Source organism: Pseudomonas sp. 5Vm1k, assembly GCF_056161485.1.
In genome coordinates this window covers 1-88,687 of record NZ_JBSPCZ010000023.1, presented here as the reverse complement: position 1 = coordinate 88,687, position 88,687 = coordinate 1, and the positions used below count along the sequence as shown (strand labels likewise).

Annotated in this window: 93 protein-coding genes and 2 pseudogenes; 42 read left to right on the top strand and 53 right to left on the bottom strand. The window is 59.8% G+C overall.

The annotated features are described in order from the left end of the window. Positions 1-209: 209 nt before the first annotated feature. Entirely contained in the window at positions 210-1,433 is a 1,224-nt protein-coding gene (locus tag ACWIKB_RS29780) for a M20/M25/M40 family metallo-hydrolase (protein ID WP_475271089.1), read from the top strand. 336 nt (positions 1,434-1,769) lie between these two features. Here the strand turns inward: ACWIKB_RS29780 and ACWIKB_RS29775 are convergent, their stop codons facing one another. From ACWIKB_RS29775 to ACWIKB_RS29740, 8 genes are all read right to left on the bottom strand, one after another. Next, positions 1,770-2,639, bottom strand: coding sequence for an isocitrate lyase/PEP mutase family protein (locus tag ACWIKB_RS29775; RefSeq protein WP_475271088.1), 870 nt, complete (start codon positions 2,637-2,639; stop codon positions 1,770-1,772). Between the two features lie 341 nt (positions 2,640-2,980). Further along, positions 2,981-4,015, bottom strand: a complete 1,035-nt coding sequence (gene astA, locus ACWIKB_RS29770) for an arginine N-succinyltransferase (RefSeq protein ID WP_475271087.1) — start codon at positions 4,013-4,015, stop codon at positions 2,981-2,983. Between the two features lie 61 nt (positions 4,016-4,076). Beyond that, on the bottom strand, positions 4,077-5,093 hold the full coding sequence (locus ACWIKB_RS29765; RefSeq protein WP_475271086.1) for an arginine N-succinyltransferase: 1,017 nt from the start codon (positions 5,091-5,093) through the stop codon (positions 4,077-4,079). A 120-nt stretch (positions 5,094-5,213) separates the two neighbouring features. Continuing rightward, positions 5,214-6,563 carry an APC family permease gene (locus ACWIKB_RS29760; RefSeq protein ID WP_463260236.1) on the bottom strand — a complete coding sequence of 450 codons (1,350 nt, stop codon included), beginning with the start codon at positions 6,561-6,563 and terminating at the stop codon, positions 5,214-5,216. Positions 6,564-6,633: 70 nt separating this feature from the next. Beyond that, positions 6,634-7,386: an N-formylglutamate amidohydrolase gene (locus ACWIKB_RS29755; protein WP_475271085.1), complete on the bottom strand. Its 753-nt coding sequence runs from the start codon at positions 7,384-7,386 to the stop codon at positions 6,634-6,636. Continuing rightward, positions 7,370-8,701 (bottom strand): type I glutamate--ammonia ligase, encoded by a 1,332-nt coding sequence (locus ACWIKB_RS29750; protein WP_475271084.1) that lies wholly within the window; start codon positions 8,699-8,701, stop codon positions 7,370-7,372. The genes ACWIKB_RS29755 and ACWIKB_RS29750 overlap by 17 nt, the downstream gene beginning before the upstream one ends. Next, positions 8,698-9,342, bottom strand: a complete 645-nt coding sequence (locus ACWIKB_RS29745; protein ID WP_475271083.1) for a cysteine hydrolase family protein — start codon at positions 9,340-9,342, stop codon at positions 8,698-8,700. Before ACWIKB_RS29745 ends, ACWIKB_RS29750 begins: the two co-directional genes overlap by 4 nt. A gap of 2 nt (positions 9,343-9,344) precedes the next feature. After that, on the bottom strand, positions 9,345-10,199 hold the full coding sequence (locus ACWIKB_RS29740; protein ID WP_475271082.1) for a MurR/RpiR family transcriptional regulator: 855 nt from the start codon (positions 10,197-10,199) through the stop codon (positions 9,345-9,347). Positions 10,200-10,603: 404 nt separating this feature from the next. Here ACWIKB_RS29740 and ACWIKB_RS29735 point away from each other — a divergent pair, with 404 nt between their 5' ends. Together ACWIKB_RS29735 and cobF are read left to right on the top strand one after the other, a co-directional pair. Next, positions 10,604-11,176, top strand: coding sequence for a histidine phosphatase family protein (locus tag ACWIKB_RS29735; RefSeq protein WP_475271081.1), 573 nt, complete (start codon positions 10,604-10,606; stop codon positions 11,174-11,176). Beyond that, on the top strand, positions 11,176-11,931 hold the full coding sequence (cobF, locus tag ACWIKB_RS29730) for a precorrin-6A synthase (deacetylating) (protein ID WP_475271080.1): 756 nt from the start codon (positions 11,176-11,178) through the stop codon (positions 11,929-11,931). Before ACWIKB_RS29735 ends, cobF begins: the two co-directional genes overlap by 1 nt. A gap of 107 nt (positions 11,932-12,038) precedes the next feature. Here cobF and ftrA read toward each other — a convergent pair whose 3' ends face one another. Beyond that, a complete protein-coding gene (gene ftrA, locus ACWIKB_RS29725) occupies positions 12,039-13,013 on the bottom strand; it encodes a transcriptional regulator FtrA (RefSeq protein WP_475271079.1) in 975 nt (324 codons plus the stop codon). 101 nt (positions 13,014-13,114) lie between these two features. Here ftrA and ACWIKB_RS29720 point away from each other — a divergent pair, with 101 nt between their 5' ends. Beyond that, a complete protein-coding gene (locus ACWIKB_RS29720) occupies positions 13,115-13,540 on the top strand; it encodes a rhodanese-like domain-containing protein (protein ID WP_475271078.1) in 426 nt (141 codons plus the stop codon). Between the two features lie 151 nt (positions 13,541-13,691). Here ACWIKB_RS29720 and ACWIKB_RS29715 read toward each other — a convergent pair whose 3' ends face one another. Further along, a complete protein-coding gene (locus ACWIKB_RS29715; protein ID WP_475271077.1) occupies positions 13,692-14,330 on the bottom strand; it encodes a type 1 glutamine amidotransferase in 639 nt (212 codons plus the stop codon). Positions 14,331-14,685: 355 nt separating this feature from the next. Here ACWIKB_RS29715 and ACWIKB_RS29710 point away from each other — a divergent pair, with 355 nt between their 5' ends. The 3 genes from ACWIKB_RS29710 to ACWIKB_RS29700 all read left to right on the top strand — a co-directional run bounded on the left by ACWIKB_RS29710 (position 14,686) and on the right by ACWIKB_RS29700 (position 17,687). Continuing rightward, the gene (locus ACWIKB_RS29710) at positions 14,686-15,468 is read left to right on the top strand and encodes an ABC transporter substrate-binding protein (RefSeq protein ID WP_475271076.1); all 783 of its coding nucleotides are present in this window, start codon (positions 14,686-14,688) and stop codon (positions 15,466-15,468) included. A 202-nt stretch (positions 15,469-15,670) separates the two neighbouring features. Beyond that, on the top strand, positions 15,671-16,783 hold the full coding sequence (locus ACWIKB_RS29705; RefSeq protein ID WP_475271075.1) for a M14 family metallopeptidase: 1,113 nt from the start codon (positions 15,671-15,673) through the stop codon (positions 16,781-16,783). Between the two features lie 187 nt (positions 16,784-16,970). Then, positions 16,971-17,687: an alpha/beta hydrolase gene (locus tag ACWIKB_RS29700; RefSeq protein WP_475271074.1), complete on the top strand. Its 717-nt coding sequence runs from the start codon at positions 16,971-16,973 to the stop codon at positions 17,685-17,687. Positions 17,688-17,691: 4 nt separating this feature from the next. Here ACWIKB_RS29700 and ACWIKB_RS29695 read toward each other — a convergent pair whose 3' ends face one another. From ACWIKB_RS29695 to ACWIKB_RS29685, 3 genes are all read right to left on the bottom strand, one after another. Next, on the bottom strand, positions 17,692-18,258 hold the full coding sequence (locus tag ACWIKB_RS29695) for a DcrB/PsbP domain-containing protein (protein ID WP_475271073.1): 567 nt from the start codon (positions 18,256-18,258) through the stop codon (positions 17,692-17,694). A gap of 211 nt (positions 18,259-18,469) precedes the next feature. Next, complete coding sequence (locus ACWIKB_RS29690; protein ID WP_475271072.1) at positions 18,470-19,141, bottom strand: glutathione S-transferase family protein; 672 nt, start codon at positions 19,139-19,141, stop codon at positions 18,470-18,472. Positions 19,142-19,221: 80 nt separating this feature from the next. Then, the gene (locus ACWIKB_RS29685) at positions 19,222-20,007 is read right to left on the bottom strand and encodes a hypothetical protein (protein ID WP_475271071.1); all 786 of its coding nucleotides are present in this window, start codon (positions 20,005-20,007) and stop codon (positions 19,222-19,224) included. 166 nt (positions 20,008-20,173) lie between these two features. Between ACWIKB_RS29685 and ACWIKB_RS29680 the strand changes: the two genes are divergently transcribed. Together ACWIKB_RS29680 and ACWIKB_RS29675 are read left to right on the top strand one after the other, a co-directional pair. Further along, entirely contained in the window at positions 20,174-20,698 is a 525-nt protein-coding gene (locus tag ACWIKB_RS29680; protein ID WP_475271070.1) for a chalcone isomerase family protein, read from the top strand. A 166-nt stretch (positions 20,699-20,864) separates the two neighbouring features. Next, entirely contained in the window at positions 20,865-22,187 is a 1,323-nt protein-coding gene (locus tag ACWIKB_RS29675; protein ID WP_475271069.1) for an Nramp family divalent metal transporter, read from the top strand. Between the two features lie 138 nt (positions 22,188-22,325). Here ACWIKB_RS29675 and ACWIKB_RS29670 read toward each other — a convergent pair whose 3' ends face one another. After that, positions 22,326-23,219 carry a LysR substrate-binding domain-containing protein gene (locus ACWIKB_RS29670; RefSeq protein ID WP_475271068.1) on the bottom strand — a complete coding sequence of 298 codons (894 nt, stop codon included), beginning with the start codon at positions 23,217-23,219 and terminating at the stop codon, positions 22,326-22,328. A gap of 114 nt (positions 23,220-23,333) precedes the next feature. Between ACWIKB_RS29670 and ACWIKB_RS29665 the strand changes: the two genes are divergently transcribed. Continuing rightward, positions 23,334-23,936 (top strand): NADPH-dependent F420 reductase, encoded by a 603-nt coding sequence (locus ACWIKB_RS29665; protein ID WP_475271067.1) that lies wholly within the window; start codon positions 23,334-23,336, stop codon positions 23,934-23,936. 191 nt (positions 23,937-24,127) lie between these two features. Here the strand turns inward: ACWIKB_RS29665 and ACWIKB_RS29660 are convergent, their stop codons facing one another. Genes ACWIKB_RS29660 through ACWIKB_RS29650 form a run of 3 tightly spaced genes read right to left on the bottom strand, consistent with a single transcriptional unit; the run spans position 24,128 to position 26,721 of the window. Next, positions 24,128-25,309: an acetyl-CoA C-acetyltransferase gene (locus ACWIKB_RS29660; RefSeq protein WP_475271066.1), complete on the bottom strand. Its 1,182-nt coding sequence runs from the start codon at positions 25,307-25,309 to the stop codon at positions 24,128-24,130. Positions 25,310-25,320: 11 nt separating this feature from the next. Then, the gene (locus ACWIKB_RS29655; protein ID WP_054051104.1) at positions 25,321-25,986 is read right to left on the bottom strand and encodes a CoA transferase subunit B; all 666 of its coding nucleotides are present in this window, start codon (positions 25,984-25,986) and stop codon (positions 25,321-25,323) included. Between the two features lie 36 nt (positions 25,987-26,022). After that, entirely contained in the window at positions 26,023-26,721 is a 699-nt protein-coding gene (locus ACWIKB_RS29650) for a CoA transferase subunit A (protein WP_054051106.1), read from the bottom strand. 280 nt (positions 26,722-27,001) lie between these two features. Between ACWIKB_RS29650 and ACWIKB_RS29645 the strand changes: the two genes are divergently transcribed. Then, positions 27,002-27,904 carry a LysR substrate-binding domain-containing protein gene (locus tag ACWIKB_RS29645; RefSeq protein WP_475271065.1) on the top strand — a complete coding sequence of 301 codons (903 nt, stop codon included), beginning with the start codon at positions 27,002-27,004 and terminating at the stop codon, positions 27,902-27,904. 118 nt (positions 27,905-28,022) lie between these two features. Here ACWIKB_RS29645 and ACWIKB_RS29640 read toward each other — a convergent pair whose 3' ends face one another. Both ACWIKB_RS29640 and ACWIKB_RS29635 read right to left on the bottom strand, forming a co-directional pair. Next, the gene (locus ACWIKB_RS29640) at positions 28,023-28,865 is read right to left on the bottom strand and encodes an NAD-dependent protein deacetylase (RefSeq protein ID WP_475271064.1); all 843 of its coding nucleotides are present in this window, start codon (positions 28,863-28,865) and stop codon (positions 28,023-28,025) included. A 241-nt stretch (positions 28,866-29,106) separates the two neighbouring features. Further along, positions 29,107-30,153 carry a class I SAM-dependent methyltransferase gene (locus ACWIKB_RS29635; protein ID WP_475271063.1) on the bottom strand — a complete coding sequence of 349 codons (1,047 nt, stop codon included), beginning with the start codon at positions 30,151-30,153 and terminating at the stop codon, positions 29,107-29,109. 430 nt (positions 30,154-30,583) lie between these two features. Between ACWIKB_RS29635 and ACWIKB_RS29630 the strand changes: the two genes are divergently transcribed. Next, positions 30,584-31,423: an HvfB family MNIO-type RiPP peptide maturase gene (locus ACWIKB_RS29630; RefSeq protein ID WP_475271062.1), complete on the top strand. Its 840-nt coding sequence runs from the start codon at positions 30,584-30,586 to the stop codon at positions 31,421-31,423. Next, positions 31,416-32,174, top strand: a complete 759-nt coding sequence (locus tag ACWIKB_RS29625; RefSeq protein WP_475271061.1) for an HvfC family RiPP maturation protein — start codon at positions 31,416-31,418, stop codon at positions 32,172-32,174. The genes ACWIKB_RS29630 and ACWIKB_RS29625 overlap by 8 nt, the downstream gene beginning before the upstream one ends. A 103-nt stretch (positions 32,175-32,277) precedes the next feature. Here the strand turns inward: ACWIKB_RS29625 and ACWIKB_RS29620 are convergent, their stop codons facing one another. Next, positions 32,278-33,582: an ATP-binding protein gene (locus ACWIKB_RS29620; RefSeq protein WP_475271060.1), complete on the bottom strand. Its 1,305-nt coding sequence runs from the start codon at positions 33,580-33,582 to the stop codon at positions 32,278-32,280. Beyond that, a complete protein-coding gene (locus ACWIKB_RS29615) occupies positions 33,579-34,319 on the bottom strand; it encodes a response regulator (RefSeq protein ID WP_475271059.1) in 741 nt (246 codons plus the stop codon). The genes ACWIKB_RS29620 and ACWIKB_RS29615 overlap by 4 nt, the downstream gene beginning before the upstream one ends. A gap of 294 nt (positions 34,320-34,613) precedes the next feature. Here ACWIKB_RS29615 and ACWIKB_RS29610 point away from each other — a divergent pair, with 294 nt between their 5' ends. From ACWIKB_RS29610 to ACWIKB_RS29600, 3 genes are all read left to right on the top strand, one after another. Beyond that, positions 34,614-34,877 carry a DUF2790 domain-containing protein gene (locus tag ACWIKB_RS29610; RefSeq protein WP_475271058.1) on the top strand — a complete coding sequence of 88 codons (264 nt, stop codon included), beginning with the start codon at positions 34,614-34,616 and terminating at the stop codon, positions 34,875-34,877. 39 nt (positions 34,878-34,916) lie between these two features. Then, a complete protein-coding gene (locus ACWIKB_RS29605) occupies positions 34,917-35,129 on the top strand; it encodes a hypothetical protein (protein ID WP_475271057.1) in 213 nt (70 codons plus the stop codon). A 158-nt stretch (positions 35,130-35,287) separates the two neighbouring features. Then, positions 35,288-36,499 carry a cytochrome c biogenesis protein DipZ gene (locus tag ACWIKB_RS29600; RefSeq protein ID WP_475271056.1) on the top strand — a complete coding sequence of 404 codons (1,212 nt, stop codon included), beginning with the start codon at positions 35,288-35,290 and terminating at the stop codon, positions 36,497-36,499. A 9-nt stretch (positions 36,500-36,508) separates the two neighbouring features. Here the strand turns inward: ACWIKB_RS29600 and ACWIKB_RS29595 are convergent, their stop codons facing one another. After that, the gene (locus tag ACWIKB_RS29595) at positions 36,509-37,498 is read right to left on the bottom strand and encodes an AraC family transcriptional regulator (protein WP_475271055.1); all 990 of its coding nucleotides are present in this window, start codon (positions 37,496-37,498) and stop codon (positions 36,509-36,511) included. Positions 37,499-37,688: 190 nt separating this feature from the next. Here ACWIKB_RS29595 and ACWIKB_RS29590 point away from each other — a divergent pair, with 190 nt between their 5' ends. Then, positions 37,689-37,979, top strand: a complete 291-nt coding sequence (locus tag ACWIKB_RS29590; protein WP_475271054.1) for a DUF4242 domain-containing protein — start codon at positions 37,689-37,691, stop codon at positions 37,977-37,979. A 33-nt stretch (positions 37,980-38,012) separates the two neighbouring features. Beyond that, entirely contained in the window at positions 38,013-38,825 is an 813-nt protein-coding gene (locus tag ACWIKB_RS29585) for a class I SAM-dependent methyltransferase (RefSeq protein WP_475271053.1), read from the top strand. Between the two features lie 233 nt (positions 38,826-39,058). Here the strand turns inward: ACWIKB_RS29585 and ACWIKB_RS29580 are convergent. The 6 genes and pseudogenes from ACWIKB_RS29580 to ACWIKB_RS29555 form a co-directional block, all read right to left on the bottom strand. Then, positions 39,059-39,490, bottom strand: a pseudogene (locus ACWIKB_RS29580) (GNAT family acetyltransferase); the annotation flags it as partial. Positions 39,491-39,821: 331 nt separating this feature from the next. Further along, positions 39,822-40,280 (bottom strand): GNAT family N-acetyltransferase, encoded by a 459-nt coding sequence (locus tag ACWIKB_RS29575; RefSeq protein WP_475271052.1) that lies wholly within the window; start codon positions 40,278-40,280, stop codon positions 39,822-39,824. A 173-nt stretch (positions 40,281-40,453) separates the two neighbouring features. Then, the gene (locus tag ACWIKB_RS29570; protein WP_475271051.1) at positions 40,454-40,840 is read right to left on the bottom strand and encodes a DUF488 domain-containing protein; all 387 of its coding nucleotides are present in this window, start codon (positions 40,838-40,840) and stop codon (positions 40,454-40,456) included. A 6-nt stretch (positions 40,841-40,846) separates the two neighbouring features. After that, positions 40,847-41,569, bottom strand: coding sequence for a phosphatidylcholine synthase (gene pcsA, locus ACWIKB_RS29565; RefSeq protein ID WP_475271050.1), 723 nt, complete (start codon positions 41,567-41,569; stop codon positions 40,847-40,849). Positions 41,570-41,880: 311 nt separating this feature from the next. Continuing rightward, on the bottom strand, positions 41,881-42,306 hold the full coding sequence (locus ACWIKB_RS29560; RefSeq protein ID WP_475271049.1) for a GNAT family N-acetyltransferase: 426 nt from the start codon (positions 42,304-42,306) through the stop codon (positions 41,881-41,883). A 27-nt stretch (positions 42,307-42,333) separates the two neighbouring features. Further along, a complete protein-coding gene (locus ACWIKB_RS29555; RefSeq protein ID WP_475271048.1) occupies positions 42,334-42,699 on the bottom strand; it encodes a VOC family protein in 366 nt (121 codons plus the stop codon). 179 nt (positions 42,700-42,878) lie between these two features. Here ACWIKB_RS29555 and ACWIKB_RS29550 point away from each other — a divergent pair, with 179 nt between their 5' ends. From ACWIKB_RS29550 to ACWIKB_RS29540, 3 genes are all read left to right on the top strand, one after another. Next, complete coding sequence (locus tag ACWIKB_RS29550; protein WP_475271047.1) at positions 42,879-43,610, top strand: tellurite resistance TerB family protein; 732 nt, start codon at positions 42,879-42,881, stop codon at positions 43,608-43,610. A gap of 252 nt (positions 43,611-43,862) precedes the next feature. Beyond that, a complete protein-coding gene (locus tag ACWIKB_RS29545; protein WP_475271046.1) occupies positions 43,863-44,990 on the top strand; it encodes a saccharopine dehydrogenase family protein in 1,128 nt (375 codons plus the stop codon). A gap of 2 nt (positions 44,991-44,992) precedes the next feature. Beyond that, entirely contained in the window at positions 44,993-45,484 is a 492-nt protein-coding gene (locus ACWIKB_RS29540) for a DUF2269 family protein (RefSeq protein ID WP_475271045.1), read from the top strand. A gap of 81 nt (positions 45,485-45,565) precedes the next feature. Here ACWIKB_RS29540 and ACWIKB_RS29535 read toward each other — a convergent pair whose 3' ends face one another. The 5 genes from ACWIKB_RS29535 to ACWIKB_RS29515 all read right to left on the bottom strand — a co-directional run bounded on the left by ACWIKB_RS29535 (position 45,566) and on the right by ACWIKB_RS29515 (position 48,162). Next, positions 45,566-45,862, bottom strand: coding sequence for a hypothetical protein (locus tag ACWIKB_RS29535; protein ID WP_475271044.1), 297 nt, complete (start codon positions 45,860-45,862; stop codon positions 45,566-45,568). A 109-nt stretch (positions 45,863-45,971) separates the two neighbouring features. Then, positions 45,972-46,646, bottom strand: coding sequence for a DUF3313 domain-containing protein (locus tag ACWIKB_RS29530; protein WP_475271043.1), 675 nt, complete (start codon positions 46,644-46,646; stop codon positions 45,972-45,974). 185 nt (positions 46,647-46,831) lie between these two features. Further along, on the bottom strand, positions 46,832-47,110 hold the full coding sequence (locus ACWIKB_RS29525) for a DUF3303 domain-containing protein (protein WP_475271042.1): 279 nt from the start codon (positions 47,108-47,110) through the stop codon (positions 46,832-46,834). Between the two features lie 221 nt (positions 47,111-47,331). Continuing rightward, positions 47,332-47,733, bottom strand: a complete 402-nt coding sequence (locus tag ACWIKB_RS29520) for a hypothetical protein (RefSeq protein WP_475271041.1) — start codon at positions 47,731-47,733, stop codon at positions 47,332-47,334. A gap of 114 nt (positions 47,734-47,847) precedes the next feature. Next, positions 47,848-48,162 carry a DUF2388 domain-containing protein gene (locus tag ACWIKB_RS29515; protein ID WP_123508992.1) on the bottom strand — a complete coding sequence of 105 codons (315 nt, stop codon included), beginning with the start codon at positions 48,160-48,162 and terminating at the stop codon, positions 47,848-47,850. A gap of 302 nt (positions 48,163-48,464) precedes the next feature. On the opposite strand from ACWIKB_RS29515, the pseudogene ACWIKB_RS29510 reads away from it, so the two are divergent. The 3 genes and pseudogenes from ACWIKB_RS29510 to ACWIKB_RS29500 form a co-directional block, all read left to right on the top strand. Next, positions 48,465-49,220 (top strand): annotated as a pseudogene (locus ACWIKB_RS29510) (MCP four helix bundle domain-containing protein); the annotation flags it as partial. Further along, positions 49,215-50,078, top strand: a complete 864-nt coding sequence (locus tag ACWIKB_RS29505; protein ID WP_475271092.1) for a methyl-accepting chemotaxis protein — start codon at positions 49,215-49,217, stop codon at positions 50,076-50,078. The pseudogene ACWIKB_RS29510 and the gene ACWIKB_RS29505, both read left to right, overlap by 6 nt. Before the next feature lie 66 nt (positions 50,079-50,144). Beyond that, entirely contained in the window at positions 50,145-50,810 is a 666-nt protein-coding gene (locus ACWIKB_RS29500) for a polysaccharide lyase family 7 protein (protein WP_475271040.1), read from the top strand. A gap of 118 nt (positions 50,811-50,928) precedes the next feature. On the opposite strand, the gene ACWIKB_RS29495 is transcribed toward ACWIKB_RS29500, so the two are convergent. Then, positions 50,929-51,336: a winged helix-turn-helix transcriptional regulator gene (locus ACWIKB_RS29495; protein WP_475271039.1), complete on the bottom strand. Its 408-nt coding sequence runs from the start codon at positions 51,334-51,336 to the stop codon at positions 50,929-50,931. 100 nt (positions 51,337-51,436) lie between these two features. Here ACWIKB_RS29495 and ACWIKB_RS29490 point away from each other — a divergent pair, with 100 nt between their 5' ends. Beyond that, complete coding sequence (locus ACWIKB_RS29490; protein ID WP_475271038.1) at positions 51,437-52,366, top strand: aromatic alcohol reductase; 930 nt, start codon at positions 51,437-51,439, stop codon at positions 52,364-52,366. Positions 52,367-52,490: 124 nt separating this feature from the next. On the opposite strand, the gene ACWIKB_RS29485 is transcribed toward ACWIKB_RS29490, so the two are convergent. Then, a complete protein-coding gene (locus tag ACWIKB_RS29485; protein WP_475271037.1) occupies positions 52,491-52,922 on the bottom strand; it encodes a nuclear transport factor 2 family protein in 432 nt (143 codons plus the stop codon). Between the two features lie 183 nt (positions 52,923-53,105). On the opposite strand from ACWIKB_RS29485, the gene ACWIKB_RS29480 reads away from it, so the two are divergent. The 5 genes from ACWIKB_RS29480 to ACWIKB_RS29460 all read left to right on the top strand — a co-directional run bounded on the left by ACWIKB_RS29480 (position 53,106) and on the right by ACWIKB_RS29460 (position 57,272). Beyond that, complete coding sequence (locus tag ACWIKB_RS29480) at positions 53,106-53,327, top strand: hypothetical protein (RefSeq protein WP_475271036.1); 222 nt, start codon at positions 53,106-53,108, stop codon at positions 53,325-53,327. Between the two features lie 12 nt (positions 53,328-53,339). Continuing rightward, on the top strand, positions 53,340-53,771 hold the full coding sequence (locus ACWIKB_RS29475) for an HhH-GDP family DNA glycosylase (RefSeq protein ID WP_475271035.1): 432 nt from the start codon (positions 53,340-53,342) through the stop codon (positions 53,769-53,771). A gap of 53 nt (positions 53,772-53,824) precedes the next feature. Beyond that, positions 53,825-54,490 (top strand): DUF72 domain-containing protein, encoded by a 666-nt coding sequence (locus ACWIKB_RS29470; RefSeq protein WP_475271091.1) that lies wholly within the window; start codon positions 53,825-53,827, stop codon positions 54,488-54,490. Positions 54,491-55,004: 514 nt separating this feature from the next. After that, a complete protein-coding gene (gene mqo, locus ACWIKB_RS29465; RefSeq protein ID WP_475271034.1) occupies positions 55,005-56,663 on the top strand; it encodes a malate dehydrogenase (quinone) in 1,659 nt (552 codons plus the stop codon). A gap of 174 nt (positions 56,664-56,837) precedes the next feature. Then, the gene (locus ACWIKB_RS29460) at positions 56,838-57,272 is read left to right on the top strand and encodes a hypothetical protein (protein ID WP_475271033.1); all 435 of its coding nucleotides are present in this window, start codon (positions 56,838-56,840) and stop codon (positions 57,270-57,272) included. 9 nt (positions 57,273-57,281) lie between these two features. Here ACWIKB_RS29460 and ACWIKB_RS29455 read toward each other — a convergent pair whose 3' ends face one another. Then, complete coding sequence (locus ACWIKB_RS29455; protein ID WP_475271032.1) at positions 57,282-57,554, bottom strand: hypothetical protein; 273 nt, start codon at positions 57,552-57,554, stop codon at positions 57,282-57,284. Positions 57,555-57,600: 46 nt separating this feature from the next. Beyond that, positions 57,601-58,299 (bottom strand): hypothetical protein, encoded by a 699-nt coding sequence (locus ACWIKB_RS29450; RefSeq protein ID WP_475271031.1) that lies wholly within the window; start codon positions 58,297-58,299, stop codon positions 57,601-57,603. A gap of 361 nt (positions 58,300-58,660) precedes the next feature. Between ACWIKB_RS29450 and ACWIKB_RS29445 the strand changes: the two genes are divergently transcribed. Then, positions 58,661-59,728, top strand: a complete 1,068-nt coding sequence (locus ACWIKB_RS29445; RefSeq protein WP_475271030.1) for an NAD(P)-dependent alcohol dehydrogenase — start codon at positions 58,661-58,663, stop codon at positions 59,726-59,728. Between the two features lie 366 nt (positions 59,729-60,094). Here ACWIKB_RS29445 and ACWIKB_RS29440 read toward each other — a convergent pair whose 3' ends face one another. Then, complete coding sequence (locus ACWIKB_RS29440) at positions 60,095-60,937, bottom strand: nitrilase-related carbon-nitrogen hydrolase (RefSeq protein WP_475271029.1); 843 nt, start codon at positions 60,935-60,937, stop codon at positions 60,095-60,097. A gap of 340 nt (positions 60,938-61,277) precedes the next feature. On the opposite strand from ACWIKB_RS29440, the gene ACWIKB_RS29435 reads away from it, so the two are divergent. Next, positions 61,278-62,129 carry a TylF/MycF/NovP-related O-methyltransferase gene (locus ACWIKB_RS29435; protein ID WP_475271028.1) on the top strand — a complete coding sequence of 284 codons (852 nt, stop codon included), beginning with the start codon at positions 61,278-61,280 and terminating at the stop codon, positions 62,127-62,129. A gap of 386 nt (positions 62,130-62,515) precedes the next feature. Further along, positions 62,516-64,771, top strand: a complete 2,256-nt coding sequence (gene katG, locus ACWIKB_RS29430; RefSeq protein WP_475271027.1) for a catalase/peroxidase HPI — start codon at positions 62,516-62,518, stop codon at positions 64,769-64,771. A gap of 461 nt (positions 64,772-65,232) precedes the next feature. On the opposite strand, the gene ACWIKB_RS29425 is transcribed toward katG, so the two are convergent. The 8 genes from ACWIKB_RS29425 to ACWIKB_RS29390 all read right to left on the bottom strand — a co-directional run bounded on the left by ACWIKB_RS29425 (position 65,233) and on the right by ACWIKB_RS29390 (position 74,228). Further along, positions 65,233-65,847, bottom strand: coding sequence for a hypothetical protein (locus ACWIKB_RS29425; RefSeq protein ID WP_475271026.1), 615 nt, complete (start codon positions 65,845-65,847; stop codon positions 65,233-65,235). 233 nt (positions 65,848-66,080) lie between these two features. After that, a complete protein-coding gene (locus ACWIKB_RS29420; protein ID WP_475271025.1) occupies positions 66,081-66,287 on the bottom strand; it encodes a hypothetical protein in 207 nt (68 codons plus the stop codon). Between the two features lie 60 nt (positions 66,288-66,347). Further along, positions 66,348-67,370 carry an AbrB family transcriptional regulator gene (locus ACWIKB_RS29415; protein WP_475271024.1) on the bottom strand — a complete coding sequence of 341 codons (1,023 nt, stop codon included), beginning with the start codon at positions 67,368-67,370 and terminating at the stop codon, positions 66,348-66,350. A 73-nt stretch (positions 67,371-67,443) separates the two neighbouring features. After that, positions 67,444-67,854: a low affinity iron permease family protein gene (locus ACWIKB_RS29410; protein ID WP_475271023.1), complete on the bottom strand. Its 411-nt coding sequence runs from the start codon at positions 67,852-67,854 to the stop codon at positions 67,444-67,446. Between the two features lie 180 nt (positions 67,855-68,034). Further along, positions 68,035-70,614 (bottom strand): bifunctional diguanylate cyclase/phosphodiesterase, encoded by a 2,580-nt coding sequence (locus ACWIKB_RS29405; RefSeq protein ID WP_475271022.1) that lies wholly within the window; start codon positions 70,612-70,614, stop codon positions 68,035-68,037. A gap of 275 nt (positions 70,615-70,889) precedes the next feature. Then, positions 70,890-71,672 (bottom strand): methylmalonyl-CoA decarboxylase, encoded by a 783-nt coding sequence (gene scpB, locus ACWIKB_RS29400; RefSeq protein WP_475271021.1) that lies wholly within the window; start codon positions 71,670-71,672, stop codon positions 70,890-70,892. After that, a complete protein-coding gene (locus ACWIKB_RS29395; RefSeq protein WP_475271020.1) occupies positions 71,669-72,895 on the bottom strand; it encodes a CaiB/BaiF CoA transferase family protein in 1,227 nt (408 codons plus the stop codon). Before ACWIKB_RS29395 ends, scpB begins: the two co-directional genes overlap by 4 nt. A 28-nt stretch (positions 72,896-72,923) precedes the next feature. Then, entirely contained in the window at positions 72,924-74,228 is a 1,305-nt protein-coding gene (locus ACWIKB_RS29390) for an MFS transporter (RefSeq protein ID WP_475271019.1), read from the bottom strand. A 166-nt stretch (positions 74,229-74,394) separates the two neighbouring features. Between ACWIKB_RS29390 and ACWIKB_RS29385 the strand changes: the two genes are divergently transcribed. The 4 genes from ACWIKB_RS29385 (at position 74,395) to ACWIKB_RS29370 (ending at position 77,940) form a co-directional block, all read left to right on the top strand. Beyond that, positions 74,395-75,312, top strand: a complete 918-nt coding sequence (locus tag ACWIKB_RS29385; RefSeq protein ID WP_475271018.1) for a LysR substrate-binding domain-containing protein — start codon at positions 74,395-74,397, stop codon at positions 75,310-75,312. Positions 75,313-75,486: 174 nt separating this feature from the next. Continuing rightward, complete coding sequence (locus ACWIKB_RS29380) at positions 75,487-76,707, top strand: helix-turn-helix domain-containing protein (protein ID WP_475271017.1); 1,221 nt, start codon at positions 75,487-75,489, stop codon at positions 76,705-76,707. Positions 76,708-76,742: 35 nt separating this feature from the next. Next, positions 76,743-77,372 (top strand): Vgb family protein, encoded by a 630-nt coding sequence (locus tag ACWIKB_RS29375; RefSeq protein ID WP_475271016.1) that lies wholly within the window; start codon positions 76,743-76,745, stop codon positions 77,370-77,372. A gap of 196 nt (positions 77,373-77,568) precedes the next feature. Continuing rightward, positions 77,569-77,940, top strand: a complete 372-nt coding sequence (locus ACWIKB_RS29370; protein WP_475271015.1) for a hypothetical protein — start codon at positions 77,569-77,571, stop codon at positions 77,938-77,940. Positions 77,941-78,091: 151 nt separating this feature from the next. Here ACWIKB_RS29370 and ACWIKB_RS29365 read toward each other — a convergent pair whose 3' ends face one another. The 5 genes from ACWIKB_RS29365 to ACWIKB_RS29345 all read right to left on the bottom strand — a co-directional run bounded on the left by ACWIKB_RS29365 (position 78,092) and on the right by ACWIKB_RS29345 (position 82,081). After that, positions 78,092-78,880: an alpha/beta hydrolase gene (locus ACWIKB_RS29365; protein WP_475271014.1), complete on the bottom strand. Its 789-nt coding sequence runs from the start codon at positions 78,878-78,880 to the stop codon at positions 78,092-78,094. Between the two features lie 154 nt (positions 78,881-79,034). Further along, on the bottom strand, positions 79,035-80,498 hold the full coding sequence (locus ACWIKB_RS29360; RefSeq protein WP_475271013.1) for a GDL motif peptide-associated radical SAM/SPASM maturase: 1,464 nt from the start codon (positions 80,496-80,498) through the stop codon (positions 79,035-79,037). Between the two features lie 72 nt (positions 80,499-80,570). Then, positions 80,571-81,158 carry a DUF1842 domain-containing protein gene (locus ACWIKB_RS29355; RefSeq protein WP_475271012.1) on the bottom strand — a complete coding sequence of 196 codons (588 nt, stop codon included), beginning with the start codon at positions 81,156-81,158 and terminating at the stop codon, positions 80,571-80,573. A 54-nt stretch (positions 81,159-81,212) separates the two neighbouring features. Beyond that, entirely contained in the window at positions 81,213-81,854 is a 642-nt protein-coding gene (locus ACWIKB_RS29350) for a DUF1842 domain-containing protein (protein WP_475271011.1), read from the bottom strand. 38 nt (positions 81,855-81,892) lie between these two features. Then, complete coding sequence (locus ACWIKB_RS29345; RefSeq protein WP_475271010.1) at positions 81,893-82,081, bottom strand: DUF1843 domain-containing protein; 189 nt, start codon at positions 82,079-82,081, stop codon at positions 81,893-81,895. A 316-nt stretch (positions 82,082-82,397) separates the two neighbouring features. Here ACWIKB_RS29345 and ACWIKB_RS29340 point away from each other — a divergent pair, with 316 nt between their 5' ends. Continuing rightward, on the top strand, positions 82,398-82,631 hold the full coding sequence (locus ACWIKB_RS29340; protein WP_475271009.1) for a hypothetical protein: 234 nt from the start codon (positions 82,398-82,400) through the stop codon (positions 82,629-82,631). On the opposite strand, the gene yghX is transcribed toward ACWIKB_RS29340, so the two are convergent. Both yghX and ACWIKB_RS29330 read right to left on the bottom strand, forming a co-directional pair. Beyond that, the gene (gene yghX / locus ACWIKB_RS29335; protein ID WP_475271008.1) at positions 82,619-83,527 is read right to left on the bottom strand and encodes a YghX family hydrolase; all 909 of its coding nucleotides are present in this window, start codon (positions 83,525-83,527) and stop codon (positions 82,619-82,621) included. The genes ACWIKB_RS29340 and yghX overlap by 13 nt on opposite strands. Before the next feature lie 36 nt (positions 83,528-83,563). Continuing rightward, positions 83,564-84,064: a transporter suffix domain-containing protein gene (locus tag ACWIKB_RS29330; RefSeq protein ID WP_475271007.1), complete on the bottom strand. Its 501-nt coding sequence runs from the start codon at positions 84,062-84,064 to the stop codon at positions 83,564-83,566. Positions 84,065-84,239: 175 nt separating this feature from the next. On the opposite strand from ACWIKB_RS29330, the gene ACWIKB_RS29325 reads away from it, so the two are divergent. The 4 genes from ACWIKB_RS29325 to ACWIKB_RS29310 all read left to right on the top strand — a co-directional run bounded on the left by ACWIKB_RS29325 (position 84,240) and on the right by ACWIKB_RS29310 (position 88,582). Next, positions 84,240-85,775 (top strand): efflux transporter outer membrane subunit, encoded by a 1,536-nt coding sequence (locus tag ACWIKB_RS29325; RefSeq protein ID WP_475271090.1) that lies wholly within the window; start codon positions 84,240-84,242, stop codon positions 85,773-85,775. Further along, the gene (locus ACWIKB_RS29320) at positions 85,768-86,907 is read left to right on the top strand and encodes an HlyD family secretion protein (RefSeq protein ID WP_475271006.1); all 1,140 of its coding nucleotides are present in this window, start codon (positions 85,768-85,770) and stop codon (positions 86,905-86,907) included. Before ACWIKB_RS29325 ends, ACWIKB_RS29320 begins: the two co-directional genes overlap by 8 nt. Then, positions 86,897-87,913, top strand: a complete 1,017-nt coding sequence (locus ACWIKB_RS29315; RefSeq protein ID WP_475271005.1) for a DUF2955 domain-containing protein — start codon at positions 86,897-86,899, stop codon at positions 87,911-87,913. Before ACWIKB_RS29320 ends, ACWIKB_RS29315 begins: the two co-directional genes overlap by 11 nt. Before the next feature lie 90 nt (positions 87,914-88,003). Beyond that, complete coding sequence (locus ACWIKB_RS29310; protein WP_475271004.1) at positions 88,004-88,582, top strand: DUF4337 domain-containing protein; 579 nt, start codon at positions 88,004-88,006, stop codon at positions 88,580-88,582. Positions 88,583-88,687 lie beyond the last annotated feature (105 nt).

Sequence of the window (88,687 nt, the reverse complement as noted above, 5' to 3'; positions counted from 1 at the left end):
CTGGTATTGGTCACAAAATTTTGGAGAAACACAGATCCTCCTGTGGGAGAGGGCTTGCTCGCGAAAGCGGTGTGTCAGTCAAAAGTGATGTCGACTGACCGGGCTCCTTCGCGAGCAAGCCCGCTCCCACAATGTCGCATTCGGTATAGAGCCTCGCGCCACAGTCAGGTAGGGTTCAGGAACCCCCGACAAGAAACAAGGATCGATTCATGACGTTCAAACTCACCAGCCTCGCCCTGACCCTCGCCCTCGGCGCTTTCGCCCCCGCAGCCTTCGCTGAACCCAACAAGCAAGTCCTCGCCGATTCCGAGCAATACAAGGCCGATGCCCTGAAACTGCTGGAAAAACTGGTCAACATCGACTCCGGTTCCGGCTATGAACCCGGCCTGACCCAAGTCCGCGACATCGCCGTCGATGAGTTGAAAAAACTCGGCTTCGCCATCGAACTAGTGCCCAACACCCCGGACAAAAGCAGCCATGTGATCGCCACGCTTAAAGGCACCGGCAAGGCGAAAATCCTGCTGATGGCGCACATGGACACCGTGTTCAAGGAAGGCTCGGCCACTGAGCGTCCGTTCCACATCAAGGACGGTCGCGCCTACGGGCCGGGCGTGATGGATGACAAGGGCGGCATCGTCGCCGGGATCTACGCGCTGAAAGTCCTGAAAAACCTCGATTTCAAGGACTACGCCCAGATCACCTTCCTGCTGGATGCCAGCGAAGAAACCGGCTCGGACGTCGCCACCGACTTGATCAAGAAAACCGCCAAGGCACACGACGTGACCCTCAACCTCGAACCGGGTCGTCCGGCGGATGGCCTGGTGGTGTGGCGTAAAGGCAGCGCCACGGCGGTGGTCGAGGTGAAGGGTAAAGCGGCTCACGCCGGGGTCGCACCGGAACTGGGGCGTAACGCGGCAATGGAAGCGGCGCACCAGATTCTGCAACTGGGCAAACTCGGTGATGAGGCGAAAAAAACCACCATCAACTTCACCGTGCTCAAGGCCGGCGACCGCACCAACGTGATCCCGGACCAAGCCACCGCCAAGGCCGACGTGCGCGCGGCAGTGCCGGAAGAATTCGACCGGATCGAGAAGGATTTGGCGCGGGTGTCCAAGGACAAATTGATTCCGGACACCGAAGTCACCACCACCCTGCAACGCGGCCTGCCGCCAATGCCGCAGACGCCGGAATCCGATCGCTTGATGGCCATGGCCCAAGGGATCTACGGCGAAATTGGCCGCAAGTTGACCGAAGAAGGCAGCGGCGGGGCGGCGGATGCCAGCCTCTCGGCGGGTGTGGGCACGCCGACGCTGGATGGGTTCGGGATTGTTGGCGGCAATATCCACACGCCGGAGGAATATGCAGAAGTCGAGAGCGTGTCGCCGCGGATTTATCTGTTATCGCGGATGATTATGGAGCTGGCCAAGCGGTAAGCAACGCCGCCACCGATCGTTCCCACGCTCTGCGTGGGAATGCCTCAACGGACGCTCCGCGTTCGGCTTTGGATGGGACGCAGAGCGTCCCGGGCTGCATTCCCACGCAGAGCGTGGGAACGATCATTCAACCTGTGGCGAGCGAGCTCGCTCGCGCTGGGCTGCGAAGCGGCCCCAAAAATCTGTCAGCAGTGCAGATTTTTGTGAGTGCTGCGCACTCAAGCGGGAGCAAGCTCCCTCGCCACAGGGATCAGTATTGATCACAGAATGTGTGTTCAACCGAGAACCCCTGTGGGAGCGAGCCTGCTCGCGAAGGCGTCCTGCCGGCTCACGCCATCACTCTTTGACGCGCATAAACTCTTCCGCGAAGCGGATGTAATCCTCAGGCTGCGTGTAGGTATGCGTCAGCTCGGTCGCGCTCAGGTCCGAGGCTTGGGTAAAGATCTGACGTTGTTCGCGCAGGCTGTCGTACGTGGCCTTGATCGCCGCAAAGTAGGCGCCATGCCCGTCGATGGTCACGCGAACACCCAGTTCTGCCAGGCGTTTGTCGTCGCGCAGGGCCGGGTTGCCGTAGGTGACCAGCATCAGTGGCACGCTCAGGTGTTCGGCGATTTTTTCCAGTTGGTCGAAGTCCTGCACGCCGACCATGCAAATCCCGTCGGCCCCGGCGTTTTGATATTGCTGGGTGCGGCTGATGATTTCCTGGATCGGCAGGATCCCCGCATTGGTGCGGGCGATGATCGCCATTTCCTTGTCGACCCGGGCTTCCAGCGCTGCGCGAATCTTGCCAACGCCTTCGGCCACGCCGATCAGGTCCGTGGACTTGCGGCCGAATTGGGCCGGCAACAGCGTGTCTTCGATGGTCAGTGCGGCGATGCCGGCGCGTTCCAGTTCGACGATGGTGCGCATCACGTTCAGCGCGTTGCCGTAGCCGTGGTCGGCATCGGCGATCACTGGCAACTGGGCCACGCGGCCAATGCGAGTGGCCTGCTCGGCGAATTCGCTAAGGGTGATCAATGCGAAGTCTGGCGCGCCCAATACCTGCAACGAGGCGACCGAGCCGCCGAGAATCCCGACTTCAAAGCCCAGGTCAGCGGCGATGCGTGCCGACATCGGGTCGAACACGGAAGCTGTGTGGTAGCACGTGTCGGAAGCCAGCAATTGGCGAAAGTTGCGGCGCAAATCTTGATGGGAAAGCCTGGACATATAAGTTCCACCACTGCATTGGAATGGAAGGGCTTGAGCAAAAGTGTCAACGCCGAAGGAACAAAAGGCTATCACGCGCGCGGGGTCAATAGGATGACGAATTTAAAGCAGGTGAAACGATACCGCTCTTTGTAGGCTGGGCTTGGGCATTTACACAGAGGGTGCGAGCGCTGACTTACCTGTGGCGAGGGAGCTTGTCGGAATGCCGCACCATCCCGCTCGGCTGCGAAGCAGTCGTAAAGACAGGCGACGCGGTACAACTGAAAAAACGAGGTGGCAGTTTTTGGGGCCGCTTCGCAGCCCAGCGGGAGCAAGCTCCCTCGCCACAATGGCGTGGTTGGTCACGCCGCCACAGCCTGCTGCTCCTGATTTAACAACGGCACAGCCCGCACCGAGTTCCCCGGTTGCAGTTGCAGGCGTTTGGCGGTGAGGCGGTCGACGATCAGGCTGTTGCCCACCAACCGCGCCTTGGCGGTGGTGATACGGCAGTTTTCCATGCGTCGGTTGTGGATCAGCCACACCGGGGCCTGATCGTCCGGGGTACCGATGCCCAGCACCAGCGGCTGACTGTCGCGCACGGTGCGGATTTTCGGGACCTGGGCTTCGATCACCGGCCCGCCGTCGAAAATGTCGATGTAGTCCTTGTGGGCAAAGCCCTCGGCGTTGAGGATTTTCAGCGCCGGCTGTGTGTTCGGATGCGCCTTGCCGATCACCGCCTGGGCCTGTTCGGTGAGCAGGCAGGTGTAGAGCGGCTGCCGGGGCATCAGTTCGGCAATGAACGATTTATGACCCAGCCCCGACAAGTGATCGGCGTAGCTGAAATCCATTTTGAAAAAGTGCCGGCCCAGGCTCTCCCAGAACGGCGAGCTACCTTGTTCGTCGGCACTGCCGCGCAGTTCGGCAATGAGTTTTTCGCCGAACAGTTGCGGGAATTCGGCAACGAACAGCAGCCGTCCCAGGGACAGCAACCGGCCATTGTTGCCCTGGCGCTGATCGGGGCGCAGGAACAGCGAGCACAGTTCCGATTGGCCGGTCATTTCGTTGTTCAGGAACAAGGTCGGGATCTGCCGCCGGATGCCCAGGTCCGGCGACGAACTGACCGTCAACCCGATCCGGTAGTTGTACCAGGGCTCGCGCATGCCGACGGCGCCGGTCAGGGCGCTGACCCCAACTACGCGCTGATCGTCGTCTTCGAGTACAAACAGATAATCGGCGTCGGCACGCTCGACTTGTTCGGCAAAGGTCCGCTGGGACCAACGCACGCGGTGGCCCAGGCGTTCCTCGTTGGCTGGCAGGGTGGTGAACCCGGGGCCGGCCTCTTGCACCAGCGCCATCAGGGCGGGCAGGTCGGTGACGTGAACCGGACGGACAATCATGATGCAGCTCCTTTTGCGCGCGTGCTCGGGCGCTGTCGTTGGGCACGGGGGCGGGTGACGCTCACAGGGCGATCAGCCGGATCGGGCTGCCGTCGGTGACGTTCAGGGCAGCGCACATTTCGGCGCTCAGGCCCACCGGTTGCCCGGCCTCGTAGGCCAGTTCGGCGATGATGGCCCGGTAGTCCTTGAGCGAGTCATTGCTCACCAGGTAACTGCCACGGGCGTCGATGGCCTCGACGGGCTGCGCGGCACCGGTGTGGCTGTGGGCGATGGAGCGAATTTGGGCGGTGCGTGCATACAGCGTCGGGCCGCCGTCGAACAGGTCGATGTAGCTGTTGGTTTCGAAGCCTTCGCGTTCCAGGATATCGAACGCCTCCTGACCGTCGGGGTGGATGCGGCCGATGCAGTCCTGCGCGGCCTCGGGCAGCATTGGCACGTAGATCGGATATTGCGGCATCAGTTCGGCGAGAAAGCTGCGGCTCTCCAGGCCGCAGAGCCTTTCGGCCTCGACATAAGGCAAATCGAAAAAGTGCTTGCCTATGGCATCCCAGAACGGCGATTGGCCCTGCTCATCGCTGTAGCCGACGATCTCGGTGATCACTGCGTCGGAAAACCGTGCCGCGTGAGCCGCGATAAACAACAGCCGAGCCCGTGACAGCAACTCGGAAAACGGCGTGCGTACCAGTGCAGCATCAATGTGGAAGCCGCGCAGCAAGGTGTGGCCGCTGAGGTCGTGGCACAAGGACAGCGCCGGCACGCCGTGCTCGATGTTCAGCTCCCGGGAGGCGCTGGTGAAGTGGCGGTTGCGCAGGCTGTAGAACGGCTCGCTGAAACCGGCGGTGGCAAGGACTTCTGAGCACCCGGTCAAACGCCGGGAGCTCAGGTCTTCAAGGACAAAAAAGTAGTTTTCCGGGCCATTGCCCTCAACGTCTTTGTCGAATGAGGCGCAGGAGTCGAGAATCTTCTCCCGCAGGCGATCGCTGTCATCCGGAAGGGACGTGACGCCTACCAGGCTATCGCGGGCCAGTTGTTGCAACTGAGGCAGGTCGGTTAACTGAACTGGGCGTAAGACCAGCATGGATGCACTCCTGTATCAAAGGGTTCGGCGGTTTGCCGTCGAACCTGACTATCACTGTCGGTTTCCACGCGTTAAAGCAGCGGTCGCCTGAACTTTTGTCAGACGCCGCCCTTTTTCTTGTCAGACGTTGCTTGGGTCGGGCAGCGTCGTGCTGGCGCCGAGCTTATTCAAGAAGAACAAATAGACCAGACCCAGGGCAATCCAGATCAGGCCGAGTTTCTGCGCGTCGACGCCCATGTTGTACATGATGGCCGCAACGATGATGAAGCCGATCACCGGGCACAGCAGGTGACGGATCACTTGCCCGGATTTCTGCCGGCGCCAGTAGTAATTGATCACGGTCAGGTGCAGCAGCATGAAGCCGCTCAACGCGCCGAAGTTCACCAGGGAGGTGAGGGTGTCCACCGAGTTGATGAACAGGTAGCAGATCACCAGCGACAGCACCGCCACCAGGTAAATGCTGATGTAAGGCGTGTTGTGTTTCGGATGGACCTTGGCCAGCACTTTCGGCAGTTTGCCGTCTCGCGCCATGCCGAACAGCAGGCGCGACACCGCGGCTTGCGAGGTAATGGCCACTGCCACGCCCCAGGCCAACGCCGTGGCCACGCCAGTGAGGGTCGCCAGCCAGCTACCGGCCGCGATTTCGGCGATTTCATAGAACGCGGTGTCGGCGGACTTGAAGCCCATGCCGGCGGCCAGGTCGGTGGCAATCCAGGTTTGCACCACGAAGATTACGCCCATCACCACCAGGGTAATCAGCGCAGCTTTGCCGACGCTGCGGCCAGGGTCGCCCTTGATCTCTTCGGCGAGGGTGGAAATCGCGTCGAAGCCGAGGAACGACAACACCGCAATCGACACCGCTTGCATCAGCAGGGCGAAGTTGAAGGTTTCGGGGTTGTACAACGGCGCCAGGGTCAGTTCGCCGTGACCGCCGCCGCTGTGCAGCGCATTCCAGGCGTAGAACAGGAAAATGCCCAGCACCACCAACTGCGCCAGCAGAAACACGATGTTCATCCGAGCGGTGAAGGTGATGCCGCGCAGGTTCACAAAGGTCGCGCTGACCAGGAACGCCAGGATGAAACCGACTTTCGGAATGTCCGGGTACAGGTGATTCAGCGCCATGGCCGCGTAGACATAGAGCAGAGGCGGGATCAGCAGATAATCGAGCAGCATCAACCAACCAGCGATGAAACCCACATGTTGATTAAGGCCCCGTTGGGCGTAGGAATAAACCGAACCTGCAATCGGAAACGCCCGGGCCATACTGCCGTAGCTCAGGGCGGTGAACAGCATCGCCACCATGCCGATGATGTAGGCCAGAGGCACCATCCCCGGTGCCTCGGCGTTGACGTAGCCATACACGCCAAACGGGGCGATGGGGATCATGAAGATCATCCCGTACACCACCAGGTCCGTGAGTGTCAGGCTTCGTTTCAACTCCTGTTTGTAGCCGAATTCTTCTATTTCCATGAAGCGTCTCTCCTGGTCATTCCATCGAATATTCTTTTTTTTCTATTGCGCTACAGCCTTTACTTTTTTCCTACAGCAACGGGGCGAGGTACTCGCTCCAGCGTGCAATCGCCTCCGGTGTACGCAGCAGATCGTTGCGCACCTCAATCAACACGGACTCCAGCCCACGGGCATCGCCGTGCACCGGTACAGTCATGTCCCCCAACGGGTCGATCTTGTACGGCTGATTGCCGGCCACTTTAAGCGGATGCTGGCTTAGTCCGTCAATGACCCGTTGGGCGTATTGCCGGGCTTCGCCAAATAGCACACCGGCTTCCAGTGACCGGGGCTGACCGTAATAAACCGGGGTAAAACTGTGAATTCCCACCACACGGACCGCTTGTCCTCGCGCAACGCGCTCGTCGATCAGGGTTTGCAGGCGTGTGTGAAACGGCTTGAACAGCGTTTGCCGACGATATTCCCGGGTGGCCTCGTCCAGTTGCTGGTTGCCGGGCACCTGGTAGATTTCGCTCTGGCCCGGAATGCTGTCCGGGGCATGGCGCGGCCGGTTGAGGTCGATCAGCAGTCGCGAGTAGTTGGCTGCCAGCAGCGTTACGCCGAGGGTTTCGGACAAGCGCTGGGCCAGCGCCAGGGCACCGATGTCCCAGGCAATGTGTTCGTGGGCGGCTTCATGGCTCAGGCCCAGGTCATTCAACGCTGGCGGAATGAAACGGCTGGCGTGTTCACACACCAGAATCAACGGGTGCTCGGAGGCTTCCCGGCTCAGGGTGTAAGGGGGCCGGGTGTAGAGGCCCAGTTCAACGGATTCAGTACAGGCGCGCATAGTGCTCACAAAGGTCGGCGGGCGAGAGCTGTTCCGTCAGCGTCAGTTCCTCGGTTTTCAGGGCGAAATAGGTGTCGAGCAATGCCGTGGGCAAGGCTTCGATCAGCGCCTCACTGTTGCGCAGGCAATCCAGGGCCTGGGCCAGTGAGGCGGGCAGGGCGACGATGCCCCGAGCCTGGCGTTGTTCTTCGTTCAGCGCATCGGGGATTTCATCGGTGATCGCGTTCAGCGCCAGGCGTTGTTCGATGCCCAGCCGCCCGGCGATCAACAACGCGGCCATGGCCAGGTGCGGCGACGCGGTGGCGTCCATCGCACGGAATTCCAGGTTGTACTGCGCCGCCACCGATTTGCCCCCCAGGCTTACTGTCGGGCAAATCCGCAGCGCCGCTTCGCGGTTACGTTGGCCGAGGCAAGCGTAAGAGGCGCTCCAGTGATGGGGCTGCAAACGCTCGTAGGACACTGGTGTCGGTGCGGTAAAGGCGCAGAGGGCCGGCAAGTAATGCAGGATTCCGGCGGCCCAGTGCTGGCCGAGGGTCGACAGGCCGTTGGTGGTGCCCGCGTCATAAAATACCGGTTGCCCGGCCAGGTCTTGCAGGCTGACGTGTAAATGCACGCCGTTGCACACCGCGTGCTCGGCGGTCTTGGGCGCGAAGCTCAGGTCCAGGCCCATTTGCCGGGCGATTTCCCGGGTGATCTCCCGCACGTTAACCGCACGGTCCGCCGCCGCGACCCCGAGTGTCGGGCGGCAGGTGATTTCGTATTGGTGCTTGCCGTATTCCGGCAGAAACATCTCCGGCTCGACGCCACCGGCGCGCAGGGCGCTGAGCAGCCAGCCACCAAACTCGGCGCCCTGGCGTTGGGCTTCAAGGGTGAACGCCAGATGCTCGGCGGTGCCGGCATTCACATTGAATTCATGTTCGAACGCGGCGTTGACCTGCAAACCCAACTCGGCCCGATAACGTTCCACTTCGTTGCGCAGAAGCGTGCGCGGGCAAGCGCCCCAGGGGCGGCCATCGGTTTCGCAGATGTCGCCGTGGATGAAATCCAGGGCCGGCGCGTTGGCGTCGGGGCCATTGTTGACCGTCACTCGGCTGCTCACCTCGGGAATCAGCCGCAGGTCACCGTAGGCGCCCCACGGATTGGTCGAGGCGATGATGTCTTGTGGGGTCAGCGCGCTGTTGGCCGGCACCCAACCGCAACCGGCGGCTTGATAGTCCTCCAGTTCATCGGTCGGAAAAGAACGACCGCGAGTCACGCCGATCAGGTCAGTGGTGACAATCGTGGTCATCGGTACCGGCAGCAGGCGTGCGCTCATGGCTGTATCTCCTGCAAACGGGCGAGTACGGTCTGAGTGTCGGTGATCCAGCAGTAACCTTTGATCGCGTTGAGGCAAGCCTGATGCCGTTCCGGTGTGTAGGTGGCGCAGGCATCTTCCACCAGGGTCACCAGATAGCCGCGGTCGGCGGCGTCGCGCACGGCCATGTCCACGCACTGGTCGGTGACGATGCCGGCGATCACCAGATGCCGGACCTCAAGGTTGCGCAGCACGTAGTCGATGTTGGTGGAGTTGAAGACTCCCGAAGAGGTCTTGGGCAGCACGACTTCGTTTTCCGTCGGCGTCAGATCATCGATGATTCGCGCCTGTGGGCTGCCCTTGGGCAGGTGCATATCCGAGAGCTTGTGGTCCAGGGAACGGTCGCGGCCATCGGCGGTGAGGCTTTCGATCAGGGTGTGCAATACGTTCTGCCGGACACTGCGAAAAGCGCTGAGCAAACGTCGCTGGTTGGGCACCACCTGCATGTGAGTGCGCGTCAGGAAATACTCGGCGTCCGGCCCGTTGAGGTGTGGGTCGAACTGTGGTTCGAGCCAGGCCCGCTGCATATCGACCAGCAGCAGCGCGGTGTGGTCGGTGACAAAGGGCAGGTCACGTGGCGAGCGGTGGGGGAGCGTAAACATCCTTATTTTTCCTCCAGCAGGTGGGTGTCGAAGTCGGAGCGCAGGGCGTCAATGCCTTCCAGGCGTTCGGCCAACTCGGGGCTGCGCAGGGTCAGGCAGGCGATCAGCGCTTCAATCTGCGCGAGCGCCGGGACCATGCTGTCGAATGCCGAGACCGATTCCACTGGCGCACTGATGATCAGGTCGGCCATTTCCCGCAACGGCGAAGCGTAGATGTCGGTGAACAGCACCACACGCGCATAACGATTTTTAGCGGCGCTGGCCACCCGCAGGGCCTGAGACTGGTAGCGGCGATAGTCGAACACCAGCACCACGTCCTGGCGCTGCACGTCGAACAGTCGGTCCGGCAACTGAGCGTTGTCTTCCAGGGCAAAACAGCTGGGCCGCAGCAGGCGCAAATGGTTGAGCAAATAGTTGGCGAGGAAGCTGCTGAAGCGCCCGCCGAAGCAATGCACCTGATGGCGCACGTCGAGCAGCCATTCCACCAGGATCCGCACATCTTCGGGTTGTGTCAGGGCCTGGGTTTCCACCAGGGAACGATGGGTTTCCGCCAGATAATGGCTCCACGGATCATCTTTTTGCAGGTGGGAGCGGGGTTGCAACAGGGTGCTGGGGGAGCGCAGGCGATGGTCCATGTCGCTGAGTAGAGCGTCCTGGAACTCCGCGTAACCGCCGAAGCCGAGTTTTTTTACCAGTCGCACAATGGTCGGATCGCTGACACCGGCATGTTCGGCCAAACGCGACATCGGGCCCAGTCCGTTACGCGGGTACTGGTCCAGCAAGGCGCGGATGACTTTGCGTTCCGACGGCGTGAGGTCCAGGCCGGGATCGGTGATCAGGTCTCTGAGAGGGGGCATCCGGGCTCCTGCTGGATGGGTGTGTCGGTTTTGTTTCACAATTCGCTAAAACAGTATTTATGTAACTCACGCTACATGTCTAGTGAATTTTTGCACAGGAAGGACAAGCCCCAAAATGAGGCAAAACGCCCGTGTAATGGGGCTACGCGGATGTCGACTGGGTTTGTAGGACATTGCCCATAACCGTGTCGGAGATAGCCCTTTTAGTACGACGAAATCCTGTGGGAGCGAGCCTGCTCGCGAAAGCGCAGTGTCAGGCGATATCGATGCTGACTGACTTGGCCCCTTCGCGAGCAGGCTCGCTCCTACAGGTTTTGCGCCTTTACCAATCGTCTTGCGGCACAATCGAGTAATTGTTTGCGGCGCGTTGCCGTTTTGCATTCCCAATAAAAGAGTGATTGCCCGTGCAGGCGACCCGTTTGACCTTGATTTGCCACGCCCGAACCGTCGCGCAAAAACTGGCGCGTTTTCCTGCTGATGAGCCGGTGGAAATGGTCTGGCAATCGGCCAAGTGTTCCCGACGAGGGTCCTCGAAGGTCGCGCCGCGTCTACTGTGTGGGCCAGAAGCCCGGACTCGCCAGACCGCTGAACTGTTCGGCAGTGATGCGCAAACCGTCGACGCCTTGCGCGATTGCGATTTCGGTCGCTGGCAAGGTCAGCGAATCAGTGAACTGCAAAAAACCGAGCCCGAGGCACTCAAGGCCTGGCTCGAAGACCCGCATTCCGCGCCCCACGGCGGCGAATCGGTGGTGCAACTCGGTGAACGCGCGGCGGCGTGGCTGGCGACACTGGAGACGACGCCGGGCGACATCGTCGCCATTACCCATCCCTATGTTGTACGTGCGGTGTTGACCCACGTATTGCAAAGCACGGCGTTTAACCTGATCGACGTCGAACCGTTATCGGCCATCGAACTGCGGTTTACCGGGCGCTGGCGGCTTCGCTTGATGAGCACTGATGCGGACGGAGGCTTTTGATGAAAACGTTGCTGGTCATCGGTATCGGCGCCGGTAACCCGGACTACATCACGATGCAGGCAGTGAAGGCGTTGAACCGTGCGGACGTGTTTTTCCTCATGGACAAGGGCCAGAGCAAGGACAAACTGATCGACCTGCGCCGTGAAATCTGCGAGCGCTACATCACTGATCACGACTACCGCTTCGTCGAAGCCCACAGCCCGGAACGGGAGCGTGGCGATGTGGACTACAAGGCCAGTGTCGACGATCTGAACCTCGCCAAGCAGCACACCTTTGAACGCCTGATCAACGAAGAAATGTCCGACGGCCAGTGCGGTGGTTTCCTGGTGTGGGGCGACCCTGCGTTGTACGACAGCACCGTGCGCATTCTCCAGGCGATTCTGGCCTCGGGTCGCTGTGAGTTCGAATTCGACGTAATCCCCGGCATCACCAGCGTCCAGGCCTTGGCGGCGCAGCATAAGGTGCCGCTGAATCGCATCGGTCACTCGATTGAAATCACCACCGGCCGGCGGTTGGCGGCGGGGCAGGTGAGCGATGCCGACAGTTTGGTGGTGATGCTTGATGCGCAAGATTCCTACCATCAGGTGGCGGATCAAGAGACAGAGATTTACTGGGGAGCCTACCTGGGAACGCCGGATGAAATCCTGATCTCGGGCAAGTTAAAGGACGTGGCGAATGAGATCGAGCGGGTGCGCAAAGCGGCCCGGTTGGCGAATGGGTGGATTATGGATACCTATTTGTTGCGCAAGCCCTGAGATAGATGTCGTCTGGGCTGGCCTCTTCGCGAGCAAGCCCGCTCCCACATTGGAATGCGGTCACCTGTGGGAGCGGGCTTGCTCGCGAAGGGGCCTGAGAGAACACCTCAAAAACTGGCCTCTACCCCACGCCCAAACCTTTCCCGATACACCGACGGTGGCACCCCGACTACGCTGCGAAACGCCACCCGAAAACTCTCCACCGACCGGTACCCGCAACGCTCGGCAATCTGCTCAGTATTGTCGCCCGTGCTCTCCAGCAACTCCCGGGCTCGAGCCAGGCGTTGATGCTGCAACCAGGTCTTGGGCGACTGGCCGCTGGCTTCGGTGAAACGGCGCAGAAAGGTGCGCTCGCTCATCGCCGCCTCGCTGGCCAGGTCGCGCACTTCCAGCGGTTCGTGCAAACGCTCCCTAGCCCACTGCATGACGCGCGACAAATCGCTGCGGGGCGTCGGGCTGACCGGTGTAGGAATAAACTGCGCCTGACCGCCGGTGCGTTGCGGCGACATCACCAGCCGCCGCGCCACCGAGTTGGCGACCTGAGTGCCGAAGTCCCGCGCCACCAGATGCAGGCAGGCGTCGATGCCCGCCGCGCTGCCGGCCGAGGTGATCAACTGGCCCGAATCAACGTAGAGCACGTCCGGGTCTACCTGAATATTCGGGAAGCGCTCGGCCAGTTCACCGCTGTAGCGCCAATGGGTGGTGGCGCGGTGTCCGTCCAGTAAACCGGTGGCGGCCAGCACGAACACCCCGGAGCAGATCGACAGCAACCGTGCACCTCGTGTGTGGGCCTGGCGCAACGCGGCGAGCAGCGCTTCGGGCACCGGTGCCTGGCGGTCGCGCCAGCCGGGCACGATGATGGTCCGGGCACTCTCCAACAGTTCCATGCCACCGTCCGCCAGCACTTGAATGCCGCCCATGGCGCGCATCGGGCCTTTATCCACGGCGACGATCTGATGCGTGTACCACGGGAAATCAAACTCCGGCCGGGCCAGGCCGAAAATCTCCACGGCGATGCCAAACTCGAAGGTGCACAGGCCGTCGTAGGCCAGGATTGCGACTAATCCAGGGTTGGGCTGCATTTGGCGGAAAGTTCCCGGTGGGTGTCTTGTGCGCCACTGTAGCGGCAAGCGGCGGGCAGATAAAGTCTGCCTACACCCACCGAGACTTAGGACTACACACCATGACCAGCCTGGTACGCGCCATTCCCGCCGCCCCGTCCGCCATTGCCCTGATGCATTTCAGTAATCGCCTGACCTTTGAAACCGATTGTTCCGACGTGTACGGCAGCCAGCAGGCCGGCGAGGTGGATTTTATTCTGGTGGATACACGCGGTCCGTTAGCTTTCGAGCGGGGGCATGTGCCCGGCGCAATCAATATTCCGGGACGGCTGATGACCGCTGACACGTTGGCGGCCTACAACAAAGCCACAGTGTTTGTGGTCTATTGCGCCGGCCCTCATTGCAACGGCGCCAACAAGGCAGCGGTGAAACTGGCGGCGCTGGGTTACCCGGTCAAGGAAATGATCGGTGGGGTGACGGGGTGGCTGGATGAGGGGTTTGAGTTGAGTCTCGAGGTGGCGCGTACGCCTATTGGTTGTGAATGCTGATCCCCAGACACAACTAATCAATTGTGGCGAGGGGGCTTGCCCCCGTTGGGTTGCGCAGCAGCCCCAAAAATCCCGGCCGTTGTCGAGAGTTTTTGGGAGCGCTGCGCACTCCAACGGGGGCAAGCCCCCTCGCCACAAAAGCGTTTCACCGTCAGTTCAATGTAACTACCCACCATTGATCCAACGTCCCCCGCAGCCACTCAAACACTGCAGCATGCTCGACACCATCATCCTGCCCCCACGGCAGCGGCGACTCATCAGCAAAATGCTCATTCAGCAAAACCACCGATTGCGCATCCCACTCCGGGTGAAACTGCAACCCGACCCGCGTCGGCCCCACCCGATACATCTGCTGCTCACACGCCTCACTGCTGGCCAGCAACTGCGCGCCGGGCGGCAAATCGATCGCGTCTTCATGCCACTCCAACACGTTCAACACTTGACCATCCGCAAAGCTCACGCGAGTCCAGCCTGTTTCCATGCGGGCCATGCGCCGTATATTCCCGCCCAGGCTCAAGGCCAGTAACTGTGCCCCCAGGCAAATGGCGAACACCGCCGCCCCTTGCTCCAGGCTGGCCGCCAGCCATTGGCGTTCATCTTCCAGCCACTCAGGCCCTGCGTTGGATTCGTAAGGCCCGCCCAGCAGAATCACGGGTGCCGAACTCACCGGCGGCAACTGCCCGAGATCGGCGCGAAAGATCTTCAGCGTGACCCCTCGCAGCTTCGCCCATTGGGCAATCGCACCGGGACCTTCGGCGGGGTGGTGCTGGATCAGGTTCAGCTTGGGCATCGGGGTTCTCTTGCGGGTGGCGAGTGGCACTCAATGTGCCGCAAAACATCCTCCGTCGCCAGTGACGCTCGGCGGCTGTTTGCATTGCGACTCTTCAGTCGGATCAACACCCGAATCCCGTAGGTTTTATCTGAAACCAGGTCTTGTCCTACAGTCTTTGCACCGCTCTGGCGCACGGGTTTGAACAAGCTAATCGGTGGGCCACTTTTTTATAAGTATTTGTCGCTTAAACGCAATTTGCCCTCCTGTAGCCGCTCTAGACTGCCGGCCACTTCGGGGTTCTCCAACAAGGAGTGCCTGCCGAAACTGCCAATCGAAAGCTGCCAATAAAAGCCTCCGCACACAGGAGTTATAAATGAAGAAGCTAGTGATGTTCGGTGCCCTGGCACTGTCGATGTTGTCCCTGACCGCTGTGGCCGAAGACGCCAAGCCGATCCGCATCGGTATCGAAGCCGGTTACCCGCCATTCTCGATGAAAACCCCTGACGGCAAACTCACCGGTTTCGACGTGGATATCGGCGACGCGCTGTGCGAGCAGATGAAAGTGAAGTGCGTGTGGGTCGAGCAAGAGTTCGACGGCCTGATCCCGGCCCTGAAAGTGAAGAAAATCGACGCGATCCTGTCGTCCATGACCATCACTGACGACCGCAAGAAAAACGTCGACTTCACCATCAAGTACTACCACACCCCGGCGCGCTTCGTGATGAAGCAAGGCACCGACGTCAAAGACCCGCTGACCGAACTCAAGGGCAAGAAAGTCGGTGTACTGCGCGCCAGTACCCACGACCGCTTCGCTACTGAAGTGCTGCAACCGGCCGGGATTATCCTGGTGCGTTACGGTTCTCAGCAGGAAGCCAACCTGGACATGGTCTCCGGCCGCCTCGACGCGATGCTGGCCGACTCGGTCAACCTGGACGACGGTTTCCTGAAAACCGACGCCGGTAAAGGTTTCGCCTTCGTCGGCCCGACCTACGAAGACGCCAAGTACTTCGGCGGCGGCGCCGGTATCGCTGTGCGCAAGGGTGACAAGGAGCTGGCGGACCAATTCAGCACCGCCATCACCGAGATCCGCGCCAACGGCAAGTACAAGCAAGTGCAAGACAAATACTTCAACTTTGATGTGTATGGCGGCGAGTAATCCAGCCGGATAAAAAAGTGGCTACCGTTAACGCGGTGGCCATTTTTTTTATGCCATCCTTTTTGAACGCCAGATCCCTGTGGGAGCGGGCTTGCTCGCGAAGAGGCCGTGTCAGTCGGCATTGATATCGCCTGACACACCGCTTTCGCGAGCAAGCCCGCTCCCACAGGGAGATCTCATTGTTCCGACTATCGGAGTTCTCATGCAACGCATCGACCACCCACTGCCCTGGAGCCACCTCGGCACCGAACGCACCCTCAGTGTGTTTCGTTATGGCGCGGGCACTCGCAAGGTGTACATCCAGGCCAGTCTGCACGCCGACGAATTGCCGGGCATGCGCACCGCATGGGAACTGAAAAAGCGCCTGGCCGAACTCGAAACCCAAGGCCAGTTGCAAGGCGTCATCGAACTGGTGCCGGTGGCCAACCCGATCGGCCTCGATCAGCACCTGCAAGGCGCGCACATGGGCCGTTTCGAACTGGGCAGCGGCAAGAATTTCAACCGCGCGTTCGTCGAGCTGAGTGAGCCGGTGGCTGCGTTGATCGGTGGCCAGTTGGGTGACGATGCCGAAGCCAATATCGCGCTGATTCGCCAGACCATGGGCCAGGTGCTCGACGGTCTGCCGGCCCCGGCTTCGCAACTGGAAGCCATGCACCGCTTACTGCTGCGCCACGCCTGCGACGCCGACGTCACCCTGGATTTGCATTGTGACTTCGACGCGGCGATTCATGTGTATGCCTTGCCGCAACACTGGCCGCAATGGCAGTCCCTGGCGGCACGTTTAAAAGCGGGTGTGGCATTGCTCTGTGAAGACTCCGGCGGCAGCTCGTTTGACGAATCCTGTTCGACGCCGTGGCTGCGTCTGGCGCGGGCCTTCCCGGAGGCGGTGATTCCGCCGGCGAACCTTGCAACGACCGTGGAGCTGGGCAGCATGGGCGACACCCGGGTCGATCAGGCCCAGGCCAATTGCGAGGCAATTCTGGGCTTTCTCGCTGAACAGGGTTTTATCAGCGGCACCTGGCCGGCAGCGCCGAGCGAGTGTTGTGAAGGCATGCCGTTCGCCGGCACCGAATACCTGTTCGCCCCGCACCACGGCGTGGTCAGTTTTCTGCGCGAGGCGGGTGAGTGGGTGGAGCAGGGCGATGCGCTGTTTGAAGTGGTCGATCCGTTGAATGACCGGGTGACGACCGTGCGGGCGGGGACCAGCGGCGTGTTGTTTGCGATTGATCGCGGGCGCTATACCCAGCCGGGCACGTGGCAGGCGAAAGTGGCGGGGCGGGTGCCGTTTCGGGTTGGGAAGTTGACCAACGACTGATCCAGCATCTTCGTTGCCTGTCGGGGCCTCTTCGCGGGCAAGCCTCGCTCCTACGGGATTTGTATTTCGCGGCAAATATGTAACTTGTAGGAGCGAGGCTTGCCCGCGAAGGCGGCATCCGTCACACCAAAAATCTGCGGGGTGTTAGGGTATCCCCCGAATCCTGCCCCCCTGTGAAGGAAGGTTTATGCTGAAGTTTTTCGCGCTGTTCATGCTCCTGGCGTCTGCCACGGTCCACGCTCAAACCCCGCTGCACACCGATCTGCCGCTCAAGTACCTGGAGCAGGCCAACCCTGATTCGCACAACCAGCCGCTGGTGATTTTCCTCCACGGCTACGGCAGTAACGAGCGTGACCTGTTCGGGATCAAGGACGAATTGCCGGCGCAGTACAACTACCTGTCGGTGCAGGCACCGGTGGCGCTGGATGCGGACAGTTACCAGTGGTTTCGCAAGAAAGGCGAAGGCGCCTACAACGGTGAAACCGATGATCTGAAGACCAGCGGCAAGGTATTGCTGGATTTCATCGCCCAGGCGGCGAAAAAATATCGCACCGACGCCAGCAAGGTGTTCCTGGTGGGGTTCAGCCAGGGTGCGATCATGACCTACGAGGTGGCGTTGCGTCATCCTGAAGCAGTGGGCGGGATTGCCGCGTTGAGCGGGCGGATTCTGCCGGTGCTTAAAGCCGAACTGAAACCGGATGAAAAACGCCAGCAACTGGCGATTTTCATCGGTCATGGCACCGAAGACAAACGCTTGCCTGTGGTCGATGGCACGGCGGCCAACAGCCTGTTGCAGAAACTCTCACTCAAGCCTGAGTTTCATACCTACGAAGGCCTGGGCCACAGCATCAGCGCCGCCGAGATTCAGGATTTGAGCGCCTGGCTTCAGCGCCTCAATCCCTGAGCTGTTACTTGCCGGTGATCTGTTTGACTAGCGTGTCGTGGCCAGCCTTGTCGGCTGGGCGAGAGATGATCTGAATCACCGCCATTCGGTTGCCGGAGCCGGCCATCAGCGTGGTGTTGAGGGTCTTGCCGCCGCCCTGGGTGGCGGTGCTGTCGACCTGGCGCACACCCAGACCGGTGCCTTTCATCGTCAGGCTTTTTTCGCTGAGCTTGGTGAAGTCCGGCAGATTCTTGTGTTCTGCCACGTCGAAGTCGGCCGCCGTGCTGTCGAGGAATTCGCCGTCGTTGTCTTTGACGGTGACGCCCGGAGCCAGGTTGTTTTCCGCGGCGATCACCACGGTTTTGGTGGTCTCATTGGCGTACATGGTGCCCGTTGCGCCGGTCGCACCTGGCGGCAGCGGGTTGGCGACGAAGCCCTTGGGCAAGGTGAAGGTGAACTTGCCGCTGAGCATCGAGACTTTGATCTGCGCGGCATCGCTGGTCTTGGCTTTGGCGGCGTAAGCATTCAACGCCCCCAGGCTGGCAACCGCCGTCAGCAACAGGACAACGGCTTTTTTACTGAACAATGACATTGAAACTCTCCGGGGATAATCGCGCTAGGGGGCGATCATCCCATGGAGGTCGAATGGCATCCAGCCCGGTTTCGGCGATGGGCCTGATGAAATGCAAAACCTGTGGGAGCGGGCTTGCTCGCGAAAGCGGTGTGTCAGGCAATATTAATGTCGACTGACACACCCTCTTCGCGAGCAAGCCCGCTTCCACAGGGGATTGTGGTGTGTCTGATCAGCCTTGATTCTGCGGAAACAGGCTGCGGCGGGTTTCTTCGTCAAATTCCGCCTTGAGCACCAGTTTCTCCTTCAAGCCCTGGGCGCGCTGGGCCGCCGGGCGTGCACTGATTTCGTCGAACAGGCGTTTGACGTTCGGGTACGCCGCCAGGCCGTTCTCGCCGAGGATGTACGGCGCGTAGTTGGCCCAGCCCCAGAGGGCCATGTCGGCGATGCTGTAGGTGTCGCCGGCCAGGTAGTGATGCTCGGCCAGGCGCTGGTCGAGCACGCGGTAGTGGCGTTCAACTTCTTTCAAGTAACGGTTTTTCGCGTAGGCCAGGTCTTCCGGTGCGTGGTGCAGGAAGTGCACGGCTTGGCCGGAAAACGGCGACAGGCCGGTGGCGATGAACATCAGCCAGGACAGCAACTCAGCCTGACCGGCCACGGAGGTCGGCAGGAAACGCTGATGTTTTTGCGCCAGGTGCAGCAGGATCGCCTGGGAGTCGAACACCGTGGCATCGCCGTCCACCAGGGCCGGGACCTTGGCGTTCGGGTTGATCGCCAGGAACGCTGGCAAGTGTTGCTCGCCTTTGAAGGTATCGACGCCGATCAACTCGTAAGACGTTTGCAGTTCTTCAAGCAACAGGGCGACTTTCATCGGGTTCGGCGAAGGATGGAAAAAGAATTTCATGGGGAAGGCCTCAGTCAGTGGGTTTGAACTGAGGCTGATGGTGAGCGAAACCTGTTCGATTGACGTACGAGGTTGTTGGCCTACTCGTTCGAAGTGATCGAACGAGTTGTTGGTGCAGTTTTCGCCAGCAAACGCCGGGTCACCCCGAGCATGCCCACGGACACCGCTACGCCAAGGGCAAACGCCGGCAGCCCGAGGCTGGGCAAGGTCAGCGCCAGCACCAGGCAGAACGCCGCGAACGAATACATGCCGGTGGCGGTGGCGCGCAACAACGCGGCGGTGAAGGCGGGTCCACGAGTTTGCTGGGAGAACACTGCCATCACGCTGCCCAACACCGGAAACACCGCGAGCAGGCCGCTCCAGCGTTCGCCCACGGTGCTGGCCAGCAATGTTACGGCCAACGTCAGCAGCGCACCGGCCGCCATGCGCAGCAGCAGTTTGTCGGACTTGGGTTTCGGGCCTGAAATAATCGGCTGGATTGAAGGAAACAGATAAGGCGCGGCCAGCAGGGCGGTGGCGGCGGCGATAACCGAGAACGTCAGGGACGGCGGGATCAGCGACAACACCACGGCCGTGGTGGCCCACACCAACAAAGAAATCGCCAGCGCCCACGGCCAACCAGCGCGTTGCGCCACTTGGGCATAGGTCACGCAGAAGGCAATCATTGCGAACATCGCAGACAACGCGGCGGTCGCCGCTTGTGCGGCAAACACCTGGCCTTGCTCAATGGCGAGGAAAAACAGAATCGGCCCGACCACCACCGGCAACCCCGACAGCCACCCGGCCACACTCGGCCCCCAGCGCTTGCCCGCCAAGGAAATCAGCAGCAGAAACCCGGGAATCACCAGCAGTTTGAGCATCAGCACGCACGCACCTCCGACCTGTGTGAGGCGGCAACGTTAGCATTGTGGATGGGGGATTGCTCTAGAGGTTTTCGGATTTTGTATACAAAAACGCTTGTCTGCAAAAATTGTACGCGTCGTTGTTTTGCGTATAAGTTTTAGGGAGGATTTCAGCGCAAATCGAGCGGCCATGAACAGATCACGTCTTCGATACAGTCTCTGGCTGCTGGCCTTGCTCGGCTCACAAGCGCTGGCCAGTTGGCAGGAGACAGTGCCCGGGGCGCAGATCATCGGTGCCGGTGAATTCAAGGTGTTCGGCTTCGATGTCTACAACGCCCGGCTCTGGAGTGCGGCGCGGCCGCTGGCGTCAGACCAGCCGTTTGCTCTGGAACTGATCTACCAGCGCAGCATTTCCCGGGAGGATCTAGTGCAGGCCAGCGTCGATGAAATCAAGCGCCTGTCCGGCGCCTCGGTCAGCGCCGGGCAATTGGCCGGGTGGCAGGCACAGATGCAACAGTCGTTCGTCGATGTCCAGGCTGGCACGCGCATCACTGGTGTGTATTTGCCGGGGCAGGGCGCGCGGTTTTTTGTCGGCCAGCAACTGCAACACGAAGTGAAGGACCCGCAATTCGCCCGGGCGTTTTTCGATATCTGGCTCGATCCGCGAACCCGTAATCCCGAGTTGCGCCAGCAATTATTGGGCTCATCCCCGTGATCTGGCCCCCCGTAGGAACTGCCGAAGGCTGCGATCTTTTGATCTTGATCTAAAAAGCAAAATCAAAAGATCGCAGCCTTCGGCAGCTCCTACAGGGGTTGGTGTGTAGCCTGGGGACGCTCGAAACGTCTAAGCTGCGCCTTTGCTTCTGTCGACGGATGTTTGCGTGAAATTCAGCTTTTTGCCCAAAGTCGCCACTGCGCCGTTTTGCCCGCCGGAAGTGGCCGGCAGTGTTACCGTTGACCCCGGTGCGACGTTCTTCAAGCGTCTGCTGCGTTTTGCCGGCCCCGGTTTGCTGGTGTCGATCGGCTACATGGACCCGGGCAACTGGGCGACGGCCATTGAGGCCGGTTCGCGGTTTGGCTATAGCTTGTTGTTCGTGGTGCTGCTGGCGAGCTTGGCGGGGATGGTGGTGCAGTGTTTGTGCTCGCGGTTGGGCATCGCCACTGGCCGTGACCTGGCGCAATTGTCCCGGGAGCGCTACAGCACCCGGACCGCACGAACCCAATGGGTGCTGGCGGAAATCTCGATTATCGCCACCGATCTTGCCGAAGTGCTCGGCTGCGCTTTGGCGTTCCATTTGCTGCTGGGCTGTTCGCTGACCTTCGGCATCGCCTTGACCGCGTTCGACACGCTGCTGGTGCTGGCCTTGCAGAACCGTGGCTTCCGCCGACTGGAAGCGATCATGCTGGTGTTGGTCGGCACCATCGGCGTGTGTTTCTTCGTCGAGTTGCTGCTGATCAAACCCTACTGGCCGGACGTCGCACGTGGCTTTACCCCGTCGCTGTCGGCCATTGGCGATGCAGCGCCGTTGTACATCGCCATCGGTATTCTCGGGGCCACGGTGATGCCGCATAACCTGTATTTGCACACCTCGATCGTGCAGACCCGGATGATCGGCAAGGACCTGGCGAGCAAACAGGACGCGGTCAAACTGGCGCGCATCGACACCATTGGCTCCCTGGCCCTGGCGTTGCTGGTCAACGCGGCGATCCTGATTCTGGCGGCCGCCGCATTCCACGCCACCGGGCACGGCGATGTGGTGGACATCCAGGACGCCTATCACCTGCTCGACCCGCTGGTGGGCGGGGCCTTGGCCAGTGTGCTGTTCGGCGTCGCGCTGCTGGCCTCGGGGCAGAGTTCGACCTTCACCGGCACCATCGCCGGCCAGGTGATCATGGAGGGTTACCTGAACTTGCGGATTCCCTGCTATCAACGGCGATTGATTACACGCGGACTGGCGCTGATCCCGGCGTTCATCGGCGTGTGGCTGATGGGCGATAACGCGATTGGCAAGTTGCTGGTGATGAGTCAGGTGGTGTTGAGCTTGCAGTTGCCGTTTGCGCTGTACCCGTTGATCAGCATGACCAACGATCAAAAACTCATGGGGCCGTTTGTGAACCGGCTGCCGACGCGGGTGTTGGCGTGGGGGTTGTTCGGGGTGATCAGTTCGGCGAATGCGTGGCTGATTTTGCAACTGGTGGTTTGAGCCCTGGAGGTGTGTTGGCTGGGCTGGCCTCTTCGCGAGCAAGCCCGCTCCCACAGGGGAATTGGGTTGTATCCAGATATTGAGTTCACTGCAGGCCCACTGTGGGAGCGGGTTTGCTCGCGAAGAACGATAACGCGGTCACCCGCCAAACGCCTGCATCACAAAATCAATAAACACCCGGGTCTTGGCCGGCATCAACGTGCGGCTCGGGTAGTACAGCGAGATCGGCCCTGCATCGGCATGCCAGTCCGGCAGCAGACGCACCAGCTCGCCGCGCTGGATTTGCGTGACCACGTCAGGCAGCACCAGCAACGTCACTCCCAGACCCAAAAGCGCAGCTTCGCGCATCGCGGCCGGGTCGTTGAGCACGATGTTCTCATTCAGGACCGCGCTCGCTTCCTGGTCTGCACCATCGCGCATTACCCACTGACGAATCCGCCCGGTGCGGATGCCGCGCATCACAATGCCGGTGTGACCAAGTAAGTCCGCCGGAGTGACGGGCAGGGTGCGTCCGGCCAGGTAAGCCGGTGACGCCACGGCGACGATATCCGCCGCCGCCAACCTCCGCGAGATGACTCCGGGTGTCAGTTCAAAACCACCACCGATGGCCGCGTCATAGCCTTCGGCAATCAAGTCGACCTGACGATTTTCGAAATGCCACTCCGGCCGAATCAACGGATAACGCGCCAGAAATTTCGGCAGCAGTGGCAACACATGGCCGATGCCAAAGGTCGGCGCCAGGCTGACCTTGAGCACGCCCGCCGGCTCACCACGATCACTGCTCACGGCACTGATCGCCGCCTGCAACGCCTCCAGATTGCCGCCGATGCTCGCCAGAAAACGGTCCCCGGCTTCGGTCAGCGACAGCTTGCGGGTCGAGCGCTGGAACAGCCGCACACTGAGGTTGCGTTCCAGCATCGCCACATTGCGACTGACCGCAGCCGGTGTCAGCGCCAGCAAACGCGCGGCAGCGGAAAAGCTGCCGGTTTCGGCGCTGCGCACAAAGGATTCGAGGTTGGCGAGGGTTTCCATAGTGAGCACCTGCAAGTGATGCTTGAAGATAATTCAAGTCATTACCGGCTAATCAAGCGCTAATGGCAAGTGCAGTATTCACTCCAACGACAACCTGTATCGGAGTGAATAACCATGAGTACTATCGGAATCATCGGCGCTGGCGCCATCGGCTCAGCTTTTGCCCGGGCCCTGTCCCGGAAAGGGATTGAATCGGTCATCGCCAACAGCCGCGGTCCGCAAACCCTGGCGTCGCTGGCGGAAGAACTCGGGCCAACCGCCCGTGCCGGCAGCCGTGAAGAAGCGGCCGCGCAAGACATCGTGTTGGTCGCGGTCAACTGGTCGAAACTGCCGACGGCACTGGCGGGTCTGCCGGACTTTGGCGGGCGGATCGTTATCGATGCCAACAACTCGATCGAAGCGCCAGCGTTCAAGGCAGTGGATTTGCAGGGCCGTACGTCCAGCGAAGTGTTCGCCGAATGGGTGCCGGGGGCGCGAGTGGTGAAGGCGTTCAATCACCTGGCGGCGCGCTTGCTGGAGAGCGATCCGGCGGCGGAAGGGGGCAAGCGGGTGCTGTTTTTCTCGGGCGATGATGCCGAAGCGAAAGGGCAAGTGGCGGAGTTGATCGAGCGGTTGGGTTTTTGCGGGATTGATCTTGGAGAACTGAGTGTCGGAGCGCGGTTGGCGCAGTTCCCGGGTGGGCCGCTGCCGATTCTGAATCTGGTGAAATTTGGCTAACGGGACACAACGGTAATTCCATCGTAGGAGCGGATTTACAGTTTTAGGGATGTGTAACCCGGTGTTGTGGCGAGGGGGCTTGCCCCCGTTGGGTTGCGTAGCAGCCCCAAAAATCTCAGCTGTTGTCGAAGATTTTTGGGAGCGCTGCGCACTCCAGCGGGGGCAAGCCCCCTCGCCACAGGTTGAACGCTTTACGCCCGTTCGATCGCCAGTGCGACGCCTTGACCACCACCGATGCACAGGGTGGCGAGGCCTTTTTTGGCGTCACGCTTGATCATTTCATGCAGCAGCGTCACCAGCACCCGGCAACCCGACGCACCGATCGGGTGGCCCAGGGCGATGGCGCCACCGTTGACGTTGACCTTGTTCAGGTCCCATTCCAGGTCCTTGGCAACTGCCAAAGATTGCGCGGCGAACGCTTCGTTGGCTTCGATCAGGTCAAGTTGATCGATGGACCAGCCGGCCTTGCTCAGGCAGCGGCGAGTCGCCGATACCGGGCCGATGCCCATGATCGCCGGGTCGACACCCGCGTTGGCGTAAGCGGCGATTTTCGCCAGGACCGGCAGGCCCAGGGCCTTGGCTTTTTCCGCGCTCATCAGGATCACGGCGGCAGCACCGTCGTTCAGGGACGAGGCGTTACCGGCGGTCACCGAACCGTCCTTCTTGAAGGCTGGTTTCAGTTTGCCCAGGGCTTCGGCGGTGGTGCCGGCCCGTGGCTGTTCGTCGGTGGCGAAGGACAGCGGATCGCCCTTGCGCTGCGGGATCAGGATCGGCGTGATCTCATCGACAAAACGCCCGGCTTCGATGGCGGCGGAGGCTTTTTGCTGGGAGGCCGCGGCGAAGGCGTCCTGTTGCTCGCGGGTCAGGCTGTACTTGTCCGCCAGGTTCTCGGCGGTAATGCCCATGTGGTAGTCGTTGAACGCATCCCACAGGCCGTCGCTGATCATGGTGTCGACGATTTGCGCGTGACCCATGCGCAGACCGGTGCGCGCGCCCGGCATCACGTAGTTGGACAGGCTCATGTTTTCCTGGCCGCCGGCAATGATCACGTCGGCATCGCCGCAGCGAATCGCCTGGGTCGCCAGGTGCAGGGCTTTCAAGCCCGAACCGCAGACCTTGTTCAAAGTCATCGCCGGCACGCTGAACGGCAGGCCTGCCTTGATCGCCGACTGGCGCGCAGGGTTTTGCCCGGCACCGGCGGTGAGCACCTGGCCCATGATCACTTCATCGACTTGCGCCGGGTCGAGCCCGGTTTGCGCCAGCAACTGACGGATCACCGCCGCGCCCAGGTCAACAGCGGACACACCGGCCAACGCACCCTGGAAACTGCCGATGGCGGTACGGGTGGCGGCAACAATAACGACGTCTTGCATGGAATGATTCCTCACTGGGCAGCGAATTGCATTTCCGGAACGTGATCCGGCACGATCAGTTTACCGGCGGTCTTGGCGACAATCTCTTCAACACTGACACCCGGCGCGCGTTCCTTGAGAATGAACGCACCGTTTTCGATTTCGAGGTAGGCCAGGTCAGTCAGCACACGCTTGATGCACCCGGCGCCGGTCAGCGGCAGGCTGCATTTGGACAAGAGCTTGGACTCACCGTCCTTGGACGCGTGGGTCATGATCACGATGATGTTGTCTGCGCCGGCCACCAGGTCCATGGCACCGCCCATGCCCTTGACCAGCTTGCCAGGGATCATCCACGAAGCGATGTTGCCTTCAACGTCGACTTCGAAGGCGCCCAGCACGGTCAGGTCGACGTGCCCGCCGCGAATCATCGCGAAGGACTCGGCCGAGGAAAAGATCGACGCGCCGATACGCGCGGTCACGGTTTGCTTGCCGGCGTTGATCATATCGGCATCGATGGTTTCTTCAGTAGGAAAAGGACCCATGCCCAGCAGGCCGTTTTCCGACTGCAGCATGACTTCCATGCCTTCGGGAATGTAGTTGGCGACCAGGGTCGGAATGCCGATGCCCAGGTTCACGTAAAAGCCGTCCTGCATTTCGCGGGCGACGCGTTGAGCCATTTGTTCGCGGGAAAGTGCCATTGTTGTTATTCCTTCATTCGGTCCGGGGGCAGGGGATCACTTACGCACGGTGCGCTGTTCGATGCGCTTCTCGAACGTGCCGCAAATGACCCGATCGACGTAGATGCCAGGGGTGTGGATCTGCGCCGGGTCCAGCTCGCCGGGCTCGACGATTTCTTCAACTTCGACCACGGTGATCTTGCCCGCGGTGGCGGCCAGCGGGTTGAAGTTCTGGGCGGTGTGGCGATAGATGACGTTACCGAAATGGTCGGCTTTCCAGCCTTTGACGATGGCGAAGTCGCCGGTGATGGATTCTTCCATCAGGTACTTGCGACCGTGAAATTCACGCACTTCCTTGCCTTCGGCAACTGGGGTGCCGACGCCGGTGGCGGTGAAGAAGGCCGGGATGCCAGCGCCGCCCGCGCGCATTTTTTCGGCGAGGGTGCCTTGAGGGGTCAAAACGACTTCGATTTCGCCTTTCAGCAGTTGGTCTTCGAACAGTTTGTTCTCGCCGACGTAGGAAGCAACGACCTTGCGGATCTGCCGGTCTACCAGCAGCACGCCGAGACCGAAACCGTCGACGCCGCAATTGTTGGAAACCACCGTGAGGTCGCGGGTGCCTTTGCGCTTGATCTCGGCGATGAGGTTTTCCGGGATCCCGCACAGGCCGAAGCCACCGGCGATCACAGTCATGCCGTCTTCAAGACCTGCAAGGGCTTCCTCGTAGGAACTCACACGCTTGTCGAAACCTGCCATATGCACCTCTTTTATTCTTTATGGGCGGCTGGCTAGCCGTAGTGGAAGTGAGTGTCGCGCCGGTGTATTCATTTGTTAAGTTGATTTTTAAGGTTGATTGATAGATAAAACTCACCAATCAGTCTTGTGGGAACGGGCCTGCTCGCGAAGGCGAACTAAAGGGCTCACCCATCGTTCTGTAGGAGCAAAGCTTGCTCGCGATGGCGATTTCAAGGACGCCTTCGCGGGCAAGCCTTGCTCCTACAGATAGCACATACGCCAATTACAGGAGCCATTCGCCATGACCGTCAAGCAGATCCGCGCCTTCCTGGCCGTGGCCCAGAGCCTGAGTTTCGCCGTGGCCTGCGAGCGGTTGCACCTGTCGCAATCGGCGTTGAGCCTGACCATCAAGGCCCTCGAAGAAGGCCTCGGCGGGCGCCTGTTCAGCCGCAACACGCGCAATGTGGCGCTGACCCCGGAAGGCGAATCCCTGGTGCCGCTGGCCCGTCGGCTGATTGCCGATTGGGATAATGCCGAAGACGAACTGCGCCAGCGCTTCACCTTGCAGCGCGGGCGCGTGACGGTGGCGGCAATGCCATCGTTTGCCGGCAACCTGCTGCCGCCGATCCTCAAGACTTTCCGCGCGCGTTACCCAAAGGTCAACGTCACGGTGAACGACGTGATCAACGAGCAGGTACTGGAAATGGTCCGCGACCGCCAAGTTGAACTCGGCGTGTCGTTCGAGCCGGCCCACAGCACGTCGCTGGAGTTTACGCCGTTGTACATCGACCGGTTTGTCGCGGTGGTGCCCCATGATTCACCGCTGGCGACACTGGACGATATCGACTGGCAAACCTTATTGAAGGAACCGTTTATTACCTTGCAGCGACCGTCCACGGTACGGGTGATGCTCGAAGAACACTTGCAGGCTCGCGGTATGAAACTGCCCGTGGAGTTTGAAAGCCATCAACTGGCGACCGTCGGGCGGATGGTCGCCAGCGGGTTGGGCGTGAGCGCGGTGCCGGCCTTGTGCGTACGGCAAATGCAGGAGCTGGGAGCGCACTGCATTATCTTGCGCGACCCGGTGGTAGAGCGGGCGATCGGTGTACTGACCAAACCGGGCCATGAACTGTCGGCGGCGGCGCAGGCGTTGTTTGATATTTTCAAGGAGGCCGATCTAGGCCAGCGGCTGTCCATCGAGTGAACACAACCCCCCTGTGGGAGCGGGCTTGCTCGCGAAGGCGGTGCGTCAGCCAATATCAATATCGACTGACACACCGCCTTCGCGAGCAAGCCCGCTCCCACAGGGGGGTCAGCAATTTTTATTGGGAGAGGCGCTGTGTCAGCAGAGGCAGAAGTTGTTCGCAGGACGCCTCAATCTTCATATCCAGAATCTCATCCGCCCGCGTCTTGCCCAGATTGATCGCAATCAACGGTTTGCCCTGATCCACCACCGCCCGGCAGAGCCGAAACGCCGAATACGCCATCAACGATGAGCCTACCACCAGCAATCCCGCCGCTTTCTCAACCGCCGCCATGGCCTTGGCCGCTGTCGCCTGCGCGACGTTCTCGCCGAAAAACACCACGTCCGGTTTCATCCGTTGCTCACCGCAGTGGGGGCAGTGTGGTACTTGGAAGCGCGCTTCAAACGCCGGGTCGAGCAGGGTGTCGCCATCCGGCGCTTGCACCGCATCGACGCCGGCCAGGTACGGGTTCTGCGCTTCCATCAGTTGCTGAATCGCATCGCGCTCGCTGCGCTGGCCGCAGTCCAGGCACAGCACCCGGTGCAGGCTACCGTGGAGTTCGATCACGTCATGGCTGCCGGCCTGGTCGTGCAAGGTATCGACGTTCTGGGTGATCAGCCCGCCGATCTGCTGTGAACTCTGCAAACTGGCCAGCGCCTCATGGGCCGCGTTCGGACTGGCCAGGCGTACGCGCGGCCAACCGAGCATCGCCCGCGCCCAGTAACGGCGCCGCGATTCGGGGGCGGCGAGGAACTCCTGGTACATCATCGGTTGCCGGCCCCGGCGTACGCCCTGGTTGTCGCGGTAGTCCGGAATGCCCGACGGCGTGCTGATACCCGCGCCGGTCAGCACCGCGAACGGCTGGTCAGCCATTAACTGCTGAAGACGGTCGAGTTGTTCGCGAATGGGGCGGTCGAGCATGTTCAACACTCCGGGAGACCTTGAGTGTTTGCAGGGTAGCATTTGCCGATCACAACGCGGCTCTCGCAGATAACGCCACTTGTAGCAGCTGGCGAAGCCTGCGTTCGACTGCGCAGCAGTCGTAAAACCTGAGTTTGCGGTCTTTCTGATAAACCGCGTCAGCTGATTTCACGACTGCTGCGCAGCCGAACGCAGGCTTCGCCAGCTGCTACAAAGGCTGTGTTCACCTCGTTTCAGGTGCTTATTTACGGGCTTCAAGAATCAGGTTGAACGGCGTTTCCGTCGCCCGGCGGAAGTGCTTGAACCCAGCCTCAGTAAACACCTTGCGCAACCGCGCCTCGCCGGCCTGGGCGCCGAGCCCGAGGCCGACTTCCTGGGACAGCGAGTTCGGCGTGCAGATAAACGTCGAGGCCGCATAGAACAGCCGTCCCACCGGGGTGATGTTGTCGTCGAGGGAGTCGTTGGCGTAAGGCTCCACCAGCAGCACCGAACCGTCCGGTTTCAGCGAGTCGTAAGCGTGCCGTGCCGCGCCCACCGGGTCGCCCATGTCGTGCAGGCAGTCGAAGTAGCAGACCAGGTCATAGTCGGTGCCCGGGTAACTTTTCGCCGTGCCCTGAAAGAACCGCGCACGACCGGCCACGCCACCGGCTTCGGCGCGTTGGGTGGCCACGGTGACGGAAGGTGCGTGGTAGTCGAAGCCGACGAACCGCGAATCCGGGAATGCCTGGGCCATGATCACCGTGGAGGCGCCATGACCGCAGCCGATGTCCGCGACCTTGGCCCCAGCCTCGAGTTTGGCGACCACGCCTTCCAGCGCCGGCAACCATTCGGCGACCAAGTGCGCCTTGTAGCCGGGGCGGAAGAACCGTTCCGTGCCGCTGAACATGCACGGATGGTGCTCGCCCCAGGGCAGGGCGCCGTCGCCGCGGAAGGCCTTGACCAGTTTGTCCTTGTCATGAAAAAACGACGCGACCACCCCGACACCACCGGCCACATACACCGGCGAGTCTTCGATCGCCAATGCCAGGGCTTGTTCTTCGGGCAGGCGGAACTGGCCGTCCTGATGCTCCATGTAACCGGAAGCGGCATGGGCGCTGAGCCATTCGCGCACCAGGCGAGGGTGACAACCGGTCTTGTCGGCGAGTGCTTCGGGGGTGACAGGCTGACTGTCAGCCATGGCCCGGTACAGGCCAAGTTCTTCACCGAGAATGACATTGGCCAGCATCGCCGCGCCGCCCATGTCGTTTACCAGTTTGCCCATGAAATCGTTAAGTCTGGCCTCGTCCATCACGTGTGCTCCTGTGGCAGGATCACGGTCCAGAGGCAGTGTTTATCGAGGCGTGCGCCTCTGGGCGGTGGTCGTGGGTATGAACAGGACGATGACCCCGTCCTGCGTGGGTTAAGTTTAGTCCGGCCCCCGCACACTGCGGTTTGGGGCGACGAAAGCCACAGGGGCCTGACTGACACCGAACCCTGTAGGCGCAAGGCTTGCCCGCGATGGCGGTATATCAGGCAACATTTTTGTCGACTGATGCGCCGCCATCGCGGGCAAGCCTCACTCCTACAGGGTTTTGTGTGGTGGGAGTTGTGTATCGCAGTGTGTACGGTGCGGCGGTTGATACATGCGCTGCCGATTTCTGCAAAAACCGAACACAGGTCCGATACACCGATTCGATTAACTCGACTCTCATTTATCCACACAGAATGGGAGCGACATCATGCAGACCTCTGATTTATCAACGAAGGCCAGCGTCGGCCTCGGCTTGCGTCGCGGTTTATTGAAGGACCTCCAGGCTGCCCCGGCCGGTGACTTTGATTTTCTGGAAGTCGCCCCGGAAAACTGGATCGGCATCGGTGGCGCTCATGGCGCGGCGTTGCGGACTCTGGCCGAGCGCTATCCGTTGTCCTGCCACGGGTTGTCCCTGTCGTTGGGCGGGTCGGCGCCGCTGGATGTCGGGTTTCTGCAAGAGGTGCGGGTTTTCCTCGATCACTACAAGGTGCCGCTGTACAGCGAACACCTGAGTTACTGCAGCGATGACGGTCATCTGTACGATTTGCTGCCACTGCCGTTTACCGAAGAAGCGGTGCATCACGTCGCCTCGCGGATTCGTCGGTCCCAGGACATTCTCGGCCGTCGTTTGGCGGTGGAAAACGTTTCCTATTACGCCGCCTCCCGGCAAGACATGGACGAACTGACCTTCACCAACGCGGTGCTGCGGGAAGCCGATTGCGACCTGTTGCTGGACGTTAACAATGTGTATGTGAACTCGATCAATCACGGTTTTGATCCGCACACCTTTCTGGCCGGTATCGATGAGGGACGTGTGGTGGCGATGCACGTGGCAGGGCATTTCGATGAGTCTGATACGTTGAAAATCGACACCCACGGCGCCTCGGTGAAACCAGTGGTGTGGTCATTGCTGGCCGAGGCCTATGCCCGGTTCGGCGCGCGGCCGACGCTGTTGGAACGTGACTTCAACTTCCCGGCGTTTTCGGAGTTGGTGGCTGAGTTGCAGACGATTCGGCGGTTGCAAGGCGCGGAGGTGAATCGTGGATAAGTCTTCGCTGAATCAGCAACAGAATGCCCTGACACGTTATCTGCGCGATCCCGAACATTGCGCGCCGCCGACGGAGATGGACGGTGCGCGGGTGCAGGTTTACCGGGATCTGGTGTTCAACAATTTGTCGTTGTTGCTCAGCGGGACTTTTCCGGTGCTGGTGAAGATTCTGGGGGATGAGGATTGGCGTTCGCTGGTGCGGATCTTCCTGCGGGACTACCGCGCCCACACGCCAAAATTTGGTGAGATCGCCAGGGAGTTTGTCGAGTTTCTTGCTTCGCAACCACAAGGCTTGAATGACGGGACCTGGCCAGCGTTTATGGTCGAGCTGGCACATTACGAGTGGGTTGAGATGGTGTTGCAACAGTCCGAGGCCGAGCCTTTGCCGGTCACCGACAGCGAATTATTGCTGGTGCAGCCTTTGCAGGTTTCACCGCTCGCCTGGCCGCTGGCGTATGGCTGGCCGGTACATTTGTTGGGGCCGGATTATCGTCCTGACGCGGCACCTGATCAGCCAACCTTGCTGCTGGTTCGACGCACTGAAGACTGGAGCGTGAAATTCTCAGCGTTGAGTCCGTTGGCGTGGCGGTTATTGCAGCGGATTGGGGAATTTCCAGAGCTGGATGGACGCGCGCAGCTGGAAGGGCTGGCAGTGGAGGCGGGCGCTGCCGGGGCCCAGGAGTTCATGGATAACGGCTTGGCGTTGTTGCGGCAGATGCATTTGGAAGGTGTGCTCGGCATCGTGGCTTGAGTACAAATCCTCAAGCCAACCGCAAATCGCCTGTGGGAGCCGTGTTCTGCGTCGATCGATAGATAGGTGTGCGCCGCTGCTCCCACAGGGGAGACGGCGGCGTTTATCGGGTTGCTGGCAACTTGAGTTCTGCGCAGAGGCCTCCGCCTTCGCGGTTACTCAAGGTCAACGACCCGCCAATCGCCAACGCCAACTGTTGCGCAATAGCCAACCCCAAACCTGTCCCGCCGGTACTGCGGTTGCGTGAGTTCTCTACGCGATAAAACGGTTCCATCACTTGCTTCAACTCGTCTTCGGCAATCCCCGGCCCACGGTCCATGACCTTCACCGACAAACTGCCATCAGCCTTCGCTTCCACCTGCAACTCGGCGGCCCCGGCGAACTTCAAAGCGTTGTCCGTCAGGTTCACCAACACCCGGCGCAGGGCGTGGGGCCGGGTATCGATCACCGCGGCGGTTTTGCCGCTCAGTTGTACGTCTTTACCCATGTCCTGATAGTCGAACACCAGGCTGTCGAGAAACGAATCCAGGTCCGTGCGCCGGCTCTCTTCAGTCGCGCCGTGAATGCTGCGGGCATACGCCACGCCTTCGCGTACCAAGTGTTCCATCTCGCCGAGGTCATTCCACAGTTTGTCTTTCTCGCTGGAATCGTCCATGAATTCGGCCCGCAGCTTCATGCGGGTGATCGGGGTTTGCAGATCGTGGGAAATCGCTGCCAGCAGTTGCATGCGCTCTTTGAGGTACGCCGCGATCCGTGCCTGCATGGCGTTGAACGCCCGGGCGGCATAAGCGACTTCGGTCGGGCCTTTTTCGTCGAGGGGCACCGCGTGGGTGTTGGGGTCTAGGGTTTCCACGGCCAGGGCGAGGCGGGTGAGGGGACGGATGGCGATTCGCACCGCCAGCCAGGTGCAGGCGATCATCAGCGCCAGTTGGCCCAGCAACACGATGGGCAGCCACGGTGACAACGGCACCATTGCCGGGCGCACGTCGATGGTCACCGGGCTGCCATCTGCCAGTTTCAGGTGCACCTGGAAGTGTTTCTGCGGCCCGGGGATGTCGGTCACAGTCATCGGGTAATCCTTGCCGATGGCGTCCTTGATCGAGGTCACGGCGATGGGTGTATCGCGCATGGCCGTGCCCGGTGAGCCTTCGTCAAGCAGATAGCGGTAATTGCGCCGTTCCAGTTGTTGCAGCCAGCCTGCACGCTCATTGGCCGGTAACCGGTCGAGGATGGCAATGGAAGTAGAAACGTCGGTTTCCAGGTTGCCAAGCATGGTGTTTTTCGAGCTTTCGTAACGCTCGTAATACTGCGCGCCGAAGGACAATGCCTGCGCGAGGATCAGACAGATCAAGAAGATCAGCGACAGCCGGGATGCCAGGGTGCGCGGCCAGTGCATCGAAAGACTCATGAAGGCGCACCCAGCACTTCCACCGGCAGGGAAAACACGTAGCCTTCGCTGCGCACGGTCTTGATGTAGGCCGGTTCGCGGGCATCGTCGAGCAAGCGCTGGCGCAGGCGGCTCACCAGCAAATCGATGGAGCGGTCGAACAGATCGGCGTCGCGGCCCTGGGTCAGGTTCAGCAACTGATCGCGATTGAGCACCCGTTGCGGGTGATCGAGGAACACCCGCAGCAAGCGGTATTCCGCGCCGCTGAGGGCGACCATGGTGCCGTCGGTATCGAGCAGGTGACGGGCCGAGGTGTCCAGGCGCCAGCGTCCGAAGGCCAGCAGACGACCGCTTTCGGTGACCACCAGGTTGGGCGGCAGCATTCGTGTGCGGCGCAGCACGGCGTTGATTCGTGCGAGCAATTCACGGGCGGCGAACGGCTTGACCAAGTAGTCGTCGGCGCCCATTTCCAGACCGATGATGCGATCAGTTTCGTCGTTGCGCGCCGTGAGCATCAGCACCGGCGTGGCTTTGTGTTTGCCGGCGCGCAACTCGCGGCAGAGCAGCAAGCCATCGTCGCCCGGCATCATGATGTCGAGCACGATCAGGTCCACCGGCGTGGTCTCCAGGAACGCCCGCATCTGCCGCCCATCCGCCACGACAGTGGTGCGCAGACCATTCTTCTTCAGATAGTTGCCTACCAGTTCCCGAATCTCGCGGTCATCGTCAACGATGAGAATGTGATCGACATGTTCCATTGGCGCAAACCTCTGTAGGTGGGTTGTCGCGCAGTCTATCGAGCCTTGGCCCGTTCGCCCGCTGCCCTTTGTATTGCAGTGTATCTGGCGTCTCGGCGGATACACGCAGACGCAAAAACATGAATTTTCGGGGGTTTTGTATCGCTGTGTATCAGGCGGCGGCTTTGATACGTAGCGATTTACTCAAGCCCGTTCCCGACACAGACGGGATACCTCACAGGCTTCTAATAGGTTCCATCGAGGTAAACCAACCCGCCTCGGACAACTAATCATTGAAGCCTTGAGGACACCACCATGAATACCAAAGCCATCTACGCCGCTTGCCTGTTTGCCGCCCTGAACATCTGCACCTTGTCGGCCCGTGCCGAAGCCGAGGTCACCCCGAAAACCTACACCTACGGCACGCATTTGGACATCCAGAAAGTCGTGTCGCTGACACAGGACGCCGGCCCCTCCTGCTCGATTGTGAATGCCCGGCTGACCTACCTGGACTCCCAGGGCAAAACCCGGGCCTTGGACTACAGCAAGTTCTCCGATGACTGCCATGACGGCAACTGAGTCCTTCGCCCAATCCCTATTTGAAACAGGTAGAACACCATGAACAACGTGACTCGCTATTTGACCGCCATTGCCTTCTCCGTTGGCGGCGCGGCTGCCCATGCCAACGCTGCGGTTGAACAGGATAGCTGTGGCAGTGCCACGTGCTTCCAACTGACGCCGGTGGCGCACAAGGACACCAATGCGTTCCTGGCCGAGGATGGTTACAGCCGCACGTCGCAGGGGCTGATGGCGGATAACCAGACTGCCTGATGCCGGATACCGATTCTGTGAATACCCCATGTCCCCTGTGGGAGCGAGCCTGCTCGCGAAGGGGCAGTGTCAGCCGACATTGATGCCGGATGTGCCGACCTCTTCGCGAGCAGGGGATATGCGCTAGCCCCCCAATTTGATTCCAAAGGTAATCCCCCATGTTACTCATCGCCTTCCTGGGCGGGATTTTGACCGTCCTCAGCCCCTGCATCCTCCCGGTCGTGCCGTTCCTGTTCGCCGGGGTTGAACGCAACCGCTCTTCGATCCTGCTTACCCTGGGCGGGATGGTCCTGACCTTCGCCCTGATCTCCAGTGTGGCCGTGGTCAGCAGTGACTGGGTGGTCCAGGCCAACAATACTGGCCGCCACGTCGCGCTGATCGTTATGGTGTTGTTCGCCCTGTCGTTGATCTCTGCGCGCATCGGTGGCTGGCTGGCAGGTCCATTCGTGCTGCTGGGTAATCGCCTCGACCCGAATACCCGCAAAATGTCCGGCCCGTTGAGCTCGCTGATGATCGGCGTCGCCACGGGATTGCTCTGGGCACCGTGCGCCGGGCCGATTCTTGGTGTGATCCTCACTGGTGCGATGCTGCAAGGCGCCAATGCGCAAACCAGCCTGCTGTTGGTGGCCTACGGCCTGGGCAGTGCGCTGTCTCTGGGTACCTTGATTTTCGCCGGTCGCGGGCTGGTTAACCGCTTGAAAGCATCGATCCCGGTCACCGGTTGGTTGCGTCGTGGCACCGGCGTGGCCGTGCTGTTCGCCGCAGCGGTGATTTCAACCGGCGTCGACAAAAATTTGCTGGCCAGCACCTCGTCCGAAGGCGTCAGCAGCGTCGAGCAAGGCCTGCTGGAAAACGTACCGAAAGTGGTCGATTACTTCGTCAGCAAGGTCAAGGCCGACACCTCGATGGACAACGCCAAAGGCGCCATGCCGTCACTCAACGGTGCGGTGGAATGGCTGAACTCACCGGCCCTGACCAGCGAATCCCTGAAAGGCAAAGTGGTGCTGATCGACTTCTGGACCTACGACTGCATCAACTGTCAGCACACCTTGCCGTACGTGAAGGACTGGGCGAAGAAATACGAGAAGGATGGCCTGGTGGTGATCGGCGTCCACACCCCGGAATACGGTTTCGAAAGGATCATCGACAACGTCAAGGATCAGGTGAAAAAACTCGGCATCACCTACCCGGTGGCCATCGACAACAACTACGCGATCTGGCGCAACTTCGACAATCAATACTGGCCCGCGCACTACCTGATCGATGCCAAGGGCCAGGTGCGTTACACCCACTTTGGCGAGGGCCGCTACGACACGCAGGAACAAATGATTCAGCAGTTGCTGCAAGAGGCCAAGGCGCCTGCGGCATAACCGTTCAGATCAAAGGCTCACGGGTTCCGGACCGTGGGCTATTTTTTCATTCTGCCCGCGTCGCCACGCGGCTGGCGGCGCGCCGAACTCACGGCGAAACGCCCGACTGAACGCCGTATCGGTCTGATAACCCACTTCCTCGGCAATCCGCGCCAATGAAGTGTTGCTGCGGCGTAACAGGTTGGCCGCCAGCAACATCCGCCATTGCGTCAGGTATTGCATCGGCGAGCTGCCCACCAATTGTTGAAACCGCTCGGCCAACACGGACCTTGAAGTGTTGGCGGTGCGTGCCAGTTCTTCCAGGGTCCAGCAATGACCGGGTTTTGTGTGCAGGGCATTCAGCGCGGCGCCGACAATCCGGTCGCCGACGCCTGCCAGCCAACCGGTCCGACCTTCGCCGTGTTCGTTCATGTACAGGCGCAGTACTTCGATGAACAGCACTTCGGCCAGTTTCGCCAGCACGCCTTCGCCGCCGGGCCTTGGCGAGCGAGCTTCGGCCAGCGCGTAGCGCACTGAAGATTCCAGCCACATGCCGGCATTCGAGCCGCGCACATTGACCCGGATCACTGCCGGCAATCCCGTCAGCATCATGCCCGCCAACCGTGTATCGCACGCCAGATATCCGCACACCAGCCGCGTGACGGCACCGCCACCGCCATAACTCAACTGCCGTGGACGGCGTGCCAGCACCACGTCCAGTCGCGCGCCGCTGGCGGGTTGAAGTCCAGGCTCAGAGCTCATGCGATGGGCGTCACCCTGAGGGAAAACCACCACATCGCCGGCGTTCAGCAACAGGGGTGGATCATTGCCGAGTTCGACGTAGCACTCGCCTTCGGTGACCAAATGAAAGATCACCACCCGCTCCGCGCCGGGCTCCAGAAACGGCGCGGCCGAGTCGGCGCTGGGGGATTGGTAGCACCAGGGCGCGGTGAACCGGGCATTGATAAAAATCGCGCCGATCAGGCGCACGACGCGCAGGGTTTGTGACAGGGCGTCCATGGTGATTTCTCGTCTGGGCGGGCTTTTTGTATTGAGAGTGATTGTGAGCCTGTTGCCGCGCAGCGTGAAACCTCCGGACGATCGGGCAGGGTTGGCCGACGATCGGGCAGGACGCAGGCTCGCGCTGGCGCGATAGTTGAACAACAGGGCCACTGCTGGCCCTGTACCGATAACAAGAAGAGAGGTTGCCATGCCTAAGTTCGTCATAGAGCGCGAAATCCCGGGTGCCGGAGCACTGTCGGAACGGGATCTGAAAGCCATTTCGCAAAAGTCCTGCCGGGTTTTGCGCGAGTTAGGGCCCGAGGTGCAATGGCTGCAGAGTTACGTCACCGGCGACAAGATCTACTGCGTGTACATCGCGCCGAACGAAGAACTCATCCGGGAACATGCCAGGCAGGGCGGCTTCCCGGCCAACAGTGTGTCCCGGGTTATGGCCATCATTGATCCCACCACGGCGGAAGAGTCGTCCGTCAGAGCCTGATTCATGATCCAACCCGCGAGGGAGCCACACTTTATGAGTACACCCATTGATCTTACTGCCCTGAAAAACCGTCAGATGGCCGCCTGGGCCAGTGGCGACTACGCCGTGATCGGCACCACGTTGCAGATCGTCGGCGAGCAACTGGCCGAAGCCTGTGACCTGCGCTGCGATGAGCGGGTGCTGGATGTCGCCGCCGGCAACGGCAATGTCACGCTCGCCGCTGCCCGTCGCGGCTGCAACGTCACTTCCACCGACTATGTGGCGGCGCTACTCGAACGCGGTGAAGACCGCGCCCGGGCCGAGCGACTGGAGGTGATTTTCCAGGTGGCCGACGCCGAAGCGCTGCCCTTCGACGATGCCAGTTACGACGCCGTGCTCTCGACCTTCGGTGTGATGTTCGCGCCGGATCAGGCCAAGGCTGCCAGCGAACTGGCGCGGGTCGTTCGCCCCGGTGGGCGCATCGGCCTGGCCAACTGGACGCCGGAAGGTTTTGTCGGCCAGATGTTCAAGACCCTCGGCCAACACCTGCCACCTCCGCCGGGCGCACAACCGCCATCGAACTGGGGCAATGAAGCCTGGTTGCACACGCACTTCGACGACCACGACTTCCAGACCCAGGTGACGCGCCGCACCTTCAACTTCCGCTACCGCTCGGCCGCGCACTTCATCGACACGTTCCGCAGTTGGTACGGGCCGGTGCACAAGGCCTTTGCGGTGCTGCAGGTTGACGGTGCCATGGCACTGGAAAGGGATTTTACCGAGTTACTGAACAGGATGAATCGGGCGGGTGAGGCGTCGCTGGTGGTACCCAGTGAGTATCTGGAGGTGGTGATCACACGGCGTTGATGACAGGCCACAATAAAAAACTGTGGGAGCGGGCCAGCCGCTGATTTTGCGCAATACATCAATCCCTGTGGGAGCGAGCTTGCTCGCGAAAGCGCTTGTTCAGTCGATATTGATGTCGGCTGGCACACCGCCTTCGCGAGCAAGCCCGCTCCCACATTGGGTCCGGGCCAGCCGCTGATTTTGCGCAATACATCAATCCCTGTGGGAGCGAGCTTGCTCGCGAAGGCGGACTTTCAGACGCTGGGGATGTTGACTTCTACCTTCTTCCCCATGCTGATTCGCGGCTCCACCCCATAGCCCAACGATTCATAAAAACTCTTCACTTGCTCATTGGTGCTGACAATCTGCAAATTGATTTTCATGCACCCGCGAGCCGTCAAAGCCTGTTCGGCGTGACGAACCAGCCTGGCGCCCAAGCCTTGCCGGCGCTGCGCCGGATGCACTGCCACCGAATACAGCCAGCCGCGATGGCCGTCGTATCCGGCCATAACCGTGCCCACGACCACCTCTCCAGCCAGCGCCACAAAAAACAGCCCATCGGCGATGGCCAGTTTCTTGTCGATCACCAGGCTTGGCGTGTTGTGCGCGGTTTCGTAGCCGAACGCGGTTTCCCAGAGTTCGATGACCAAGGCGCGATGTTGTTCGTGGGTGTAATCAACAATCGGGAACATGGCGAATCCTTTCACTGTGAGGGGGGCGACGCTATCGTCATGGGAGGTGCTCTGTCCACCCGACACATTGAACCGAATCAGCGCGGAACAACCGTAGGAGCTGCCGAAGGCTGCGATCTTTTGATCCTGATCTTCAGCGTTTCCAAAAAGATCAAAGGCAAAAGATCGCAGCCTCCGGCAGCTCCTACAGTAGATCTTCAGCGTAGATACACACTCAATCCAGACTCAAACGCCTCTCCATGATGATCGTGCGTTCGGCACTGTGGAACTCATGTTATTGAAGGTGACTGACACACCGCTTTCGCGAGCAGGCTCGCTCCCACATTCAATCAGCGCTCAAGCGCAGAGCCATGATGATCGTGCGCTCAGCACCGTGGAATTCATCGCGGATTTTTTGAAAACCCAGCTTCAGGTAAAAGCCTTCAGCGGTAATGGAGGAGGGGACGCGCAAAACTTGGATGTTGGCGTCAGTGGCGATGGATTGAAGGGTTGCCATCAACTGTCGGCCGAGGCCTGTCCCTTGGTGATCGGGATCGACGAACACGCTGCGCACAACATCGCGGTCGAGGCTGGCGGTCGCAACGATCTGATGATCGACGGTCGCCACGAAGACCTGGCGTTGGCTCAGCAAGGTGAGGATGGATTCGGTGGAAAAGCTTTTCTCCACCTGAGCAATGATGTCGGGCGGGTAGTCTTGGGCGTTTGACTGGCGTAGGGACCGGATGATGACCTGGCTGATGGCGGTTGCATCGTTCGGGGATGCGCGTCGAATGTGGCTGTTCACGGAGGGCATTTCCTTATGACAGATCTCCCTGCCTTGCACGGTCCATGTAGGAGCTGCCGAAGGCTGCGATCTTTTGATCTTGATCTTCAGCGTATCCAAAAAGATCAAAGGCAAAAGATCGCAGCCTTCGTCAGCTCCTACAGTGGGATTTCTATGAGCCCGGACGGCTATCTCTAAAGAATCTGTGCGCCCCGTGCCTGTAGCAGTTCACGCAATACGGAGCGATGGCAGTGCGCCTCATCCTCGCAGTAACAACCCACCGCCAGCGACGTTTGATGGGACATCGCCGCCAACAGGTCCAACAACTGGCTAGGCGCAGGATGATTCATTTCAGCTTTGAATTTTCGCTTGAAGACTTCCCAGGCCTTGGCATCTTCAGCCGCTTTTGCTTCGGCGACCAGTTCCGGGCTGGGGGACAGCAGTGGCTGCCAGACGTCATAGAAATCACGGCTGGCGAACTCGGCTTTCGGCACACCGCGAGGCGGGCGGCGCACCGTGCCTAGACGCAGGCCTTCTTCGGGCCCACGAGGTGAGCCCAGCCGCACGATGTGGATGGCCATGCCCGGTTACTTGTGCCGTGAAACGTCAAACCATTCCATCGCGGTGCGCCAGATGCAGATCCCCAGGAAGTAGGCGGACATCAGCAGCCAAAGCCCCATCACCAGCGGGTTGATCACCGGGTGGTTGACCACCAGCGACAAACTGCACAGCAGCCAGATGGCGGTCACGGCGATGTTGATCGGCATAAATTTGCGTACGCGGAACGGGTGCAGGAACTTCATTCGGGTCACGGTCAGCAGCGCCAGGCCAATCACGGTGAGCAGCGTCACCCATGGCGACGGGCCAATAATGTACAGGCACAGCGCGACGACGTTCCAGGCCGCGGGGAAGCCCTGGAAGTAGTTGTCCTTGCTTTTCATGTTGACGTTGCAGAAGCAGAACAGCGACGAGACCAGGATCAGCGACACGGTCAGCAGCAGCGTGTAGTCCGGCAACGGGATGTAGCGGTAGATAAACAGCGCCGGGATGAACACGTAGGTCAGGTAGTCGATGACCAGGTCGAGGATCGAACCGTCAAAACTCGGCAGCACCGATTGCACATTGACCTTGCGCGCCAACGCTCCGTCGAGGCCGTCGACGATCAGGGCCACGCCCAGCCACAGCAGGCAATGGGTGGCCTGGTTTTCCAGCAGGGCGAGGGTGGCCAGGAAGGCGGTGACCACGCCAGTGGCGGTAAAACCATGGGCGCCCCATGCTTTGAGCCTGGCGATGTGTAAGGTCGATATCACGGGGGCGTTCTCCAAAAAGTGAAGCAAGCCAGTCAGCACCCTTCTATTGGGGGCGTCGGCAAACCGGGTCGGGTTGCAGGTATCGACCGGAAAAGCGGGGTTAAGGTTCACCATCTATGAATCTTAGCTGTCCCGCAAAAAAATATGTCGGAGAAATTCGCATGGCTGATGCTTTGGGCTTGCGTCATCAGGCACCCCAAACCCTTGTGGGAGCGAGCCTGCTCGCGAAAGTGGTCCGTCAGTCAATATTGATGTGACTGGTGCACCGCATTCGCGAGCAGGCTCGCTCCCACATTAGGCTTACTGTGGGCTTATAACGCTTTGCTCATAAACACGCGGCTGGTTCCCTCAGGCAGGCACGACACCTCACCAAATCGCTGCCAGCCATGTTTCTCGTAAAACCCCGGAGCCTGAAAACTCAAGGTGTAGAGCACCGCAGACTGACAGCCGCGACGGCGGCCTTCGTCTTCACAGGTTTTGAGCAGTCGAGAGCCAAGCCCGGAACCGCGCAGCGACTCGGGTACGTAGAAAAGATCGATGAACAGCAGACCCAGCGACGTACGCCCGGTTATTCCTCCCAGCACCTGACCGGTGGCAGGATCGCGAACCGTCACCGCCAGCGCCTGCCGGTCGCTGATTCCGGTGGCCTGATCATTGAAGGCGCCGAGCCCGACACTGAGCACCTGCTCGACTTCAGGTTCGATCACGTCGCTGACGACGATCTGAGGGTGATCCATGGGTGGGTTGATCCTTTGGGCGGTGGGTTAGCGGGGGTAGAACACTCGCAGCCGATGGTCATCGGGGTCAAGCGCGACGAAGGTGCGACCGAAATCCAACTCGGTCGGTGTTTGCAGGATGCTCAAACCCAGGCTCGACCATTTGCCGAACAGCGCGTCGACCTGTTCGGCAGACTCCACTGGAAACGCGAGCTCCATGCCACCACCGGTCATCCCCACCGCAGGTTCAGCGGTGTGCCGCGACCAGAGGCCCAGTTTGTAGCCATCTTGCAGCACAAACAGGGCGAAGGTCGGGGATTCTTCCACGGGTTTCAGGTCCAGCAGAAACTCATAGAACCGTGCACTGACCGCAGGGTTTTCGACGAAAAGCAGCAAGTAGCGAGGCGTAATCATGGGATGGCTCCGTTGTTGATCGGCGCAGCATAGAAGGGTGCAGTGTCAGATTCTGTCAGTAGTGTGATTGCGCGGATTCCAGCTCAGCCAAACGGTGCTGGCGCAATTGCCGGCGGGGGCTATTGTTGCGTGACTGCATCAAGCTTATTTGAACAGCGCCTATTAATGAGGACGTCGTCATGAACACCAGCGATTTGCTCGAACAACTTCTGCGGGCCGGCCAGGGCTCGATGACGCAACAGGGCGGCGGTGCTTCGCCGTCCCAGGGAGGCTTGGGCGGGCTCGGCGGATTGCTCGGCGGCCTGTTGGGTGGTGGCGCCGGTTCCAGTGTCGGCGGTGGCGGGTTGGGCGGATTGGGTGGCTTGCTGGGTGGATTGCTGGGCGGCTCTGCGTCGGGTAGCTCGACCCAGACCCGATCTTCCGGCGGCACCAATTATGCGGCGCTGGCCTCCCTTGGCATGATGGCGTTCCAGGCCTACCAAACCTGGCAGCGCAGCCAGGCCTCGGCACCGCAGCAGGCGCCACGCACCGTGGACCTGTTGTCCGGTCCGGAAGTCGAGGATCACAGCCACGCCGTGCTGCGCGCCTTGATTGCCGCCGCCAAGGCTGACGGCCGGATCGATGACAACGAAAAACAGATGATCAGCACTGAAATCGGCCGTCACACCGACGACCCGCAACTGCAGCAATGGCTTGACGAGGAAGTCGCCCGGCCGCTGGATGCCGCCGACGTGGCGCAGTCGGCCACCGACCCGGCCATAGCCGCAGAAATGTACCTGGCCAGCGTGATGGTGGTGGACGATCAACAAGACGCCGAGCGTAATTATCTGGATGAACTGGCGGCGGCGCTGAAGATTGACCCCGAGTTGCAGGTGCATCTGGAGCAGCAGGCCAAGGGTGGGTTGGCTTAGTCGTCACGTACTCAATGATGTGTTGTCTTTCTGGCTGCCTTCGCGAGCAGAGCTCGCTCTCGCATTGGATTTGCGGTGTGATCAGGTTTGTGTGATCGCCGCGATCCCTGTGGGAGCGAGCCTGCTCGCGAAGAACGATAACGCGGCCGATCCGCCAAAACTGTCCCATGCCGTCAAACAAATCGCTCCTGCCTGATCATTCGATCCCTTAGAATCGCGCTTCGGTCACGAAACGATTCAGGGAAGCAACACATGACACTCAAGGTAATGGTGATCGGCGGCTACGGAAATTTCGGCAGCATCGTGTGCCGGCATTTGGCGGTGATGCCGGGCATCGATCTGGTGATCTCCGGGCGCGATCCGCGCAAGTTGTCGGCTCAGGTCGAAGCGTTGAAAGCCCTGTCCGGCACACCCTGTGAAAGTTGGTGCGGTGATGCCATGGGCGCCGGTTTCAGGTCCGCCCTGGCCTCGCTGGGCGTTCAACTGGTCGTCCACACCGGCGGCCCGTTCCAGGGCCAGTCCTACGCGGTGGCCGAGGCATGCATCGACGCCGGCGTGAATTACTGCGACCTGGCGGACTGCCGCACCTTCGTCAATGCCATCGCCGTGCTGGATGCCCGGGCCAAAAGCGCGGGCGTGGCGGTGCTCAGCGGCTGCAGTTCGGTGCCGACATTATCGTCGGCGATCATTGATCAACACCGCTCACGCTTCAAGCGCATCGATACGATCGAACACGGCATTTCTTCCTCTGCGAAGATGCCGGGGTTGTCCACCATCGCCGGTGTGCTGGCCTACGCCGGCAAGCCGATCAAACAGCTCAAGAACGCCCAGGTGCACGAAGTGTCCGGCTGGCAGGACCTGACCCTGCGCAAGATGCCGCAGATGGGCACTCGGGTGCTGGCCAACGTCGACGTCCCGGACATGGACATCTTCGCCAACCGCTACGGCGCCCATACGTTGCGATTCAAGGCCGGTTCGGGCCTCAAACTCGGTGGCGTGGCCAACTACTTGCTGGCCCAGGCCTTGCGCATGGGGCTGGTTCGCGACTACGCGCCATGGGCCGCGCGGTTGCACCGTTGGGGCACCTGGTTCGAAGGGTTTGGCGATGGCAAAAGTGCGATGTACATCGACGTACATGGCCTCGGCCTCGATGACAAGCCGTTGTCGCTGACCGTGCAACTCACCGCGTTCAATGACAAGGGCCCGCAGATCCCCAGCTGCGCTGCCGTCGCCCTGGCCGCGAAGATGCTTCAGGGCTATGTGCCGGAACCCGGTGCACGACCTTGTGTCGGCGAAATCAGCGTCGATGAATACATGGCCGCCATCAACGATCCGGACAACCTGCAGCTGTCCGTGGTTTTTCCTGATGGGCAGGGCTGAACATGCTCTACCTCAGCCTCAAATACGCCCATGTTATCGCCGCGATATTCCTGTTCGGCTTCGGCATGGGCTCCTACCTGTATTTGATCGCCGCCAGCCGCACCGCCAATCCTCTGGTGATCGCTCACGTCGCGCGGATGGTGGTGCGGTTCGATACCTGGATCACCACGCCGGCGGGCTTCATTCAGATCCTGACCGGGTATGGACTGGTTAAACTCAGCGGGCTGCCCCTGACCACCGAATGGGTGCTGACGGCGCTGGCGATCTTCCTCTGCACCGGCGCGCTGTGGCTGCCGGTGCTGGTGCTGCAAAAGCGTTTGCAGGTGCTGGCGTCGAGCGCCGTTGAAACGGGGCAGGGGTTGGCGGTCGAGTACGCGGCTGTCTACCGCAAGTGGTTCTGGATGGGCGTGTTGGGGTTTCTCGGGATGTTCGTGATTGTGCTGATCATGGTGACCCGAATGACGCCGGTGCAGTGGGTGGGGCTGCTGGGGTAGGAACACCCCTGAAGCCCCGGTAGGAGCAGCCTTCGGCAGCTCCTACGGGGGACATGCGAAGTGCTTTTTGTGGGGAGGTACTTATTTGTCACCCTTGGTGTTGTCCTGGATTTTCTGCAGGGCTTGGGTGGTCAGCGAGATGCATTCTTTTGTGCCCGCTTCAGTTTTCTCGGCTTGTGCTTTTTCGGCTTTTTCTACGGCATCGTCGATGTCGTCTTGCAAGCCGGCACTCTGTGCTTCTGTGCTGAGTTGAGCATTGTGGATTTTTTGCAGATTGATCGAACACAGGTCGTCTGCAGCGAAAACCGACGGGGCCAGCAGGGCGGTGGCAACGAATAATCCAGCAAGTGCAGAATGCTTCATGGAAATCTCCTTCATGGAAAGTCCGGTGTTGTTGCGGACGGGCAGTATCCAGCCTTGGGAGCAGGGCCTGGAAAATGACTATAGCTAACCACGCCAAAAAGGCAGGTGGCTCACCCGGTCGCTGTCAGCGAATGAACGCCTGCAAATCAGCCGTCAATTTGCTGATCGCCGCTTTGAAATCATTGGTGGTGACCTTCTCGCTCGAGTTCTTCAACTGTTCGCCGAACACTTTGCGCACCACTTTTGCCATGACCTGGTTGTTGCTGGCGTCGACCAGCTCTGCTTCAAGAAACAGCGTGGTGTCCTGACTGCGATGCCCGGAAGCAGCGCTCACTCCGCCAACCACGGCGGCGACCGGTACCACTTCATACCATTGCATGCCTTCGTTGGAGGCAGTCACCCCGGTGATCGCGGCCCGCACGACCAGGGTTTTCGAGCCCGCCGGGGCCTTTTTGGCGCTGGGCACAACGCGGTATTTCTGGCCAAGCACACCCTTGGCGCTGTTGGTCATGTAGGTCTGCAATTCTTCCAGGGTCTGGCGATCGACCCGTTCGTTGGGTTTCGGTGCCGGATAGAGTTCCAGCTTCATGAAAGCCACGGTGTCGTAGGCGTTGGGGTTCCACGACGGACTGACCCAGCGCATGGCTTTCTCGCCACTGGGGGTGGTCACTTCCTGGAGGTTGTTGTAATTGGGCAGGAAGCCTGAGTACTGCTCCCGCTCGGTGACTTTCGAAGTACAACCGCCCAGCAGCAGACTGGCCAGTGCGGCGCCGACAAACACGTTTCGAGACAGGTTCATGGTGGTGGGTGCTCCGTGGGGGGGTAGTCGTTATTTTTTTTGATAACGGTAGTTCAAAAACACCAGGCCATAGGGCCGGTCACCACTTGAATCCAGGCGTTGTCGAACTGACCTCCAGTACGAATACCCCGGAGCGAGAAGAGTGAATGCATCAGGGCGGCGATCAGCGTTCGCCGCCCTGATGGCTAGTGCTTGCCGGCTGCCGCCAACAGCGGCGCCATTTGTTCGTCGGTCAGTGCCGCGTGAACTTCCATATTCATCAGGTCGTTCCACTCCAGCACCCATTTCTGGATAGCGACCGGATCACTGGCGTCGGCAATGCCAAAACCGCTGGAGGCGCCGATCGCATGCCAGCGACCATGCATTTTGACGCCCGCGGGTGGAGCGCCTCCGGTCTTGAGGAAGCGTTCAATCGCGGCGTTTCGATTTTGCGGACTGATGGTCCAGCTGACGATGAATAACATCTGCCACCTCCTTTTACGGACTGGCACCTGTCTTTGGAATGCGCACCTGGCTGGCGCCGGGGCCTGGTTCACGCTTGTGTGTTCAGCGCCCTCCCGCCTGGCTTGAAACCATTGCTCCCACGATCAGGCATAGCAGCGGTGCGCACTCGGCGTACGACCGCTGATCTTGTTTCGTTGTGTTTGGAGCGAAAATTCAAGCCAGTGATACGAGGGTGAAACACTCAGGCATCGCGCAACAAGTCGTTGGCGTTGAGCAGCTCGTAGGCGATCTCCGGACGCTTTTCCAGGCTGCGTCGAATGGCGGCGGGGATGGCTGCGCGGGTCTTGCGACATAGACCAGGCAGTTCCTCGATCTGAATGCCGATACCGCGCATGGTCCGCACTTCATTGAAACTGGGTATCAGTTGCAGACGAATGCCCAGCTGCTTGTGCATGAGCTGTTGCAGATGTTCGAGGTCGGTCAGGCTTTGCAGGTTTTCCAGACGATCCAGCAGGCGCTTTTCTTCCTGACGAGTCAAAAACAGAATGCGCACATCTGCGCCGGGAGTTTCCAGCAACGGATCACGCCCGCAGATGCAGGCGCCGGGCGGGCAGGGTGAGCGGATTGGGGCCGAGTTCGTCATGGGCTCAATCATAGAGGCCCGCGAACGGTTTTGCCCATAGCGTTCGAGCGCGGACCAAGGGCAGGCATCCATACAAGCCTGCCCTTGATACTCACGCGATTAAGCGCAGGTGCTTTAGTGAGCGACCGGCCCCTCGTATTGAACGAGGATTGCGTTGGCCAGGTCGGCATCGGTGGCGTTGAGGCCAGGGTTGTCCTGGCGGATCTGCTGCAACACCGCCTCCATGTAGACCCCACGAATCGCGCCATCACTGGCGACGAATGCCGAGACGTCGTCCCGGGCCGGAATCACCATTTTGTGGTCTTTGAAGGTGGAATACAGCGAAGCGGAAACCCCTGCCGAGGTCGCAACATCCTTGCCGCTTACGGCCAGGGCAGACCCGATGGGCAGGCACAATATCAGAGAAGTAATGAGTAGCATGCGGCGCATGGCGTCGTCCTCCAACAGCGTAAAGCGAAAAGGAAGTAACACATTACTTAGGAGGTGCGGCGAGGCTCAGGAGTTCAATGCTGTGTGCATAACTGCGTAGGCGCTGCCGAAGGCTGCGATCTTTTAATCCTGTTTTTGAAAACAAAGTCAAAAGATCGCAGCCTTCGGCAGCGCCTGCAGTGCGCGGGACTACCGTTGGTCCTAAACCAACGGTCGTATGGAAATAGGCTTAAATAACCACAGCATGGGGTCGATAACCCTTTCAGAGCCGCCATTCGCAGCGCCCAGCAGGGGAACAACAAGTGTCCATAAAACTACGTTTGATTCTGTTGATTGGTACTGGCCTGCTCACAGCATTGATCATGAGCCTGGTCAGTTACCTGGGAAACACCCAGATGGCCCAGGCGGTGAACGACAGCGAGGTCAGCATGGCAGCGCTGCGCAATCACCTTGAAGCCGACATGATGCACGACGCGCTGCGCGCCGACGTGCTCTCGGCGCTGCTGGTCGGGCTGGGCAAAAGCACTAGTACCAAGGCCGAAGTGCGCAGTTCCATCGAGGAACATGCAGCGCGTTTTCGTGAGGTGGTGGGGGAGAACCTCAAACTGCCGGTCAACGACACCATCATGGCGGGCCTGAACAAGGTCAAGCCGAGCCTGGACACTTACATCAGCGCCGCCGAGCGCATCGTCGGGCTGGCGCTGGAAAATCCGGAAGCCGCGCAACAACAATTGAGTTCATTCAATACGGTGTTCACCCAGCTGGAAGGCGATATGTCGGCGCTGAGCGAGCTGATCGAAACCAACACCCAACATGCCAGCCAAGGCACACAGCAAGCCATCCGCCACGCCAACATCGCCCTCGGCAGTGTCCTCGTCGCCAGCCTGTTGCTGCTGCTGGCCCAGGGTCGCTGGGTGATCCTGAGCATCATGGGGCCGTTGCGCTCAGCCAGTCGCATCGCCGATAGCATCGCTCACGGCAACCTGAGCGAACCGATCATCGAACCCACCGGCCACGACGAAGCCAGCACTTTGATCCGTACCCTGGCGACCATGCAACGCGACCTGCGCGGCATGATCGAAGTGGTGCGCAGCAACGCCCACGGCGTCAGCGGCATGAGTCAGCAATTGAGCAACGGCTGCCACGAAGTCGCCGGCAGCAGTCAGCAGCAAAGTGTCGCCGCCAGCACGATGGCCGCCGCAGCCAGCGAAATGACCGCGAGCATCGAGGAAATCACCCGCCACGCCGATCGCGCACTGAACATGGCCAACCAGGCCGAAGAACTGGCCAAGGACGGCGGTCGAGTGATTCATCAGGTGGTCAGCGACATGGACGGCATTGCCCGCTCGGCGCAGCAGTCAGCCCAGGTGATCCGCACGCTGGACAAGGAGTCCGAGGGGATTTTCAGCATCATTCAGGTGATCAAGGGCATCGCCGACCAGACCAACCTGCTGGCGCTCAACGCGGCGATCGAGGCGGCGCGTGCCGGTGAACAGGGCCGCGGTTTTGCCGTGGTGGCCGACGAAGTCCGCAGCCTGGCGGGCCGCACTAGCGCCTCGACTCAGGAAATCGCCGCGATGGTCGCGCGCATCCAGCAAAGCACTCGGGAAGCAGTCACCAGCATGGAGGCCGGCGTGGCCCAGGTCGACAAAGGCATGGCGGTGACTGCCGACGTCGAGCGCGCCATTCGTGAAATCCTCGAAGCCACGTTGAACACCACGCAACTGGTCAATGACATCAGCCGCACCATCGGCGAGCAAAGCCTGGCCAGCAACGAAATCGCCCATCAGGTGGAGATGATTGCCGGCATGTCCGAGGACAACAGCAAGGTGATCGGGCGCACGGCCTCGACCACGGATGAGTTGTCGACGCTGGCGGGGCAACTGTCGCAGTCGGTGGATCGCTTCAGGCTTTAAGAACTTTCCTTGTGGGCCATCGGGCTTAAGTGCTGTAGGGTCCGGTCGCCCCCAAGGAGAGTTGTAATGATTGATCTGGCCACCTGGAACCTGACGATCCCTGTTGGGACGCCCGCCAAAGTCATCGATACGCCGCGACTGGTGGATGGCTATTCCGATTCGTATTTTCGCTCCGGCGAAAACCTTTTTTTCTGGGCTCCGGTCACCGGGTCCAGCACCTCAAAGTCCGAATTCCCCCGCAGTGAACTGCGCGAAACCCTAAGTGACGGGACGCTGCGCAACTGGACTTATCCCGAAGCCGATCACCGACTCAAAGCCGTGTTGAAGGTCAATCAAGTTCCTTCGACGGGCCGGATTGTGATTGGGCAAATCCATATCTACCAAGACAAAGGCCCGTTGCTGAAAGTCGAATACCAATACGACGCGCTGAGCAAAAAGGGCAATGTGATTGCCAACTATCGGCTGAAACCGGGTAGGGAAGACATCACCATCGTGATTGCCAGGGACATCGAGCTGGGCAAGCCATTTTCCTATGAAGTTCGCTTCAGTTCGGCCGGGTATTTGAATGTCAGTTCCCAGGGGTATAGCTGGGGCAAGCAAATCAGTTCGAGCTGGAAGAACAAGCCGCTGTACTTCAAGGCCGGGGTGTATGCACTGGACAATGCGGGTTACAAAAATGAAGGAGGGCAGGTGACGTTCAGTCAGCTGGATGTGGCGCATACCCGGCCCTGAAGGAATGTTGAGGTGCCCGTTAGGGCCTCTTCGCGAGCAAGCCCGCTCCCACAGTTGATCGCATTCCAATGTGGGAGCGGGCTTGCTCGAGAAGGCGTCCGACCAGACACCCAACCTCTCAAACTGATTTATCTCCCTTTTCATACTCCGCCCGTGCCGCCCGAAAACCCCCAGCGTTTTCCATTACCCAATTCCACAACGGAATCATGTTTTCCAACAATCCGGTGCCCAGCACGGAGAGTTGATATTCCACCCTCGGCGGCACTTCCTGGTAGTCATGGCGCAAGACCAGCCCATCCCTTTCCAGCGTGCGCAACGTGCGGGTCAACATGCGCTGGGTCACGCCTTCCATGCGCCGGCCGATTTCGGCATGACGCAGAGGGCCGGCCACCCCCAAGGCATAAACAATGCCCAGCGACCAGCGATTGCCAGCGTGAGTCAGCACCTCGCGCTTGAGTCCGTCGTCATCGGCGCTCAGCGCCTCGCAAGCCACTTGCGAGTGTTTGATGATGTCTGAAATGTCCACTCGGTTCTCCGGTATCACCCGTGTGCCTACTTATGCGCGGCGTCGAAGGGTGCCAGCATGATTGCTGAATTTCAGTCATCTGGCGATCAGGAGTCACACGATGGGCAACAACCAAAACACCGGCTCGCAGAATATTCTGGTGCTGGGCGCCGGCGAGCTGGGCATGGCCGTGATGCGCGAATTATCCGCTCAGGCTTCGGGGGCGAAGGTCACCGTGCTGCTGCGCGCCTCGGCCATTGAGACACAAGATCCGAGCCGCCTCGCGCAACTCTGTGAGCTGCAAACACTGGGCATCAAAACCCTGGCTGGCGATATCGCGAAGGACACGGTTAGTCAACTGGCGGCGCTGTTTGCAGCCTTTGATACGGTGGTCAGCTGCGTCGGGTTTGCTGCGGGGCCCGGCACTCAAACCAAACTGACACAAGCGGCGATCGAATCTGGCGTTCAGCGTTACTTCCCCTGGCAGTTCGGGGTGGATTACGACGTGATTGGCTTTGGCAGCGCACAGGATTCGTTTGACGAGCAATTGCACGTGCGCAACCTGTTGCGCGCTCAACAGCGTATCGAATGGGTGATCGTATCGACTGGCATGTTCACCAGTTTCCTGTTCGAACCATCCTTCGGCGTAGTTGATTTGGCCAACAACACGGTCCATGCGCTCGGGGACTGGAATACGCAATTGACGATCAGCACGCCTGAGGACATTGGTCTGCTCACCGCCACGATATTGTTCAAACAGCCACGGTTTGCGAACCGGATTGTGTACGTGGCCGGTGACACGATTACCTATGGGCAACTGGCTGACGTGGTGGAGTCTGCCCTCGCTCGCAAGGTATCGCGTGTGCCGTGGAGTGTGCCGATGCTCAGGGCTGAACTGGCGAAGCGGCCGGATGATCAGTTGAGCAAGTATCGGTTGGTGTTTGCCGAGGGCAGGGGCGTGGCGTGGGACAAGGCGGGGACGTTCAATGCTCAAGAGAATATTGACGTGGTGACGTTGGAGCGGTGGGTTGCGGGGCATGTGGGCAACTGAGGGTTTTGAGGTGACTGGGCGGGCCACTTCGCGAGCAAGCCCGCTCCCACAGGAGGAACGCATTCCAAAGGTGGGAGCGGGCTTGCTCGCGAAGACGTCAGATCAGACAACCATATCCACGCCGTCAGATATGAAACGCCTGACGCCCAATCAACAACCATTTCCCACCCTGTTTCTGCCAAATCTGAAAGTTCTCGATTTCGGTCGGCACCACTTCCGTGCCATTGAGCGCCTGCGCCGAGAAGTGGTTGCGCACCAGCGCCGTATCGCCCAGCAGGGTGATGGTCTGCTTCTGCATCTCCAGGGTCTTGAATGCGCTTTTGCCCGTTTCGATATCAGCAATAAATTCTTTCTTGTCCTGGACCTTACCGCTGGAATGCCCGTAGCTCAGTTTCGTGGCCGTCAGCTTTTGCAGCTCGGGAATGTCCTTGTGCAGCATGGCTTGGGTCAGATGGTCGACGGCTTGTGCCACGTCTTTTTCAGCGGTGGCCGGGGCGGCGGCGACGTAGCCGCTGAAGAGGCACAGAAAACCGATCAGCAGTTTGGCTTTTTGCATGGGTGTTTCCTTGTTGTTGTGGGGAGTCGAGACTGGCCATATTTGTCAGTCGTCGTACAACTTAGCAGATATTTTACGGATAAGGCAGATCGTGTTTCGGGCGTTTATCGCCATTTGTCGGGAGCGAGGAACGGCCCTTGTGTTCGACACTTCCAAGGGGAAACAACCCTGGGGAGCCTGACCATGAACGATGACGCGAAGCAGGAAGCCTTGGCCGCCTGGTACAAACTGCTGCGACACCCGGAAGTCCGCATGGACAGCGAAGAGCACTACGACGAATTGCTGAAGGCCGCCGATGACATGGAGCGCGCCGGTTTGATCAACGGTTCGGAGTGGCGTGTGCTGGTACGTGAGGCGGGCGTTGCCTTCGCCAACTCGATACAAGGTGTCGGCGGTGGAACCTAGGAGGGGCACGCCATGAGCAAAGCGATTAGCGCCCGTGAGTTGGGCATTGAACTGAAAAACGCTGACGAAAGTGCCTTGTTCAAATGGTTTGTGGCCAGCTTCTTGATGGGCAAGCGCATCCAGGCAGAAATTGCCGCGCAGGCTTATCGCGTGATCGTTGAAAAACACACTCGCGATACCGCGCACAAGTTGGCGGCATGTCCCCATCGAGAGCTGGTGGCGATGCTCGGTGAGGCCCATTACGTGCGCTACGACGAAACAACCGCCGAGCGCTTACGCAGCTTGGGCAAGAAGCTTGGCGAGGAATATGCCGGCAAAGTCGGCAACATTCATAGCGCCAGTGAAGACCGCAAGGCCTTCGAGAAACGCCTCGGCGAGTTCGACGGGATAGGGCCGAAAACCATTGAAATCTTTATGCGGGATGCGGCGGCGGTGCTCTATTGAGTCCGCTCTACATTGGCACCGCCGGCTGGAGCGTGCCACGGGAATATGCGTCGATGTTTCCCGACTCAGGCACCCACTTGCAACGCTATGCGCCGCATCTGACGGCGGTTGAAATCAACAGCTCGTTCTATCGCCCGCATCAGCCCCGGACCTATCTTCGCTGGACACAATCAGTGCCGGCGGCGTTTCGATTTTCGGTGAAGATGCCCAAGCTCATCACCCATGTTCAGCGCTTGCAGAACTGCGAAGCGTTGCTCGACGAGTTTCTTTCTCAATGCCTGCAATTGGGCGACAGATTGGGCTGTTTATTGATTCAGTTGCCGCAATCGCTAGCCTATGACGCTGCGGTGGCCGCAGAATTTTTCCGCATCCTGCGGCAACGTTATCTCGGCTCCGCGGTGCTCGAACCTCGTCATGAAACCTGGCGTGCGGCCAGCGGTTTATTGATCGAACACCGGATCGGGCGCGTCGCGGCGGATCCATCGCCGATCACCGGCGGCACCACGCCGGGTGGATGGTCCGGGGTGCGCTATTGGCGCCTGCATGGCTCGCCACGGATTTATTACAGCGATTACGACATGAGTCGATTGCAGGAGCTGGCGGCGAAGATACATCTGTCGGCGCAGGCGGGCGCCGAGACCTGGTGCATCTTCGATAACACCGCGAGCGGGTTTGCATTGGGGAATGCGTTGAGTTTGCGGGCGCTTACAGGGGCTTGAGTTTGGTGGTGTCTGTACCGGCCTCTTCGCGAGCAAGCCCGCTCCCACAGTTGATCGCATTCCAATGTGGGGGATTCTCTGTTGCCCAGACCCACTCGAAATCTGCGGCGCATACAAATCCCCTGTGGGAGCGGGCTTGCTCGCGAAGAGGCCCGCCCAGACACCTCAAATCCAACAGACCTCAGCCCCAAACCCAGACCACCAAGTCGCGAACAGACGCGCGGGTTTGCCGTGTCGTGATATTCTTCGCCCCAACTTGCTTTGACCTATTCAGTTCGCACGCCGCTGAGGCGTGCCAACAGGATCAATGTCGCTCAAGTAGCTGAAGCCAATAATGATAAGAAGTCAGTTCAGAGGGACATATAAACTGAGGTCGATGGACACGTCGGCCTTGTGTGCCCACCCTCCAATCCTGATGTGCGGGAACCCACGACATGCTGCCTGCGTGCCGTGAACCAGGGGCCTTCGCGGTTGGGATGGAAGGGCGGATGGCGTTTTATCATAGGTGCTACAGATGCTTAAAAAACTTAACACGGCCCTGCTGGGGCTGGCTTTGTCGATGGGGATCACGTCCGTTCACGCGGAAGAGGCAAAGAAAGTCGATGTGCTGCTCATTGGCGGCGGCATCATGAGCGCGACCCTGGGTGTGTGGCTCAATGAGTTGCAACCGGACTGGTCGATGGAAATGGTCGAGCGCCTCGATGGCGTCGCCCTGGAAAGCTCCAACGGCTGGAACAACGCCGGTACCGGTCACTCGGCTCTGGCCGAACTGAACTACACCCCGGAAGACGAGAACGGCAAAGTCCAGATTCCGAAGGCCGTTGAAATCAACGAAGCTTTCCAGATCTCCCGCCAGTTCTGGTCGTGGCAGGTTCAGCAAGGCGTTCTGAAGAACCCGCGTTCGTTCATCAACTCCACTCCGCACATGAGCTTTGTGTGGGGCGATGACAACATCAAGTTCCTGAAAAAACGCTATGAAGCCCTGCAAGCGAGCCCGCTGTTCGCCGGCATGCAGTACTCCGAAGACCCGGCTGTGATCAAGAAGTGGGTTCCGCTGATGATGGAAGGGCGTGACCCGAACCAGAAAATCGCGGCCACCTGGACCCCGATCGGCACCGACGTCAACTTCGGCGAAATCACCCGCCAGTTCGTTGCGCACCTGCAAACCACGCCTAAGTTCGACTTGAAACTGTCCAGCGAAGTACAGGACATCACCAAGAACGCCGACGGCACCTGGCGTGTGAGCTACAAAAACCTGAAAGACGGCACCGAAACCGAAACCGACGCCAAGTTCGTATTCATCGGCGCGGGCGGCGGTGCACTGCACCTGCTGCAGAAGTCCGGCATTCCTGAAGCCAAGGAATACGCAGGCTTCCCGGTTGGCGGCTCGTTCCTGGTAACCGAAAACCCGACCATCGCCGAACAACACCTGGCCAAGGCCTACGGCAAAGCCTCCGTTGGCGCACCGCCAATGTCGGTTCCGCACTTGGACACCCGTGTTCTGGACGGCAAGCGCGTCATCCTGTTTGGCCCATTCGCGACCTTCAGCACCAAGTTCCTGAAAGAAGGCTCGTACCTGGACCTGCTGACCAGCACCACCACCCACAACATCTGGCCGATGACCAAAGTCGGCATCAAGGAATACCCACTGGTTGAGTACCTTGCTGGCCAACTCATGCTGTCCGACGAAGACCGCATGAACGCCCTGAAAGAATACTTCCCGAACGCCAAAGCCGAAGACTGGCGCCTGTGGCAAGCCGGCCAACGCGTGCAAATCATCAAGCGTGATGAAGCTGCTGGTGGCGTGCTAAAGCTGGGTACCGAGATTGTTGCTTCTGCTGACGGCTCTATTGCTGGCCTGTTGGGCGCATCGCCGGGTGCATCGACTGCTGCGCCGATCATGCTGACTGTGTTGCAGAAAGTGTTCAAGGATCAGGTTGCCTCGCCTGCCTGGCAGGAGAAGCTGCATCAGATCGTGCCGAGCTATGGCACCCAGCTGAACGGCAACCCGGCTAAAGTGGCTGAGGAGTGGGCTTATACCGCCAAGGTATTGCAGCTGACTCCGCCACCGGCGATTCCGCAGTTGGCGGCTCCGGCTCCGGCTGCTGCTCCGGCGCCTGCTGATGCTGGCAAGGCTCCGAAGGCTAATGCTGCTAGTGATATGGCTTTGTAAGTAGAAGCTGAATCAAAAAGCCCACTGAACCGGTAACGGTCAGTGGGCTTTTTTGTGGCCGGGATTTGGTTCTGGCAGACAGCGCAACACCTGAAGCTGACGAGCACCCTGTGGCGAGAGGCTTGCTGAACCGTTTATGGTCAGCGGACTTTTTGATGAGAGGCGCTCTGATCTATGGCCACTGTCATCCCGAGAGCGCATTCACTTTCGAGGCTGATGCCAAACAGATTCCTGAGCCCTAAGAAGCTCTACCTCATACCTCTGTTCAAGCTCAGCCACTGCGTTTTGATCAAGCAGCACAGTGTCGATCCAAATGGACACACCACAACTCAAAAACAAGTACAGCGCAGCAAGCTCTTCCAGCCTTTTGGAGTCGGATTTCACCGTAAAAAATTGCGGGGACGTTTCATCGACAAAAATCTCAAGCGCAGCTTCAACGCTCTCCCTGTCGGTGATGTGCAGATACGTCCAGGTTCCGCTATTAACAGGATTCGCATCTCCGTCGGTGTCAACGTTTCGACCTGCGTCATACAGAAGATCGATGAAGACGCGGAAATCTGGCCGCTCTCTGTTTACGCTGACAATATTCACAAATTCAACACCGTCTGAAGGAGTAACTTACTTCCAAACCCAGTGATAAACCCGCCTCACCAACTCCAGATAATTCCAAGCCAACGTCGCCCCAATCGCAACCCCGGCCAGCCCAAGTTTGAAAGCTGATTGCTGCCACTCATACGACCGATCAAACACCAGATGCGCCAGCCAATAGCCGTCGTAGTGGTAATTGGTTCTGTAGGTCACCAGGAAGGCAAACACACACAGCGTCATCGACAAACAGAACACCACGAATCCCAACTTGTTTATCGGCGTTTCAAGCTTTTTGAACAACATGCACAAGGCTTCCTATCGAAAAACTAATAACGGTGAGGATGTTCTCTCACGACTTTTCTTTCTTTACCTTTTGCGCCAAATCACCCGTCACCCCGGCCGTGATAACGCCAGCGCCTGGGGCCAGGTTGGTCACGGTGCTCGTCACGCTGGTGGTGATGTTGCGGGTGTACGCGTCGATGGGCACGCCGCTACGCATATGCGCCGAGACCATTTGTGGCGAGATGACAGTGCGGGTGATGGTGGAGCTGACGGTGCGGAACAGGTTACCCAGGGCGGATACGATCGAGATGATGGTGAGTGCGGCGAAGGGGATTGAGAGCCACATGACGCTCATCTTGAACAGCGCATGTTCTGTGGAGAATCCGTTCAGGCTGCGGCAGTAGAGAATCGACGCGATCAGGTACATGCCGGCCAGCGTCGCGATGGCCATCGGGTCGCGAATGTCGAAGGCCAGTCGTGCGCACAGCAGGCTGTAGATCATCAGGCTGGCGAGCACATCGGGGATCAGGCTTTTAAGACCTTCCAGGGCTTTGGAGATGTTGTAGATCACAAAACCGATGATCACGATCCAGCCCAGCACGGGAATAAAGCCGATGGCCAGGACGAGTACCGAGAGGAGCAGGCTTTTAATGATGCCGTGGTGCAGGTTGTTTCTGATCAGATAAAAGACGAAGTAGCCGCAGGAAAACAGCGCGATCAACGCGAGGGACGCCAACGCTGCTTCACGGGGGAGAAAAAAACTCATGCCGCCTACAGTCATCATGAAGGCAAGGCAAAGGTAACCACTTTTGTTCATTGATGTTCGTCCGTGATCTGGAAGCGACTTGGGTGTTCTTCCGTTTGGACGTGCATGCTACTAATTAGCCATTACTTTTGTCGAGCCACGTCGAAGGACCCAGTTCAGCGGGATTAGGCAAGAATTCAGCAGAATGCAGCCATCGGTCACGCCCATTCAGGCCGTACCCTATCCGCTCCACGGCGCAATCCAGCCGCCAAGACTTCTCATCGGTCGACTTTCAAATCGACCACCCTTGTCATCCACTTGAACGATTCAGCAACTACGCTACTCCTCTTGTATTCAACATCCGACTCAAAAGGCGATCGCAATGACCAAGACTTACAGCTACGCCGCGCAAGGCTCCAAGGACTCGCTCAAGCCTTTCACCTTCGAACGTCGCGCCCCGGGCGCCGATGATGTGCAGATCGATATCCTTTATTGCGGCGTGTGCCATTCCGACCTTCACACCGTAAAAAACGAGTGGCACAACACCTTGTATCCCTCGGTGCCGGGCCATGAAATTGTCGGTCGGGTAACCGCCGTCGGCGCGAATGTCAGCAAGTTCAAAGTAGGCGATTTGGCGGGCGTTGGCTGCATGGTCGACAGCTGCCAACACTGTGCGTCGTGCGCGGAGGGCGAAGAGCAATATTGCGAGAGCGGCTTCACCGGTACTTATAACGGCCCGGTGTTTGGTGGCGAGAACACGTTCGGTGGCTATTCGGACAATATTGTGGTGAAGGAGAAGTTCGTCCTGCGCATTTCCCACGGTGACGCCAATCTGGCCGCTGTTGCGCCGTTGTTGTGTGCCGGTATCACCACGTATTCGCCGCTGCATCACTGGAAGGTTGGCCCTGGCAAGAAAGTCGGCGTGGTCGGTCTCGGCGGTCTGGGGCATATGGCGGTGAAGATCGCCCATGCCATGGGCGCGCATGTGGTGTTGTTCACCACGTCGCCGAACAAGCGTGAAGACGGCTTGCGTCTGGGCGCGGATGAAGTGGTGGTGTCGAAGAATCCGGATGAAATGGCCAAGTTTGCCAGCACGCTGGACTTCATTCTCAATACGGTGGCCGCGCCGCATGACCTGGATGCCTTCCTCAATCTACTCAAGCGCGATGGCACGATGACGCTGGTCGGTGCGCCAGACAGTCCACATCCATCGCCGTCGGTGTTCAATCTGATCTTCAAGCGCCGCAGTTTGGCGGGCTCTTTGATTGGCGGGATTCAGGAAACCCAGGAGATGCTGGATTTCTGCGCCAAGCACGGGATTGTTTCGGACATCGAGATGATCAATATTCAGGACATCAACGAAGCTTATGGCCGGATGCTGAAGGGCGATGTGAAGTATCGGTTTGTGATCGATATGAGCAGCCTCAAGAAAGAAGCCAATGCCGCCTGATTGAGGGTTAAAAAGCCCGAGTTGAGCTTTCCTTGAAGTAAGGAAAAACCCGCTGGAGCCATCACGGTCCAGCGGGTTTTTTTGTGGATTGTCGGTATTCGTCCGGCCAAGTCACCTACCCAAAACACGTAGCTGCAACCTGTTTTTATTCCGTTACCCATATGCTTATTTGTTTACCAAGCGCCGCCTGCATCAAGGCAAGTTCTTCTGGCCGGGTTCTCGACCCGTCTATCAGATGAAATTAGGTGAAGAACAACTGCATGTCCTGGTGCTGGGGGGCCTTGGCAAAGACTTGGGCCTGGCAGCGTGATTTCCATCCTATAAGGGGAGCCCACAGAGTTCGGAAACATCGAACGCTAAGGTTTTCTAACCTGCCGTAGCGGCCTCAATTTCCTGTCTTTCAGGTTGCTGGCTTTGCCGCCAGTGTGGGCCTGATAAAGCATAGCGACTTGCCTCTGCCATCAAGTCATCGCACATAGGATTCGCCTTGAGAACGTACGCAGCTGGGTCGATTATCGACAAGCCAAGCGCCGTCTCTTCTGTGGCGGATGCCCAAACTTCTCCCATAGGCCCGACAATTTGGCTTTCACCTCTGAATGTCGCCTCTGCACCTGCATACATTTCCACACCGGTACGATTGGCACAGATCAGCGGAGTGGCGTTTTCCATTGCGCGAATGCGCGCAAGCTGGGTTGTCCAAGGCCCACCATAGTTGGCTGGACAACACAGTAACTGCGCACCCTGGCGCACCAACAGGCGAGCGGCTTCTGGCATCCAAAGGTCAAAACAGGTAAGAACGCCGAAACGGCAGATTCCGTCATCGAAACACGCTAAGGAATCGCCTTGGGTGAAGAGGAGCTTTTCTATTCGTGACAGGTGGCACTTGCGTTGCTTGCCCAGCCAGCGCCCTCGCGATACGACAATCGCGGTGTTGTAGATGTGATCGCCATCTCGCTCGGCGATGCCAGCAATTAGCGTTGCATTTTTGTCTGCCGATAGTTGCAGTAAGAACTGCGCCGTTGGCCCATCGAGCGCCGATTCAGCATGAAGAAACAATGCCTCACGCGAGTCGTGAAAATAACCGATGGTGCAAAGCTCGGGCATGACTAATAGATCAAATTGCGCCAAGTCCACAACATCGCGAATCTTCCTGAAATTTGCTGCCGGATCGCCAAATGAGACGGGATACTGCAAAAAAGCGGTCAGCATGAAGTTGTTCAACCAGTATGGAGATTTTCTGAGCCCAGGATTATCTCCACTTGGGCTGCGTGAAGTTGAACTATACCCTTGCCGCCAGCCAAACCGTGCAATTGTCCGATGTGCCTAACACCCTCGCCTGCCGACACAACGGGCGAGTGAGATTGCGCAGCTGCTGTCGCGAAGGTGGCAACCGGTTTAGTTACGCAAGACGGGATGTCCGGACGCATACGATTTTCTGTATGGATGGTGGTGTGTGGCTACTGTAGTATCGCCGCGCGCTGAGCCTGTCGACGATGCAGTGGTGTTGCACAGGCAAATGGAGCTACCTAATGGCTAACAAGGATATGGAATGAGTTTGCCTATTGATTTTTCGGCTGAGCAATACCTTGTGTTACACCCCGACGTGAGATTGGCTGGCATTGACCCTGCCGTTCATTATGTGAACTGGGGTCTTGCAGAGGGGCGTCCTTATAAACCAAGTCCTGATCCTCTTCTTTCCAAAGTCAGGGGTGAGTTCCATTTCGATGGGCTGAGGACCGTGCACAATCACGACTTCATGAGTGACCCTCGTTATATCGCTGCCTATGACCGCGGCGTTCAGGCCTCCGGCACTGACTATCAATGGTATTGGCGTGTTCACATGGGGCTGTGGGCGGCACGTACTGCTGCGAACCGCCCAGGTGATTTCATCGAGTGCGGGGTCAATTACGGATTTCTAAGTTCAGCGATCATGTCGGATCTGGACTGGGATTACACCGGGAAAACGTTCTATCTGCTGGACACTTACGCCGGTATTGACGACCGGTTTTTGTCTGCTGAAGAGAAAACGGGCGGTGTTTCGGGTAAAAGCCAGAAGTGGGTCGGCGATGGAACTTACACGTCAAACATTGACGCGGTAAGGGCGAACTTCTCGCAATGGTCGAATGTGAAGATCATCCAGGGCTCAATTCCGGATACGCTGACTCAAATTGATTCGACCCAGATTGCTTACCTGCACATCGACATGAATTGCATGTTGCCTGAAGTCTCTGCGCTTGAGTTTCTCTGGGACCGCCTGGTGCCGGGGGCGATCGTTTTGCTGGATGACTACGCGTACTTTGGTTATCAACCGCAAAAGGACGGGATGGACGAATGGGCCGCACAAAGGAATATTGCGATCGCCAGTCTGCCGACAGGGCAGGGGCTTTTGATCAAGCCATGACGGCATAACCGTTGCGCTATGGAAGCCCTGTAGCGCGACGGGATCGATGACCCGCGCATCACCCATCCCGACGGATAAAAGATTCTCCCTATCACTGCCTAACACTGCGCCTATTAGCAGTCCCCTCCAGACGGTCTAGTCTTACCGTTGCGCCAGCGCATGCTGGCCGCTTAATACCTGATAAAGAGATAAGTAAGAGTCACAGGCTTGCCGTGGGCCCGCGTGCTGGCGAATCGATCGCCAATCTCTAGAATTCCCGTGTGGCCACATTGGGCAGTTGATCGAACTGCTTGGCCCAGCAGCCTATGTCATTGATTTCGCTCATTGCTATTGCAGGTCCAGCCGGGCCGGGTAGCTGGATGAACACGACCAAAGGTAGCTATTACATGGCAACTGAATCGAAATGCCCGTTCAATCACGCCGCTGGCGGTGGCACGACGAACCGCGACTGGTGGCCGAATCAACTGAACCTGAAGATCCTGCACCAGCACTCGTCCCTGTCCGATCCCCTGGACGAGGGCTTCAACTACGCCGAAGCGTTCAAGAAACTGGATTTTGCGGCGGTCAAAGCGGACTTGAATGCGCTGATGACCGACTCGCAAGACTGGTGGCCGGCAGACTTCGGTCATTACGGGCCGTTTTTTATTCGTATGGCCTGGCACGCGGCCGGTACCTATCGTACCGGTGATGGCCGCGGCGGCGCGGGTTCCGGTCAGCAGCGGTTTGCGCCGCTCAACAGTTGGCCGGATAACGTCAGCCTCGACAAGGCGCGGCGCCTGCTGTGGCCGATCAAGCAGAAGTATGGGCAGAACATTTCCTGGGCTGACCTGATTGTCCTCACCGGCAACGTGGCGCTGGAGTCCATGGGCTTCAAGACCTTTGGTTTCTCTGGTGGTCGTCCGGATGTGTGGGAGCCGGACGAAGATGTGTACTGGGGCTCCGAGAATAAATGGCTCGGCGGCGACACCCGCTACGACAAAGCCAAAGCCCCCGTGGAAGCGCCCGGCGACGGTCCGCTCGTCGCCGAGCCAGGGAAAAACGAAGAGAGCCGTACCGACCACGGACGCAACCTTGAGAACCCGTTGGCCGCCGTGCAAATGGGCCTGATCTACGTCAACCCAGAAGGCCCGGAAGGCGAGCCCGACCCTGTCAAGTCCGCCATCGACATCCGCGAAACCTTCGGCCGCATGGCCATGAACGATGAAGAAACCGTGGCGCTGATCGCCGGCGGCCACGCCTTCGGCAAGACCCACGGCGCCGGTCCTGCCGACAATGTGGGCGCAGAGCCCGAAGCGGCGGGCCTCGAACAACAAGGCTTTGGCTGGAAGAACAGTTTCGGCACGGGTAAAGGCCCCGACACCATCACCAGCGGCCTGGAAGTGACCTGGACCACCACGCCGACGAAGTGGAGCAACAACTACCTGGAAAACCTGTTCGGCTTCGAGTGGGAGCTGACCAAAAGCCCGGCAGGCGCGCACCAGTGGACCCCGAAAAACGGTGCAGGCGCAGGCATCATTCCGGATGCTTTCGATCCGTCGAAACGGCGCAATCCGACCATGTTGACCTCGGACCTGGCCCTGCGCTTCGATCCGATCTATGAACCGATTTCCCGGCGCTTCCTGGCCAATCCCGACCAGCTCGCCGATGCGTTCGCCCGGGCCTGGTTCAAGCTGATCCACCGCGACATGGGGCCGCTGTCACGCTACCTCGGCCCGGAAATGCCCGCCGAAGAGCTGCTGTGGCAAGACCCGATTCCTGATGTCGATCATCCGCTGGTCAACGACAGCGACATCGCTGGACTGAAGAGCAAAGTGCTGTCCTCGGGACTGAGCGTTTCACAACTGGTCTCGACCGCGTGGGCAGCGGCTTCCACTTTCCGTGGCTCCGACAAACGCGGCGGTGCCAACGGTGGACGCCTGCGCCTGGAGCCGCAGAAGTCCTGGCAAGCCAACCAGCCTGAGCAACTGGCCAACGTGCTGGCGAAACTCGAGGGCATCCAGCGCGAGTTCAGCAGCGCTGGCAAGAAAATCTCCCTGGCCGACCTGATCGTGTTGGCCGGCAATGTGGGCGTCGAACAAGCGGCGAAAAATGCCGGGCACTCCATAACAGTGCCGTTCACGCCGGGGCGGATGGACGCGTCGCAAGAGCAGACCGATGTCGAGTCTTTCGGCTTTCTGGAACCCATCGCCGACGGCTTCCGCAACTACCTCAAAACCCGCTATCGCGTACCGGCCGAGCACCTGTTGATCGACAAGGCGCAGCAACTGACCCTCAGCGCGCCGGAATTGACCGCGTTGATTGGCGGCCTGCGCGTGTTGAACACCAACGTCGGCCAAACCAGACACGGCGTCTTCACCCAGCGGCCAGAAGCGTTGACCAACGACTTCTTCACCAACCTGCTGGACATGGGCGTGGAGTGGAAGCCGACGTCGGACACGCAGGAAGAGTTTGAAGGACGGGACCGTAAAACCGGCGCAGTGAAGTGGACCGCGACCCGGGTTGACCTGGTCTTCGGCTCGCATGCGCAGTTGCGCGCGTTGGCAGAGGTGTATGCCAGCAGCGATGCGAAGGAACGGTTCGTTAAAGACTTCGTGGCGGCGTGGGTCAAGGTGATGAATCTCGATCGGTTTGATTTGAAGTGATGTAAGCAGAAAACAGCCCGCTGAACCGGTGACGGTCAGCGGGCTTTTTTTGCCCCGGACTTACACAAACCTGTAGGAGCGAGGCTTGCCCGCGAAGGCGGCATATCAGTCGCCATCAATGGTGACTCTGCGGGCCTCTTCGCGAGCAAGCTTCGCTCCTACAAGGAGTGCGGTGATCTGATCCGTATTTTCCCGTGTCATCTGCATCTGTAACGAGATCAGTGCCAGTCCCACAATGCCTCACCGGCCCGGCCGCCTGGAGTGAACACACTTCACTGCGCCTGTTGCGCCGCAAACTCAAGTAGTAGGAGGCCTTATGGCTAAGATGGCGATTTTCCTGGGTGGGTTTCTGGTGCTGACCATCTTGATTGGTGCCCGTGCCACGATTTCTCCGGTGTAAGGACAAAAAGCCCGCTGAGCCGGTGACGGTGAGCGGGCTTTTTTATAGGCGGATTTCGGTGTTACTCGTCGCCGTACATCAACGCCAAACTGTCGATCCACTCGGCAGTAGCGCCGTACCTTGTGTAATAGGCATTCTTTTCTGCTTCGTTTAAACCGGCGAAAAACGGCAGGAAGTAACTGTCGTTGTAGTAGCCGTTCGCGCCTTGCATATTGCCTCCCCACCACGACGGGTTGTACCCCTCAAACGCAATCCACGGTGGGGGCACGGCGAAACGCTCACGATAAATGATGTCCAGGAATTCGACGCTGTTCGTCACCAGCCGTACGGTCGTGGAATTGAATGCTTCGTCGGATGTGAAGCAGACCAGATGTTCGTTTCTCTGGGCGTTTGCGTATTGCTTGACGATGAGGTGGTTGAATGGCTTTTCAGTCCTGAGGCTGAAATTTGCATTGACCAGAGCCCAGAAATTATCAACGTCGTTATCGTCGATTAAAAATGCAGAGTAATAAGCTGGAACGCCGATGTTCTCCAGTGATACCGCTTGCGGGAGACCCGTTGTAAGGCCTGTTAAAGGCTTGGAAAAAACCGCCTTCAATTCTGATAAGGAATATCCGACGATTTGTTCTTTGGGCTGTGGCTTCAGGACGGCTTTGAAGCGACTAAAAAAACTCATTGGCTGGCCTCGATCCTTGAAATCCAAATCAGAATTGTCCGTTGTTTAACGCTGACAGATAGGTCTGCTGCTCGGTGAGCCTTGTTTCATGAGCTTTATGAATTTGCCAGTGATTCGAGCTTTGAGGCCCCGGCTTTCGTAAAAAAGCCCCGTCCTTTTTAGAGGACAGGGCATTTGCATCTTGAAGATCAAAAGATCGCAGCCTTCGGCCGCTCCTACCTCGGCCGCCACCGCTAATTCCCATCCGCAACCTTGCGCTCGATCTCATCAACCTTGCGTTGCAACTTCTCAACCTCCTGCTCTTTAACCCGAGTGGAGGAGGGTGTAATCACTTCATCCACGCCTCGGGTATCGTCATCTCGATCCTCAAGATCCCGTTCCACCACATTCACCGGCTTGCCAGATGCATCGGTGGGCGTTGCTTTCGATTCATCATTCATTTCGCATACCTCCATTGACCTAATCATTGGAGGCACCGTTACGCCCAGAGTTCGAGATTTCTACAGTTCACTTTCACGCCAGCGCCGCGCCTGGACGAGCACTGCCGGGGCAAAGTGCAACATCACCATTCGCACCAAGTGATGGGTCAGGATAAATACTACATTCAGCCCGCCGCTGAACGCGACGATGGCGATGGTTTCGATGGCGCCGGGCATGTAGGCCAGCCACAACGACAAGGGGTCGCTGCCCAGGACTCGTGAGGCCACTACAGCAAACGCAGCGGCGATAAGTATCATCAGGGCGATGGACATCACCCCGGACCGACCGTGGCGAACAAGATCCGCCAGGGAAATATCCTTGAATTTCGAGCCAATCAGCGTGCCGAGGATGACCGTGGCGAAATTGACGCTCCATGGCGGCATCTGGAAGTCCGGCAGCAAGCCCATCTTGAGGTAGACGCCGGTGGCGACGATGGCGGTAAGCATGAACGGTGCCGGGACGCCGATGCGCAGCAGCACGCGACCGATCCCGATGCACAGGGCGATCAACGACAGCACTGTCACCACGGTGCCCGTGAGCAGCGGGGTGTCTTCGGCGACTACCAGGTTGGTTTGCACAGGGATGAGAAAACTGACCAGCACGGTGATCGACAGCAACCGCACCAGGTGCACGACGATGACTTTGCCAGACGCCCGCTCGGATTCCAGCAAATCGAACACGGCGGCGAGTGCACCGGGGTAGACGGCCAGCAGCGAGTCCTTGAGGTTCCAGCCAGACACCTTGAACAGCCAGAAACCGGCAGCAGTAATCTGGACCGCCAGGCACAGGAACAGAAAACCCAGGCTTGGCAACAGAGCGGCGGCGGTGTGGCTGTCCCAGGCCTTAAACATCAGGCCGGTGGCGATCCCCAACACCACTTGTACGTAGCCGAGGCCCAAAGGCACGGTGGGCGCAAAGTGCAGGTTGCTGGCGATCAGCCCGCTCGTGAGTATCGAACCGAGCAGCAGGCCGTGGGGCACGCCGGCGTATTGCAGCGCTGCGCCGACGCCGCTCGCAATCAGTAAACACAGTAGGGTTTTCATGAGTCTTCCTTGATTCTAGTTGTTACCCAATGTTTCAAACCATGCACTTTCTCCCACTTAACGGCGTGCAGCGTCAAGCAGAAGGCGATGCGCTCGGCCGGTCAGCCCGTTCAACCGGCGATGGAATATGCATCGGTTCGCTTTCGCCCATCGTGCTGTATTGCTCACGCAGGGCGCGCAGTTCCTTGGTCCCCAGTTTGTCCAGGCACAGCGCCGCGTTCTGCGCCTCTTGGGTGGCACGCAGTAACTCGTCAATCTTCAAATGCAGAATGTCGTTGTCGCGGTTCTGGGTGTTTTGAATCAGGAAGACCATCAGGAACGTGATGATGGTGGTCGAGGTGTTGATGATCAGTTGCCAGGTGTCGTTGTAATGGAAGTACGGCCCGGTGCATGCCCAGATGCCGATCAGGGCGATGGCGAGGAGGAAGGTTTTGGAACTGCCGGCCCAGTTGGAGAGGGATTGACAGAATTTTGCGAATTTCATGGCCGTGGTTCCTGAGGGGTGGTAACCCATGGACTACGTGCGGTTCTTGAAATTCTTTTTTACATTTGAATCGGCCGACGAAATGTCGATTTTTTGCTGGAGGTGTCTGGCTTGCGGGTTGTGCTGATCTTGAGGGCCTCTTCGCGGGCAAGCCTTGCTCCTACAGGGGCGCGGTGTTGGTCAGGATCGGGATTGGCTTAGTAGTTTGCTGAATGCCTGTTTGTCGACCGGGCGACTCATGTAGAAGCCTTGTACTTCGTGGCATTGATCGGCGCCGAGGATGTTCAGTTGTTCTTCGGTTTCGACACCTTCAGCGGTGACGGTCAGGCCCATGGCTTTGCCCAGGCCGATGATCGCCTGGACCACGGCGCGGTCGTTGCCGCCGCTGCCCATCGAGGCGATGAAGCGCTTGTCGATCTTGATGCCGTCGAACGGATAGGCTCGCAGGTAGCCGAGCGAGGAATAGCCGGTGCCGAAGTCGTCCATGTTCAAGCGTACGCCGAGTTCCTTGAGTGCGTTCATCGTGGTGAGGGCGCCGTCGATGTCGTTGAGCATTACGTTTTCGGTGATCTCAAGTTCGAGGCGGCTGGCCGGGAAACGCGTTTCGACCAGCACCTCGTGGACATCCTCCACCACGTCGCTACGGGCAAATTGTGCCGGGGACAGGTTGACCGACAGCAGGATGTCGTCCGGCCAGGTCAGGGCGGTTTCGCAGGCTTCACGCAGCACCCAGCGGCCCAGCGGCACGATCAGGTCGGTTTGCTCGGCCAACGGGATAAACACGTCCGGCCCGAGCAGGCCCTGAGTCGGATGCTGCCAGCGGACCAGCGCTTCAACCGAGACAATTTCCTTGCCATCCACTTTGTAACGCGGCTGGTAATGCAGCACAAACTCATGATTTTGCACGGCCATGCGCAGGTCGTCTTCCAGTTGACGGCGATGCTGGATCTGGTCGCTCATGTGCGCTTCGAAATAGCACCAGGTGTTTTTACCGTCGGACTTGGCCTTGTACAGGGCGATGTCGGCGCAGCGGATCAATTCGCTGGGCACATAACCCTGGCGGCGGCTGAGGGCGATGCCCAGGCTGGCGCCGATATGTAGGGCATGCTGTTCGTAGTGGATGGGGCGGTGCAGGCTACCGATCAGCCGGGTGCAGAACTTATCGATTTCGCTATGGCTGTCCATGCCGTGCAGCACCACGACGAACTCGTCACCGCCAAGCCGGGCGACGATGTCATGGTCGCGGGTGCACTCGCGCAAACGGGCGCCGACTTCCTGCAACACCGCGTCGCCGGCAGGGTGGCCGAGTGAATCGTTGATCGGCTTGAAGTTGTCCAGGTCGAGCATTAACAACGTCAGGGGCGTCGAGTGTTCCTTGAGCAGCAAGGCGTCTTCCAGGTAGCGGGCGAGCTTGTTGCGGTTGGGCAATCCGGTCAACGCATCGTGCATCGACAGATGCTGGATTTGCGCGTGGGCGGCGACTTCATCGGTGATGTCGCTGGCCGTGCCCCGGTAGCCAATGATGTTCTGATTGTCGAAGATCGGGCGAGCAGACACCCGGCAGTAGCGTTGTTCTCCAGATTGATCGCGATAGGTACAACGCAGGTCGCTGACGCTGGCTTCTTCGGTCAGTTTGTTTAGCCAAAGGGCCAGCGGGGTGGTGTCGCAATACAGCAGTTGCTCGATGTTTTGCCCCAGCCATTGCTGATCGGTGAAACCGGTCACGGCGCTGAATCGCCCGGACAGGTAGGTGATGAACTGTTGTTGATCGATTTCCCAGATCCAGTCGGACGCGGCTTCGGCAACGGCGCGGAAGCGTTCTTCGCTGGCTTCCAGCGCGTGATTGGCAGTTTCCAGCGCCTGGTTGGAGGCTTGTAGCACTTCATAACTGCTGTCGACGTAGCGAGACGAGCGCATCGCATAACGAAAGAAATAAGCCGTCAGCAACATGAGCACCACCAATGTCCCGCCCAGCGGTGGCAACAATGACCATAACAAATGTTTTCCGGGTTGATCGAGTTGGGCAATAAGGCTGTAGCCGGTGTTGTCCAGAGGCACCTGTTGCTGGTCTTTGGCGAGGGTGGCATCGGCGGCGAGGTTCAAATCGTCCAGGCCATAACTGGTGCCCAGGGTATGCAGTTTGGCCGCTGTCAGTTGATCGACAAACACCAGCACGGAAGTGGTTTTTGGATCGTCAATCGGGCGTTCGTCATTCGGCATGACCGCCTCGGCGGTCAACAAGGCAGGCGATCCCTCGAACATCGTATACAGGCTCACCGGTTTGGTCAGATCGGCCTGGCTATGCACCTGATTGATCAGCTCCGCTACAGGCGCCGTCAGGTAACCGGAAAATTCCCCATGGACCAATTGCCCGCGAATCACCGCGTATTTGGTGTGTTCCTGATCAAGCACAAACACCCCTTCGTAGCCATCACTGGTGAACAACGTTTTGCCCATATTTTGCTGGGTGTACGCCCAGTCGATGTCCACTTCACCGTTCAGGTGCTCATAGGCGGACGTCCAGTAGGCATAACTGGTGATGTAGTTTTTTGATGCGGTGATACGGTTTTCCAGCGCGCGGGCGGTGTAGAAGCGGGTGTCGTTGATGTCTTCGGCATCGAGGCCGGTGGCGATGCTGAACAGCGCGCCGACCACCATGCAGACGCCGACGATAAACAGAATGCCCATCGCAAACGCCAGGCGCCGGGTCACCGAGCTTTGCCGGGTAGGGGCGGGGGCCGTATAGGCTGAAACGTCCATTGACTCGTCCTTGATCCATTGTCACGGCGTCTGGGCAGATCTGACGGTTGCAATGTTCAGGCTGCCCGGCGATCCAGTCATCCGCGACGGTCGGTGATGAATCTATGGGCGTGAGTATAGGCGGCGTGGGGGAGAACGTCGGGGCCCTGGGATTCGTGTTGCATGCCAGGGCCTCTTCGCGAGCAGGCTCGCTCCCACATTTGGAATGCATTTCCCTGTGGGAGCGAGCCAGCTCGCGAAGACTTCAGCACAAACAACGAAGCTTTCAGCCCTGACTACTGACCACTAAACACGGCCCCTCGACGCTCGGCAAACGCCGCCAACCCCTCACCAAAATCGGCGCTCTCACACGCTTGCCGCCGCAGTTCGGCAATCTGCTCCATCGCCTGCACCGGCATCGGTTGCAGGTCTTCCAGAATCCGTAACTGTTCCTTCACCGCCGCCACCGCCAGTGGTGCTTTGGCGGCGATGCCCCGGGCCATTTCCAGCGCGGTCGCTTCTAGGGTGTCGGTCTCCACCAGCCGGTTGATCACCCCAAACCGTTCCGCCCGCTGCGCATCCAGTTTCTGCGCGGTGAAGAACATTTCCTTGAGCACATGAATCGGCAAATTATTGAAGAACCGCAGCAAGCCGCTGGTGGTGTAGGGCAAGCCGATGTTCACCGGGGTCATGGCGAAACTGGCGCTGTGGTCGGCCACCACCAGGTCGCAACTCATCGCCAGGTCCACCGCGCCGCCCCACACTGAGCCTGAGATCAGCGCGATGACCACGCCAGGGTAGGCGCGAATACGCCGCAGCACTTGCTCAAGGGGTTTGCCGTAGGCGATGGGGTCGCGGTCATGTTGCAATTCACGAATGTCGTGGCCGGCGCTCCACACCGGTTGGCCCACGTCGGCGCCGAGGATCACCACCGGGACCCGTTGGGCGGCGAGGGCGACCAGGCTTTCGTCGACGGCGTTCAACAGTTGCGCACTGAGGGCGTTGCGATGGGCGGGGTTGCTGAAGACCAGTCGGGCGATGCGCTCATCGACGTGGTTGACGGTAACGGTTGCGTTCATTGGGCGGTTCCTGTGGCGTGTACGGGTGAATCGTCGGTGTCCTGGAACACCACATTGGCGGCGAGCAGTGCATTGATCGATGCGCTATCGAAACCCGCTTCGCACAGCACTTCAAGGGTATGTTCGCCCAACAGCGGCGGCGGTCGGCTGGCGGCGCTGTCGGTGGCGCTGAACACCGGCGTGACCACTTGGCGCAGTGCACCGAGGGTCGGGTGCGTGAGGGTTTCGGTCAGTTGGCTGTGCAGCACTTGTGGGTCGTCGAACACTTCGTCGAGGGTGTTGATCGGGCCGGCGGGCAGGCCGGCGTCGATGAACAGCTCGGTCCACGCGTGTTTGCTGCGGGTTTTGAGACGGCTTTCGAGGATCGCTTTCAACTCTTCACGCCGCTCGACCCGCGCTTCATTGGTGGCGAAACGCGGATCGTCCGGCAGCGCCGGCAAGTCGAGCAATACACACAAGCGCCCCCACATTGCCGAGGTGATCGGCGCCAGGTTGAGCGGGCCGTCCAGCGTCTGGAACACACCATAAGGTGCGATCACCGAATGCGCATTGCCGGTGCGGCGAGGCACATCGCCGAGGCTGAGATAGCGTTGGCCGTGCACGCTCAACAACCCCACCAGACTGGCCAGCAACGAGGTGCTGACATGCTGGCCTTGCCCGGTCTTCGAGCGTTCCAGCAGTGCGGCCAACACTGCTGTCACCAGCCACATGCCCGAGGTCAAATCGCCGATAGCCGTCCCTGTGCGGGTCGGATCGCCATCGACGAAACCGGTCAGGCTCATCAGCCCCGAGTAGCCTTGGGCGATTTGGTCGAAACCGGGCCAACTGCTCATCGGGCCGTCGGCACCGAAAGCGTTGATGCTGCCGAGAATCAGCCGTGGATTGCGCGCGCTGAGTACGTCGTAACCGAGGCCCATGCTCTCCAGCGTGCCGGGTTTGAAGTTCTCGATCACCACGTCGGCGTCGTCGATCAACCGCTGGATCGTCGCCAGTCCTTCAGGGTGGCGAAAATCGATGCACATCCCGCGTTTGTTGCGGTTGCACGAGAGGTAGTAGGTGCTCACGCCACGGTCGAACGGGCCCCAGGTGCGGCTCATGTCGCCGGTCGGGCCGGGTTCGATCTTGATCACATCGGCACCGAGATCCGCCAGCACCATGGTGCAGAACGGTCCTGACAGCGCGCGGCTCAGGTCGACAATCTTTACGCCTTGCAATGCTTGCATAGGATTCTCCAGTCAATGATCAGATGCGCTATTGCGGCAAGGTCTGGTCGCGGGTTTCGACGGCAAACGGCAGGATCAGAATGCCGGCGACAAACGCCGCGGCAGTCCAGGCGATGGGCGCGCCGAGCGAGCCGTGCCAATGAATGGCTGCCGCCAGCAGGAAGTTGACTCCAGCACCGATAAAGCGACCCACCGAGGCGTTGAAGGCGAACGCCGTGGCACGGATGCGGGTCGGGTATTGCTCAGGCAGCCACAGCGAGAAAATCGCGAAGTTGCCGCCGAAGAAACCGAGGAACACCAGCGAGACCATGAACAGATGCAGGCCGTCGTCCATGTAGAACACCCAGCCGAACGCGACCACAATCGACGCGGCCATCCCGGCGAAGTAGATGCCCAGCGCTTTGCGCCGCCCGACGCGCTCCGCCAGCCACGGCGCGATAAGGCAGCCGAGGATGGTGCTCAAGGACAGGATCGCCGCGCCAATGGAAGCCAGGTGCACGGCGCCGACGTGGTCGATACCAGCGCGGGTGGCGAGCGTCACCACGGCGGTGGCTTCGTACACCGAACCGGCCCACAAACCGACGATGGCGACGCCGACCAAGGCTGAGCTGGTCAGCGTGCGGCGGCGAAATGCCGGGGCGAAGATCTCCAGCCACGCGCTATGCGCTTTGGGGCTTTTGACGTTGATCACAGGCTTGTGCGGCTCTTTGACTTTTAGCGCGGTATAGATCGCCACGAACGCCGGGAACAACCCGCAGAGAAACATCACCCGCCAGCCATATGTGGCGCCGACCGTGTAATTCAGCAACGCGGCGATAAAGAAGCCCAGGTAGTAGCCGGTTTGCAGGTAGCCCGCGCCCATTTTGCGGCGGTCTTCCGGCCAGCACTCGGCGACGTAGGTGCCCGCCAGTGCCCACTCGCCACCGACGCCAATCCCGGCAATCAGCCGAAACGCCGCCAACTGCCAGATGTTCTCGGAGAACGCCGCCGCGCCGGTAAACAGTGAGTACACCAGGATGCTCGCGGCCAGCATTTTCACCCGGCCAAAGCGGTCGGCCAGCGGCCCCCAGATAAACGACAGGCCCCAACCAATCAGGAACAACCCGAACAGCAGGGAACCGTACATGGCGATATTGGCGGGGGTGGCGGTGATGCCGGAGTTGGGCAGTAACTCGGTCATGGCTGGAATCAGCACCAGGGCAAAGATGACGGAATCCACGCCATCCAGTACCCAGCCCAGGTAGACCGTCCAGAAGCCGCGAATCTGTTCGCGGGTCAGGGGCGTTTTGATCGGTTTCGCGTGTGTTGCCGATGCAGTCATTGCTCTAGACATTACGGTCTCCCAGTGGCCCTTTTCAGGCCTATGGAAGCGCTGCGCGGCAGTGGCGGCCGTGTGCGCTTCGTTTGTTGTGAGACGAGTCTAGGCGGCGTATCTCATAAACTTAAAATATGATATTCCTCTGGTCCTAACGGAAAATACGATGGCTTTGGAGATGCCCATGGACCTGCGTCAATTGCGGTATTTCATCAAGGTCATCGAGTGCGGCAACATCACCCGCGCCAGCGAAGCCCTGCACATCGCACAGCCTGCAATCAGCCAGCAGATGCGCAATCTGGAGCAGGACATGGACATGCAATTGCTCGAACGCAGCGTACATGGCGTGGTGCCGACGGCGGCGGGGCGCACGCTGTATCGGCATGCCATCGAACTGCTGCGCCAGGCCGACGGCACCCGTGAACTGCTGCGCCAGGATGCGGAGTTCCCACGGGGTAAAGTCTCGGTCGGCATGCCGTCGAGTACCGCGCGGATGTTGGCGATCCCGTTGGCACGCACGATCCGCAGCCGTTATCCGGGGATCAAACTGGAACTGATCGATGCGCCGAGCGCAGAGTTGGGAGGGCTGATCACCGTCGGGCGAGTCGCATTGGCAGTGAATGTCGATGTGGTCGAAACCCGCGGCGTGATCTCGCAACGGCTGCTCACCGAAACGCTGTACCTGGTGGCGTGGCCTGAGTTTTCGTTGCCGGCGGGCCTGGTGTCGATAGAGGCGTTGGCGAAGATGCCGCTGGTGCTGCCTTGCGCGCCGAACACCATTCGCAGTCGGGTCGAGTCAGCCTTCCAGGAGGCCGGTCTGCATTGCGAAGTGGAATTTGAAGCCAACTCCACGGACCTGCTGTTCTCGGCGGTCAAGGCCCGGTTGGGCGTCACGATCCTGCCGTGGGCGGCGGCGCATGTTGAACTGGAGCAACACAAGCTGAAGCTGGCGCGGATCGACCATCGACTGTTCACCCGTGATTTATCCCTGTGCTGGCATGACACGGCGGTGCAGAGCAATGCGGTGCAGAAGGTCAAGGCGACCATTTTTGAATTGTTTGACGGGTTTGGGCGGCAGCCTGGGTGGGCGGATGGGCGGTGATTTTTGTGCTGTGTTTGAGGGGCTCTTCGCGAGCAAGCTTTGCTCCTACAGGTTTGCTCGCGATGACGGCCGTCCAACCACCCCAAATACCGCATCAGTTCGAGATCAGTCATCGTGAGATAGACTGAACGCAATGCATCAAACGGTGGGAGTGACCAATGTGGCGCGATTCAGATGGATTCGCTGATCACGGCGGCAGCGCGAGCGCTGGCGTCAGGTGATCCCCTCGGCGCACTAAACCGGATTGCCCTGCGCGAAGATGCGGCAGCGCTGGCACTGCGGGGCATCGCCATGGCGCAGCTCGGCGATCTGGTGCGGGCCAGGACATTGGTGCAGCGAGCGGCGCGGGCCTTCGGGCCGAAAGAGGCGTTGGCGCGGGCGCGGTGTGTGGTCGCCGAGGCTGAGATTGCGTTGGCGTCACGGGACCTCGGTTGGCCGATCAAAAAGCTCGACATGGCGCGGCAGATGCTTGAGGCCCATGGCGATTTCGTCAACGCTGCCCATGCACGGTATCTGGAGATTCGGCGTCTGCTGCTGATCGGGCGCCTGGATGACGCGCAGCACACACTCGCCGAACTCGACCCCGCGCCACTGCCGCCCGCATTGCGTGCGGTGCATGAACTGGTGGTGGCCGGGATCGCAATGCGGCGCCTGCAATCCAACACCGCACGGGCGGCGCTGAACCGAGCCGAAACGGCCGCCCGTGATGCTGCGATCCCGGCCCTGACTGCCGAGGTCGAACATGCCACCCGGATCCTCGATACCCCCGTCGCGCGGCTGATTACCCATGGTCAGGAACGGCCACTGTTGCTGGCGGAAGTTGAAGCGTTGCTCGCCTCAACGTCGCTGGTGGTGGACGCCTGTCGCTACAGCGTGCGCGGCGCCGGCATGTCGGTGTCCCTGGCGTCGCGGCCGGTGTTGTTCGGCATCGTTCGGGCGCTGGCCGAAGCCTGGCCGGGTGACGTGTCGAGAGAAACACTGATCGCCCGAGCCTTCCGATTGAAACTCACCGATGAGTCCCACCGTGCAAGGTTACGCGTCGAAGTCGGGCGCCTGCGTGCGGCCCTCGAACCCCTGGCCAGCGTGACCGCCACCCCGCGCGGTTTTGCGTTGGTGGCGCGCGGTGCAAGCGACGTCGTGCTGCTGGCGCAACCTGTCGAAGAGCAATACGCCGCGCTGTTTGCGTTCCTGGCCGATGGTGAATCGTGGTCGAGTTCCGCCCTGGCGCTGGCCCTCGGCATCAGTCAGCGCACAGTGCAACGGGCACTCGACACGCTGGCGGCGAGCGACAAGGTGCAGTCATTCGGCTGTGGTCGGGCGCGGCGCTGGATGACCCCGCCGGTGCCCGGTTTCGCGACGACTTTGTTACTCACGGCGCCGTTGCCCAGTGATTAGGATCACCTCACCAACCCGTGACTGAGGAAGCGATCATGAAACACTCAACAGCCGAAATACTCCGTGAATATGGACCCTTTGCCGGTGTCGATGCCGTGCATGGCGTGACCTGGGACGGCCAGAGTGTGTGGTTCGCCAGCGGCGAAAAACTCAACGCCCTCGACCCGGCCAGCGGCCAGACCTTACGCTCCATCGATGTCAGCGCCGACGCCGGCACCGCGTTCGATGGCGAGCACTTGTTTCAGATCGCCGCCGATCGTATCCAGAAAATCGACCCCAAGACCGGCCGAGTGCTCCACACCATCCCCGCGCCCGGCAACAGCGACTCGGGCCTGACCTGGGCCGAAGGCACGCTGTGGGTGGGCGAGTACCGCGACCGCAAGATTCATCAGATCGACCCCGAGACCGGCACGATCCTGCGCACCATCGAATCCAACCGTTTTGTCACTGGTGTGACGTGGGTCGAGGGCGCGTTGTGGCATGGGACGTGGGAGGGCGATGAGAGCGAATTGCGGCGGGTTGATCCGGCCACGGGTGAGGTTTTACAGAGCGTGAAAATGCCCGCTGGGGTTGGCGTTTCCGGGCTGGAGTCGGATGGTGCGGATCAGTTCTTTTGTGGCGGTGGTGGCAGTGGAAAGGTGAGGGCGGTGCGGCGGCCGAAATGAGCTCACATCGTTGATTTTGGTGGGGGCTGTGAGGCCGCCTTCGCGAGCAAGCCCGCTCCCACATTGGATCTGTGGTGTACACAAAGCCCCTGTGGGAGCGGGCTTGCTCGCGAAGAGGCCCTCACAGACAACAAAAGCGCCTCGGAATGTCCCGTATGATTGCCGCTCCCCCCAAGCCAGCCGCAAGGACCCACCCATGGCGTTAAGCAAACACGAACAAGCCCACACCGAACGCCGCCTGGTCGCCACTCTGACTGAAGCCTGTGAAACCGCCAAAGCCGAAATCATCGGCTTTTGCTGGCTGACTCACGAAGTCGATTACGCAAGGTTCCCTTCCAGCCTGCGGGTGGTCTGGGTCTTCAATACCGAGGCCGAGAAGAATCAGGCATTGGCCAGCGGGCAGGGCGAGCGCATGGTCGAACTGACCACGTTCGCGTTAACCGAAGCAGAGGTGCTCGTCAGCCCGGTAGCCGCCCACGTGCAGTTCGATTCTGAAGAGCAATGCCAGCGCGTCAACGGCGGAAACTGGGTGCAACGTCTGGCGCCCAAGCGTTCGACGGGTGTGTGACCTACGCGATTTACGTAGGAGCTGCCGAAGGCTGCGATCTTTTGATCTTGCTTCTCTGATGCCGCCAGAGACACCAAAAGAACGCAGCCTTCGACAGTTCCTACACGGATCGGTTTTCGGCGCGGTGAGCGGGGTCAATTCACAACCGCACTCACAATCTGGCGCCTATCAACTTAAGGTACTCGGGGCTCTCTGAAATCGAATTGTGCCCGACCCCCGCGATGACCTTCAGCACCGCAACCCCAGACGGGAACTGTCTATAGAGCCGTTCCGTGCTTGAGCCTGGTATCACTTCATCCTGTTCAGCCGCGATCAACAGGGTCGGCACGTTGATGTGTGCGGCGTACTTTCCAGAGTCGAACGTATCCTTCAACAACCACTTCACCGGAAAGATCGGGTACTGGCGAGCGGCGAGTTCCAGCAGGCTGTTGTAGGGCGTGATCAAGATCAGGCGCGTTGCCGGACGTTGGCTGGCGAGGCGAATGGCGACGCCGGTGCCGAGGCTGCGACCGACCACGGCCACTTGCGGGTGTTCGGCGTAAACCCGGTCGAACAAATCCAGCGCATCACGGGCAATCGCTTCCTCGGAAGGCGACCCTGAACTGCCACCGTAGCCTCGGTAGTGCAGCAGATAGATCGCCTGATCAGGAAAGGCTTCGGAAAACGAAGGCAGGTTTCGCGAGACATCCTCGGCATTACCGCCAAAATAAATCAATGCCTTGGGGCCAGCGTGAGGCCTGACGGATACCTGCAATTGCGCATCGGCTACCGATAGCTTGAGCACGGTGTCGGCGGTGGCGATGGCGCTGGGTTGCGGGAAGTAGATCAAGGCGCGTTGAAACACGAACAACGCCAGGCACAGCAGCAGGTAAAGGGCTGCAAGCGCTACGAGGATGTACACCAGGATTCGTGGCATTCGGCTGATTTTTCTGGGTGGCATTGACTGCTCGGGGCTGACGACGGTTTTCGCTGATCATTGTCGCAGTCTAGTCCAGCACGAGATCAAAAGATCGCAGCCTTCGGCAACTCCTACGCTGGAATGCGTACACCCTGTAGGAGCTGACGAAGGCTGCGATCTTTTGATCTTTTAAACGTCACATCAGCGTACTTTGCGGCAACCCCAACAAGCCCGTCAGCGTATTCATGATCCCTTGCTGCCGCGCCCGATCCACCTGGTGCAGCGCCTCTGCCGCCGCCACATCCGCCGCACAGTGCGGGCAAATCACTTCATGTTGATGGATGTACTGCAAACACCCACGGCACAGCGCCAATTGCGTCGGCACGCGTCCTTCATCCGGCGATTTCTGCCCCTGATTTGCCCAGGCAAGTTTGATCACCTGCCCGCTGTCGCTGACGCTACTCACCGCTTCACCCGTCTCGATGCGCTCGGTGATCAAGTCAAAACGCCCCACCGCAAATGACTTCTGCGCCGCGTCTTCAAGCTTGACGATCCGTTCGCGCAGTCCGCGTTTTTGCAGGTCCAAGGCGCGGTAATGGCAGTAGGGATTGTTGCCGGGTTTGCCGAGCAACGAGTGTGAAGTCCAGGTGCAACCGCCACGGCAGACGTCGTTGTAATAGCAGCTTCGGCAGTAACCCCACAGGTCGTCGACCGATCGCAGGCGGCCGAAGTGCATGCCTTCGCTGTAGTGCCAGATGTCGTGCAGGCTCATGTTGCGCACGTTGCCGCCGGAGAAACCGACGGTGGCCAGGGAAGGGCAACCCTTCACCGTGCCATCGGCTTCAAGTGCCAGCACGGTTTGCCCGGCGGCACAGCCGCTCCAGTGCACGCGTTCGTCACCGAAACCGCGCCACATGTGCTCATACGGGCCGTAGTAACCGATGTTGTTGCCCACATTCATCAGCAGGCCGCGATCGACGCCTTCGCGGTACAGGCGCGCGAGCAATGGCATCACTTCCAGCAGTTGGTAGGGCTGCAGCAACAGCTCCGGATGATCCACGGCGTTGCCCATGGCGACGGTCAACTGGATCTGCCAGTGGGTGGCGCCGAGGTCGATGATCAGGTCCATCAGCTCGGGCAAGTCGGGCAGGGTAGCGGCACCGATCTGGGTGTTGACGCTCACTGCCAGGCCGGACTGTTTGGCGCGGCGCAGGGTGTCCACGGCTTTGTCGAACGAGCCGGGGACGTTGCGCACGGCGTCATGCAGCGGCGCCAGTCCATCCAGCGAAACCCCGACACCATTGAGCCCCGCGTCCACTGCGGCCTGCATTTTCGCCGGCGTCAGGTTGCGTCCGCCGGTCTGGATCGCGCAATACATGCCGTGATCGTGGATGGCCTGGATCAGTCGGGTCCAGTCCTTGCGCAAATAGGCTTCGCCGCCGATCAAGGTGATCTCGCGGGTGCCGAGCGCCGCCAGGGAGTCGATGACGTCGAGGCATTCCTGGGTGTTCAGTTCATCGGGTCGCCGGTGACCGGCGCGGGAGCCGCAATGCAGGCATTTCAGATCGCAGGCCAAGGTGATTTCCCAGACCACATGCACCGGCACGTAGCGTTTGAGGTCGGTTTCACTGAGGTAGCGGGCAGGGCGATTGTCTGACATGGGAAATCCTTGCGCACAAGTGTGGTGAGGGGGCTTGCCCCCTCGCCACAGTGCTCGTCGATAGTGGACGGTTTAGCGTGCTTCCAGACGCGCGATTTCCGCGTTCAACTGCTCCAGCGCACCGCGCAGGGTGCCGGCGTGTGCCAGTTGTTGCTCCGCCTGGCTCACCACCGATTTCAACTGCGCCAGATCACCGCTGGCTTGCGCCTGCTGTACTGCGACGGCGTAGAGCGGCTGGGCGTGGTGCGGATGCTCGGGTATCGGCTGAATGCTGATTGGGGCCTGGCTGACGGCGGCGTGTTTGACCGCATGCCAGGTGCCTCCCTCCTGATACTTGTAGTCGACAAAGCCGCTGGCCCAATCGGCACCGAGGATGCCCTTCAAATGGAAGGTCTGGGCAATCTGGCTCAGAGGACCGCTCGGGCTGCCATCCAGGGTCAGGATGATGTGGCTCTCGGCTGTCGGCACCAGTTTGACCTCGGAGTACTCACCCCATACACGGGCGCGAAAATTGAGAGGCGGATAGGTGCTTTGAAAGATGCTGGCAACACCGCTGACTTTCTTTTTAACCGTGTCGACAAGCAGATCGAGGGTCAGTACCGGGGCGCCGAGCAGGTGATTGCTGACGATGAGGCGTGTGTGAAAAAGTCCGATTGACATGGTGCAACTCCCTTAAGTGTTTTCAGGACAAGCCAGGCACATTGAGTGGCCGGGTCAGCGGCGTTCGAGCCGACTGATTTCGCCCTTGGCAGCTTCCAGTGCGCTTTGCAGTTGTGGCTGCTGATCCAGTTGCTGTTTGGCCAGGCTCGCCAGGCTTTTCATCTGGGCCAGGTCGCCGCTGGCAATGGCGCTTTGAATCGGCGCGGCGTACAGCGGCATGATCGGTGGGTAAGGTGACTGCGGTGGAATCACCGGACCGGGTTCCAGCGGTGGGAAGGCGCTGGAACGCACCGATTCAACGAGATGAGCGGGCGCGTTATTCACTTCGATCCAGCGCTGGCCATCGTAGTAGGTGTAGTTGGCGACACCGTCTTTCCAGTCGGTGCCTACTACCAGCCGTACCTTGAAATTCACGATGGAATTGGAGCCCGTGCCGCCGTGATTGCCTTGTGCGGTGATCAGGATTTTGCTGACACCGGGCGACATGACGGTCAGATAGGTGTATTCGCCCCAGACATCGGAATGCACATCCAGCGGCGGGTTGGTCGCCTGAGTGATTGCCGCAGTGCCACTGACAGTTTCTTCAGGGGTAAAGACCAGCAGATTGAGTGCCAGGCTTTGTGCGCCCGGTGCCGAAGTACCAATTCGGTAGGCGAGCGGGAACAAGCCGACAGGCTGTTGATTAGAACCAGACATGGTTATTGCCTCCATTGCAATAAGGGGAGAAAACAGAGCTAGTGTTTTTCCTGGCGCGAAACTTCCTTGGCCAGTCTTTCGTAGGCGGTTTTTAGCTCTTTGGGTTCAACTTTGGATGCGTCGCGTTGTTTCAATAACGCTTTCATCTGTTGCAGGTTGCCTTCCGTGATCGCGTCATGGATGGCCGCCCCGTACGGGGGGATGGGATGAGACGAAGAACTGCTCATGACGACTCCTTCCGTGGTAGTTGTGGCACTGCTCCGATCAGCAGTTTTTGCAGTTAAGCAGGACTCTTTAAATATGCAATGGCCAATAGAGGCATAATGCCTGTTAAATTTTTAATACGAATTTTCTAATCGCGATGCGTTTGGATAATGCTGGATTGATATTAAGAATGGCGATGAATAAAAGTGTGTTGAGCGTTTTTCTCATAAGTAACGGTGCTCTTTATCGCCATTAATAATGAGTTTTCCATATAACGTTTGGCATTAAACTTCAGTGTCTTTTGACAGGGGGTTTAGGGCCACAAACAGGGAGTGCGAAATGACCGAGCGCCATCTGATCCACACCGAAACGCTGTCCAACGGCTGCAAAATCGAGGTCAAAGCCAAGATCCTGCGGGACGGCTCACTGGAGATGTTCATCGGGGTCTACCGGCCGGACGGCACGGTGATTCTTGAAAACAACGACCCATCGCCACACCTGCTGGATATGGAGGCCGCGATGGACTGGGGCATCGAGATCGCCAGGAAGGCTGCTAACGCTCAGACCGCCTGACCTTCATTCAGCGCCAGATAGCGCTTGAACCAGTCCAGCGTGCGACTCCAGGCAAGTTTGGCGGCGGCTTCGTCGTAGCGAGGCGTGGAGTCGTTATGAAAGCCGTGGTTCACGCCGGGGTAAATGTAGGCTTCATAGGTCTTGCCCGCCGCTTTCAACGCCTGTTCGAACGCCGGCCAGCCTTCATTGATGCGGGTGTCCAGCTCGCCGTAGTGCAGCATCAACGGCGCCTTGATGCGGGGCACGTCCTTAGCCTCGGGCTGGCGGCCATAAAATGACACCGCCGCGCCCAGTTCCGGATAGGCCACGGCCGCCGCATTGACCACGCCACCGCCATAGCAGAAACCGGTGATGCCGACTTTTCCGGTGCCTGCGGCATGATTCATCAACCACTCGATGGCGGCGAAAAAATCGTTCATGAGCTTCTCCGGGTCGACGGTCATTTGCAGCTCCCGGCCCTTGTCATCGTTCCCGGGATAGCCGCCCACAGACGTCAGGCCATCGGGGGCGAGGGCAATGAAACCAGCCTTGGCCACGCGCCGGGCGACGTCTTCGATATAAGGATTGAGCCCACGGTTCTCATGCACGACCACCACCGCCGGCACCTTGCCGGTGGCTTTCGCCGGTCGCACCAGGTAGCCACGCACCTGGCCGTGGCCTTTGGGCGAGGGGTAGGTGATGTACTCGGCGAGGATGTCCGGGTCGGTGAACTCCACTTGCTCGGCCAGGGCGTAATTCGGGCTCAGGGCGGCGAGCAGGGCGGAGGCGGTCAAACCGCCCAGCGTGAACAACGCCGCCCGGTCGAGAAACTCGCGCCGACTGATCTGCCCATGGACGTAGTAGTCGTAGAGCTCCAGCAATTGGGGGGCGAAGTCTTTCGCGGTCAGACGGCTCATGGGCCTGTTTCCTGTCGATTCATTCGTAAAGAGCCGCTAGGCGTTCGCAACCTTGGCGGTGCGAATGAACAACGCGCGCACCTTGTCCCAGAAGTTGCCGCCGAGCACGAAGAAACTGCCGATCAGCATCACATCGCCCAACAACTGAAGCTGCCAGAGGTTCGGCCGCAGCCCTGGCCAGATGCTGTCGACGTAGGGTTCAAGAAACGCCGAGATCAGCGGCAGGCAGAACATCACCAGGCCGATGCGATGGCGAACCGGCCCCACTTCGGCGTCTGCGCTGGGCGCCAATGAGGTCACGTAGCCGAACACGCTGCGTTTCAGCTGCTGGAACCCGGCCTTGCCCATGACTGCGATCACCAGGATCAGCAGGACCTTGTTACTGATAAACAGCACGCCCGTCAGCGCCGCGACTTTCGAGCCCGGCACGCCGACAGCGGCAGCGAGCGGCACCATCAGCCACGAGCCCAGCATCAGGCAGAGAATGACGATGCCCAGTTTGAAGCGCCAGCCGGCCGAGTGGGGTTGGGTGGTCATGAGGGTCGCACCTTGTGATGGATTGCCGCAGTTTTGAAAGCTCTTGAAAAGCGTAGCAGCTGACACGTGACTGTGAGCAAGTCCGCGTTTTTGTACCGCTCGGCTTTCATCGGGGCGTCTATGCTCCAGTCATCTTCCTTGGCCGGGGAAAAACCCTATGCATTCACGTGCCGCCATGCTGATCCGGTCGGGGCCGCTCTTGCTGCTGGTGCTCGGCTTCAGCGGCTGCGCGCGCGTGGGGCCGGACTTCCAGCCGCCGGGCGAGGAGTGGGTCAAACACTGGAGCACGCCGGCACTGGAGAAAGCCAGTGAGCGAGGCGAGAGCCCGGACCTGCGCCAGTGGTGGCAAGTCTTCAATGACCCGGTGCTCGATCAATTGATCACGGATGCGGATGCCCACAACTCCAGCCTGAAAATCGCCGGCCTGCGGGTGATGGAAGCACGGGCACAATTGGGCATCGCCCAGGCCGGGCGTTATCCGCAATTGCAGCAGGCCAATGTCGACCTGCTTTATGCGCAGCGCCGCCAATACAGCGGCAGTAATCCGAAAAACAGCAACTTCTGGCAATTCAGCGAAGGCTTCGACGTGGGGTGGGAACTGGATTTCTGGGGCCGTTTCAGTCGGGCCATCGAGTCTTCGGATGCCAGCTACTTCGCCGCCCAGGCCAACTATGAAGACGTGCTCGTGTTGCTGCGCGCGCAAGTGGCGGACACCTACTTTTCCATGCGCACCACCGAAGCGCGATTGCGTGTGGCCCGGGACAACACGCGCCAACAAAAGCGCAGCCTGGAGATCACCCGCAAGCTGTTTAACAGTGGCCAGACCGCCGAACTCGATCTGCAACAGGCCAGGACCCAATACCTTGGCACGCTGGCCAGCATCCCCAATCTCGAAGACCAGTTGCATCGAACCCGTAATGCCTTGGCGGTGCTGACCGGGCAGGCGCCGGGTCAGTTGCCGCAAGTGACGGACAATGAAGAATTGATCCCGTTGCTGGACCGCGCGGTGCTGCAAGATGTGCCGGCCAATCTGTTGCTGCGTCGCCCGGATGTGCGCGCGGCCGAGCTGAATGTTGCCGCCCAATCAGCCCTGATCGGCGTGGCCGTCAGTGATTTCTATCCATCGTTGACCTTGCTTGGCAGCATCGTCTGGACCGCCAGTTCCGTGGGCGGTACGCCGAACAACCTGGACTTTGTCGGTGGCCCGAGCCTGCGCTGGAACCTGTTCGATCACGGCCAGATCAGCAACAACGTGCGGGTGCAGGATGCGCGTTTGCAGCAATTGATCGAGTCCTATCGCGACACCGTGCGCCAAGCCGCACGGGAAGCCGACGATGCCGCCAGCGGCTTGAGCAAGTCCCTGGAGCGCGAACGCATCTTGCGTCAGGCCGAGGTGGCGGCCAAGCGCTCGCTGGTGCTGGCGCGGGCGCAGTACACCGAAGGCTTTTCAGACTTTCAACGGGTGCTGGATGCGCAACGGGCACTGCTCGAACAACAGGACAATTACCTGGTCAGCCGCAGCAATGCCGTGAGCAACCTAATCGCGCTGTACAAGGCCCTCGGCGGTGGTTGGTACGCCGCCCAGCCAATTCTCGACCACGCCACGCGCAAGCAAATGGAAACACGCACTGACTGGGACAGCCTCCTCGACGAGTCCGCCGCAACGCAACCAGTCTTTCCCCAGCCCGACAAGGTGAACAACCATGAGTGAAGCCGCGCAGCCCTCTGTCGAAGCGCCTGCGCCCAAGGCGTCAGCGCCGGCCGCCGACCCGGCGAAAAAAGGTATCAAGTGGGTGTTGCTGCTGATCATCGTCAGTCTCGTCTGGTACGTGCTGGCCGACCGTTTCACGCCTTACACGCAACAGGCGCGGGTCGGGGCGTTCGTGATTCCGGTGGCGGCGGAAGTGGCGGGGCGGGTGATCCGGGTGAATGTGCGCAACAACCAGGACGTCAGGGCAGGGGACATCCTCTTCGAAGTCGATCCGCAGCCCTATCAGATTGCCGTGGAGCGCGCCCGCGCCGACCTTGAATCGACCCGCCGCCAGATCGGTGCCAGCACCGCCGGTATCGCCTCGGCGCAGGCCTCGTTGCGCTCAGCCCAAGCCAATGAACTGAAGGCGCGGCAGGACAATCAGCGGCTGGAAGGCTTGTACCGCGCGGATAAAGGCACCGTGTCCGTGCGCCTGCTGGAAGTGTCGCGGGCCAGCCTGGAACAGGCCACCAGCCAAGTGGCCGCAGCGGAGGCCGAAGTGCAACGGGCGAAGGAGCAGGAGGGCGGCAGCGAAGCGGAGAATGCACTGCTGCGCAGCGCTGCGACGGCCCTGTCAAAAGCCGAACTGGATTTGGCCAACACCCGCATCGGCGCGCGCTCGGCCGGGCTGATCACCGACCTGCGCACCGACGTCGGCCAGTTCGCCGCCGCTGGCAGTCCACTGATGACGCTGATCGCCATCCACGACGTGTGGGTCAGCGCCGACATGACCGAGAACAACCTCGGCCTGGTCAAACCCGACACGCCGGTGGCCATTGTGCTGGACGCGTTGCCCGGTGAAGTGTTCGGTGGCCGGGTGCGCAGTGTCGGCTATGGCGTCAGTGTCGGTCAGCCGCCAGCCCCCGGGACCTTGCCGAGCGTGCAGAACAGCCGCGACTGGCTGCGTCCGGCCCAGCGTTTTCCGGTGGTGATCGAGTTTGATGAGGACGCGTTGAACGCCTTGCGTGACAGTCGCGCCATCCGCGCGGGCGGGCAGGCGGAAGTCATGGCGTTCCCGGCGTCAGGCAATCCGTTGAACCCGCTGGGTCGAGTGTTTTTAAGTCTGATGAGTTGGTTGTCGTATGCCTATTGAGCGCACCGCTCGGGATCAGCGTTCACTGCGCCTGGCCACGGGCACGGCGCTGTGCCTGGCCGCGAGTTTCGGCTTGGCGTTGCCGATTCCATTTCTTGCGCCGGTGCTGGCGTTGCTGTTTTTGGCCACGCTCAATCGGCCACTGCCGTTCAAGTCCGGCGTGGTGCTGGCGCTGGTGGCGATGCTGACGACCGGCATCGGTTTGTTGCTGATTCCGCTGCTGGGGCATTACCCGGTCAGTGGCCTGTTGCTGATTGGCGTTGGCTTGTTCCTGGTGTTTCGCTTTGGCCTGCGCGGCGGCAATAATTTGATCGTGACCTTTCTGGTGATCGGCCTGACCATGATTTCGGCGGCCGGCACTGCCAGTTTCGAATTGGCGCTGCTGGTGATTGGTGCGCTGGTCAAGGGGCTGCTGCTTGCCGTGTTGGTGGTGATCTTGAGTCATGGGCTGTTTCCCGAACCGGTCAATGCGCCGCCGTCACCTGTGCCCTCGACACTTCCTGCCGAAGAGGTTGATCGAGTGGCGTTGCGCGCCACCCTGATCGTGTTACCGGCGTTCCTGCTGGCGCTGATCGATCCGGCCAGCTACCTGCCGATCATTCTGAAAGCGGTCAGCCTCGGCCAGCAGAGTTCGACGACGACGGCGCGCAATGCCGGTCGCGAATTGCTCGGCTCGACGCTGCTGGGCGGCGTGCTGGCGATCCTGTTCTGGTGCGCCCTGAGCCTGTTCGTGCACTTGTGGATGTTCTTCCTGTGGATGCTGCTGTTCGGCCTGGTGCTGGCACGCAAACTCTACGCCCTCAGCCCGACCCGGTTCAGCCCGGGGTTCTGGCTCAACACAATGATCACGCTGATTATCCTGCTCGGCCAGTCAGTACAGGACAGTGCCGTCGGCAAGGACGTTTACACCGCGTTCGCCGTGCGCATGGGGCTGTTTATCGTAGTGACGTTGTATGCCTGGCTGATGGTTCACCTGCTTGAGCAACGCCGGGTGAATCCAGCCTGAACCCTGGCTGAACGACTGTTCGTTGAGCAGCACCTCGCACGAGGGCTGGCCTTACACTTCGGCACTCGTCCAACCCCTGAAGTCAAAGCCATGTCTGAAGCGTTCGAAGTCCCCAGCCCCCACGAACATCATGTCGAACACGTCACGCATCACGCCCATGGCAACGGCGATAATTTCGCCAGCAAGATCGCAGTGATGACAGCGATCATGGCCACCATCGGCGCGTTGCTCAGCTATCAGGCAGGTTCCACGGAAAGCGAAGCGGCGATGGACAAGAACAACGCTGCCATCGAGAAGACCGAAGCCTCCAACCAGTGGAATTACTACCAGGCCAAATCCAGTCGGCAAAACCTGTCCGAGCTGGCGACCCATATCCCGGGCATCGACGCCGCGCACTACGCTGCCGAAGCCGAGCGTTACAAGAAAGAAAAGGAAGTCGTGCGCAAGAAGGCCGAAGCGCTGGAGGAAGAGGTTCGGGTGTGGGATGAAAAGTCGGAGCAGGCCTTGCATCAGCATCATCGCTGGGCCCAGGCGATGACCGCGATTCAGATCGCGATTTCCCTGGCGGCGATCACCTTGTTGACCCGCAAGGAATGGCTGAAAAAAGTCGCCTACACCGCCGCCAGCGCCAGTGTGGTGTTGGGCACGTTGGCGTGGCTGCATCTTTAAAGGACAGGCCTGACAACACACCAATCCCATTGTGGGAGCGGGCTTGCTCGCGAAGACTGTGGGTCAGCTTGCATTGATGTTGGCTATGCCACCGCCTTCGCGAGC

Coding starts and splice junctions, on each gene's coding strand:
- ACWIKB_RS29425 (WP_475271026.1), bottom strand. CDS start 65,847: ATGAGTTTTTTTAGTCGCTTCAAAGCCGTCCTGAAGCCACAGCCCAAA.
- ACWIKB_RS29325 (WP_475271090.1), top strand. CDS start 84,240: ATGCTGATCCGGTCGGGGCCGCTCTTGCTGCTGGTGCTCGGCTTCAGC.
- mqo (WP_475271034.1), top strand. CDS start 55,005: ATGCTTAAAAAACTTAACACGGCCCTGCTGGGGCTGGCTTTGTCGATG.
- ACWIKB_RS29705 (WP_475271075.1), top strand. CDS start 15,671: ATGCAACGCATCGACCACCCACTGCCCTGGAGCCACCTCGGCACCGAA.
- ACWIKB_RS29695 (WP_475271073.1), bottom strand. CDS start 18,258: ATGTCATTGTTCAGTAAAAAAGCCGTTGTCCTGTTGCTGACGGCGGTT.
- ACWIKB_RS29370 (WP_475271015.1), top strand. CDS start 77,569: ATGGCGTTAAGCAAACACGAACAAGCCCACACCGAACGCCGCCTGGTC.
- ACWIKB_RS29645 (WP_475271065.1), top strand. CDS start 27,002: ATGACCGTCAAGCAGATCCGCGCCTTCCTGGCCGTGGCCCAGAGCCTG.
- ACWIKB_RS29345 (WP_475271010.1), bottom strand. CDS start 82,081: ATGAGCAGTTCTTCGTCTCATCCCATCCCCCCGTACGGGGCGGCCATC.
- ACWIKB_RS29415 (WP_475271024.1), bottom strand. CDS start 67,370: ATGAAAACCCTACTGTGTTTACTGATTGCGAGCGGCGTCGGCGCAGCG.
- ACWIKB_RS29655 (WP_054051104.1), bottom strand. CDS start 25,986: ATGGCACTTTCCCGCGAACAAATGGCTCAACGCGTCGCCCGCGAAATG.
- ACWIKB_RS29680 (WP_475271070.1), top strand. CDS start 20,174: ATGAACAGATCACGTCTTCGATACAGTCTCTGGCTGCTGGCCTTGCTC.
- ACWIKB_RS29665 (WP_475271067.1), top strand. CDS start 23,334: ATGAGTACTATCGGAATCATCGGCGCTGGCGCCATCGGCTCAGCTTTT.
- ACWIKB_RS29515 (WP_123508992.1), bottom strand. CDS start 48,162: ATGCGCCGCATGCTACTCATTACTTCTCTGATATTGTGCCTGCCCATC.
- ACWIKB_RS29635 (WP_475271063.1), bottom strand. CDS start 30,153: ATGGACGAGGCCAGACTTAACGATTTCATGGGCAAACTGGTAAACGAC.
- ACWIKB_RS29720 (WP_475271078.1), top strand. CDS start 13,115: ATGACCAGCCTGGTACGCGCCATTCCCGCCGCCCCGTCCGCCATTGCC.
- ACWIKB_RS29475 (WP_475271035.1), top strand. CDS start 53,340: ATGAGCAAAGCGATTAGCGCCCGTGAGTTGGGCATTGAACTGAAAAAC.
- ACWIKB_RS29570 (WP_475271051.1), bottom strand. CDS start 40,840: ATGGCCATCCACATCGTGCGGCTGGGCTCACCTCGTGGGCCCGAAGAA.
- ACWIKB_RS29390 (WP_475271019.1), bottom strand. CDS start 74,228: ATGTCTAGAGCAATGACTGCATCGGCAACACACGCGAAACCGATCAAA.
- ACWIKB_RS29355 (WP_475271012.1), bottom strand. CDS start 81,158: ATGTCAATCGGACTTTTTCACACACGCCTCATCGTCAGCAATCACCTG.
- ACWIKB_RS29660 (WP_475271066.1), bottom strand. CDS start 25,309: ATGCAAGACGTCGTTATTGTTGCCGCCACCCGTACCGCCATCGGCAGT.
- ACWIKB_RS29485 (WP_475271037.1), bottom strand. CDS start 52,922: ATGCAAAAAGCCAAACTGCTGATCGGTTTTCTGTGCCTCTTCAGCGGC.
- ACWIKB_RS29480 (WP_475271036.1), top strand. CDS start 53,106: ATGAACGATGACGCGAAGCAGGAAGCCTTGGCCGCCTGGTACAAACTG.
- ACWIKB_RS29630 (WP_475271062.1), top strand. CDS start 30,584: ATGCAGACCTCTGATTTATCAACGAAGGCCAGCGTCGGCCTCGGCTTG.
- ACWIKB_RS29545 (WP_475271046.1), top strand. CDS start 43,863: ATGACACTCAAGGTAATGGTGATCGGCGGCTACGGAAATTTCGGCAGC.
- ACWIKB_RS29385 (WP_475271018.1), top strand. CDS start 74,395: ATGGACCTGCGTCAATTGCGGTATTTCATCAAGGTCATCGAGTGCGGC.
- ACWIKB_RS29690 (WP_475271072.1), bottom strand. CDS start 19,141: ATGAAATTCTTTTTCCATCCTTCGCCGAACCCGATGAAAGTCGCCCTG.
- ACWIKB_RS29555 (WP_475271048.1), bottom strand. CDS start 42,699: ATGATTACGCCTCGCTACTTGCTGCTTTTCGTCGAAAACCCTGCGGTC.
- ACWIKB_RS29760 (WP_463260236.1), bottom strand. CDS start 6,563: ATGGAAATAGAAGAATTCGGCTACAAACAGGAGTTGAAACGAAGCCTG.
- ACWIKB_RS29500 (WP_475271040.1), top strand. CDS start 50,145: ATGATTGATCTGGCCACCTGGAACCTGACGATCCCTGTTGGGACGCCC.
- ACWIKB_RS29600 (WP_475271056.1), top strand. CDS start 35,288: ATGTTACTCATCGCCTTCCTGGGCGGGATTTTGACCGTCCTCAGCCCC.
- ACWIKB_RS29330 (WP_475271007.1), bottom strand. CDS start 84,064: ATGACCACCCAACCCCACTCGGCCGGCTGGCGCTTCAAACTGGGCATC.
- ACWIKB_RS29780 (WP_475271089.1), top strand. CDS start 210: ATGACGTTCAAACTCACCAGCCTCGCCCTGACCCTCGCCCTCGGCGCT.
- ACWIKB_RS29460 (WP_475271033.1), top strand. CDS start 56,838: ATGGCCACTGTCATCCCGAGAGCGCATTCACTTTCGAGGCTGATGCCA.
- ACWIKB_RS29455 (WP_475271032.1), bottom strand. CDS start 57,554: ATGTTGTTCAAAAAGCTTGAAACGCCGATAAACAAGTTGGGATTCGTG.
- ACWIKB_RS29405 (WP_475271022.1), bottom strand. CDS start 70,614: ATGGACGTTTCAGCCTATACGGCCCCCGCCCCTACCCGGCAAAGCTCG.
- ACWIKB_RS29320 (WP_475271006.1), top strand. CDS start 85,768: ATGAGTGAAGCCGCGCAGCCCTCTGTCGAAGCGCCTGCGCCCAAGGCG.
- ACWIKB_RS29535 (WP_475271044.1), bottom strand. CDS start 45,862: ATGAAGGAGATTTCCATGAAGCATTCTGCACTTGCTGGATTATTCGTT.
- ACWIKB_RS29710 (WP_475271076.1), top strand. CDS start 14,686: ATGAAGAAGCTAGTGATGTTCGGTGCCCTGGCACTGTCGATGTTGTCC.
- ACWIKB_RS29670 (WP_475271068.1), bottom strand. CDS start 23,219: ATGGAAACCCTCGCCAACCTCGAATCCTTTGTGCGCAGCGCCGAAACC.
- ACWIKB_RS29540 (WP_475271045.1), top strand. CDS start 44,993: ATGCTCTACCTCAGCCTCAAATACGCCCATGTTATCGCCGCGATATTC.
- ACWIKB_RS29740 (WP_475271082.1), bottom strand. CDS start 10,199: ATGCCCCCTCTCAGAGACCTGATCACCGATCCCGGCCTGGACCTCACG.
- ACWIKB_RS29530 (WP_475271043.1), bottom strand. CDS start 46,646: ATGAACCTGTCTCGAAACGTGTTTGTCGGCGCCGCACTGGCCAGTCTG.
- ACWIKB_RS29380 (WP_475271017.1), top strand. CDS start 75,487: ATGGATTCGCTGATCACGGCGGCAGCGCGAGCGCTGGCGTCAGGTGAT.
- cobF (WP_475271080.1), top strand. CDS start 11,176: ATGAAAACGTTGCTGGTCATCGGTATCGGCGCCGGTAACCCGGACTAC.
- ACWIKB_RS29490 (WP_475271038.1), top strand. CDS start 51,437: ATGGGCAACAACCAAAACACCGGCTCGCAGAATATTCTGGTGCTGGGC.
- ACWIKB_RS29560 (WP_475271049.1), bottom strand. CDS start 42,306: ATGGATCACCCTCAGATCGTCGTCAGCGACGTGATCGAACCTGAAGTC.
- ACWIKB_RS29615 (WP_475271059.1), bottom strand. CDS start 34,319: ATGGAACATGTCGATCACATTCTCATCGTTGACGATGACCGCGAGATT.
- ACWIKB_RS29375 (WP_475271016.1), top strand. CDS start 76,743: ATGAAACACTCAACAGCCGAAATACTCCGTGAATATGGACCCTTTGCC.
- ACWIKB_RS29435 (WP_475271028.1), top strand. CDS start 61,278: ATGAGTTTGCCTATTGATTTTTCGGCTGAGCAATACCTTGTGTTACAC.
- ACWIKB_RS29310 (WP_475271004.1), top strand. CDS start 88,004: ATGTCTGAAGCGTTCGAAGTCCCCAGCCCCCACGAACATCATGTCGAA.
- ACWIKB_RS29745 (WP_475271083.1), bottom strand. CDS start 9,342: ATGTTTACGCTCCCCCACCGCTCGCCACGTGACCTGCCCTTTGTCACC.
- ACWIKB_RS29610 (WP_475271058.1), top strand. CDS start 34,614: ATGAATACCAAAGCCATCTACGCCGCTTGCCTGTTTGCCGCCCTGAAC.
- ACWIKB_RS29350 (WP_475271011.1), bottom strand. CDS start 81,854: ATGTCTGGTTCTAATCAACAGCCTGTCGGCTTGTTCCCGCTCGCCTAC.
- ACWIKB_RS29315 (WP_475271005.1), top strand. CDS start 86,897: ATGCCTATTGAGCGCACCGCTCGGGATCAGCGTTCACTGCGCCTGGCC.
- ACWIKB_RS29640 (WP_475271064.1), bottom strand. CDS start 28,865: ATGCTCGACCGCCCCATTCGCGAACAACTCGACCGTCTTCAGCAGTTA.
- ftrA (WP_475271079.1), bottom strand. CDS start 13,013: ATGCAGCCCAACCCTGGATTAGTCGCAATCCTGGCCTACGACGGCCTG.
- ACWIKB_RS29590 (WP_475271054.1), top strand. CDS start 37,689: ATGCCTAAGTTCGTCATAGAGCGCGAAATCCCGGGTGCCGGAGCACTG.
- astA (WP_475271087.1), bottom strand. CDS start 4,015: ATGATTGTCCGTCCGGTTCACGTCACCGACCTGCCCGCCCTGATGGCG.
- ACWIKB_RS29445 (WP_475271030.1), top strand. CDS start 58,661: ATGACCAAGACTTACAGCTACGCCGCGCAAGGCTCCAAGGACTCGCTC.
- ACWIKB_RS29505 (WP_475271092.1), top strand. CDS start 49,215: ATGCAACGCGACCTGCGCGGCATGATCGAAGTGGTGCGCAGCAACGCC.
- yghX (WP_475271008.1), bottom strand. CDS start 83,527: ATGAGCCGTCTGACCGCGAAAGACTTCGCCCCCCAATTGCTGGAGCTC.
- ACWIKB_RS29700 (WP_475271074.1), top strand. CDS start 16,971: ATGCTGAAGTTTTTCGCGCTGTTCATGCTCCTGGCGTCTGCCACGGTC.
- ACWIKB_RS29450 (WP_475271031.1), bottom strand. CDS start 58,299: ATGAGTTTTTTTCTCCCCCGTGAAGCAGCGTTGGCGTCCCTCGCGTTG.
- ACWIKB_RS29395 (WP_475271020.1), bottom strand. CDS start 72,895: ATGCAAGCATTGCAAGGCGTAAAGATTGTCGACCTGAGCCGCGCGCTG.
- ACWIKB_RS29550 (WP_475271047.1), top strand. CDS start 42,879: ATGAACACCAGCGATTTGCTCGAACAACTTCTGCGGGCCGGCCAGGGC.
- ACWIKB_RS29420 (WP_475271025.1), bottom strand. CDS start 66,287: ATGAATGATGAATCGAAAGCAACGCCCACCGATGCATCTGGCAAGCCG.
- ACWIKB_RS29525 (WP_475271042.1), bottom strand. CDS start 47,110: ATGTTATTCATCGTCAGCTGGACCATCAGTCCGCAAAATCGAAACGCC.
- ACWIKB_RS29585 (WP_475271053.1), top strand. CDS start 38,013: ATGAGTACACCCATTGATCTTACTGCCCTGAAAAACCGTCAGATGGCC.
- ACWIKB_RS29595 (WP_475271055.1), bottom strand. CDS start 37,498: ATGGACGCCCTGTCACAAACCCTGCGCGTCGTGCGCCTGATCGGCGCG.
- ACWIKB_RS29755 (WP_475271085.1), bottom strand. CDS start 7,386: ATGCGCGCCTGTACTGAATCCGTTGAACTGGGCCTCTACACCCGGCCC.
- ACWIKB_RS29340 (WP_475271009.1), top strand. CDS start 82,398: ATGACCGAGCGCCATCTGATCCACACCGAAACGCTGTCCAACGGCTGC.
- ACWIKB_RS29650 (WP_054051106.1), bottom strand. CDS start 26,721: ATGGCAGGTTTCGACAAGCGTGTGAGTTCCTACGAGGAAGCCCTTGCA.
- ACWIKB_RS29470 (WP_475271091.1), top strand. CDS start 53,825: ATGTTTCCCGACTCAGGCACCCACTTGCAACGCTATGCGCCGCATCTG.
- ACWIKB_RS29620 (WP_475271060.1), bottom strand. CDS start 33,582: ATGAGTCTTTCGATGCACTGGCCGCGCACCCTGGCATCCCGGCTGTCG.
- ACWIKB_RS29765 (WP_475271086.1), bottom strand. CDS start 5,093: ATGCTGGTCTTACGCCCAGTTCAGTTAACCGACCTGCCTCAGTTGCAA.
- ACWIKB_RS29605 (WP_475271057.1), top strand. CDS start 34,917: ATGAACAACGTGACTCGCTATTTGACCGCCATTGCCTTCTCCGTTGGC.
- ACWIKB_RS29715 (WP_475271077.1), bottom strand. CDS start 14,330: ATGCCCAAGCTGAACCTGATCCAGCACCACCCCGCCGAAGGTCCCGGT.
- ACWIKB_RS29440 (WP_475271029.1), bottom strand. CDS start 60,937: ATGCTGACCGCTTTTTTGCAGTATCCCGTCTCATTTGGCGATCCGGCA.
- katG (WP_475271027.1), top strand. CDS start 62,516: ATGGCAACTGAATCGAAATGCCCGTTCAATCACGCCGCTGGCGGTGGC.
- ACWIKB_RS29775 (WP_475271088.1), bottom strand. CDS start 2,639: ATGTCCAGGCTTTCCCATCAAGATTTGCGCCGCAACTTTCGCCAATTG.
- ACWIKB_RS29365 (WP_475271014.1), bottom strand. CDS start 78,880: ATGCCACCCAGAAAAATCAGCCGAATGCCACGAATCCTGGTGTACATC.
- ACWIKB_RS29520 (WP_475271041.1), bottom strand. CDS start 47,733: ATGACGAACTCGGCCCCAATCCGCTCACCCTGCCCGCCCGGCGCCTGC.
- ACWIKB_RS29750 (WP_475271084.1), bottom strand. CDS start 8,701: ATGAGCGCACGCCTGCTGCCGGTACCGATGACCACGATTGTCACCACT.
- ACWIKB_RS29410 (WP_475271023.1), bottom strand. CDS start 67,854: ATGAAATTCGCAAAATTCTGTCAATCCCTCTCCAACTGGGCCGGCAGT.
- scpB (WP_475271021.1), bottom strand. CDS start 71,672: ATGAACGCAACCGTTACCGTCAACCACGTCGATGAGCGCATCGCCCGA.
- ACWIKB_RS29360 (WP_475271013.1), bottom strand. CDS start 80,498: ATGTCAGACAATCGCCCTGCCCGCTACCTCAGTGAAACCGACCTCAAA.